109 protein-coding genes and 2 pseudogenes (2 of these 111 running past the window's edge) are annotated in these 111,720 nt (G+C 72.3%); 52 read left to right on the forward strand and 59 right to left on the reverse strand.

Translation table 11 applies throughout. The features are described from left to right. A protein-coding gene (locus tag BX283_RS05215) for an aldose epimerase family protein (RefSeq protein ID WP_101386477.1) crosses the window boundary here: on the forward strand, positions 1-635 show its 3' portion. It extends 526 nt beyond the left edge of the window; the window shows 635 of its 1,161 coding nt (coding positions 527-1,161); its start codon lies beyond the left edge, outside the window; its stop codon occupies positions 633-635. Between the two features lie 29 nt (positions 636-664). Here the strand turns inward: BX283_RS05215 and BX283_RS05220 are convergent, their stop codons facing one another. From BX283_RS05220 to BX283_RS05240, 5 genes are all read right to left on the reverse strand, one after another. Further along, positions 665-1,507, reverse strand: a complete 843-nt coding sequence (locus BX283_RS05220) for an SMP-30/gluconolactonase/LRE family protein (RefSeq protein WP_101386478.1) — start codon at positions 1,505-1,507, stop codon at positions 665-667. Further along, entirely contained in the window at positions 1,504-2,274 is a 771-nt protein-coding gene (locus tag BX283_RS05225) for an IclR family transcriptional regulator (protein WP_101386479.1), read from the reverse strand. Before BX283_RS05225 ends, BX283_RS05220 begins: the two co-directional genes overlap by 4 nt. A gap of 99 nt (positions 2,275-2,373) precedes the next feature. Next, positions 2,374-3,021 (reverse strand): carbonic anhydrase, encoded by a 648-nt coding sequence (locus tag BX283_RS05230; protein WP_101386480.1) that lies wholly within the window; start codon positions 3,019-3,021, stop codon positions 2,374-2,376. A gap of 149 nt (positions 3,022-3,170) precedes the next feature. Then, a complete protein-coding gene (locus BX283_RS05235; RefSeq protein WP_101386481.1) occupies positions 3,171-4,130 on the reverse strand; it encodes a hypothetical protein in 960 nt (319 codons plus the stop codon). Between the two features lie 304 nt (positions 4,131-4,434). Further along, positions 4,435-5,517: a YncE family protein gene (locus BX283_RS05240; RefSeq protein WP_143676385.1), complete on the reverse strand. Its 1,083-nt coding sequence runs from the start codon at positions 5,515-5,517 to the stop codon at positions 4,435-4,437. Between the two features lie 153 nt (positions 5,518-5,670). On the opposite strand from BX283_RS05240, the gene BX283_RS05245 reads away from it, so the two are divergent. Further along, complete coding sequence (locus BX283_RS05245) at positions 5,671-6,582, forward strand: LysR family transcriptional regulator (RefSeq protein ID WP_101386483.1); 912 nt, start codon at positions 5,671-5,673, stop codon at positions 6,580-6,582. Positions 6,583-6,610: 28 nt separating this feature from the next. Here BX283_RS05245 and BX283_RS05250 read toward each other — a convergent pair whose 3' ends face one another. Further along, complete coding sequence (locus tag BX283_RS05250; protein ID WP_101386484.1) at positions 6,611-6,979, reverse strand: VOC family protein; 369 nt, start codon at positions 6,977-6,979, stop codon at positions 6,611-6,613. Between the two features lie 392 nt (positions 6,980-7,371). Between BX283_RS05250 and BX283_RS05255 the strand changes: the two genes are divergently transcribed. Together BX283_RS05255 and BX283_RS05260 are read left to right on the forward strand one after the other, a co-directional pair. Continuing rightward, positions 7,372-9,654, forward strand: coding sequence for a polysaccharide lyase 8 family protein (locus tag BX283_RS05255; RefSeq protein WP_218976512.1), 2,283 nt, complete (start codon positions 7,372-7,374; stop codon positions 9,652-9,654). A gap of 114 nt (positions 9,655-9,768) precedes the next feature. Then, positions 9,769-10,188 carry a hypothetical protein gene (locus BX283_RS05260; RefSeq protein ID WP_143676386.1) on the forward strand — a complete coding sequence of 140 codons (420 nt, stop codon included), beginning with the start codon at positions 9,769-9,771 and terminating at the stop codon, positions 10,186-10,188. 34 nt (positions 10,189-10,222) lie between these two features. Here BX283_RS05260 and BX283_RS05265 read toward each other — a convergent pair whose 3' ends face one another. Together BX283_RS05265 and BX283_RS05270 are read right to left on the reverse strand one after the other, a co-directional pair. Next, the gene (locus tag BX283_RS05265; protein ID WP_101386487.1) at positions 10,223-11,089 is read right to left on the reverse strand and encodes an SDR family NAD(P)-dependent oxidoreductase; all 867 of its coding nucleotides are present in this window, start codon (positions 11,087-11,089) and stop codon (positions 10,223-10,225) included. A gap of 109 nt (positions 11,090-11,198) precedes the next feature. Continuing rightward, entirely contained in the window at positions 11,199-11,582 is a 384-nt protein-coding gene (locus tag BX283_RS05270) for an SDR family oxidoreductase (protein WP_101386488.1), read from the reverse strand. Between BX283_RS05270 and BX283_RS05275 the strand changes: the two are divergent. Continuing rightward, positions 11,508-11,669 (forward strand): annotated as a pseudogene (locus BX283_RS05275) (SAM-dependent methyltransferase); the annotation flags it as partial. The gene BX283_RS05270 and the pseudogene BX283_RS05275 overlap by 75 nt on opposite strands. 27 nt (positions 11,670-11,696) lie before the next feature. On the opposite strand, the gene BX283_RS05280 reads toward BX283_RS05275, so the two are convergent. Next, the gene (locus BX283_RS05280; RefSeq protein ID WP_101386489.1) at positions 11,697-12,674 is read right to left on the reverse strand and encodes an SMP-30/gluconolactonase/LRE family protein; all 978 of its coding nucleotides are present in this window, start codon (positions 12,672-12,674) and stop codon (positions 11,697-11,699) included. 178 nt (positions 12,675-12,852) lie between these two features. Here BX283_RS05280 and BX283_RS05285 point away from each other — a divergent pair, with 178 nt between their 5' ends. Continuing rightward, positions 12,853-13,947 (forward strand): glutamate--cysteine ligase, encoded by a 1,095-nt coding sequence (locus BX283_RS05285; RefSeq protein WP_101386490.1) that lies wholly within the window; start codon positions 12,853-12,855, stop codon positions 13,945-13,947. Positions 13,948-13,985: 38 nt separating this feature from the next. Here the strand turns inward: BX283_RS05285 and BX283_RS05290 are convergent, their stop codons facing one another. Next, positions 13,986-14,834 (reverse strand): class I SAM-dependent methyltransferase, encoded by an 849-nt coding sequence (locus BX283_RS05290; protein WP_101386491.1) that lies wholly within the window; start codon positions 14,832-14,834, stop codon positions 13,986-13,988. A 139-nt stretch (positions 14,835-14,973) separates the two neighbouring features. Here BX283_RS05290 and BX283_RS05295 point away from each other — a divergent pair, with 139 nt between their 5' ends. Together BX283_RS05295 and BX283_RS05300 are read left to right on the forward strand one after the other, a co-directional pair. After that, a complete protein-coding gene (locus BX283_RS05295) occupies positions 14,974-15,558 on the forward strand; it encodes a TetR/AcrR family transcriptional regulator (protein WP_101386492.1) in 585 nt (194 codons plus the stop codon). Between the two features lie 168 nt (positions 15,559-15,726). Then, on the forward strand, positions 15,727-16,101 hold the full coding sequence (locus BX283_RS05300; RefSeq protein ID WP_101386493.1) for a VOC family protein: 375 nt from the start codon (positions 15,727-15,729) through the stop codon (positions 16,099-16,101). A gap of 48 nt (positions 16,102-16,149) precedes the next feature. Here BX283_RS05300 and BX283_RS05305 read toward each other — a convergent pair whose 3' ends face one another. Next, positions 16,150-16,386: a WhiB family transcriptional regulator gene (locus BX283_RS05305; protein WP_257582001.1), complete on the reverse strand. Its 237-nt coding sequence runs from the start codon at positions 16,384-16,386 to the stop codon at positions 16,150-16,152. 210 nt (positions 16,387-16,596) lie between these two features. Between BX283_RS05305 and BX283_RS05310 the strand changes: the two genes are divergently transcribed. After that, on the forward strand, positions 16,597-17,109 hold the full coding sequence (locus tag BX283_RS05310) for a hypothetical protein (RefSeq protein ID WP_101386494.1): 513 nt from the start codon (positions 16,597-16,599) through the stop codon (positions 17,107-17,109). A 165-nt stretch (positions 17,110-17,274) separates the two neighbouring features. Here BX283_RS05310 and BX283_RS05315 read toward each other — a convergent pair whose 3' ends face one another. After that, entirely contained in the window at positions 17,275-17,748 is a 474-nt protein-coding gene (locus tag BX283_RS05315) for an ANTAR domain-containing protein (protein WP_257582003.1), read from the reverse strand. Positions 17,749-17,889: 141 nt separating this feature from the next. Between BX283_RS05315 and BX283_RS05320 the strand changes: the two genes are divergently transcribed. Then, positions 17,890-18,228 carry a helix-turn-helix domain-containing protein gene (locus tag BX283_RS05320; RefSeq protein WP_101386496.1) on the forward strand — a complete coding sequence of 113 codons (339 nt, stop codon included), beginning with the start codon at positions 17,890-17,892 and terminating at the stop codon, positions 18,226-18,228. 1 nt (position 18,229) lies between these two features. Here BX283_RS05320 and BX283_RS41410 read toward each other — a convergent pair whose 3' ends face one another. Next, a complete protein-coding gene (locus BX283_RS41410) occupies positions 18,230-18,805 on the reverse strand; it encodes a hypothetical protein (protein ID WP_257582005.1) in 576 nt (191 codons plus the stop codon). Positions 18,806-18,897: 92 nt separating this feature from the next. Here BX283_RS41410 and BX283_RS05330 point away from each other — a divergent pair, with 92 nt between their 5' ends. Next, entirely contained in the window at positions 18,898-19,554 is a 657-nt protein-coding gene (locus tag BX283_RS05330; RefSeq protein ID WP_101386497.1) for a maleylpyruvate isomerase N-terminal domain-containing protein, read from the forward strand. Between the two features lie 21 nt (positions 19,555-19,575). On the opposite strand, the gene BX283_RS05335 is transcribed toward BX283_RS05330, so the two are convergent. The 4 genes from BX283_RS05335 to BX283_RS05350 form a co-directional block, all read right to left on the reverse strand. Further along, positions 19,576-19,998 carry a two-component system response regulator gene (locus BX283_RS05335; protein ID WP_180357058.1) on the reverse strand — a complete coding sequence of 141 codons (423 nt, stop codon included), beginning with the start codon at positions 19,996-19,998 and terminating at the stop codon, positions 19,576-19,578. A 206-nt stretch (positions 19,999-20,204) separates the two neighbouring features. Next, positions 20,205-20,855, reverse strand: a complete 651-nt coding sequence (locus BX283_RS05340; protein ID WP_101386499.1) for an HAD family phosphatase — start codon at positions 20,853-20,855, stop codon at positions 20,205-20,207. A 19-nt stretch (positions 20,856-20,874) separates the two neighbouring features. Further along, positions 20,875-21,762 (reverse strand): ANTAR domain-containing protein, encoded by an 888-nt coding sequence (locus BX283_RS05345; protein ID WP_101386500.1) that lies wholly within the window; start codon positions 21,760-21,762, stop codon positions 20,875-20,877. Positions 21,763-21,785: 23 nt separating this feature from the next. Then, positions 21,786-22,013 (reverse strand): DUF5133 domain-containing protein, encoded by a 228-nt coding sequence (locus BX283_RS05350; RefSeq protein ID WP_101386501.1) that lies wholly within the window; start codon positions 22,011-22,013, stop codon positions 21,786-21,788. A 427-nt stretch (positions 22,014-22,440) separates the two neighbouring features. On the opposite strand from BX283_RS05350, the gene BX283_RS40500 reads away from it, so the two are divergent. Next, complete coding sequence (locus BX283_RS40500) at positions 22,441-22,788, forward strand: STAS domain-containing protein (protein ID WP_180357059.1); 348 nt, start codon at positions 22,441-22,443, stop codon at positions 22,786-22,788. Continuing rightward, entirely contained in the window at positions 22,781-23,737 is a 957-nt protein-coding gene (locus BX283_RS05360) for a sensor histidine kinase (RefSeq protein ID WP_101386503.1), read from the forward strand. Before BX283_RS40500 ends, BX283_RS05360 begins: the two co-directional genes overlap by 8 nt. A 38-nt stretch (positions 23,738-23,775) precedes the next feature. Here BX283_RS05360 and BX283_RS05365 read toward each other — a convergent pair whose 3' ends face one another. From BX283_RS05365 to BX283_RS05375, 3 genes and pseudogenes are all read right to left on the reverse strand, one after another. Further along, positions 23,776-24,759, reverse strand: coding sequence for an SMP-30/gluconolactonase/LRE family protein (locus tag BX283_RS05365; protein ID WP_180357060.1), 984 nt, complete (start codon positions 24,757-24,759; stop codon positions 23,776-23,778). Between the two features lie 107 nt (positions 24,760-24,866). Then, on the reverse strand, positions 24,867-25,898 hold the full coding sequence (locus tag BX283_RS05370; protein ID WP_101386505.1) for a trans-acting enoyl reductase family protein: 1,032 nt from the start codon (positions 25,896-25,898) through the stop codon (positions 24,867-24,869). A 584-nt stretch (positions 25,899-26,482) separates the two neighbouring features. Then, positions 26,483-27,154: pseudogene (locus BX283_RS05375) on the reverse strand (alpha-amylase family glycosyl hydrolase); the annotation flags it as partial. Positions 27,155-27,534: 380 nt separating this feature from the next. On the opposite strand from BX283_RS05375, the gene BX283_RS05380 reads away from it, so the two are divergent. The 5 genes from BX283_RS05380 (at position 27,535) to BX283_RS05400 (ending at position 35,233) form a co-directional block, all read left to right on the forward strand. After that, the gene (locus BX283_RS05380; protein WP_180357061.1) at positions 27,535-29,022 is read left to right on the forward strand and encodes a cellulose binding domain-containing protein; all 1,488 of its coding nucleotides are present in this window, start codon (positions 27,535-27,537) and stop codon (positions 29,020-29,022) included. Positions 29,023-29,093: 71 nt separating this feature from the next. Beyond that, positions 29,094-30,833 (forward strand): glycoside hydrolase family 6 protein, encoded by a 1,740-nt coding sequence (locus tag BX283_RS05385; RefSeq protein WP_101386506.1) that lies wholly within the window; start codon positions 29,094-29,096, stop codon positions 30,831-30,833. A 265-nt stretch (positions 30,834-31,098) separates the two neighbouring features. Next, a complete protein-coding gene (locus tag BX283_RS05390) occupies positions 31,099-31,524 on the forward strand; it encodes a nuclear transport factor 2 family protein (protein ID WP_101386507.1) in 426 nt (141 codons plus the stop codon). A gap of 42 nt (positions 31,525-31,566) precedes the next feature. Then, a complete protein-coding gene (locus BX283_RS05395) occupies positions 31,567-31,887 on the forward strand; it encodes a hypothetical protein (protein WP_101386508.1) in 321 nt (106 codons plus the stop codon). A 118-nt stretch (positions 31,888-32,005) separates the two neighbouring features. Next, the gene (locus BX283_RS05400; RefSeq protein WP_180357062.1) at positions 32,006-35,233 is read left to right on the forward strand and encodes a BTAD domain-containing putative transcriptional regulator; all 3,228 of its coding nucleotides are present in this window, start codon (positions 32,006-32,008) and stop codon (positions 35,231-35,233) included. Here BX283_RS05400 and BX283_RS05405 read toward each other — a convergent pair. The 7 genes from BX283_RS05405 to BX283_RS05435 all read right to left on the reverse strand — a co-directional run bounded on the left by BX283_RS05405 (position 35,226) and on the right by BX283_RS05435 (position 40,462). Next, positions 35,226-35,543, reverse strand: a complete 318-nt coding sequence (locus BX283_RS05405; protein ID WP_101386510.1) for an AzlD domain-containing protein — start codon at positions 35,541-35,543, stop codon at positions 35,226-35,228. The two genes, BX283_RS05400 and BX283_RS05405, sit on opposite strands and share 8 nt — an antisense overlap. A 28-nt stretch (positions 35,544-35,571) precedes the next feature. Beyond that, positions 35,572-36,276: an AzlC family ABC transporter permease gene (locus BX283_RS05410; RefSeq protein WP_180357063.1), complete on the reverse strand. Its 705-nt coding sequence runs from the start codon at positions 36,274-36,276 to the stop codon at positions 35,572-35,574. Next, positions 36,273-37,214, reverse strand: coding sequence for a branched-chain amino acid transaminase (locus BX283_RS05415; RefSeq protein WP_101386512.1), 942 nt, complete (start codon positions 37,212-37,214; stop codon positions 36,273-36,275). The genes BX283_RS05410 and BX283_RS05415 overlap by 4 nt, the downstream gene beginning before the upstream one ends. After that, a complete protein-coding gene (locus tag BX283_RS05420) occupies positions 37,211-37,684 on the reverse strand; it encodes a nuclear transport factor 2 family protein (RefSeq protein ID WP_101386513.1) in 474 nt (157 codons plus the stop codon). The genes BX283_RS05415 and BX283_RS05420 overlap by 4 nt, the downstream gene beginning before the upstream one ends. Positions 37,685-37,716: 32 nt before the next feature. Next, on the reverse strand, positions 37,717-38,985 hold the full coding sequence (locus tag BX283_RS05425; RefSeq protein WP_101386514.1) for a DUF6421 family protein: 1,269 nt from the start codon (positions 38,983-38,985) through the stop codon (positions 37,717-37,719). Beyond that, a complete protein-coding gene (locus BX283_RS05430) occupies positions 38,982-39,563 on the reverse strand; it encodes a bacilysin biosynthesis protein BacA (protein ID WP_101386515.1) in 582 nt (193 codons plus the stop codon). Before BX283_RS05430 ends, BX283_RS05425 begins: the two co-directional genes overlap by 4 nt. A gap of 404 nt (positions 39,564-39,967) precedes the next feature. Then, a complete protein-coding gene (locus tag BX283_RS05435; protein WP_101386516.1) occupies positions 39,968-40,462 on the reverse strand; it encodes an FBP domain-containing protein in 495 nt (164 codons plus the stop codon). Between the two features lie 71 nt (positions 40,463-40,533). On the opposite strand from BX283_RS05435, the gene BX283_RS05440 reads away from it, so the two are divergent. The 3 genes from BX283_RS05440 to BX283_RS05450 all read left to right on the forward strand — a co-directional run bounded on the left by BX283_RS05440 (position 40,534) and on the right by BX283_RS05450 (position 43,375). Next, complete coding sequence (locus BX283_RS05440; protein WP_101386517.1) at positions 40,534-41,103, forward strand: TetR/AcrR family transcriptional regulator; 570 nt, start codon at positions 40,534-40,536, stop codon at positions 41,101-41,103. Between the two features lie 73 nt (positions 41,104-41,176). Further along, complete coding sequence (locus BX283_RS05445) at positions 41,177-42,364, forward strand: GDSL-type esterase/lipase family protein (protein ID WP_101386518.1); 1,188 nt, start codon at positions 41,177-41,179, stop codon at positions 42,362-42,364. A 195-nt stretch (positions 42,365-42,559) separates the two neighbouring features. Beyond that, on the forward strand, positions 42,560-43,375 hold the full coding sequence (locus BX283_RS05450; RefSeq protein WP_257582008.1) for a hypothetical protein: 816 nt from the start codon (positions 42,560-42,562) through the stop codon (positions 43,373-43,375). A gap of 101 nt (positions 43,376-43,476) precedes the next feature. Here BX283_RS05450 and BX283_RS05455 read toward each other — a convergent pair whose 3' ends face one another. Next, positions 43,477-44,742, reverse strand: coding sequence for a serine hydrolase (locus BX283_RS05455; protein WP_180357064.1), 1,266 nt, complete (start codon positions 44,740-44,742; stop codon positions 43,477-43,479). Positions 44,743-45,071: 329 nt separating this feature from the next. Here BX283_RS05455 and BX283_RS05460 point away from each other — a divergent pair, with 329 nt between their 5' ends. The 3 genes from BX283_RS05460 to BX283_RS05470 all read left to right on the forward strand — a co-directional run bounded on the left by BX283_RS05460 (position 45,072) and on the right by BX283_RS05470 (position 48,845). Next, positions 45,072-46,904 carry a choice-of-anchor A family protein gene (locus BX283_RS05460; RefSeq protein WP_101386520.1) on the forward strand — a complete coding sequence of 611 codons (1,833 nt, stop codon included), beginning with the start codon at positions 45,072-45,074 and terminating at the stop codon, positions 46,902-46,904. Between the two features lie 166 nt (positions 46,905-47,070). After that, positions 47,071-48,327 carry a hypothetical protein gene (locus BX283_RS05465; RefSeq protein ID WP_101386521.1) on the forward strand — a complete coding sequence of 419 codons (1,257 nt, stop codon included), beginning with the start codon at positions 47,071-47,073 and terminating at the stop codon, positions 48,325-48,327. A gap of 53 nt (positions 48,328-48,380) precedes the next feature. Next, positions 48,381-48,845, forward strand: a complete 465-nt coding sequence (locus BX283_RS05470; RefSeq protein WP_257582011.1) for a hypothetical protein — start codon at positions 48,381-48,383, stop codon at positions 48,843-48,845. Positions 48,846-48,973: 128 nt separating this feature from the next. On the opposite strand, the gene BX283_RS05475 is transcribed toward BX283_RS05470, so the two are convergent. Together BX283_RS05475 and BX283_RS05480 are read right to left on the reverse strand one after the other, a co-directional pair. Further along, positions 48,974-49,873, reverse strand: coding sequence for an aminoglycoside phosphotransferase family protein (locus tag BX283_RS05475; RefSeq protein ID WP_101386523.1), 900 nt, complete (start codon positions 49,871-49,873; stop codon positions 48,974-48,976). Between the two features lie 60 nt (positions 49,874-49,933). Then, positions 49,934-50,620: a GNAT family N-acetyltransferase gene (locus BX283_RS05480; RefSeq protein WP_101386524.1), complete on the reverse strand. Its 687-nt coding sequence runs from the start codon at positions 50,618-50,620 to the stop codon at positions 49,934-49,936. 329 nt (positions 50,621-50,949) lie between these two features. Between BX283_RS05480 and BX283_RS05485 the strand changes: the two genes are divergently transcribed. The 3 genes from BX283_RS05485 (at position 50,950) to BX283_RS05495 (ending at position 53,616) form a co-directional block, all read left to right on the forward strand. Continuing rightward, entirely contained in the window at positions 50,950-51,888 is a 939-nt protein-coding gene (locus BX283_RS05485; protein ID WP_101386525.1) for a GDSL-type esterase/lipase family protein, read from the forward strand. A 268-nt stretch (positions 51,889-52,156) separates the two neighbouring features. Beyond that, positions 52,157-52,939 carry an ATP nucleotide 3'-pyrophosphokinase gene (locus BX283_RS05490; RefSeq protein WP_373979542.1) on the forward strand — a complete coding sequence of 261 codons (783 nt, stop codon included), beginning with the start codon at positions 52,157-52,159 and terminating at the stop codon, positions 52,937-52,939. A gap of 98 nt (positions 52,940-53,037) precedes the next feature. Continuing rightward, a complete protein-coding gene (locus tag BX283_RS05495; protein WP_101386527.1) occupies positions 53,038-53,616 on the forward strand; it encodes a dienelactone hydrolase family protein in 579 nt (192 codons plus the stop codon). Here BX283_RS05495 and BX283_RS05500 read toward each other — a convergent pair. From BX283_RS05500 to BX283_RS40505, 3 genes are read right to left on the reverse strand one after another with little or no spacing between them, the layout of a single operon-like run. Beyond that, positions 53,613-54,464, reverse strand: a complete 852-nt coding sequence (locus BX283_RS05500; protein WP_143676387.1) for a hypothetical protein — start codon at positions 54,462-54,464, stop codon at positions 53,613-53,615. The two genes, BX283_RS05495 and BX283_RS05500, sit on opposite strands and share 4 nt — an antisense overlap. Continuing rightward, complete coding sequence (locus tag BX283_RS05505) at positions 54,448-55,038, reverse strand: sigma-70 family RNA polymerase sigma factor (protein WP_306822788.1); 591 nt, start codon at positions 55,036-55,038, stop codon at positions 54,448-54,450. The genes BX283_RS05500 and BX283_RS05505 overlap by 17 nt, the downstream gene beginning before the upstream one ends. Further along, a complete protein-coding gene (locus tag BX283_RS40505) occupies positions 55,035-55,190 on the reverse strand; it encodes a hypothetical protein (protein ID WP_180357065.1) in 156 nt (51 codons plus the stop codon). The genes BX283_RS05505 and BX283_RS40505 overlap by 4 nt, the downstream gene beginning before the upstream one ends. A 522-nt stretch (positions 55,191-55,712) precedes the next feature. Here BX283_RS40505 and BX283_RS05510 point away from each other — a divergent pair. The 3 genes from BX283_RS05510 (at position 55,713) to BX283_RS05520 (ending at position 58,775) form a co-directional block, all read left to right on the forward strand. Continuing rightward, positions 55,713-56,879 (forward strand): phosphatidylserine/phosphatidylglycerophosphate/cardiolipin synthase family protein, encoded by a 1,167-nt coding sequence (locus BX283_RS05510; RefSeq protein WP_101386529.1) that lies wholly within the window; start codon positions 55,713-55,715, stop codon positions 56,877-56,879. A 118-nt stretch (positions 56,880-56,997) separates the two neighbouring features. Beyond that, entirely contained in the window at positions 56,998-58,266 is a 1,269-nt protein-coding gene (locus BX283_RS05515) for a hypothetical protein (RefSeq protein WP_143676388.1), read from the forward strand. A gap of 59 nt (positions 58,267-58,325) precedes the next feature. After that, positions 58,326-58,775 (forward strand): hypothetical protein, encoded by a 450-nt coding sequence (locus BX283_RS05520; RefSeq protein WP_101386531.1) that lies wholly within the window; start codon positions 58,326-58,328, stop codon positions 58,773-58,775. A 51-nt stretch (positions 58,776-58,826) separates the two neighbouring features. Here BX283_RS05520 and BX283_RS05525 read toward each other — a convergent pair whose 3' ends face one another. Next, a complete protein-coding gene (locus BX283_RS05525) occupies positions 58,827-59,639 on the reverse strand; it encodes a hypothetical protein (RefSeq protein WP_101386532.1) in 813 nt (270 codons plus the stop codon). A gap of 115 nt (positions 59,640-59,754) precedes the next feature. Next, complete coding sequence (locus tag BX283_RS05530; RefSeq protein ID WP_101386533.1) at positions 59,755-60,903, reverse strand: citrate synthase/methylcitrate synthase; 1,149 nt, start codon at positions 60,901-60,903, stop codon at positions 59,755-59,757. Positions 60,904-61,005: 102 nt separating this feature from the next. On the opposite strand from BX283_RS05530, the gene BX283_RS05535 reads away from it, so the two are divergent. Next, positions 61,006-62,229, forward strand: coding sequence for a citrate synthase (locus tag BX283_RS05535; RefSeq protein ID WP_101386534.1), 1,224 nt, complete (start codon positions 61,006-61,008; stop codon positions 62,227-62,229). A 27-nt stretch (positions 62,230-62,256) separates the two neighbouring features. On the opposite strand, the gene BX283_RS05540 is transcribed toward BX283_RS05535, so the two are convergent. Beyond that, the gene (locus tag BX283_RS05540; RefSeq protein WP_101386535.1) at positions 62,257-64,107 is read right to left on the reverse strand and encodes a M1 family aminopeptidase; all 1,851 of its coding nucleotides are present in this window, start codon (positions 64,105-64,107) and stop codon (positions 62,257-62,259) included. A 467-nt stretch (positions 64,108-64,574) separates the two neighbouring features. On the opposite strand from BX283_RS05540, the gene BX283_RS05545 reads away from it, so the two are divergent. Continuing rightward, positions 64,575-65,471, forward strand: coding sequence for a hypothetical protein (locus tag BX283_RS05545; RefSeq protein ID WP_101386536.1), 897 nt, complete (start codon positions 64,575-64,577; stop codon positions 65,469-65,471). A 22-nt stretch (positions 65,472-65,493) separates the two neighbouring features. Here the strand turns inward: BX283_RS05545 and BX283_RS05550 are convergent, their stop codons facing one another. The 4 genes from BX283_RS05550 to BX283_RS05570 form a co-directional block, all read right to left on the reverse strand. Continuing rightward, complete coding sequence (locus BX283_RS05550; protein ID WP_101392152.1) at positions 65,494-65,865, reverse strand: MerR family transcriptional regulator; 372 nt, start codon at positions 65,863-65,865, stop codon at positions 65,494-65,496. A gap of 26 nt (positions 65,866-65,891) precedes the next feature. Then, positions 65,892-66,644: an SDR family NAD(P)-dependent oxidoreductase gene (locus BX283_RS05555; RefSeq protein WP_101386537.1), complete on the reverse strand. Its 753-nt coding sequence runs from the start codon at positions 66,642-66,644 to the stop codon at positions 65,892-65,894. 251 nt (positions 66,645-66,895) lie between these two features. Beyond that, positions 66,896-67,354, reverse strand: coding sequence for a cytidine deaminase (locus BX283_RS05565; RefSeq protein WP_101386538.1), 459 nt, complete (start codon positions 67,352-67,354; stop codon positions 66,896-66,898). 46 nt (positions 67,355-67,400) lie between these two features. Next, positions 67,401-68,171, reverse strand: a complete 771-nt coding sequence (locus BX283_RS05570; protein ID WP_101386539.1) for a metalloregulator ArsR/SmtB family transcription factor — start codon at positions 68,169-68,171, stop codon at positions 67,401-67,403. A 397-nt stretch (positions 68,172-68,568) separates the two neighbouring features. Here BX283_RS05570 and BX283_RS05575 point away from each other — a divergent pair, with 397 nt between their 5' ends. Beyond that, the gene (locus BX283_RS05575; protein WP_101386540.1) at positions 68,569-70,497 is read left to right on the forward strand and encodes a helix-turn-helix domain-containing protein; all 1,929 of its coding nucleotides are present in this window, start codon (positions 68,569-68,571) and stop codon (positions 70,495-70,497) included. 57 nt (positions 70,498-70,554) lie between these two features. On the opposite strand, the gene BX283_RS05580 is transcribed toward BX283_RS05575, so the two are convergent. After that, positions 70,555-71,166 carry a TetR/AcrR family transcriptional regulator gene (locus BX283_RS05580; RefSeq protein WP_101386541.1) on the reverse strand — a complete coding sequence of 204 codons (612 nt, stop codon included), beginning with the start codon at positions 71,164-71,166 and terminating at the stop codon, positions 70,555-70,557. A 305-nt stretch (positions 71,167-71,471) separates the two neighbouring features. Here BX283_RS05580 and BX283_RS05585 point away from each other — a divergent pair, with 305 nt between their 5' ends. Then, positions 71,472-72,119 (forward strand): hemerythrin domain-containing protein, encoded by a 648-nt coding sequence (locus tag BX283_RS05585; RefSeq protein WP_101386542.1) that lies wholly within the window; start codon positions 71,472-71,474, stop codon positions 72,117-72,119. 99 nt (positions 72,120-72,218) lie between these two features. On the opposite strand, the gene BX283_RS05590 is transcribed toward BX283_RS05585, so the two are convergent. Together BX283_RS05590 and BX283_RS05595 are read right to left on the reverse strand one after the other, a co-directional pair. Beyond that, positions 72,219-73,082, reverse strand: coding sequence for an NAD(P)H-binding protein (locus tag BX283_RS05590; RefSeq protein WP_101386543.1), 864 nt, complete (start codon positions 73,080-73,082; stop codon positions 72,219-72,221). A 38-nt stretch (positions 73,083-73,120) separates the two neighbouring features. After that, on the reverse strand, positions 73,121-74,701 hold the full coding sequence (locus BX283_RS05595; RefSeq protein WP_257582018.1) for an FAD-dependent monooxygenase: 1,581 nt from the start codon (positions 74,699-74,701) through the stop codon (positions 73,121-73,123). Positions 74,702-74,961: 260 nt separating this feature from the next. On the opposite strand from BX283_RS05595, the gene BX283_RS05600 reads away from it, so the two are divergent. From BX283_RS05600 to BX283_RS05625, 6 genes are read left to right on the forward strand one after another with little or no spacing between them, the layout of a single operon-like run. After that, entirely contained in the window at positions 74,962-75,273 is a 312-nt protein-coding gene (locus BX283_RS05600; protein ID WP_101386545.1) for an antibiotic biosynthesis monooxygenase, read from the forward strand. Continuing rightward, entirely contained in the window at positions 75,270-75,749 is a 480-nt protein-coding gene (locus tag BX283_RS05605; protein WP_257582021.1) for a nuclear transport factor 2 family protein, read from the forward strand. The genes BX283_RS05600 and BX283_RS05605 overlap by 4 nt, the downstream gene beginning before the upstream one ends. Before the next feature lie 4 nt (positions 75,750-75,753). Further along, positions 75,754-76,269 (forward strand): nuclear transport factor 2 family protein, encoded by a 516-nt coding sequence (locus BX283_RS05610; RefSeq protein WP_101386546.1) that lies wholly within the window; start codon positions 75,754-75,756, stop codon positions 76,267-76,269. Beyond that, positions 76,250-76,711, forward strand: a complete 462-nt coding sequence (locus BX283_RS05615; RefSeq protein WP_180357067.1) for a nuclear transport factor 2 family protein — start codon at positions 76,250-76,252, stop codon at positions 76,709-76,711. The genes BX283_RS05610 and BX283_RS05615 overlap by 20 nt, the downstream gene beginning before the upstream one ends. Beyond that, on the forward strand, positions 76,708-77,484 hold the full coding sequence (locus BX283_RS05620; RefSeq protein ID WP_229848233.1) for an SDR family NAD(P)-dependent oxidoreductase: 777 nt from the start codon (positions 76,708-76,710) through the stop codon (positions 77,482-77,484). Before BX283_RS05615 ends, BX283_RS05620 begins: the two co-directional genes overlap by 4 nt. Positions 77,485-77,539: 55 nt before the next feature. Then, positions 77,540-78,595, forward strand: a complete 1,056-nt coding sequence (locus tag BX283_RS05625; protein WP_101386548.1) for an LLM class flavin-dependent oxidoreductase — start codon at positions 77,540-77,542, stop codon at positions 78,593-78,595. Between the two features lie 101 nt (positions 78,596-78,696). On the opposite strand, the gene BX283_RS05630 is transcribed toward BX283_RS05625, so the two are convergent. Continuing rightward, a complete protein-coding gene (locus BX283_RS05630) occupies positions 78,697-80,166 on the reverse strand; it encodes an FAD-binding protein (RefSeq protein WP_101386549.1) in 1,470 nt (489 codons plus the stop codon). Positions 80,167-80,260: 94 nt separating this feature from the next. Next, positions 80,261-81,334: a phosphotransferase family protein gene (locus BX283_RS05635; RefSeq protein ID WP_101386550.1), complete on the reverse strand. Its 1,074-nt coding sequence runs from the start codon at positions 81,332-81,334 to the stop codon at positions 80,261-80,263. 193 nt (positions 81,335-81,527) lie between these two features. Here BX283_RS05635 and BX283_RS05640 point away from each other — a divergent pair, with 193 nt between their 5' ends. Next, entirely contained in the window at positions 81,528-82,070 is a 543-nt protein-coding gene (locus BX283_RS05640) for a flavin reductase family protein (protein ID WP_101386551.1), read from the forward strand. 66 nt (positions 82,071-82,136) lie between these two features. Here BX283_RS05640 and BX283_RS05645 read toward each other — a convergent pair whose 3' ends face one another. The 3 genes from BX283_RS05645 to BX283_RS05655 form a co-directional block, all read right to left on the reverse strand. Next, the gene (locus tag BX283_RS05645) at positions 82,137-83,096 is read right to left on the reverse strand and encodes an MBL fold metallo-hydrolase (protein ID WP_101392155.1); all 960 of its coding nucleotides are present in this window, start codon (positions 83,094-83,096) and stop codon (positions 82,137-82,139) included. A 136-nt stretch (positions 83,097-83,232) separates the two neighbouring features. Further along, on the reverse strand, positions 83,233-84,147 hold the full coding sequence (locus tag BX283_RS05650; protein WP_101392156.1) for a zinc-binding dehydrogenase: 915 nt from the start codon (positions 84,145-84,147) through the stop codon (positions 83,233-83,235). Between the two features lie 130 nt (positions 84,148-84,277). Next, positions 84,278-85,015, reverse strand: coding sequence for an SDR family NAD(P)-dependent oxidoreductase (locus BX283_RS05655; RefSeq protein ID WP_101386552.1), 738 nt, complete (start codon positions 85,013-85,015; stop codon positions 84,278-84,280). Between the two features lie 216 nt (positions 85,016-85,231). Here BX283_RS05655 and BX283_RS05660 point away from each other — a divergent pair, with 216 nt between their 5' ends. Both BX283_RS05660 and BX283_RS05665 read left to right on the forward strand, forming a co-directional pair. Then, positions 85,232-86,068, forward strand: a complete 837-nt coding sequence (locus BX283_RS05660) for an AfsR/SARP family transcriptional regulator (protein WP_101386553.1) — start codon at positions 85,232-85,234, stop codon at positions 86,066-86,068. A 538-nt stretch (positions 86,069-86,606) separates the two neighbouring features. Beyond that, positions 86,607-87,836: a transposase gene (locus BX283_RS05665; protein ID WP_257582028.1), complete on the forward strand. Its 1,230-nt coding sequence runs from the start codon at positions 86,607-86,609 to the stop codon at positions 87,834-87,836. A gap of 20 nt (positions 87,837-87,856) precedes the next feature. Here BX283_RS05665 and BX283_RS05670 read toward each other — a convergent pair whose 3' ends face one another. Next, the gene (locus BX283_RS05670) at positions 87,857-88,843 is read right to left on the reverse strand and encodes an NAD(P)/FAD-dependent oxidoreductase (RefSeq protein WP_257582029.1); all 987 of its coding nucleotides are present in this window, start codon (positions 88,841-88,843) and stop codon (positions 87,857-87,859) included. 227 nt (positions 88,844-89,070) lie between these two features. On the opposite strand from BX283_RS05670, the gene BX283_RS05675 reads away from it, so the two are divergent. Further along, the gene (locus tag BX283_RS05675) at positions 89,071-91,863 is read left to right on the forward strand and encodes a hypothetical protein (RefSeq protein ID WP_101386554.1); all 2,793 of its coding nucleotides are present in this window, start codon (positions 89,071-89,073) and stop codon (positions 91,861-91,863) included. Positions 91,864-91,908: 45 nt separating this feature from the next. On the opposite strand, the gene BX283_RS05680 is transcribed toward BX283_RS05675, so the two are convergent. The 3 genes from BX283_RS05680 to BX283_RS05690 all read right to left on the reverse strand — a co-directional run bounded on the left by BX283_RS05680 (position 91,909) and on the right by BX283_RS05690 (position 95,637). Beyond that, a complete protein-coding gene (locus tag BX283_RS05680) occupies positions 91,909-93,282 on the reverse strand; it encodes a S41 family peptidase (RefSeq protein ID WP_101386555.1) in 1,374 nt (457 codons plus the stop codon). A 178-nt stretch (positions 93,283-93,460) separates the two neighbouring features. Continuing rightward, a complete protein-coding gene (locus BX283_RS05685; protein ID WP_101386556.1) occupies positions 93,461-95,041 on the reverse strand; it encodes a glycerol-3-phosphate dehydrogenase/oxidase in 1,581 nt (526 codons plus the stop codon). Then, positions 95,038-95,637, reverse strand: a complete 600-nt coding sequence (locus BX283_RS05690; protein WP_180357068.1) for a TetR/AcrR family transcriptional regulator — start codon at positions 95,635-95,637, stop codon at positions 95,038-95,040. Before BX283_RS05690 ends, BX283_RS05685 begins: the two co-directional genes overlap by 4 nt. Before the next feature lie 98 nt (positions 95,638-95,735). Between BX283_RS05690 and BX283_RS05695 the strand changes: the two genes are divergently transcribed. From BX283_RS05695 to BX283_RS05710, 4 genes are all read left to right on the forward strand, one after another. Further along, the gene (locus BX283_RS05695) at positions 95,736-97,334 is read left to right on the forward strand and encodes an FAD-binding oxidoreductase (RefSeq protein ID WP_101392159.1); all 1,599 of its coding nucleotides are present in this window, start codon (positions 95,736-95,738) and stop codon (positions 97,332-97,334) included. A 64-nt stretch (positions 97,335-97,398) separates the two neighbouring features. Further along, positions 97,399-98,280, forward strand: a complete 882-nt coding sequence (locus BX283_RS05700; RefSeq protein WP_101386558.1) for a diacylglycerol kinase family protein — start codon at positions 97,399-97,401, stop codon at positions 98,278-98,280. Positions 98,281-98,368: 88 nt separating this feature from the next. Then, positions 98,369-98,881 carry a VanZ family protein gene (locus BX283_RS05705; RefSeq protein ID WP_306822789.1) on the forward strand — a complete coding sequence of 171 codons (513 nt, stop codon included), beginning with the start codon at positions 98,369-98,371 and terminating at the stop codon, positions 98,879-98,881. A gap of 190 nt (positions 98,882-99,071) precedes the next feature. Continuing rightward, entirely contained in the window at positions 99,072-99,851 is a 780-nt protein-coding gene (locus tag BX283_RS05710) for a VOC family protein (RefSeq protein WP_101386559.1), read from the forward strand. 43 nt (positions 99,852-99,894) lie between these two features. On the opposite strand, the gene BX283_RS05715 is transcribed toward BX283_RS05710, so the two are convergent. The 4 genes from BX283_RS05715 to BX283_RS05730 form a co-directional block, all read right to left on the reverse strand. Then, entirely contained in the window at positions 99,895-101,232 is a 1,338-nt protein-coding gene (locus tag BX283_RS05715) for an MFS transporter (RefSeq protein WP_101386560.1), read from the reverse strand. Between the two features lie 261 nt (positions 101,233-101,493). Continuing rightward, positions 101,494-102,021, reverse strand: a complete 528-nt coding sequence (locus BX283_RS05720) for a hypothetical protein (RefSeq protein WP_101386561.1) — start codon at positions 102,019-102,021, stop codon at positions 101,494-101,496. A 45-nt stretch (positions 102,022-102,066) separates the two neighbouring features. Beyond that, positions 102,067-103,953: a serine/threonine-protein kinase gene (locus BX283_RS05725; protein ID WP_257582034.1), complete on the reverse strand. Its 1,887-nt coding sequence runs from the start codon at positions 103,951-103,953 to the stop codon at positions 102,067-102,069. Between the two features lie 182 nt (positions 103,954-104,135). Next, complete coding sequence (locus BX283_RS05730) at positions 104,136-104,342, reverse strand: DUF1918 domain-containing protein (protein WP_101386563.1); 207 nt, start codon at positions 104,340-104,342, stop codon at positions 104,136-104,138. Positions 104,343-104,480: 138 nt separating this feature from the next. On the opposite strand from BX283_RS05730, the gene BX283_RS05735 reads away from it, so the two are divergent. Next, the gene (locus BX283_RS05735) at positions 104,481-105,332 is read left to right on the forward strand and encodes an NAD(P)H-binding protein (protein WP_180357069.1); all 852 of its coding nucleotides are present in this window, start codon (positions 104,481-104,483) and stop codon (positions 105,330-105,332) included. A 43-nt stretch (positions 105,333-105,375) separates the two neighbouring features. Continuing rightward, complete coding sequence (locus BX283_RS05740) at positions 105,376-106,581, forward strand: cation:proton antiporter (protein WP_101386565.1); 1,206 nt, start codon at positions 105,376-105,378, stop codon at positions 106,579-106,581. 7 nt (positions 106,582-106,588) lie between these two features. On the opposite strand, the gene BX283_RS05745 is transcribed toward BX283_RS05740, so the two are convergent. The 3 genes from BX283_RS05745 to BX283_RS05755 form a co-directional block, all read right to left on the reverse strand. Continuing rightward, positions 106,589-106,861 (reverse strand): hypothetical protein, encoded by a 273-nt coding sequence (locus BX283_RS05745; protein WP_101386566.1) that lies wholly within the window; start codon positions 106,859-106,861, stop codon positions 106,589-106,591. 61 nt (positions 106,862-106,922) lie between these two features. Next, positions 106,923-108,197, reverse strand: coding sequence for a sigma-70 family RNA polymerase sigma factor (locus tag BX283_RS41420; protein ID WP_257582039.1), 1,275 nt, complete (start codon positions 108,195-108,197; stop codon positions 106,923-106,925). A gap of 203 nt (positions 108,198-108,400) precedes the next feature. Then, entirely contained in the window at positions 108,401-109,720 is a 1,320-nt protein-coding gene (locus tag BX283_RS05755; protein ID WP_101386567.1) for a M48 family metallopeptidase, read from the reverse strand. Between the two features lie 148 nt (positions 109,721-109,868). Here BX283_RS05755 and BX283_RS05760 point away from each other — a divergent pair, with 148 nt between their 5' ends. Together BX283_RS05760 and BX283_RS05765 are read left to right on the forward strand one after the other, a co-directional pair. After that, on the forward strand, positions 109,869-110,729 hold the full coding sequence (locus tag BX283_RS05760; RefSeq protein ID WP_373979144.1) for a SigB/SigF/SigG family RNA polymerase sigma factor: 861 nt from the start codon (positions 109,869-109,871) through the stop codon (positions 110,727-110,729). A 128-nt stretch (positions 110,730-110,857) separates the two neighbouring features. Beyond that, on the forward strand, positions 110,858-111,720 hold the 5' portion of the coding sequence (locus BX283_RS05765; RefSeq protein WP_101386568.1) for an MFS transporter. Its footprint extends 388 nt past the window's final position; the window shows 863 of its 1,251 coding nt (coding positions 1-863); the start codon lies at positions 110,858-110,860; its stop codon lies off the right edge, out of view.

Below are 111,720 nucleotides of genomic sequence, written 5' to 3' on the forward strand. Positions count from 1 at the left end.
ACCCCGGCACGTTGAAGGTCCAGGTCACCTACACCCTCACGGCACGCGGGGAATGGCGCATCGACTACTCGGCGACCACCGACCGGGCGACCGTCGTCAACCTCACCAGCCACACCTACTTCAACCTCGCGGGAGAGGGCAGCGGCCCGGTCCACGACCACACCCTCGAACTGGCCGCCGCCCGTTACACCCCGGTCGACGCGGGCCTCATCCCGACCGGCGAACTGGCCCGGGTGTCCGGCACCCCCTTCGACTTCCGGCGTACTAAGCGGATCGGCCAGGACCTCCGCCAGGGCCACCAGCAGCTCCTGTACGGCAAGGGGTTCGACCACAACTGGGTCCTGGACAAGGGGAGCACACCGGACCCCGCGTACGCGCTCACGCTCGCCGAGCCGCACTCCGGGCGGGTGATGAGGATGTACACCACCGAGCCGGGCATGCAGTTCTACAGCGGCAACTTCCTGGACGGCACCCTGGTCGGCACCTCGGGCCGCACCTACCGCCAGGGCGACGCCCTCTGCCTGGAGTCCCAGCACTTCCCGGACTCCCCCAACCATCCCGCCTTCCCGTCCACGGTGCTGCGCCCGGGCGAGACGTACCGGACGTCGACCGTGCACGCCTTCTCGACGCGCTGAGGGGTGCGGATCCGGGTACCGCCTTCCGCTCACCCGGCGAAGGCGGTGCCCGGCATTCCGCGGCCCATACCCGGCAGCACCAGGAGTGACCCGGAGAGCGGATGCGGCTGCCGCAGACCCGTCCGGGCGGTGGTGATGTACAGGTCGGTGAGGTCCGGGCCGCCGAAGGCGCAGGCGGTGGGGCGGCGCACGGGCAGCTCGACGACCAGGCCCAGCGTGCCGTCCGGGTCGTAACGGCGCACCGCGGCCCCGTCCCAGAGCGCCACCCAGATGCCGCCGTCGGCGTCGACGGTGAGCCCGTCGGGGAAGCCGGAGCCGCTCTCGATGACGGCGAACGGCCGCCGCTCGTGGGCGAGTTGGCCGTCGTAGTCGAAGACATCGATGCGCCGGGTCGGGCTGTCGACGTAGTACATGAGCCTGCCGTCCGGGCTCCAGGCCGTTCCGTTGCTCACCGACACCGGGCCGGGCAGCGCGGTGGTCGCGCCGTCGCCCGCGATCCGGGTGAGGGAGCCGCCGCCCGGCGTCTCGTCGTAGCGCATGGTGCCCGCCCAGAGGGCGCCGTCCGGTGCGACCGCCGCGTCGTTGCCGCGCCGCCCGGGCACGGGATCCCGCAGCAGCCACGAGAAGGCGCCGTCCGGGCCGTACAGCCCGACGCCGTCACGGAGGTTGACGACGAGGCCGCCGCCCGCGCGCGGCTTGGCGGCGCCGACGTGCTGCTCGGTCGCCATGACCGTACGGCGTCCGCTGCCCGGCTCGTACGTGTGGATCCGCGACGCCAGGATGTCGACCCAGATCAGCCGTCCGGTCGCCGGGTCCCAGGTGGGCCCTTCGCCGAGCTCGGCCGAGGCCCGCACGGCCACGTCCGGGTTCATCGCGCGGCCCGGTGGCCGAGCCGCAGGGACAGGTCGCCCGCGCCCTTCAGCGCCAGCTCGGCGAGCTCTGTCTCGCGCGCCTCGGTCCACCGGATCATCGGTACGGAGATGGACAGCGCGGCGACGACCCGGCCCGCGCTGTCGCGCACCGGGGCGGCCACGCAGCTGACGTCCGGATTGGATTCGCGGTGCTCGAACGCGGTGCCCCGGGCCCGTATCTCGCTGAGCGCGGTGCGCAGCACATCGGGGTCGGTGATGCTGTCGGGGGTCATGGCGACGAGCTCGGCGCCGCCGATCCTGGCGTCGAGCTCGGCTTCCGGGAGCGAGGCGAGCAGCATCTTGCCGACGGAGGTGCAGTGGGCGGGGAGGCGGCGGCCGGCGGCCGAGACCATGCGGACGGCGTGGGTGGAGTCCACTTTGGCGATGTAGATGACGTCGGTGTCCTCCAGGATCGCCACATGGACGGTCTCGTCACAGGTCTCGGCGACCTCGCGGGCCACCTGCTGCCCCTCGGCGGCCAGGTCCAGCTGCTCGGCGTACCGGCTGCCGAGTTGATACGTGCGCACGCCGAGCCGGTAGCGCCCCGGCTGCTCGGGCACCGCGACCAGGTAGGAGCGGGCGGCCAGTGTGGTGACCAGCTCGTGGACCGTCGTACGCGGAAGCCCGAGCCTGCGCATGACGTCCGGCGCGGAGAGCGGCGCCTCGCTCTCCAGGAAGAGCTCCAGCACGTCCAGCGCTCTGGCCACCGCCGGCACGAGTCGCCCCATGGCCCGCCACCCACTCTCCGTGTTCGAAACTCCGGTCAACGGCCGGAATGACGAACACAGGCTAGCGACAGGGTGGTTCGGGGGGCAATGGGCGGGTGCTCAGCGCCTGCGTCGGGCGGCCGTCGACGCGGTGAGGATCCCATGGGCGGTGACGAGGCGGGCGCTGCCTTCGGCGAGTTGGTAGGCCAGCCCGACGACTCCGGTGTGGCCGGCGGCGACCTGGTCGGCGAGAACGCGGGAGCGGTCCAGGAGGAGGTCCACGGTGTGCAGTATGTGCGTGTCGATGAGGTCGCTGTCCGAGGTGAGACCGGCGGCGCGGGCGGCCAGCACACTGGGGGTGACGCGCTCGACGACGTCCCGGACGTACCCGGCGGCGGGCAGCCCGTCCTCGACCGCGGCGCGGGCGGCCGCCACGGCGCCGCAGGAGTCGTGCCCGAGGACCACGACGAGGCGGCAGTCCAGCACGCTCGTGCCGTACTCGATGCTGCCCAGGACCTCCGGCCCCAGGACGTGCCCGGCGGTGCGCACCACGAACAGGTCGCCGAGACCCTGGTCGAAGATGATCTCGGCGGCCAGCCTGGAGTCGGAGCACCCCAGCAGCACCGCGAAGGGCTTGTGCGCCGGAGCGAGCTCGGCGCGCCGTGCGGCGTCCTGGTTCGGATGCCGCGGCGCCCCGGCCACGAAGCGCCGGTTCCCGGCGAGCAGGGCGTCGAGGGCGTCGGCGGGAGAGACGGGAGTGGATGCCATGCCGGCAGACTCTACGAGGCGGGCGGGGGCGCGCGCACGGGCCGGAAGCCGCACTTGCGCGCCCAGGTTGACGCCTCTCAGCGGCTCCCAGGCTCAAGCGGGCCGGTTGGCGTTCGGCTCCCTCCGTACGGTCGAAGGTGACCGGCGCATCAGGGCAGTACGACCTCGCAGGCGTTCAGCGCACCGCTGCCGTCCGTGCCGGTCCAGAACACGGCCAGGCGGTGGTTGCCGTGATCCCAGTCCATCTGGGGGACGAGGGCGGGGGCGGCGATACTGGTCTCCGGCAGGGTGTACACCGCGCCGATGGGGTCGGTCCCGGCCTTGACCGCCGCGAGGTCGACCGGCGCCACATTGAGGTGGCCGGCGCCGTCGGTGCCGGTCCAGGCGATATAGACGGAGTCGCGGAACGGTGTGAAGGCCGCCGGCTCGCAGATGGCCCACTGCGCCGATCTCACCACCACCGGGGTGTCCGTCGCCGGTACGGCCGAGTCGGTGAACGCGAAGGACAGGGCCCCGTCGGAGGCCGTCCACATCCACACGGTGCCTTCCCAGCCCAGGCCGATGTTACGGACCGGGCCGCGCGGGGTGCCGAAGAAGGGCAGAGGGATCGTCTCACCGAAGCTGATCCCGTTGGCCTGGGCGAGGACGACCCGGCCGTACTGGTCGACCACGTTGACCCGGTACCGCTGGAGCACCGACATGTCGGGGCCGCTCGTCCCGCCGATCTGCCCGTAGCCCACCAGGCCGTGCTGGGTCATACCGCCGGTCAGCTTCCAGTCCCCCGACGTCAGGGCGAAGTCGGCGACCTTGACCGCGCGTCCGTAGTCGATGCCCGTCCAGGCGAGCCGGGCGTCGTACGCACTCGTCACCCCCGGCAGGAACGACGGCGCGTAGTCGGAGGCGTCGGCCAGGATCGTCTTCTCCAGGGTCGAACCGGCGAACTGGCGCGGCGGGCCGATGACATTGGCGAGGGTGATGTTCCGGCTGTTGCGGTTGCCGCGCCACGCGAGGAGCGGGGTGTTGCCCGGCTGGGTCGCGGCGGGCGCGGCCGTGGTCGTCGCCTCCCACCAGGTCATCTTGTCCCGTACGCCCGCCGCGGCCGACCGCACGTGGCCCCGGCGCGACGGAGACGGCGAGGACCCTGAGGGCGAAGGGGCCGGAGAGGGGGCCGCGGCGGCGGGAGCGGCCGCGGCCAGTGGGCCTGCGACCAGTGCGGCCGCCCCGGCACCCTTCAGCAGGGATCGGCGGGAGGGTAAGTGGTGCGTCACGAGAATCACCCCTGGTTTCGGCAAACGTCGGGTGCAGCATCGCCACCGGCGGAACGGCCGCACAAGCACACGGTCCGCTCAGCGGACCGCGTACGTGTGCGGCACCCCGCACTCATCCCCGCAACGGCACCGTGCCTTTTCGGTCTCAGACCGGGCGCGGGATGTACGCCAGGCCGTGGGCGCCGGGCTCGCCCGCCTTGGCGATGTCCAGCCGGTTCAGCTCGCGCAGCGTCTCCAGGTCGACGATGTGCACCGTGGACGAGACGACGCAGGACACGTACGCGATCCGGCCGTCCGGCGACGAGGTGATGGTCAGCGGGAAGAGCCCCACCTCGAGCTCGCCCAGCCGCTTGCGGGAGTCTGCGGAGAACACCGTGAGGCGGCCCGGCGCCTGGCGGCCGAGCTGGGACGCCGGGTCGGGTTCCATGCGCAGTTCGCCGACGAGCAGCTTGCCCGTCGAGGTGAGGTGGACCGGCAGGACGACGCCGTCGGTGGGCAGTGTGTCGACCACGGACGCCGTCCGGGCGTCGATGACCTTGATGCCCGTCTCCGGCCGGTTCTCGGCGGCGGAGAGGAAGGAACCGGCGTACGGCGAGGCGACGTAGGCGTGGGCGCCGTCGGCCGAGACGGCCAGGCCCTCGCTGCCCGGCACCTCGACCTTCGCGGTGAGGACGCCCCGTTCGAGGTCGACTACCGACACGAACGGCGCTTCCTTGTTGGTGGCGTAGCCCGTCCTCCCCGCGGGGTCGATGGCGAACCAGTGCGGGCCGGGCGCGTCCGTGTCGATCCTGCCCAGCGGCCGACGGGTCTCCGTGTCGATCACCACGACACCGCCGGGCCGGTCCGCCGAGCCCTCGACGCTGACGTAGAGGCGACGGCGTTCCGTGTCCAACGCCAGCCCGTGCGGGCCGTGTTCGGGGGCAAGGTCGATGACCTCGACGATGCGGCGCGTATCGGGATCGATGACGGTCAGCTCGGTGCGTCGGCCGCTGTTCGCGTGGTAATAGCCCGAGTGGTACGAGGTGGTGCACCACAGCAGGCGCTGCGTCGGGTCGAAGCACACCTCGTGGGGCTCGGCGATGATGTCGATCGTGTCGATGTGCCGGTCGGAGACGGTGTCGAAGAACGAGATGGCCGGCCCGCTCTGACTGACCACGGCCAGAACGTCGCCGTCCCGACCGGCGCGGGGGGACTGGTGCTCGGAGGCCATAGAAGGCGCAGAGGACACGGAGGGCTCCTTGAGAGGGGCGAAAGGGAGGTCGGTCGTCACGCGGTGCGTTTCGCGGACGTCTCCACTCTCGCCACGGCTGGGGCCGCCGACAATGCAAGAATGAGCACCTAATCCTTGCCCCAAGCGTAAACATGCAGCTCAGGAGCATCATTGGATCTCAATCTGCTGCGCGTCCTGGACGCCCTGCTCCAGGAGAACAGCGTGACGCGCGCCGCCGAGCGGCTCGGCACGTCACCGGCGGCCGTCAGCCGTACGCTGGCCCGGCTGCGGCGTGCCGTCGGCGACCCGCTCCTGGTCCGCGCGGGGCAGAGGATGGTCCCGACCCCGCGCGCCCTGGAACTCCGGGACGAGGTGGGCGCGTTGCTGCGCGGCTGCGACAACGTCCTGCGGCCCGGGGCCGGTTTCGACGCCGTGCACCTCCAGCGGACGTTCACCGTGCAGGCCACCGACCTGCTCCTGACAGGGCTGGCCGGGGCCTTGACCGAACGGATCCACGCGGAGGCGCCGCACGTGGACGTGGTGTTCCTGCCTGAGGCGATCGAGGGCGGCCCCGCCCTGCGGCAGGGGCTGGTGGACGTGGAACTGGGAGTCCTCGGACACCTGGATCCGGAGATCCGCACCCGACAGCTCACGGAGCTGCCCCTGGTGGGCATCGCCCGCGGCGGGCACTCCCTGTTCGACGGGCGCATCACCGCCCGCCGTTTCGCCGCTGCCGACCACATCGGCATCTCCCGGCTCGGCAAACGCCTGGGCCCCATCGACAGCGCACTGGCGGAACGCGGGTTGCGGCGCCGTATCTCGGTCGTCGTCCCCAGCCATACGAGCGCGATGATGCTCGCCCGCACCACCGACCTCGTCGCGCTCACCCTGGACGGCTGGCTCACGGACACCATCTCCGCGCTGGGGCTGCGCACGTTCCCCGTCCCCCTGGACCTGGCACCCCTCGAACTGGGGATGGCCTGGCACCCCCGGAACTCGACCGACCCGGGGCACCGGTGGTTCCGCGACCACCTGGCGGCCGCGGTGCTGGCCCCGTTCGGGACGGAGTCCGACGGGTCCTAGCACCACACCCCCAGGCGGTGACGGTCAATCAGCCAATGACCAGGCAGAACGGATGCCCGGCCGGATCGGTGAAGACCCGCCACCTCTCCCCGCCCGGCTGCTGATCCGGCTTGCCCGCACCCAGCTCAAGGAGCCGGGCCTCGGCCTCGTCGAGATCGTCGACCTCGAAGTCGAGGTGGCTCTGCTGGGGAACGGTCTGGTCGGGCCAGTTGGGGGCTCGGTAGTCGTCGACCCGCTGAAAGCCGATGAAGAGCCCGTCCGGGCTGTTGAGTCCGGCGAACTCGGCGTCCGACTTCGGGTGGGGTTCGAGGCCGGTGGCCTGCTGGTAGAACGCCGCCAGGGCCAGCGGATCCGGGCAGTCCAGTGTGATGGCGGTCAACTTCATCTTCAGCGGCATGGCAACTCCGGGCCGATCGGCGGACTCTCGCATGCCCCACCTTAGAAGGGCGCCCGGGGACCGGGTCTGCCGGTGCGCTTGATGCGCTGCCCCCTCTCTTGAGCTGTTCACCTATACGGATCGAGTGCGTGAACCATTGACGGGAACTTGGCGCCGGGGCTACTTTGCCTCAGCCCAGCAGTCCCCATATCTGGTTCATGTTCATATACATAACCCGTGGGGTGCATACGATGCCGACTCCGACGTGAGGACACGCGATGTCGCTTGATCGCCGAGATGTCTTGCGATGCGGGGCAACCGCCGCCGTGGCGGCCGCTGTTCCGCTCCAGTCGGCCGTGCCCGCGGCGGCGGCGCCCGGGGATGGGGCAGGCGCAACGGACCACGCCAAGATCGTGGCTGCCTATCGGGAGCTCCAGATCGGCAACAACCTCAGCTCCCCCAGGAGAAACCGGGCAGTGGCGGCCCTGGACCAGGTCGCGGTCGGCTACGACGCGGCCATGAACGTCGCCGCCGACCAGCTCTGGCCGGACCTGCCGGTGGGCCCCGGCAGCACCTACTTCCCCTCCATGTACTACCGGCTGCGGACCATCGCCGTGGACTGGGCCACCCCCGGATCCGCCCTCTCGGCCCGGCCGGAGATGCCCGAGCGCATCACCACCGCGCTCGACACCCTCTACCGCACCCAGTACAACGAGAACACCACCGAGCTCGGCAACTGGTACTCGTACGAGATAGGTGTGCCCTACTGGCTGCTCCAGACCGTCGTCGCGCTCGGCGACCGGCTGCCCGCCCCCGACCGCGAACGCGTCCTGCGCCCCGTCCTGCGCTTCGTCGCCGACCCCAACCGCCGCACCAGCAATCCCGCCACGGTGGAGACGGGCGCCAACCGCGCGGACAAGGCGCTCATCACCGTGGTGTCCGGCGCGCTCGCCGGCGACTCCGCCCGGGTCGCCACCGGGATCGCGGCGGTCACCGACACCGCCGGCGGTGGCGCGGCGGACCTGACCAGGCGCACCACCCGGGGCGACGGCTACCACCCCGACGGCTCGTTCATCCAGCACGACGTGGTGCCCTACCCCGGCCACTACGGCCTGGTCCTGCTCAGTGCGATCGCCGCCCTGACGTATGTCACCCAGGACACCGCGACCCGGCTCGCGCCCGCCGTGCGGGAGAAGTTCGAGCAGGTCGTCACGGATGTGCACGCGCCGTTCCTGTTCGCCGGGTCGATGATGGAGCCGGTGCGCGGCCGGATGCTGTCCCGCCAGGGCGAGACCGGGCACGACGCGGGCCACCAGTTCATCGCCTCGGTGGTGCTGCTGGCGAGGACCGCGACGGGCACGGCACGGACCCGGCTGTCCCGGCTTGCGGCGCGCTGGATCGCCGAGGGCACCTGGGCGCCGTACCTCGACGTGTCGAACGTGGGCCGGTTCGCGGGCGGTCTCCAGCCCGTCGGGGTGCCCGAGGTCGAATTCGCCGAGCAACTGCCGCGCGTACCCACCGACTTCGACGACACGCCTCTGCACCGGACGTTTCCGCAGATGGACCGGATGGTGCACGTCACCCGCCGGTGGTCGGCCTCGCTCGGCACGGGATCGACGCGCGTCTGCCGCTACGAGTCCATCAACGGCATGAACCTGCACGGCTGGTACACCGGCGACGGCGTGCTCTACACCTTCCTTCCCGAGCAGCAGGGCCACTACAGCGACGCCTACTGGCCAACGGTCGACGCCACGCTCCTGCCCGGCACCACCGTGAAGGACGCGGCCCCGCCGCCGCTGCCGGCCGACCCGCCGCGCACCACCCGCTCGTTCGCGGGCGGCGCGCGCTTCGACGGCCAACACGGCGTCCAGGCACTCGACTTCGTGTCGCAGGACGGCACCCTGTCCGCCAAGAAGGCGTGGTTCTTCACCCCCGACGCGGTCATCTGCCTGGGCGCGGCCATCACCGACTCCTCCGGCGCCCCCGTACGTACGGCGATCGAGAACCGCGGCCTGGGCGAGGAGGGCACCGCCGACCTGCTCGTCGACGGCGTCCGTGACACCTCACCGCTCGGCCGCACCACCGTCGTGGCCAGCGCGCGCTGGCTGCACCTTGAGGGGACGGGCGGCTATGTACTCCTCGACGGTTACGACCAGAAGCCGCTCACGCTGCTGCGCGAGGACCGCACCGGCACCTGGCTGGGCATCGACACCGGCGCCAACACCCACGGCACCGCCGACCCGTACACCCGCCGCTACCAGAAGATCGTGCTCGACCACGGGGTCCGGCCCACCGGGGCGAGCTACGCCTACGCCGTACTGCCGGGCGCCTCGGCCGCCCAGACCCGCCGCGCCACCGGACGCTGGAAGGTGCTGGCCAACTCGGGCCAGGTGCAGGCGGTCCGCCTCGACGGACAGCTCACCGGCGCGTCGTTCTTCACCGCGGGCGCCGTCGACCGGGTGCAGGTGTCCGGCCCCGCCACCGCGATGTGGGGCCGCACCCGCGAGGGCTGGACCTGCTCCCTGGCGGACCCGACCCAGACGGGCGACACCGTACGCGTCACGGTCGATTCCGCCGGTCACCGTGTCGTACGCGCGGATCCCACCGTCACCGTGGTGGCCAGCCGCCCGAAGCTGGTGGTGGACATCAAGGTCGCCGGGTCGTTCGGCGCGACCCACTCCTTCACCGTCCGCTGACACCCCATTCGTCACAGCGGTTCAGCGATTCAGGTGATCTTCCGGCTCGGGCAGTGCGTCACGGGTGCGTGGGGCGTTCACCACTACGTCCGTCATCTGTCCATGGAGGTAACCGTGAAAGCCGTGAAGTACGCGACCGGGCTGGCGCTGGGGCTGGCCGTGACCGCGACGATGGTCACCGGCACCGTTTCCGCCGCGCCGCACACCGCGTCCGCCCGTGCGACGATCCCGCTCACGAATGCCGACGACGGCCGTACCGTGACCGTGCACGCCGGGGACGAGATCAGGGTCCGGCTGACCGCCTACCGCGAGCAGGGCGTCATGTGGGTGTGGAGCGAGCCGCAGGCCAGTGTGCCCGCCACCTTGCGGCGGACCGGCGGCAACACGTCACCCGGCGGGGACGCGACCGCGGTCTTCGAAGTCACGGGGAGCGGCACCAGCGAGATCACCTCCCTGCGCAGGTGTGTCGCCCCGCAGGGACAGGTGTGCTCGCACGCCGTTCCGCAGTGGAAGGCCACCATCAACGTCCAGTGACGAAGGGGGCCCAGCCGTGAGGCCACGGACCCTCCTACTTGTCCGCGGCCCCCGGCGCGGGTATGGCACGTTCGGCGGCCCGGCTGACATCCTCCCAAGCGGCCCAGGTGTCCATCCGCTTGCGGGAGACGTCGAAGGCCAGGTCGTAGACCATGCTCCCCAGCAGCAGGCGCAGCGGCGGCTCGTCGCTGTCGACGAGCTTGAGCAGTGCCTCGGCGGCGAGTTCCGGGGCACTGTCGATCGACCCCTCGGCGAACTGCTTCTCCAGCTCCGCCCGCAGCGGGGCGTACTCCTCGCGGGCGTTGGTGGTGTGCATCGCGCTGTAGAGGTCGGTCCAGTAGCCACCGGGCTGGACGATGCTCACCTTCACCCCGAAACCGGCCGCCTCCATGGCCAGCGCCTCGCTCATGCCTTCAAGCGCGAACTTGCTGGCACCGTAGAGGCCGCTGCTGGGGAAACCGGCCAGCGCGCCGATGCTGGAGATCTGGACGAGGTGTCCGGAACCCTGCTCGCGCAGCGTGGGCATCACCGCCTGGCTCACCCACAGCGCACCGAAGAAGTTGACGTCCAGCTGGGCCCGGGCCTCGGCTTCGGTGAACTCCTCGACCATGCCCATCGACAGCATCCCCGCGTTGTTGACGACGATGTCGAGCCGCCCGAAGTGCGCGACCGCCTCGGCGACGGCGGTGAACGCCGCCTCCCGGTCGGTCACGTCCACCGTGAGCGGCAGGACCCGGCCGGGGTGGGCAGCCGCCAGCTCCTCCAGCGGACCGGCACTGCGCGCGGCCGCCGCGACGCGGTCGCCCGCCGCCAGCGCCGCCTCGGCGAAGGCGCGACCGAGGCCGCGGCTGGCGCCCGTGATGAACCAGACGCGGTCGGTCTTACCGGCTGACGTGCGCATATCCGTTGCTCCTCACAAGAGACGAGACGGTACGTCTCGTTTGATGCGGCAACTATGCCTCCACCCGGCGCCCCCGTCAAGACGGATCGTCTCGTCTAGTTCGCGTGCCTCACACCGTCCTGATGCCGCCGCCCTCGACGACGTGGTCCGCGCCCGTGATACCGGCCGCGCGGTCCGAGGCGAGGAAGGCGACGACGGCCGCGACCTCGTCGGGTTCGACCCTGCGGCCGTTGGTCATGCCCATCGCCGCGGACACCGCGGACACGAACTCCTGGTGCCCGACGCCGTTCGCCTCGGCGAGGAGGGCGCCGAAGCTGTCGTCGGCCTCCCATATGGCGGTACGCGTCGGGCCGGGCGAGACCGTGTTCACGCGCACGGCCCGCGGCCCGAACTCCTCGGACAGCGCCTTGCCGAACGCCCGGTCCACGTCGAGGACCTGACCGCCGCCACGCTCCCGTACTGGTACTGGCGCCTGCGCAAGCAGGCCGAGCACCTGGCCACCGGCATCGAGGACGCGTTCCTGACCGCGTACGAGAACGGCAGCTTCCAGTACCTGCTCATCGCGGCGGACCGCGTCTGAACCGGCCGGGCGCCAGATCCCACGGTGTCAGCCCGCGAGCTCGCGCAGGTCGCACCAGGCCACGGCCTCCTCCCGCAGACTGCCCAGGGCCAGCCGGCCCCCGTACTGGGCCACGCCCGTCACCATCCGGTACCCGCGCCCCCGCAGCTCGCGCACCACCCGGCCGTACGCGTCCACCTCGACCACGCGGGCGCCGCCCAGGGCAGGCGGGGGCGGCAGCCGCCGGGTCGTGGCCGCCACCGCCCGGCGCACCCGGGGCGCGGCCCGGTGCAGCCACTCCAGCGGGGGCATGCGCGGCCCGGCGAGCGCGACCCGGAATCCACCGCCGGGGCCGCGGGACATGTTGTCGGGGAAGCCCGGCAGGTCGTCGGCCAGGGTGTCGTGGCGGCCCGCGGCGGGGCCGGTCAGCCACAGCCGGGTCAGCCGTCGGGCACCGGTCTCGGCCACCGCGAGGAACGACTCGTCGGCGGCCAGCGCCACGCCGTTGGCGAACTGGAGCCCGTCGAGGACCACTTCGGGCTCGCCTCCGGGTGCCAGCCGCGCCAGCAGGCCCGTGGGCCGGTGCTCGACGATGTCGGACAGCCAGTCGTCGAGGCCGTGACGGCGGCTGGACACCGTGAAGTACACCGTGCCGTCCGACGCGGCCACGGCGTTGCTGCAGAACCGCAGGGGCGCCCCCGCCACCGAGTCGGCCAGCACCTCGACGTCCGCCGTGCCGTCCGGATCGAGCCGCAGCAGGCCGCGCCGCGCGTCGCACACCAACAGCCGCCCGTCGGGCAGGACTTCGAGGCCGAGGGGCCGCCCGCCCGTGCGCCCGACCTCCCTGACCTCGGCGGGGCGGTCGGGCCCGCCCGGCTCGGGGAGGCCGATCCGCAGGACGCGGCCGTCCGCGACACCGGTCAGCAGGCGCCCGGCCCCGTCGAAGACGACATCCTCGGGGCCCACGCCGCCCAGCTCGACGAGGCGGAGCGGCGGTAACGCGGTGGGTGCGGGGGCAGTGGGCATGGGATCCCTTCTCGGCGTGACACCCCGTCGCGATCTTCCTCGTACGGGATCGGCCTCCTCCCAGGTGCCCGGCCGCGACGCCCGAAAAACACGCGGGCGCCGATCGCGCCCGCGCCCGGGGTGGCGGGCCGCGAGCGTGGCGCCGGTTCACCCGGTCCGCACGGGGTACTCGCAAGCCATGATCACGTTTGGGGTCGAAGAAGAGTATTTGCTGCTGGACCCCGCGACCGGGCACCCGGTCCCCCGCGCGGAAGAGGTGCGCGCCGCCGCCGGGCTCGGGCCCACCGTCGAGGCGCGGGAGGTGCAGTCCGAGCTGCTCCAGGCGCAGGTGGAGGTGGCGACACCGGTCTGTGTGGCGCTGGAGGAGGCGGGCGGCCATCTGCTGCGGCTGCGGCACGCCGTCGGGGCCGCCGCCGAGGAGCTGGGCTGTCGGCTGGCGGCCGTCGCGGCCGCTCCCGTGACGGGCGCGGCCCCCATGCCCGTCACCGACCGCCCGCGCTATCTGGCGATGCAGACGAGCGCGGGGCAACTGGTCGACGAACAGCTGATCAACGGTATGCACGTCCACGTCGGGGTGCCCGACCGCGAGGTGGGCGTCGCCGTGCTCAACCGCATCCGGGTGTGGCTGCCCACCCTGCTCGCGCTCTCGGTCAACTCGCCGCTGTGGGACGGCCGCGAAACGGGCTTCGCCAGCTGGCGCACGCTGGTCTTCAGCCGCTGGCCGGTCAGCGGGCCCCCGCCGCGCTTCGCCGACCTCGACGACTACGAGAGCCGCGCGAAGGCGCTGATGGCCGCCGGGGCGGTGCTCGACAGCGGCCAGCTGTACTGGCACGCGCGCCTGTCCGAGCGCTACCCGACCGTCGAAGTGCGCTGCCCGGATGTGCAGTTGCGGGCGGATGACGCGGTGATGCTCGCCGGGATCGTCCGCGCGCTCGTCGCCACGGCGATCCGCGAGCAGAAGGACGGCAAGCCCGCACCCGAGTGCCCGGACGAACTGCTCCACGCCGCGACCTGGCGCGCCGCCCGCGACGGGCTGACCGGCATGCTGGTCGACCCCGCCGGGCAACTGCGCGCCTGCGGCGACATCCTGTCCGACCTGACCCTGCACATCGGCCCCGCCTTGGAGGCGAACGGCGACACCCGTGAGGTGAACTCCCTCCTCCACCGGCTTCTGCGCCAGGGAACCGGAGCGGACCGGCAGCTCCAGGCATTCGCGGAGGGCGGCATTCCCGCGGCGCTCGACCTGATCACGAGCCAGAGCCTGCTGGCCTGACGCGCGGAGCCGAACGGCGGGACGGTGGAGCCCCGTGGTCAGGCCGAACGGTCCGCCGTGACGAGCCATGACGTGCTGAGCAGCCGGACCGTGCCGTCGGGCGTCTCGTGGGCGCGCAGCCGGTCCTCCAGCGTCCGGCGGGCGCGGGCCCGCGTCGCCTCGTCCACCTGCCGCATCAAGTGGCTGCCGGGACCCGTGCCCAGCAGGAAGTCCGCCGCGTCCGCCGCCCCGCTCCCCCAGGTCCCGTACGCCTGCGACTCAGTGACGGTGACGGCGGTGAACCCGGCCCCGGTGAGGACTTCGCGGATGCGGGCCGGGTCGGCCAGCGAGAACATGCCCGGCAGACCCGGCCGTGCCAGATCGCCCAGGGGCAGCAGACCGCTCAGCGACGAGAGCGCCTCCACCCAGCCGTTGCGTCCGGCGGCCGCCGGGCACACGAACGCCAGCCGCCCGCCCGGTCGCAGCGCCCGCCCGATGTTGCCGAAGGCGGCGACGGGGTCGGCGAAGAACATCACCCCGTAGCGGCTCAGCGCCGAGTCGTGGGCGCCCGGCTCGAAGGGGTGGACCTGGGCGTCGCCCTGCTCGAAAGCGATGGTGGACAACCCGTCGCGCGCCGCCCGGGCGCGGGCCTCGGCCAGCATCGGGCCGGACAGGTCGAGGCCGAGCACGTGCCCACGGGGCGCCCTGAGCGCGGCGAGCCGGGTGGTCTGGCCGGATCCGCAGCCGATGTCGAGGACCCGGCTTTCCTCGGTGAGGGCGGCGGCGTCGAGCAGCGGCTCGTTGAAGCCTTCGTTCACGGCGTTCCAGCGGTCCTGGTTGCGGGCCCAGTGGGCGCCTTCGGCCCCGTTCCAGGCCTGCGCCTGCTCGGTGTTGACGATGTCGGGCACGAGAGCCTCCTGCAGAGCGACGGAGAATGGGCGAACGCCCAAACAGTATGGGCGCGTGCCCATACTGGCAACCCCGGCTAGGATCCGGCGTACGGGGAACGCGCTCGCCGACCCGCCTCAGCGATACGGGAGAAGGTCCATGTCACCGCGCGGAGTGGCGACGCCAGATGTCCGGGAGCGGCTGTTCGCGGCCGCCGAGCGGGTCCTCGAAAAGGGCGGGCCCGGCGCTCTGACCAGCCGTGCCGTCACCACCGAGGCGGGGTGCGCCAAGGGGCTGCTGCACACGCACTTCGCGGGCCTGGACGAGTTCGTCGCGGAGCTCTGCCTCGACCGGTTCGCCCGTACGGCCACGAAGGCCCAGGCGCTGTCGGGGCTCATCGGGCACGGCTCGGTGGCGGGGAACGTGGAGGGCGTCGCCCTGGCGCTGCTCGACTCGGGCGGCCCGGCCGTCGCGGGGCTGGCCATGACACGCCCCGCCGCCGCGCTGCGCATCCGCGAGGCACTGGAGGCCGGGGCGCCCGGTTTCGCCGCGATCCAGGAGGCCATCGCGGAGTACCTGCTGGCCGAACGCGAGCTGACGCGAGTGGCACGGACCGTCGACCCGGCGGCCACGGCCCTGGCCCTGGTCGGCAGCGCCCATCACCTCCTGCTCACCAGTTGGCCGGGCACCCCCGACCCACGGGCGCAGTTGACGCGCCTGGTGGGGGCCCTGGTGGGCGAGTAGGGCCGCTGCGGGCGGCCGGGGCAACGCCCGCACGGTCACTCATTTGCCGACACCGTCCGCGTACCCGAAGGGATAGCGGGTACCGGTAAGCGCACCAAGCCCCGGCGGTCGGCGTGACAATCAGCCTCGATCAGCCGAGGTGATCAATCGACCCATGAGGAAACCGGTATGGCCATCGCAACCTACTGTCTCGTGGCCCTGGACTGCCCGGACCCACGGGCGCTCGCGGAGTTCTACGCGGAGGTCCTCGGCGGAGAGGTGACCAAGGACAGCGACGAGGACTGGTACGACCTCCACGCTCCCGGCGGCCACCGCATCGCCTTCCAGCTCGCCCCCGGCCACACCCCGCCGAAGTGGCCGCGCGCCGACGACAACTCGCAGCAGATGCATCTGGACTTCCACGTCCGCGACCTGGACGCGGCCGAGCGGCAGGTGCTGGCCCTGGGAGCCACGCCGCTCGACCTGGACGACCGGAACGGCGAACGCGGCTTCCGTGTCTACGCGGACCCGGCGGGCCACCCCTTCTGTCTCTGCCGGGAGTGACGTCGCCCGGCACGGGCGCGACGGCCGATCACCTCGCGGGTCATGCCGTCACCGCCGTGCCCGCCGCCTGCCGCGCCGCCGCATCCGCGCCCGCTCCTCCTCCGTCAGGCCGCCCCACACCCCCGTGACCTGCCCGGAGGCGGAAGCGTACTCAAGACACTGCTGGGCTACGGGGCAGCTTCGGCAGATGCGTTGAGCGGCGGCTCGATCCTCGATCGCCGGACCGGTGTGGCCGACCGGGAAGAACAGTTCCGGGTCGACGCCGACGCAGGCCGCTTCACGCATCCATTCTTGGTCATTGAGCCACTCCATGCAGCCGCGAGTGCCCTGGGACACCATGACCAAACAGCCGCCACTCGTGTGAGGGACGCCTGGGGACGGAAAGCGGAATATCCGCTACCGCCATGCGGTGCAAGGCGTCCCGACGGCCGCCCGGATCCGGTACGGTGCGCGTCCAGACCCGTCAGCGTCCGCCAGCGCCGTCAGGAGAGACCGTTGCACGCCCCAGTCGAGACGTCCCGAGTACTGGTAGCCGTCCATGAGGCCGTCGCCGCGGCCGAGGAGGGACAGGGGGGCGCGTTGTGGCGGCTGGCCGAGCGGGGCCGACAGCTCGACGCCAACTTGGTGCGGCTGTCCGCGGGCGCGGCCGTGGCCGAGCACGTCGAGTCCGAGCTGGATGTACTGGTGGTCGTGGTCGAAGGGGACGGCCACCTCGACAACGGGGTGGAACGGCTGGCGATGGAGCCGGGGTCCGTGGCCTGGCTCCCGAGAACGGCACGGCGGGCCCTGCTCGCGGGGCCGAACGGCCTCGCGTACCTCTCCGTGCACCAGCGACGCCCCGGACTGCGGATCGGCTCCCGTACCGCGGGCACCGAGGCGGACGAGGGCGGTGAGGCGCCCTGCTCGCTGGACCGCGTCTGCGCGGCATGCGGGCGCCTGGCCACAGAGGCCGACGCCCGCTACTGCGCTCGCTGCGGCGAGGAACTCCCGGGCCGAGCGGCGCTCTGAACCGCGGCTTCCCCCTTGACGGGGGCGAGGCCGGCGGCGCCGGCGGCTGTTGGTCCCAACCTGTCCGGCGCCTACGTCCTCCGTACGAAGGAACCGCTCTACCGGACTACCTCGTACACCGCGGTGAAAACCTCAGAACGCGGACCGGCGTACGACCGGCGGCGGCTACGGTCGCTCACCACCGGCGCGGCGGTCGACGCCCTCCCTGGTGAGCTTGGCGATCGCCGCCGAGAGCTGCTTCTGAACCGGCTGGGGCAGCGCGGTGCCTCCGGCGGAGTCGACCACCTGCTGGGCCACCAGGTGCAGTTTGGTGTTGGTGTTCTGGGACGTCATGACCAGCGCGCTCCAGGCAGTCTCCGGGCTGATGGCGAAGGCGGCCATGAGGACACCCCGGGCCAGGTCGATCGTTCCCCGGCTCTCCATCGCCCGCCGCAGCTGGTCGAGTTCAAGACCGGGATCCGTCGCGGGAGCGGGACGGCCGTGGGAGACATCCGGGACTGCCGGGACGACAGCGACGACTTCGGGCGGGCACGGCGCCGACTCGCCGATGTCCAGCCCGCCAATGGGGCGTGTGGGCACCGCGCAGGTGTCGACCGAGCCCATGTCGTCGGTCTCCGCAGACTGTGACGGCTGCGCCATGGCCATCTCCCGGTGTGCTCTGGATGGTCGGGTCCTTCCTCCGTGCACAGCGTCGCCTTCGAGCGGGAGACACGTCAAGTGATACATGAAGTCAGATTCGCCTGTTCCTATACACGAAGCCCAGGGCGTACGATTCGAACCATGGGTGAAGTGCTGGAATCGCACACGGGATGGACGTTCATCACCAGTCACGCACGCGTGCTCGCCACCATCGCGGAGAATCAGAGCGTGCGGATCCGCGACATCGCCTCGCGCTGCAGACTCACGGAGCGCGCGGTCCAGAAGATCATCGCCGATCTGGAGCAGGCCGGATTCCTCTCCCACACGCGTGCGGGGCGCGGCAACACCTACCGGATCGAGCCGAGCAAGGTCCTGCGCCACCCGGCCGAGGCCGCGGCGGGCCTCACCGTCGCCTCCCTCCTCGCCCTGCTCGCCCACGACGAGGTCCACCGCGGCGACCGCGAGTCCGCTTCTCAGTGACTCAGTGACCGCCGCTGGGGCGGTCGCAGCCCGAGTGGTCGGGATAGCCGCCGAAAGCTTCCGCCCTGGTCGACTGGCGGTCCATGGTGCCCTCCACGCACAGCGGGAACGCGTCGATCAGGAAGCCGACCCCGGTGGGGCCGTTCTGGTACGAGCTGACCCGCCCGGCCGGATAGCCGAGGCCGGTGAGCGCGGTGCGGGTGCTCTCGGGGGCGAAGTCACGGCGCTTGCGCAGCGGTTCGAGCGCCCGCTCGACGCGTCCGACGGCCTGGAGCCCTTCGCAGCGCCGCTTGCCGTGCAGCGGGAGGGGAACCATGAACCCGTGGTTCTCGGCGTAGTGGTCGGCGGGCGGCACGGCCGGGGTCGTGCCGGCCGTCGCAGGCGCCGACGTGGGGCTCTCGCTCGGACACGGGGAGTCCACCGGCGTGCTGGGCGTCGCCACCGGGGTCCGCGAGGGCGTCCGGTCCGCACCGGCGCCGCTCCCCGCCCGCTCGGTGCCGCACCCCGTCAGCAGCAGGGCCAGCACCGCCATCGGCAGCATCCCGGCCCGTATCCGCCCCGTGCTGATCATCGTCATGACGCGATTCTCCCCCGCGCGGTCGAGGCCGAGGTCACCACACCCGCCAAATAGGCTTGTTCGCCGTTCCGGCGCCGCACTACCTTGCTCAGGTGGATCTCTTCTCACGCTCGTGGACGGCGTTGCGCACGGCGGTCGCCGACCTCCCGGACGAGGACTTCGAGCGGCCGTCCGGCTGCACCGGCTGGCTCGTACGGGATCTCGTCTGCCACCTGGTCATCGACGCGCAGGACGTCCTGATCACCCTCGCCACCCCCGCCGACGGGGAACCGACCGTCGACGCGGTGACGTACTGGACCGTCGAGGACCGGCCGCCGACCGGCGAGGACCCGCTCGACGCGCTGACCGTACGGCTGGCCGCCGCATATCAGGAACCGCGTCTGCTCACGTTCCACCTCGACGACGTCGGCTCCGCCGCCGGCCGCGCCGCCCGGCTCGCGGATCCCACCGCCCGGGTGAGCACCCGCGACGAGGTGCTGACCGTGGCCGACTACCTCTCCGCGTACGTCCTGGAGTGGACGCTGCACCACCTCGACCTGATCGCGCACCTACCGGAGGTGCCCGGGCCGCCCACCGAGGGCCTGGCCCGGACCCGCGCGATGCTGGAGGAGATCGCCGGTGCGGCGTTCCCCGCGTCGTTCACCGACACCGACGCGCTCCTGATCGGCACCGGCCGCCGGGCTCCGACGGCGGCCGAGAAGGCCGAACTCGGCGCGCTGGCCGCGCGGTTGCCGTTCGTCCTGGGCTGACCGGGCCCCGAGGCCCGGGGCTCACGCCGTGGATGGTGTGCGGGTGTAGAGGTCGGCGAGGGTACGGACGTGGCAGCACAGCGCCCACGGGTCGAGGGGCTTGAGGAGGATCCCGGCGGCGCCGAGCTTGAACGCGAGCTGGGCGAGCCGGTTGTCGCGGCTGGTGCCGGTGACCAGCAGGACGGGCAGGTCGCGGGTCTGGTCCAGGCGATGGAGGTAGTCCAGCGTCTGCAGGCCGTCGATGTGCGGCATCACGACGTCCATCACCACGGCGGCCACGGGCTCGCGCAGCACCGTTTTCAGGGCCTGTTCGCCGCTGGTGGCCCGCAGGACCGGGCGGCCCAGCGGAGTGAGGGCGTGCTCCAGGGCGAACAGGTTGTCCTCGTGGTCGTCGACCAGCAGAAGCGCCTGCCCGGGTTCCGGCGGCGAACCGCTTCCGGACACACGGGAAGAAGGAGGTGGTACGGGCACAGACGGCTCCCACTGATCGGCTGCATGGCGATGAGCAGGGCAGCCGCTTCCTGACCACTCCGGAACCGAGCATATCCAGATCCGGCGGGCCGGTGCCACCGGGTCCGGGTCCCTCACGAGTGCCCTCACCATTGCCCTCGGCGGCAAGGGAGTTCAGCTCGTGCCGGACCCGGATCCAGTCACTGCTCGGCGAGGAGGTACGGCAGTTTGCGCATGTCGTGGAAGACGACGGTGTCCGGGCCTTCGAGCCGCTCGGCCGGAGTCAGCCCTCCGGCATAGCCGAAGGCGCGCATCCCGGCGGCCCGGGCGGCCTCGACGCCGGGACGGCTGTCCTCGACCACCACACACGCGGCCGGGTCGACACCCATCCGCCGGGCCGCGTACAGGAACAGGTCCGGCGCCGGCTTGCCGCGCGCGACTTCGGTGGCACTGTGGATACGCCCCTCGAAGCGCTCGTACAGACCGGTGCGGCCGAGGGTGTGGCGCATCTTGTCGTGGGAACCGCTGGAGGCGACACACGTCGGCAGGGTGATCGCGTCGAGCGCCTCGGGCAGCCCGTCGACGGGCAACAGCCCCGCGTCCACCGCCTCCCGGTGGAGCACCTCGAACCGCTCCCGCCAGACGAGCGCTGTCTCCGCGCCCAGCCGGGCGGTGATCTGCTCGCCTATCGAGGCGTTGGAGCGCCCGATGAAACGGTCGATGACCTCGTCCTCGGTGAGCGGCCACCCCAGCTCCGCGCCGAGGGCGACCTGTACGCGCACGGCGATGCGTTCACTGTCGACCAGCACACCGTCGCAGTCGAATATCACGAGTTCAATCGGCTTGATCATCGTCGCAGCATAGAGCCGATCACGAATCCGAACGCGTGCCCGTATCGGTATCCGCGTCCGTGTCTCTCGACCCGCCCAGGGCGTGCAGGTGCTCCAACGCGTCCATTACGACGGTGCGTTCGTGCCAGGCAAGCCAGCGCCCGACCTGGTGACCGGTGGCGACGAGGGCCTTCTCCTGGGCCGGGTGCAGATCCTTCGTGGGGCGCTCCAGGTGCGCGGACACCATGCCCAGGCACGCGCCCGACTCGCCGACCAGCGGAACGCTGTGGCAGGCGCGGCTGCCCGCCACGAGGATGGTGTGTCGTGCCTCTTCGGTGAACACCGGGTCGGCGGCCACATCGTGCACGGTGGTCAACGCCACGTCTCTGGCCGCCTTCGCACACGACGTACCGTCCTCGCCCACGAAGGCGAAGAACTCCACGAAGTGCTCGCTGAGGCCGGTGTGGTGTTCCATGCGCAGCCCGTTGGCGGCGCGGTCGGCGATCTGTACGTTGCCCATGTCGGTGCCCGTCACGGCCAGGGTCTGCGACAGGACCGCGCCGAGCACCGCGCTCCGGTTGGCCCGGCCCGGGTCGTCCACACCGACCGTGTCCAGGAGCGGCGGCTTTCGGCGCACCCGTCCCGGGAACCACAACTCCTGCGGGTCGTCGGGTCTTTGGGTACGCACCACGGCCTCGGCCAGCACGCGCAGTTTCACGTTGAAACGTTGCGAAGACTGGCGCAGCAGCGCGAACGCGCTCTCGGCGTCGGGCAGTCGGTAGCGCTCCTGCAGGATGCCCTGGGCGTGCGAGATCAGGGGGCGGCTGCGGACCTGGGCCCGGAGATTGCGCACCTCCTCGCGCAGCCGCGCCACCTCCTCGCCCTCGCCTCCTCCATACCGCCCGTCACCCTTGCCCATGTCCCCCATCCCGTCTCCTTCCGGGGACCCGTTCACGCGCTCAGCACGGAGTCGTCGAAGGTGCGCGCACCGGGCAGCCGGTGACGTGCGGCGATCACGGCCGCGTCGACGTCCCGCGTCCCCGTCGACACACACAGGGTGTAGGAGACGTCCTCAAGCCGCCGACGGGTGGCCTCGCCCCCCTCGGCGGCGTTCAGCGCGCACAGCGCGTCGTATTCGGCGAGCAGATCACGCAGCACTGCCGGGTGAGCCATCAACATGAGGGACCCCTCCACTCGATACGGTCACGATACGTTTCCGACTGCCCCGGCTCCTCACCCGTACACACTTCTACAACGTCGTGCGCGTCACTTGGGCACGGAGGCCGCGCGGTGGCAACGAGCGTCCGGGGAAGGCCTGTTCGGACAACCGGGTCCGGTGCCCGCTATGTGCCGCCCAACCGGCGTAGTGTCAGAGGGAATCCGTAGATGCCTACACCGGCACGAACACCGTTCTGATGCCGGCATGCGGCGGCCCCGTCGAGGGGAGGCGCCATGCCGCCCGCGGACACCCGCCCGGTCCTGTGCGGCCGGTCGTCAGCCCCGCCGCGCGACGGGCCCGGCTGCCGCACCGCCGTGGACAGCCGCGGCGGACACCAGGTGCGGCCTCCGCGAGGTCATCGCGGTGCGGGCAGGGAAGAGGCCGCTCGTGCACCCCCCTCTGTACACCGACGCGCTGCTGCGGATCTGGGGCACCGCCGACCCTCCTGGCCTGCGGCTCGCCGGTCAGGTCGACGTGACCAACCAGACCGCGCTTGTGAGCCATCTGCTCGCCATGGACCAGGCCCCCGCGGACGTCACGCTGGACCTCAACGAGGTCACGTTCCTGAACTTCGCCTCACTTCACGTACTGGTGACCTTCGCCGAGCTGCTGGAACCCGGCCGCCGCCTGATCGTGCACACCCGGACCGGTGCCGTCGCCCAGATGCTCCGCGCCTGCGGCTGGGACCGGCCCGAGGTGCCGCTGACCCTGCTTGAGGAGATCCCCGATGAGTAGTCCGCGCGCGCCGTCCCGGCCGGAGCCGGCTCCCCACGCGCACCATCTCCTGCTCTACAGCGACGACGAGCAGTTCCTGGCCGCCGCGCTCCCCTTCACCCACGACGGCGTCGCCGCCGGGGAGCCCGTCTTCGTCGCCACCACACGGCACAACACCGCACTGCTGCGCCACCGGCTGGGGCCGTGGGCCGAGAACGTCGCCTTCGCACCCGCCCACTGGTACCGCACCCCCGCCCAGGCCCTGCTCGCTTTCCACGACAGGGCTCATGCCACGCCCGGCCCGTCCCGGGTACTGGGCGAGACCCCCTGGATCGGGCTCACCCCCGACCAGGCCCGCGAGTGGAACCGCTACGAATCGCTGCTCACCCTCGCCCTGGCCTCGACCGGTGCCTGGCACCTGTGCCCGTACGACACCCGCACCCTGCCCGCCCACGTCCTGCACACCGCCCAGCTCACCCATCCCACTCTCACCACCGGAGCCGCCCACCGCCCCAACCCCGCCCACGTCACGCCCGAGCGGTTCAGTGCGGCCTGCGACAGTGTGCCGCTGCCCGAACCACCGGTCGGCTGCGCCGAGTTCCGATTCGACGGGCCCCGGCAGATCGCCGATCTACGGGCGTTCACCGAACGGCTCGCGCACCGCGCGTCGCTGCCCGCCGACCGGATCGACAGTCTGCTGATCTGTGTCGACGAGGCCGCCGCGAACGCCGTACGACACGGTGGCGGAACCGGCCGCTGCCGGATGTGGACCACGGTCGCCGAGGTGTTCTGCGAGATCAGCGACCCCAAGGGCACGCTGGACACCGCCCTGGCCGGATACCTCCCACCCGACATCTCCCATCTGGACGGCCGAGGGCTGTGGATCATCCGGCAGCTCAGCGACGCCGCCGACATGCGCACCACCCACCACGGCACGACCATCCGCATCCGGATCAGCCGCCGCCGGTGACAACGACGTGGTGGTGCGCCCCTGCCCCTGCGGGTGGGTTACCGCACCGCCGACGACCCGGCCCGCTCACCGGGCTCGGCACCGGCCGGAACCTCGTAGATCCTGCCGTTGACGCCCGACCGGTAGAGCTTGCCCGCCGAGAACCCGCGGGCGCCGTTCCCATAGGTGATCTGGGTGGAGAGGTACAGGCCCGACTCCACCGCGCAGAGGCTCTCTCCTTCGACGCGCCAGATCTGCCCTGCCGTGTGGGTGGCGATCAGCGGGCGTCCCCGGCCGTCCAGGGTGAGCCCGTCGGGGAAGGCGAGGGCGTCGGACGGGGCCGCGGAGATCCAGCGCCGGGAGTGTGCCGGGTCATCGGCCGGGATGCGGTAGAGGCCGGGGGCGACGGTGGTCTGGATGACGTAGACCTGCGTTCCGTCGGGGGAGACGGCGATCCCGTTGGGCTGCCGCACCTGGGCCCAGGAGGGGTCGACACGCCCGTCCGGCGTGACGCGGCCGATGCTGCGGCCGCCCAGGGTCGTGGTGTACACGGTGCCGTCGGGCGCCAGGGCGACGCCGTCGATGCCGCCGAGCCCCGACGCGTACGTGCTGACCTGGCCGGATTCCGGATCCACCAGCAGCAGTTTCGACAGCGGAAGAGCGTCCCCGGTGAGCGAGTGCAGGACGTCGTTCCCGGTGCCGACGAGGAGACGGCCGTCCTCGCGGACGACGATCCCGCCGTTGGCGCCGATGTTCCCGGTGAGGGGCACGGGGGTGCTGCCCGGCGCGTCGATGCGGTAGACGCGGCCCGTGAAGTAGGCGGTGGCGAACATCCGGCCCCGCTTGTCCACCGCGATCGACTCGACCCAGTCGGATAGGTGCGCCACTTCGACCGGCGGCGCCGATCGTCGGGCGTCACAGGCGGGTGCCGCGTGGGCGGGGGCGGGGGTCAACACCGCTGCGGCTGCCGCCAGTACGAGCGCGGGAGCGAGGGCGCGGCGCCGCCCGCGTAAGGCGGCGCCGCGCATCCTGTTCGGCTTCACTTTCCTCTTCATCGATACCCCTCCAAGGTCAAGTTGCCCTGCCCGCCGAAGTATCGACCCGAGGATCTTCCCGCGCTACCCCCCGGTAACCTGCCCGGTGGTGCCGGTCAGCGCGGCAGTTCGACCGTCACGTGCGGGGCCAGCGCGCGGAGGAAGTCCGCCGCGTCGAACATCGCCCCGGCCGAGGCCACGCCCGTCGTGCGGGTGCGCCCGGCCAGGATGCGCTGGACGGCCTCCACCGCCAGGGGTGCGGTGACCGCGTAGATGTCCTGGCCATGGGCCGTGGCGCGGCGCTCGGTACCGCCCGCGCGGACCAGGACGTCGACGACGAAGGTCTGCTCCGAGCGCCCCAGGGCGTCGACGGACCGCGGCTCAGGCGTGCTCTCCTCGGCCAGGTCCCTCGCCGCCTCCACGGCCATGTAGGTGCGCACTTCACGCACATCCACATGGCTGGGAACCGTCACGACGTCGGCCATGGTGAACTCGGCGATCACCGCTCGCCGTCCCAGCGGCTCCGGGAAGTCCCAGTCCTGCTCCCACACGTCGTCGTCGTGGTACTGCAACGCGCCGTCGGCGAACCGCACCCGTCGGCCCCCACGACGCTCGTGGGACACCTGGCCCGCCGCCCGGGTACCCGCCGTGGGGTGCCAGCTGCTCAGTCCGTACGCGACGTGCACCTCGTCCGCGGCGGTCAACTCCCCCATCGCCGCGGTCACCAGCAGGTCGCCAAGACCCCCGTAGAAGGCCATCGCCGGAACCACGGGGACCTCGGCCTTGCCCGCCGCCTCCGCGTGGTCGGCGAACATCGACACGTTCGCTTCGAGCTCCGCGGCGACGTCGAGGTACGGGATCCCCGCACGCAGGGCCGCCTCGGCGACGGGGCCACCGGTCAGCGCGAACGGTCCGGCGCAGTTGATGACGGCGACGGCGCCCGCGAGCGCCCGGTCCAGCGAGGCCGGGTCGTCCACGGTGGCCGGCCTCACCTCCACGTCCGCCCACTCGGCGGCCAGCGCCTCCAACTGGGCGGCGTTGCGGCCGGAGGCGACGGTCGCGAGGCCGCGCCTTCGCAGTTCGGCGACGACGAAACGACCCGTGTGGCCGTTGGCCCCGTAGACGACGACCGCACCTGCTGTACTCATGGTTCCCCCGCATCTCGATGTGCTGATGCGACCAGTCTCGCTGCGGACGGAACCCGACCGTGATGGTCCGGAACGACATCATGCGAACACTTTCGGACGCCGGGGGCCTCCTTCCTCTTCCTGGTGCCATGCACGGCCCTCCGGGACGGGCTCGGAGGGCGATGTGGGGGTTGTGCACAAGTCTTGAACCAGTGGGAGCGCTCCCAGCATGGAGTTGGACGGGCCCGCGGTCAAGATGTTTGAGGAGTCGAAGTCAATCGAGCTCTCGTACGGTCAACTCTTCGCTATTCCAGGGCACTTGAGGACCCGTGGACCCCGCGCGCGTGCACCCGCAGGTTCCCCTTGCCGGGGGCGGCGACGCTCAGGGTGCCGTCGCCGACGACTTTCACGTCGCCGGTGACGGCGTCGGTGTAGCGGCGTTTGAAGGCCATGTCGCCGGAGATGCCCTCCGTCGAGTGCTGGCCCAGTTGCAGCGCGGGGACGGCGCGGCGGATCCGGTTGAGCCGCTGCACGTGCTTGACCAGGGGCTGGGCGAGCGTCGTGGCGACGGGTCCGGAGGCACGGGCGACCGTGCCGAAGCCGGAGGGCTCGACCACGAGGCCGTCGTACTCGAATCCGTCCCGCCTCTGGTCGTGGTACCAGCTCCACTGGGAGTCGCGGACGCCATGGACAGTGGGCGTGAACAGGCCCTTCGCTCCCCAGCGGGAGCTGTGGTCGTAGACGACGTCCTGGTAGATCTTCATGCCCTTGGCGTGGGCCGCGTTGATGAGGTCCTGGTAGGAGGCGCCCGCCGACTCCAGGCGCGGGTCGACCTTGTAGAAGTCGTAGCCGTGGTAGCCGTGGTAGTCGTAGTCGGAGCGGTTGAGGACCACCGGGGTGATCCAGACCGCCGAGAAGCCGAGGCCCTTCACGTAGTCGAGTTTCTCGACGAGCCCCTTGAAGTCACCCCGGAACATGGGGGCGTTGTCGTCGGCGTTGCCGGACTTCACGTGCTGGCTGCCGCCCCGGTCGTTGGCGCTGTCACCGTCGTAGAAGCGGGCGGTGAGGACGAAGTGGATGGGATCCTCGCGCGGGTCCCCGCCGAGCGGCTGCCCCGCCTCGGTGTCGGGCGCGGCGGCGGCGCACGGGTCGTCGGCGGACGCGGTGACGGTCTTGTTTCTGACCGTGGAAATGCCGTCCTTCAGCTGGTAGTTGGCGCCGTTGTTGTTGTCCCAGACGCCGTTGCCGTTGTTGAAGGTGGCCTGCCAGGTGGTCGCGATCCGGCCGGGGTCGGCCCGCGGCGCTGCCAGGACCAGGCCGCCGAGCAGCCCGAGCGCGGTCACGAACGCCGCGAAGGGGCGCCGGGCGCGTGGGTTCCGTATACGACGGGGTGTGCGTCTCATGCGCGGCTCCAGTGTGGGGGCTGCCGCTATGAAGGGGGATGCGGCAGCCAGGCATGTGTGCACGCAAGAACTGGCGGAAATTTCCAGCAGGTTACTGCAGTGCGGAAGCTACCGGCGCGTGACCCCGACGCAAAGAGTCCGACTCCCTTGCCATGCACACCCCGAGCCCCTACCGTGATGCCCCACCAGTGGGAGCGCTTCCATCCGTCGGACGCCGGGCATCTGCCGTCGTCCCGGCCGTGAAGGATCCGCTCATGCGACACCCCCCGCACTTGGCCTTACCCTTCGCCGCGGCGGCGCTCGTGCTCGCGAGCGCCGTGGTCGTCCCTCGCGTCACGGCATCCGGAGCCGAGCCGTCCTGCTCGGTGGCGTACACCGTCACGAACGAATGGGGCAGTGGCTTCCAGGGCTCCGTCACGCTCACCAACAACGCGTCCGCGCTGTCCAGTTGGAGCCTGGGCTTCGCGTTCACCGGCGACCAGAAGGTGACCCAGGGCTGGAACGCCAAGTGGTCCCAGTCCGGCGCCACCGTCACCGCCGCCAACGAGAGCTGGAACGGTTCGCTCGCCCACGGCGCGAGCACCACCGTCGGCTTCCTCGCCTCCCTGACCGGCGCCAACACACCACCCCGCGCATTCACCCTCAACGGCGAGCCGTGCGCCACCACAGGCGGCGGCGACCCCACACCCACCCCCACCTCACCCACCCCCACCTCACCGACCCCCGGCACCGGCGCGCCCGTGCTCCACGTCTCGGGGAACAAGCTGGTCGACGCGGGCGGCGCCACCCGCAGGCTGCTCGGCGTCAACCGGTCCGGCGGCGAGTTCATGTGCGTCCAGGGACGCGGCATCTTCGACGGCCCGGTGGACGACGCCTCGGTGGCCGCCATCGCCTCCTGGCACGCGGGCGCCGTCCGCATCCCCCTCAACGAGGAGTGCTGGCTGGGCCTGGACAACATCGACCCCGCGTACGGGGGCGCCCGTTACATCAGCGCCGTCCAGGATCTCGTCCACCGCGTCGAGGCCCACGGCATGACACCGATCGTCGAACTCCACTGGTCGTACGGGCAGTACACCGGCAACTCCGCGGGCTGCTCCGACGTCCACGCGAGCTGCCAGAAACCGATGCCCGACGCCCAGTACGCGCCCGCGTTCTGGTCCTCGGTCGCCACCACCTTCAAGAGCGACCCTGCGGTCGTCTTCGACCTGTTCAACGAGCCGTATCCGGACCGGGCCACCTCCACCGCCGACCAGGCGTGGAGCTGCTGGCGGGACGGCGGGCACTGCCCCGGCATCGGGTACGAGGTGGCCGGGATGCAGGACCTGCTGGACGCGGTACGGGGCGCGGGCGCCCGCAACCCCGTGCTGGCCGGCGGCATCGCCTACGCCAACGACCTCAGCCAGTGGCTCGCCCGCGCTCCCGCCGACCCGGCGGGCAACCTGGCCGCCGCCTACCACGGCTACAACTTCAACAGCTGCGCGAGCGAGTCGTGCTGGGACTCCACCCTCGCCCCCGTCGCCGCCCGGGTCCCGCTCGTCGCGGGCGAGCTGGGCGAGAACACCTGCGCGCACTCCTTCGTCGACCGCGCCATGAAGTGGTTCGACGACCGGGGGATCTCCTATCTGGGCTGGACCTGGAACACCTGGGACTGCTCCTCGGGCCCCTCGCTGATCACGGACTACGACGGCACCCCCACCGCGTACGGCACCGGTCTGCGCGACCACCTGCGCACCGTCAACTGATCCCACTTCGTCAACTGACCCCACTCCATCGACCGACCGCGCTCCACCGACCGAAAGGGCATGGCCACACCATGAGCCGCACACCCGTCCGACCCTCCAGAAAACGAACGGCGCTGCTCGCCGCCGGTGTTCTCGCCGGAGCCGCTACCGGCACCGCCGGTGTCGTCGGCGCCGCGGGCACCGCCTCGGCGGCGTCCGCCTGCACCGTCGCCTATCAGGTGCAGAACCAGTGGTCCACCGGCTTCACCGCCTCCGTCAAGGTCACCAACAACGGTCCCGCCGTGAGCAGTTGGAACGTGAAGTGGACCTACGCCGGCAACCAGCAGGTCACCCAGGGCTGGAACGCGAAGGTGGCGCAGTCCGGCACGGCGGTCACCGCCGCCAACGAGAGCTACAACGGCACGCTGGCGACCGGCGGCTCGGCCGACTTCGGCTTCAACGCCTCCTACAGCGGCACCAACGCCCTCCCCGCCTCGTTCACCCTCAACGGCGTGGCCTGCAATGGCGGCGACACCCCCACCGACCCGCCGACCACCCCGCCCACCACTCCCCCGGCGGGCAACCGGGTGGACAACCCGTACGCCGGGGCCAAGGTGTATGTGAACCCGGAGTGGTCCGCGAAGGCGGCCGCCGAGCCCGGCGGCACCCGGGTCTCCCAGCAGCCGACCGGTGTCTGGCTCGACCGGATCGCCGTCGTCGCCGGGACGAGCGGGGGGATGGGCCTGCGCGCCCACCTAGACGAGGCCCTCAAGCAGAAGGGCAGCGGCGAGATGGTGGTCCAACTGGTCGTCTACGACCTGCCGGGCCGCGACTGCTCCGCGCTCTCGTCCAACGGCGAGCTCGGCCCCACCGAGATCGACAAGTACAAGACGCAGTTCATCGACCCGATCGCCGCGATCCTCTCCGACGCCAAGTACGCCGCTCTGCGGATCGTCACCACCGTCGAGATCGACTCACTGCCCAACCTCGTCACCAACACCGGTGGCCGCCCGACGGCCACCCCGCAGTGCGACACCATGCTGGCCAACGGCAACTACATCAAGGGAGTCGGATACGCACTGCACAAGCTGGGCGCCATCCCCAACGTGTACAACTACGTCGACGCCGGACACCACGGCTGGATCGGCTGGGACGACAACTTCGGTGCCTCCGCCGACATGTTCAAGCGGGCCGCGACCGCCGAGGGCGCCACACCCGCGGACGTCCACGGCTTCATCACCAACACGGCCAACTACAGCGCCCTGAAGGAGGACAACTTCACCGTCGACGACTCCGTCAACGGCGTCTCGGTCCGCCAGTCCAAGTGGGTGGACTGGAACCGGTACGTCGACGAGCTCTCCTACGCCCAGGCGTTCCGCGCCAAGCTGGTGTCGGTCGGCTTCGACCCCGGGATCGGCATGCTGATCGACACCTCGCGCAACGGCTGGGGCGGCACCGCCAGGCCCACCGGACCCGGCGCCAAGACAAGTGTCGACACGTATGTGGAGGGCGGCCGCTACGACCGCCGCATCCACATCGGCAACTGGTGCAACCAGGCGGGCGCGGGCCTCGGCGAGCGCCCGAAGGCCGCCCCGGCCGCCGGGATCGACGCGTACGTGTGGATGAAGCCGCCGGGCGAGTCCGACGGCTCCAGCACCGCGATCCCCAATGACGAGGGCAAGGGCTTCGACGGGATGTGCGACCCGTCGTACACCGGCAACCCCCGCAACGGCAACCACCTCTCGGGCGCGCTGCCGAACGCCCCGCTCTCCGGCCACTGGTTCTCCGCCCAGTTCCAGGAGCTCATGAAGAACGCGTACCCGGCGCTGTAGGCCACCGGGCGGGAGGGCGGTGGGCGGTGAGGAGGCGGACTCCTCACCGCCCACCGTCGATCGGTCGGCCGGCGCCGGCGCACGACCGGGCCGACGGCGCGGCACCTGGGCTCAGCCGTCCCACAGTGATCGTCATCCTCGTACCCGCTCACGGCGAACCGTGGACAGATGGCCGGAAAGCGGCGAGCGACTTACGCTCGCCGCCACAGGCGCACCACACTGGAGCCTCACGACCGAGGAACAGCACGGACGAGGAGTTGGTGAGATGTCCACGCAGCCCACCGAGGGCGCCGCGAAGGCCACCCGAGCTGCGATCGACGCCTATCTGGCCCGGCTCTCGCAGCGGGATCTGGACGGCGCTGTGCAGGTCTTCGCCGAGTCGGCGGAATTCGACGCTCCGGGATCCTCGGCGGTGCCGTGGTCGGGGCTCCGGCACGGGCGGGAGGGGGTCATGACGTTCTTCACGACCCTTCATGAGTACCTGAAGCCCGAGGAGTTCACGGTGACGCACATCGTGGTCGACGGTGAACAGGGGGTGATCATCGGCCATCTCCGGGACACCGTCAAAGCCACCGGCAAGCCCCTGGTGACCCCGTTCGCCGCCCACGTCACGGTCGTGGACGGGAAGATCGCGCGCTACCACCTCTTCGAGGACACCCACGCCCTCCACCGTGCCGTGACCGACAGCTGAGCGTCCGCCCGCCGCCCCCCACCCCGCAGAGAGGCACCAGAGATGACTCCCCCCGGCATGCCCTCCCACCCGGTCGTACGCGCCTTCGTCGACGCGGTCAACGCCCAGGACCAGCAGGCCCTGTGGACCGTCCTCGCCAAGGACGCCACGGTGGTCGACGTCGGCACCGAACGCGATCTCGACGCCTGGGTGGAGCGCGAGCTCTTCTCCTCGCACGCCCGGATGGAGGTGGTACGGGAGTCGCCCGACGGTCTTTCGGTGACGGCGCGTTTCCACAACGACATCTGGGGGGACATCGACACCGCATGGGAGTTCTCCGTCTCCGGCCCGGTCATCCGGGGCTTCGTCACCGGCCCCGGCTGAGCGTTCCGGCGCCGGGCGGGAACGAGGTACGAAGAACGGGCAGCGGGAACAGGAAAGCAGAGGCAATGGTGTGAGCCGCACCTCGGGGCCCGGGGCGGAACCGGCACCGAAGGAGTCGGTGCGGATCCGCCTCCTGGGCCCGGTGAGTGTGGAGGTCCAGGGCCGGCAGATCGGCCTCGGGCCGCAGCAGCGCGCACTCCTGGCTGCCCTCGCGCTCGCCCGCGGCCGTCCGGTCAGCACCTCCCGGCTCTCCGAGCTGCTGTGGGAGGGCGACGCCCCGGACGGTGCGGTCAGCGCCCTGCGCACCCACGTCATGCATCTGCGGCGCATCCTGGAACCGGGACGAAGGGCCACCTCCGGCTTCGAGCTCCTGCTCAGCGCGGGCGCCCGCAGCAACACCAGCTACACCCTCCAGGTGGCCGACGAGCAGGTCGACGCCCTGCACTTCGTCCACCTGACCGACCAGGCCCGCAAGGCCGCGGCCGACGACGACGCCCGGGCCGCGGTCGCCCTGCTCGACCAGGCGCTCGCCCTGTGGAGCGGGCCCGCGCTCGAAGGCGTCAGCGACCGCAGCTTCGCGCTGGCCGAGGCCGACCGCCTCGAAGAGCTGCGGCTGGTGGCCCGGGAGGACCGGCTGGACGCGCTGGTCGAGCTGGGCCGCTTCGAGGAGTCGGTGCCCGAACTCACCACGCTGGTGGCCCAGTTCCCGCTGCGCGAGCGGCTGCGCTGCCAGCTGATGCTGGCGCTGTACCGCTCGGGGCGGCAGGCCGACGCGCTCGCCTCGTACCGCGACTACTACCAGCTCCTCGACGACGAGCTGGGCATCGAGCCGGGCCGCCCGCTCAAGGAGCTGCACCAGCGCGTCCTGGTGGGCGACCCCGGCCTCGCCGCCGAGCCCGTCCCCGAGCCCCCGCCCCCGCAGCCGCCCGCCGCGCTCCCCGTCCCCCGTCAACTGCCGCCCGACGTGGGCAGTTTCACCGGCCGTACCGGCTATCTGCGCGAGCTCGACGCCCTGCTGTCCCAGTACGCCACGGGCCCGGGGCAGACGTTGGTGATCTCCTCGCTCTCCGGCATGGCGGGCGTCGGCAAGACCGCCCTGGCCGTGCACTGGATGCACCGGGCCGCCGACCGCTTCCCCGACGGGCAGCTGTACGCGAACCTGCGCGGCCACGCCGACGAGGCCCCCACCACCGCCGACGACGCCCTGGGCCAGCTCCTGCGGGCCCTCGGGGTCGGCGCCGGGCACCTGCCGGAGAACACCGACGAGAAGGCCGCCCTGTACCGCTCGCTCCTCGCGGGCAAGCGGATGCTGATCCTCCTGGACGACGCGGCCGGTCTCGAACAGGTGCGCCCGCTGCTGCCCGGCTCACCGACCTGCTTCGTCGTCGTCACCAGCCGCAACGACCTGCGGGGCCTGACCGCGTTCCACGACGCCCACCGGGTGAACGTGGCCGTCTTCAACGACGAGGAGGGGCTCGCGCTGCTCGCCCGCGTCATCGGCGCCGACCGCGTACGCGGCGAACCCGAGGCCGCCGCCGAAGCCGTCCGCCTGTGCGGCGGCCTTCCCTTGGCCGTACGGATCGTCGCGGCCCATCTCATCGGCGACCAGCACGTGCCCCTGGCGGAGGTCGTGGAGACCCTGCGCGGCGACGACCGCCTGGACGACCTCACGCTCGACCAGGAGCAGCACACCGGCGTGCGCAGCGCCCTCGCCCTGTCCTACCGCTCGCTGCCCGCGCCGGAGCAGCAGCTCCTGCGCCTGCTCGCCCTCACGCCCGGCGCCGAGGTCTCCACGCCGGCCGTCGCGGCGCTGGCCGGGGCTCCGCTGAACGCCACGGCCCGCCTCCTGGACCAGCTGGTCTCGCGCAGCCTGCTGGAGACGCACCGGCCCGGCCGGTTCCATCTGCACGCCCTGGTCCGCCTGTTCGCCCGCGAGCGGGCCCGGCAGGAGGACACCGCCGCCGTACGCGAGGAAGCGCTCGACCGGCTGCTCACCTGGTACCTGGGGACCGCCGAGCAGGCCGGCCATCTGCTCTACGGGACCTTCTACTCCTGGTACGCCGCCGCCCCGCCGGAACCGGACGGCTCCCCGACCGCGCCCCTGACCTTCAGCGGCCCGTCCGCCGCGTCCTCCTGGCTGGAGGACGAGCGGGCCGCCCTGCTGGCCTGCGCGCAGCACGCCCTGGGCCACGGGCCGCGTCCGTTCGCCTGGAAGTCCGCCCTGGCCACCCACGGTCATCTGATGGAGCACGGCCAGCGCACCGACTGGCTGCGCGCCGCGGAGACCGGGCTGCGGGCCGCCGAGGCCGAGCACGACGACCACGCGCGCGCGGTGATGCACTGGAGCCTGTGCTACGTCCTGTGGGAGCTGGCCCGGCACGACGAGGCACTGCAGCACAGCGCCCGCGCCGACTCCCTGTTCGGGCGGGCCGGGCTGCCGGTGGAACGGGCCGGTGCCGTGCTCGGGCTCGCCGCCTCGCACCGCGAGCTGGGCGCCCTCGACCATGCCGCGCGCCACGCCGAGCACACCCTCGCCCTCTACCGCGACGGCGGAGAGCCCGCCGGGGAGGCGTGGGCGCTGTTCCTGCTCGGCTCCGTCCGCCTGGACCGGGGCCAACTGGACGCGGCGCTGCCGTACTTCACCGAGGCCCGGGAGCGCGCCGAGGTGTCGGGCGACGAGCACACCGTGATGCTGGCCCTGTGGGGGCTCGGCGCCCTCCACCACGCGCTGGGCGCCCTGGAGGAGGCGCAGCGCCTGCTCACCCGGGCGCTGGCGGCCCACGGCAGGCTGCTGTCCACCTACGCGGCGGAGGGCGCGCTCAACGCGCTCGCGGCGGTGTGCCGCGACAGCGGCGATCCCCGGCTCGCGCTCAAGTACGGGATGGACGCCCTCAGCATCACCCACCGCACGCACCGCCGGCTGGTCGAGCCGGACGCGCTCAACACCATCGGCACCGTACTGCTGCACCTGGACGACGCGCCCGGCGCCCTGGACCACCACCAGCGCGCACTGGAGGCGGCCCGGGCGACGGGCTGTCTGCGGGCGGACGCGGCGGCCTGTGTGGGCCTGGCCGCGGCCCACCGGCACCTGGGCGAGAACCGCGAGGCCCTCGCGTTCACCCGGCGGGCGCTGAGCACCGCGGGGCAGGCCGGGCTCCGGCTCGTCGAGGGCGAGGCGCGGACCGAACTCGCCCGGGTGCACCTGGCGCTCGGCCACCGCACCAAGGCGGCGCAGGCCGTGGAGCGGTCCCTGCGGCTGCACCGGGCCGCCGGGCACGAACCCGGGCTCGCGCGGGCCCTGGAGGTCGCCGCCGCCCTGCGGGGCGAGGACCACGGCCTCAGCTGAGCGCGCGTACCAGCGCGGTGACCACCGCCGCCACCAGGACGACGAGCGGCACGGGCGCCTTGAGCCGCCAGGCCACCAGGGCTCCGGCGAACCCGGCGAGGCGGGCGTCGAAGGTCATGCCGTGCGCGCCCGCCGAGCCCACCAGCTGGGTGACGACCAGGACGGCGAGCAGCGCGGGCGTCAGATACTCCACGAACCGGGGGAACCAGCCCGGCAGTTCACGGTCGCCCATCACCAGCGAGCCCGCGCCCTTGATGAGGAACGTGGTCACCACCAGGGCGCCGACGACGATCCACGGGTCGTTGCTCAACGGGCCCCCTCCATTGGCGCTGCACGGCTCATCGGGACTTGGCCGTCCATGCGACGGCGATCAGACAGGCCACGGCGATGGCCGCGTCGGGGAGCCCGGCCGCGGTGAGGGCCGCGGCGCACACGGCCGCGGTCGCGGCGGCCGTCCGCTTGCGGGCGGTACCCAGGTGGGGCGCGAGCAGAAGGAAGAAGAGGACCGGCGAGACGGCGTCCAGCCCGTAGTTGAGGACGTCGACCGCCTTGAACGGGCCGGTCGCCCCCAGCAGGGTGCCCAGGACCCAGCCGAGCCAGAGCACCACGCCCGAGGAGAGCAGCCGGATCCGGTCGAAGCGCCCGTCCGCGTCGCTCGCGATCGCCCAGGACTCCTCGATGACCAGCTGCGACTCGACCGCGCGGCGGGCCCGGCCGCCGCGCAGCGCGGGCAGGATGGCGAAGCCCATCACCAGATAGCGCAGGTTCAGCAGAGTGCCCGCCACGGCCGCGGCCGCCCAGCCGCCGCCGTTGGCGATCACGGAGACGGCGGCGAACTGCGAGGAGCCGACGAAGACCAGGCCGGACATCGAGGTCGCGCCGATCGCGCCGAAGCCCGCGCCCTTGGCGAGCACGCCGAAGGAGATGCCGAACGCGAAGATCGCCACGGTGAACGGCACCGCGGCTCGGGCGCCCGCGGCCCATGCCTCGCGCCGCCCGGTGGGCGGGGCCGGACGGGTGGGCTCGGATTCGGTGCCGGTCATCCGCTCTCGCTCGCCACGGCCGGGGCCGCCTCGTCCGTCGGGGCAGGGCGGGGTTCCCGCACGGTCCGCGCGTACGCCTCCACCAGCGTGCTCGTCACCTCGCCGATCGGGTACTCCCATGCGTCGACGGCGGTGACCGGCTGGACCTCGTACGCCGTGCCGGTCAGGAACACCTCCTCCGCGCGGGCCAGTTCGGCCGGATCCAGGTGTCGTTCGACGACGGTGAGGCCGAGCTCGTGGGCGAGCGCGATGACGGTACGGCGGGTGATGCCGTCCAGTACGCACTCCGGCGGCGGGGTGTGCAGGGCGCCGTCGATCACCAGGAACAGATTGGCGCCGGTGGCCTCGGCGAGGCGGCCCCGGTGGTCCAGGAGCAGCGCGTCGTCGCTTCCGGCCTCCTCCGCCTCCTGTCCGGCGAGGGAGCCGAGGGCGTACAGGGCCGCGGTCTTGGCCCGGATCGGTGCGGTGTCGGGCGCGGGGCGCCGCCAGCGCGAGGTGCGCAGCCGGATGCCGCGCGGCCCGGAGGCGAAGATCTGCGGCCAGGGCCACGCGGCGATCGCCACATGGACCGAACTGCCCGGCGCGACCAGGCGCAGGGTGTCGCTGCCGCGCCAGGCGACCGGGCGGACATAGCCCTCGGCCAGGCCCGCGACGGCCACCACCTCGCGGGTCGCGGCGTCCAGCTCCTCGGCGTCCCAGGGCAGGGCGAAGCCCATCTCGCGGGCCGAGGCGACCAGGCGGAGGCTGTGCTCGTGGAGCTTGAAGACCCGGCCGCCGTAGACGCGTTCGCCCTCGAAGACGCTGCCGCCGTAGTGCAGCCCGTGGCTGAGGACGTGCAGCCGGGCCTCGCGCCAGGGCACGAGCCGTCCGTCGAGCCAGATGGTGCCGTCCCGGTCGTCGAGCGGGGGCGGGACGGGCGCGCGGTTCGCGTCGCTCACGTGGCGAAGCCCCGTTCCGCGTAGGGGAAGCCCTCCAGTTCGTTGACCGGGACGGTGTCGTCGCGCCGGGAGGCGTAGTAGATGCGGACCTCGTCGATCAGGCCCGAGGCGTCGAAGCGGTAGACCTCCGCGCCGCGCAGCACCTTGCCCAGGCGCGGCTTGAAGGCGGTCCACTCGCAGACGGCGGTGCGGCGGTGCGCATCCGCGTAGACGGCGTCCACGGCCCAGTGGGAGTCGTTGGCGCGGACATCGGCGCCCCAGCGCTCCACGACCGGGTCGATGCCGGCGATGGGGCCGGACATCCCCCCGGCGAGGTAGTGCACGACGTCCTCGGAGAGGCACTGGGCGAACAGGTCGCGGTCGACCTTGTTGCACGCCTCGAAATACAGCCGTACCGCGGCTTCCATGGCTGCCCGGTCCAGCGCCCGGCCGTCGTCGCGGCCCTCGCCCCCCGTGGCGTGGGTGTCCATGTCGCTCGTCTCCTCAGCTCTCGATGGCTTGCTCACACCTCGGCGGGCGCGAAGTGCAGGGGTGGCAGGGCCGCCAGCCGGTCCCGTGCGCGCACGAGCGTCAGCTGGTCGTCCGTGAACGCGTAGCGGTCGCCCTCGGCGCCCTCGCGCAGCTGCGTTCGTACCAGTTCCCTGGCCGCCGCGCGGTACTCCTCGGGCGTGGCGACCGCGGCTTCCATCGCCTCGATCGTGTCCACCAGTTCGCGCAGTCCGTCCAGGACGCGTTCGTACGCCAGCGACAGCCGCCCGCCGTGGTCGGCGAGGGCACCGCGTTCGCGCAGCCACGAGTAGAGGAACACCCCGGTGCCCGCGTCGAAGTTGCGGACCGCCCGGGCATCGAGCGGGTAGCGGAACATCCGCTCCAGGAGGATCATCGCGATCTGCTCGTCGGCGTACGGAACGGCGTCGTCGTGGCAGGCGAGCACGGTCTTGGCGTCGACCTTCAGCTCTTCGAGCAGGCCGATGAACCAGTTCATCTTGAGTTTGATGTGCCGGTCGAGCGGCCACTGCCCCTGGTGGTGGAAGTAGTCGTGCAGATAGCCCCAGAGGGAGCGCGCCTGATAACACACCTCCGGGTCCATTCCGATCGAGGCCTGCGGAACGGAATCCGGGGTGAGGACGGCCCGCGCGGACGGCACCGCGTACGTCTCGTGAATGCGGCGGAATTTACTGAAGAAGAAGATCGCGTAAGCCTGTTCGGTCACTTTGTCGTGGGCCGCGACGTTCTCCGGGAAGAAGACGATGCAGTTGCCCTTGGTCAGGCCTTCGCTGCCCGCGAGCAGAACGGTGGCCTGGCAGTTGTTCTTGGGGTGCGGATAGCGCACGGCCAGCTCGGGCAGCGCGTCGGGCTCCTTGCGGCGGACCAGGAAGAACTCCAGCCGCCTGCCGACCGGCGGAGCGCTGTTAGTGGTCTGCACGGGGGCGAGGAACGCCGCCCAGTCGCCGTCGGCCGGGGCGGTCAGGGCGTCGCGGCTGCGGGCGAAGTGCGGTGGCGTGTCGAGTCCCGCGGCCAGCCAGCCGTCGATGTCGGCGGCCAGCGCGCCGGCCTGGTTCGCCCTGCCGTGCCCGGTGAACCAGTCGACGGCCTCGTCCTTGATGGCCAGCAGGCCGCGCCGGTCCTCCTCCCTGGGCTCCGGGACCGTACCGTCGTCGCGCTGGCGTACGCGGAAGGCGTCGATGCGCAGCAGGAGCGTCCGGCCGAGCCGGTCCGCCTCGCCGAGCATGTCGTCCTGGAGGCGGTGCGGGTGGGGCGTCGCGGTCACGGAGCGGCCTCCCGCACGTGGTGCACGGTGTAGACCATCGGCACCTCGCCGAAGCTGCGCAGCACCCGCAGGCCGTGGGCCTTCGCCGCGACGACCGTGGTGACGCACCCTTCGGTCTTGCCGTCGGCGCAGTCGATGGCCGCCTGCGCGTTGCTGGTCACCAACTGCCGTTCGCTCGCCGGTGGTACGAGGCCGACCGGCGCCGGGTGGGTGGCCACGGTGCGCGGCTCGGCGCTCCCGCCCGGCGCGACGGCGAGCACCATTTCATGGGTGGGCCACACGAAGGAGTCCACCATGCGGCAAACCCGCAAGTTGCCGAATACGAGCGTGTGCAGCTCCGGATAGACGGCACAGGCGACGAGGGCGTGCTCGCCGTTCCTGGGCACGGTCTCCATCGCGTATTCGAGGGTCGCGTGCAGGGTCACCCGCCCCTCGCCCTCAAGTCCTCGCCGCCGGAACCACTCATGGGCCGCGGCCTCCAGATTGGTGCCGGTCGGGCCCAGGGTGTGCAGATGCCGTATCTCGCCGATGGGCGAAGGCGATAAATCATTGACGCATAAGCGCTCCCGCGTCACCATTCCCACTCCCCCACTTTTCCCCCGCGGTTCTCCCGTTGCCCTCGGGCAACACGCGGGCCGTGCGTCGGTGCGCGGTCCGCGTCGGTGATCCTAAGCGGCCCCGCCCGACGGCGGCCACCACGCCGTTCGCGCACCGAATGATTTCCCACACTGTGGCCACTTCCCGTCCGTCCAACGTTCCGGAAATCCGGCGACAAATGCCGTCGGGGCGGGTGACATTCGCGTCGCTTTCCTCCACCGACCCGGTCGATCGCCGTACGGATCGCGTCATTCCGGATGCCGCGCGGGGGCACACACCGGCGCAACACGCGTGCCCCGGGCGCCGTCAGCCCCATCCGGGGCGGCCGGAAGCCGACGGGGGTCCCCGGCCCCGAGGACGGCGGCCTGCCGGCGACGCCCGCCGGTCAGACCTCCGTCACCTTCGCGGCGAACGCGGCGAGGTTCGCCACGGTCCGCTCGATCTTCTCCTCCAGGGTGATCGTCTCGTGGAGCCGCGCGCCGGCGCCCGCGTCCCTCTTGCCCCGTACGTACAGCGAACACGCGAGGTCGCTGCAGAGGTAGATGCCCACCGAGTTCCCCTGCTGTCCCGCCTTGCCCGCCTTGGGCGCGACCATCAGGGACACGCCGCCGTCGTGGGTCGTCAGGCATATCGAGCACATGCTGCGGCGGGCCTGCCCGGAGGTGTGGCCGGGGCTGCGCAGGACGAGGGCCCTGACGGTGCCCTCCAGCTCGGCGACCAGATAGACACGGCCGGGGGCCTGGGGATCTCGCCAGCCGAAGTAGTCCAGGTCGTCCCAGGGGTGCTCGGCCAGGTCACGTGGTACGGACAGGCGCTTGGCCTCGCCCTTGGTGCAGTTCACGAAGGCGGCACGGATCTCTTTCTCAGTCAGCTGCTTCATAAGAGTGAGGCTAGTTTGCCTAAAGGTGTTAGGCAAACGCATAATCGGTTCAGGCGAGCGAGAGGGAGACCATGGGACGCGTAGGGCTGAGCACGGAACGCCTGACCCGGGCCGGGGCGGAACTGGCCGACGAGGTCGGCTTCGAGCAGGTGACCGTCTCGGCGCTGGCCCGGCAGTTCGACGTCAAGGTCGCGAGCCTGTACTCGCACGTCAAGAACTCCCAGGACCTCAAGACGCGGATCGCGCTCCTCGCGCTGGAGGAGCTCGCCGACCGGGGCGCCGACGCGCTGGCCGGGCGGGCGGGGAAGGACGCCCTGGCCGCGCTGGCCAACGTCTACCGGGACTACGCGCGCGAACACCCCGGCCGCTACGCCGCCGCCCAGCTGAGGCTCACCCCGGAGGCGGCGGCCGCCAGCGCGGGCGGCAGACACGCCCAGATGATCCGGGCCATCCTGCGCGGCTACGACCTGAGCGAACCCGACCAGACGCACGCGGTCCGGCTGCTCGGCAGCGTCTTCCACGGCTACATCACTCTGGAGCTCGGCGGCGGCTTCAGCCACAGCGCCCCCGACACCCAGCAGACCTGGACGCGGATCCTGGACGCCCTGGACGCCCTGCTCCGGAACTGGCCCGCGCGGTGACCCCGCCCCGCACGCCCGCGCCGCGCACTCCCGAACCGACCAGCCCAGCCACTCCGAAGACCAAGTAGGGGCCATGCACACCCAGGACGCCTGGACCACCACCCCCGTCACCGCCGGCCTCCTGCGCGGCGCCCTCGACGTGGAGCGCACCGAGCACGGCGTACTGCCGCACCGGCTCCCCGCCCGGGCCCGGGCGCAGAACACGGACGGGCAACTGGCGATGGCCGAGTCCCAGCCCTCCGGCGTACGTCTGGTCTTCCGCACCCGAGCCACCGCGATCGAACTGGACACCCTGCCCACCAAGCGGGTCTACGTGGGCGCCCCGCCCCGCCCGGACGGCGTGTACGACCTGGTCGTCGACGGCGTGCTCGCCGGACAGGCCCGTGCGACGGGCGGCAGCACCCTGACCATCGACATGGCTTCCGGCTCGGTCGAGCACCGGCCCGGAGAGCCCGGCACCCTCCGCTTCACGGGCCTGCCCGACGCCCCCAAGGACGTCGAGATCTGGCTGCCGCACAACGAGACCACCGAGCTCGTCGCCCTGCGCACCGACGCCCCCCTGGCCCCCGCCCCGGACCGGGGCCGCAAGGTGTGGCTGCACCACGGCAGTTCGATCAGCCACGGCTCCGACGCCGCCAGTCCCTCGACCACCTGGCCCGCGCTCGCCGCCTCGCTCGGCGGTGTCGAGCTGATCAACCTGGGCCTGGGCGGCAGCGCCCTGCTCGACCCGTTCACCGCCCGCGCCCTGCGGGACACCCCGGCCGACTTGATCAGCGTCAAGATCGGCCTCAATGTGGTCAACACCGACCTGATGCGCCTGCGCGCCTTCGGACCGGCCGTGCACGGCTTCCTGGACACCATCCGCGAAGGCCACCCGGACGCACCGCTGCTGGTCGTCTCGCCCATCCTGTGCCCCATCCACGAGGACACCCCCGGCCCCAGCGCCCTGGACGTCACGACCCTCGGCGCCGGGCAGCTGCGGTTCAAGGCCATGGGCGACCCGGCCGAGCGCGCGAGCGGGAAGCTGACCCTGGGCGTCATCCGGGACGAGCTGGCCCGGATCGTCAAGCAGCGTACGGCCGAGGACCCGCACCTGCACCACCTCGACGGCCGCGCCCTGTACGGCGAGGCCGACGCCGTCCGCCTCCCGCTGCCCGACGAACTCCACCCGGACGCGGCCACCCACCGCCAGCTCGGCGAACGCTTCGCCGAGCTGGCGTTCACGGCCGACGGTGCGTTCGGGAGCGACGTGCGCGTCTGATGTACGTGGACGGGTGCGGCTGAACTACGTGGGCGTGCTCGGCTCAGCAACGTGGGCGTGCACGTCTGAAAACACGTGGATACGTGGCCCTGGCCTCAGCCGGGAAAAGCCCCTGACGGCTCCTCAGGGGAGCATTCGGGCAGACTCAGGGTCCTCCCCGATGATCGGGGCCCGGCCGGCCGCCAGGCTCGCGGTATGAAGACGAACAGTACGAAGTCCGCCGCCCGCAACCGTCGAACGGGCCGTGCCGCGGCGGGAGTCGGCACGGTCGTCGCCGCCGTCGCCCTCCTCGCCACGGCCGGGCAGGCCCCGGCGCTCGCCCAGGGCGCCGCCGACCCCACCGACCCCGCCTCGGACGTGTTCTCGCACGTCGACTACGGCGACTGCCCCACCCACCTCCCCGTCGGCGTCGACCGGGCCAAGTGGCGCTGCGAAGTGACCGTCGGCTACTCGCACTTCAAGCTCGGCGGGATCGCCGTCCCGGACATGAAGCCGATCACCCTCACCCACGCCGAGGGGCCGCTGCCGGACGGCACGTCCGGGCAGGTCTTCGGGACGCTGCGGGCCGACGCGACCCCGGTGCCCGGCGGTCTGCTGGGCCGGACCGCGGACCCGGCCGGCCGCAACCCGCTCCTCGGCCTTGCCATCCAGCCCGAGTACGGCGGTTACGCCGACTTCCTGGGCACCGGCACCGACAAGGGCGCCCTGGACATGAAGTTCCGGCTCGTCTCGCCGCTGCTCGGCGAGCGGTGCACCGTCGGCACGGACGCCCACCCGGTCGCGCTCCACCTCAGCAAGGACGGCCCCAGCACCTGGCTGTCCAAGAACCCGCCGCTGGTCCGCTTCAGCGCGTACGACCGGACCCTGACCGTCCCGGCCGCGACCGACTGCGGCCCGCTCACCCACATGGTGAACCACCGCTTCGGCCTGCCCGCCAAGACCGGCGAGAGCGGGATCACGTACACGGCGTACTACACCTTCAAGACGTACGACCAGCTCCCGGCGGCCTGAGCACGCTTCCCCGCACACCGTGACGAGCACTTCGTACGGGGGTGGGGACGGGCGCCCGCCGCCATCAGCGGGCGCCCGTCCCCCATACAGGTCACGTCAGATCAGATACGGGTGTCCTCCACGGCGGGGATCCAGCGGCCGCCGTCCCTGTCCGCGTTGCCGTTCCCGGTGATCGAGCTGCGCGGCGCGGGCGCGGTGGGTGCCTTGCCGCAGAACGCGGGCTCCAAGGTGTTCGTCAAACCGCTGGTGATCGCGCCGTTGTTGGAGGCGTTCGCGAAGAGGACGACCGTGCGCTTGCCGTCCGGGGTGGAGAACGTCTGCGTCTGGTAGCCCTGGACGATTCCGCCGTGGCCGAGCACCTTGCCGCAGGAGAGCGCGATCTCCCGGACCCCCAAGCCGTAGCTGATCTTCGCCGTGCCGGTGGGGAGCACGCTCGTCATCTGCCGCAGCGACTCGTCGGAGACCAGCCCGCCGGAGCTCCCGGCGAGCAGGGCGGTCATGAAACGGTCGAGGTCGCGCGCCGAGGAGACCACGCCGCCCGCGCTCCAGACCCAGGAGGCGGTCTGCTCGGTCGAGTCGAGGAGCGGCTTGCTGCGGTCGTCGTTGGTGAGGTAGCCGGTGACGTGCCGGCCCGCGATGGTCTTCTGGGGCACGGTGAAGGACGTCTGACGCAGCTTCAGCGGCTCGAAGATCTGCTCGCGCAGCAGCTCGGCGTAGGGGCGCCCGGTGAGGTGCTCGGCCGCGAGACCCATCAGCACGAAGTCGGTGTTCGAGTACGAGTACGCCGTCCCCGGGGTGTACTGGAGGCCGTGCTTCACCGACATCGCCACGAGGTCCCTGGGCTCGTAGACGTTGTTCCGGATGCGCTTCTCGAAGGCCGCCGTGGTCTCCTCCCCGCTCTGCTCCAGGAGGTCGTTGGTGTGGTCGTACACACCGGCGCGGTGCTCCATGACCTGGCGCCCGGTGATCGACCAGCTCTCGGGAAGCGTCCCGGCGGGCAGGTAGTCGCGCAGCGGCTTGTCCAGGTCGATGCGGCCCTGCTCGGCGAGGCGCATCACCAGGACCGAGGTGAACATCTTGGAGTTGCTGCCCACCCGGAAGCGCAGGCCCGCGTCCATGGGCGTGCCGTCGAGATTCGCCTTGCCCAGCGCCACCGTCCGGCCGCGCTCGGCCTTGCCGTGGTCGCGGATGACCGCGAACGCGCCCGGCGCCCCCGCGTCCACCACGCGCTGCAGCGCGGCACGCACCCCCGACACGTCCGGCTCGGCCTGGCCCTGCGCGGCGGACGCGCCCACGGCGCTCCCGGCCAGCAGCGCGGCGGTGGCCGCGAGCGTGGTCACCGAACGCGCGATCGTGATTCCAGCCATATGAGAAGTACCCCTGTTCCCCGGCGACTTGGTCAGTGCCCCGGCCTTCATAGCACTAGTACAGCCAAGATCGTATAGGTCTCGACGGCATCGGCGGACCGCTCCGCCCCGTCGCGCGGGGCTTGCCGGGACACCTGCCGCAGGCGCAGCACCCTCTGCCAAACCCCGGCCGCAGGCCCAGCACCCTCCGGCAACCGCTCACGGGCGGCGATGGTCCTTTGCGGTGGTCTTCGCCCGCGACACCCGCCGGGTCGTCCGGCGGTGACCGGGGGTGTGTGAGCCTGGCCTTGAGGGGGGATCATCCCACTTTCGAGGAGCTGGTTGTTCCGGTGTTCCGTCTCTCCCTGGCCCACCCCGGCGCGAGATCCCTCAGACCGCTGCTGACCGCGGCCGTGCTGTCCGTGGCAGCCCTCCCCGCGACGGCGACCGCCCTGCCCGGCGGGCAGGCGTCCCTGGAAGCAGCACTGGCCGCCGCGCCGCTGCCCGGCGGGCTCGGCCCGTGCGTGCCGGGCCACTGTCCGCCCGACGGCTATCCGCCCATCCACAACGGGCCCATCCGGTTCCGCGACAACGGCATCAACGTATACGTCGGCGGTGACTTCCAGGTACGGGAGAAGGCCGCCGAAGCCGAGGGCCGGGTCGTCGTGCTCGGCAGCTTCGACCAGCACAAGGCCGCGGGTGTCAGCGGCATCTACAACGTCGGCGAGGCCGGGGTCGGCTCCCGGGTCGCGCCGCCGGTCGGCGCGGACTGGCTGACCACCGGCGGCAACGTCACCGTCGCGACGGGGCAGCGCCTCCTCGCCGAGCAGGGCGTCGTACGCCACGCGGGCACCGCCACCGGGACCATCGCGTCCCAGCGCACCGTCCACGACCCGGACGCGGCCAAGCCGTACACCGCGCTGCGAGGACAGCTCACCGACGCCAGCAAGTGCTACGCGCACCCCGGCGGCGGCACCCGTACGCCCACCGGGACGGCCGTGCACGCGAACGGGGAGACCCTGTTCACCGGTGACAACACCTCCATGCTCCAGGTGTTCAACGTCGACTTCGACATGCAGAGCGCGAACGGCGGCCAGGAGGGCATCCGGTTCGCACGCATCCCCGCCGGGGCGACCGTGCTGGTCAACGTGCTCGGCACCAGCCGGACCATCACCACCTACAGCGGCACGATCGACGACTCCAGCCCGTTCAACCAGCTGCGCAGCCGACTGCTGTGGAACTTCCCCGACGCGACCTCCGTCGGTTTCAAGGGCACCGGCCAGTTCCAGGGCAGCGTGCTGATCGGCAACCAGGCCTCCCTGGCGACGGTGAGTCTGCCCGGCATCAACGGGCGCTTCTTCACCACCGGTTCGCTCACCCACACCAGCCCGCCGTCGGGCGGTGGCGGCCAGGAGTTCCACAACTACGCCTTCGACGGCAACCTGCCCGACTGCGGCACAGCGCCGCCCACCGAGGGCGAGGTGAAGGTCCTCAAGACGGACCACGCCACCGGCAGGCCGCTCGCCGGGGCGGTGTTCGAGCTGTGGGAGGAGACCAACGGAACCGCCGGACTCCAGACCTCGGGCAGCACCCCGGACACCCGCCGGGGCACGCCGTGCACGACCGACGGCTCCGGGGCCTGCGCACGGACCGTGCCGCCGGGCACGTACTACTGGGTGGAGACCAGGGCACCGGAGGGCTACGACCTGCCCTCCCCCGCGCGCTTCGGGCCCCTCGTCCTCACCGACTCCAACGCCTCCCGGGGCGTCTCGGTGACCGTGGCCGACCACCGGCACGTCGTGCCGAAGGGAAGCCTCACCGTCGACAAGACGGACGCCGAGACCGGCAGTCCGCTCGCGGGCGCGGTGTTCCGGCTGTGGCACGAGACCAACGGGACCCCCGGGCTCCAGACCACGGGCTCCACGCCCGACACCCCGGTCGGCCCCGGCTGCGCGACCGGGAGCTCCGGCCGGTGCGTCTTCGCGGACCTGTCCCTCGGCTCGTACTACATCCAGGAGACGGCCGTGCCCGAGGGGTACGTCCTGCCGCGGAACCGGGTCAGCGGCCCCCACGAGGTGACCGCCGCCAACGCGTCCAGGGGCGTCACCGTCAAGCTCACCAACAAGCGCGGGGAGCCCGACAAGGGAGGCAAGGGCAAGGGAGGCAAGGGCGGACCTCGCTGACGCCCGCGACCAGTTGACAGGGTGACCGGCCGGACCGGTCCCCGCCAGGGCGGCCGTGCTGTCGTATGCCCTACGACGGCACGGCCGCTCTGGTCGTTGCCGGGTGTGGCACATGCGTACGATCTCGGTCGGTGGGGCCGGATCGCGCCCCACAGAAGGGGAATCCATGGCCATTACCGATATAAACGGGATCAACCTGTCCGGAGTGACCGGCAAGCTCATCCAGACCGTGCCGCTGACGAAGAATCCCGCTCCGCAGGCGATCGCTTCCGACCCGGCCAACGGGCACGTCTTCGTGCTCCAGATGGAGAGCGCCGCCAAGACGCCCCTCGGGAACATGTACCTCAACCGCATCGACCGGACCACCGGGCGGCTGACGGGCAGCATGTACCTCACGGGCTTCGGGCACGGGATCTCGATGGGGGCCGAGCCGGTCGGGACCGACACCTATCTGTGGACCGAGGTCGGACCGGTCTACCCCAACGACGGGGTCAGCAACGCCTTCGGTACGGCCGTCACCCGGTTCCGCTTCGTCGACGGGGCCACCCTCGACCAGGCCGACGTGCCCGCCGCGCAGAAGTTCTGCCCGCCGGGCGGACGGAGCACCGGCCCGTCGGTGGACCTCGTCAACAACACCCTGACCATCGTCTACTTCAAGGGCAGTGTGCGGTGCTTCACCCGCTACGACCTGGCCAAGGCGGCGCAGGGCGAGTGGGTGGAGATCGGCAGCACCTTCGAGCTGCCGGCGGGCGCGGAGACGGGACTCACCTTCCAGGGGTACACCGCCCTCAACGGTGTCCTGTACGTCTACCAGTGGAAGAAGGACCCGGTCACGACCTACCCCGGGACCGCATACATCACGTCGTACTCCCTGGACTCGAAGACGAAGCTCGACTCGCAGGTGGTCACCGGCGCCGACGGCCTGGAGCGGCGCGAGCCGGAGGGGCTGGCCGTCGAGGTGGACCCGGCGACCGGCGAGACCCGGCTGCTGTTCGGCTTCAGCGACACCGTCCCCGGCACCACCGGGCGCCGCAACGTCACCATCGGCTGGTACCCGACCCAGCCGGCGGTCGACGGAGTGAAGGTGCTGTCCGACTGGGAGAACCTCACCCTCGCCACCGGCGTCAAGGCGGGCGCCGAGGCTCCGCGCGGCCGCCTGGTCGCCCTCGCGGACACCACGTATCTCCAGCTGCGCGGCACCCTCACCTGCAACCTCACCGGTGACGCCCTGATCGCGACGCTGCCGCAGCGGCTCTGGCCCACGCGGCCCGTGCGGCAGAACACCCCGCGCAACATGTACTACGGGGTGGGAGTGTGCCGGGTCGAGGCGAACAAGCTCGGCGAGCTGTGGGCGTTCGGCGCCGGCGCGGACAACGCCATCTCCTGGATCGACCTCGACTGCGTCTCGGCCGCCTGGCGATGACGGCGCCCGACCTCGGACACCCCCACCACCTCTCGCGATCCGGAGGATCGACCATGCCCTCGCGCACCACCAGCCGCCGCTCCCTGCTCGCCACGGCCCTCGCGGTACCCACCGCGGCCGTCGGTGTGCCGCTGCTCACCGCCTCGCCCGCCGCCGCTGCCCCGACCGGGGTGCAGGTCGTCGTGGACTGGACGGCCATCGCGCTGGCCGCGGGCGTCTCCGCGGGCGCGGACACACCCGCGCAGGCCCGTGTGGTGAGCATCGCGGGCACCGAGTTCCTCCAGCTGCGCGGCACGCTCACCTGCAACTTCTCCGGCGACTCGCAGCTGGGCACCCTCCCGGCGGCCATCCGCCCGCCGAAGACGACCCGCGGTGTCTGCCCGCGCAACAACCACCTCGGCGTCAACGCCACCCGTGTGGAGGCCGACACGGCGGGCCGCGTCATGGTGTACGGCCCGCAGACCACGGACCCGGTCACCTGGATCCAGCTCGACAACTTCTCGTCGGTGCTGCGCTGACGTATACGGGGTGGGGCAGACGGCTCGCCCCACCCCGCCCGGGGAACACCGTGTCCCGAGGCGGTCGAGCAGTTCGCGCGCGACGGCCGACACGGCTTCCCCGCCCCGCAGTCGAGGGCGTCCGCGGCTCAGCGCTCCGCGAGCACCGCCCGGATCACATGCCGGGCGTTGTTCGCCATCGCCGGGTTGGTCGTCCGGTAGTAGGGCAGCGCGATCAGCGCCTGTGAGAGGGTCCGTCCCCGGCCGCGGATCCAGGTGGCGTCGTCCACGCCGAGCGCCTCGCGGAAGACGTTCCGTGCGTCGGCGGGCAGCAGGTTCCAGGCGGGGAAGAGGTCGCAGGCGGGGTCGCCCACCCCCGTGCAACCGAAGTCGATCACCGAGGTCAGCCTGCCGCCGTCCACGAGGAGGTTGCCCGGCATCAGGTCGGCGTGCAGCCACACCGGCGGCCCGTCCCAGGCCGGGGCCCGCAGCGCGTCCTCCCACACGGCGAGCACGGCATCGCAGTCGATGCCCTCCTGCGGGATCCCGCGCAGTTCGTCGATCGCCGCGCGGGTCGACGCGTCGAGCGCGGCGACGGGCCCGCCCCGGTAGGCGGGCGGCGCGTCCGGCAGGGTGAGACCGCGCATCGCCGTCACGAACCCGGCCAAGTCCTCGGCCAGCGCGACCGGTTCGCTCAGCGCTCCCGCCTCGGGGTTCTCCCCCGCCAGCCACCGGTACACCGACCAGACCCACGGATACCCCTCGGCCGGCTCCCCCGCTCCGAGCACCTCGGGGACCGGCGTGGACAGCACCGAGGCGAGGCGGGGCAGCCACTCCCGCTCCATCGACACGTCCGCGGCTCCGCCCGGCAGCAGCGGCAGCCGTACGACCATGCTGTCGCCCAGCCGGTACATGGCGTTGACCGTCCCACCGGACGGAAAGCGCACCACCGGCAGCCCCGCCCACTGGGGGAACTGCCCGGCGACCAACCGCCGTACGAGCGCGTCGTCGATGGGGTGCTGGTCGGTGTGCAACTGCCCGGTGCTCATGGGCGACCATCCGACCGCCGGACGGCGGCGGGCGTCAAACGCTTTTCCCCGGCGCTTTCCTCACGCCGGGACGAGCGAGCGCGTGCCTGCCGCGTTCGGGCGCGCCGCACCCACCCGCTGTTCCAGGTGTTCCCGGACGCGTGGCCACTCCTCGTCGAGGATCGAGTAGAAGGCCGTACCGCGGACCATGCCGTCCAGGCCACGGGAGTGTGCCCGGTGTACGCCGTCGAGGGTCGCGCCGAGGCGTTCGATCGCGGTGCGCGAGCGCAGGTTGCGGGCGTCGGCGCGCAGGGACACGCGCCGCACGCCCCAGGTCTCGAAGGCGTGCCGCAGCATCAACAGCTTGGCCTCGGTGTTGATGCCGGTGCCCTGGGCGCACGCGGAGAGCCAGGTGCCACCGATCTCCGCCGCGTCGGGGATCGCCGTTGGTACGGGACCCAGCGGGCCGCGCGGGGCCGGAGGCCAGGGCACCGGCCCCTGCCAGTAGTCCAGCTCGCAGAAGCGCGTCGAGCCCACCACCCGGCCGTCGGCGATCCGCACCGTGGCGAACGGCAGCGCGCGTCCCGCGGCCCGGGCCGCCAGCGCGTCGGCGACATACCGCTCCGTCGCCTCCGCCCCGCAGGGCACGGGCGTGAAGGCATAGCTGCCGCGATCCTCGGCGGCGGCTCGCGCCAGGGCCTCGACGTGATGTTCGGCGAGCGGCTCGAGCCGGAGGGTGCGGCCGCGGAGGGTGACGGTTTCGGGCACGGGCCTTGCGTCCTTGAGCGAAGGGGCGGGGTGGGTGACGAGCCCCGGTCGATGGCACGGCGGACGGATCGTCGTCACCGTTGCGCGCGGGATGTGGATCAGTGTGAGCCCCGGGTGGCGCCGCGCGGGGGGCCGACACGTTAAGGATTGCCGACGTCGGGGTGAAAGGGGGGTGGTGGGGCGCGGGACTTCGAGGAGTGGGTGGAGCGGATCGTCCACTCGCGCGAGATCGGCGTCCCGGGGGTGGCGCGGGAGCGGCGGCAACGGCGCCCGTGGCGCCCGTTAGGGTGATGTTGATCAACCCTTCAAGAAAGGCCCCGCACCCCAAAGTGACCGCCTCACGCCCTCACGCCCTCTTCTCCTTCGGCACGCTGATGGACGAGCGGGTCCAGACCGCCCTCTTCGGCCAGGCCGTGCCCACCGCTCCGGCGTCGCTCTCCGGCTACACGACCAGGCCCCTCGCGATAACCGACGAGTCCGTGATCGCCACCAGCGGTCTGGACGTACACCTGACGCTGGAGCGCGAGTACGGGGCGGTGGTCGAAGGCGCCGTGCTGCGCCTCACCGACCAGGACCTCGCCGCGGCCGACGCGTACGAAGTCGACGACTACATCCGTCGGCGGGTGCTCCTCTCCTCCGGCGAGAGCGCCTGGGCCTACCTGGACGCGAAGCCACTGCGCCCGGCGGCGCGCATCGTGATCGTGGGCGACAGCATCGCGTACGGGCGCTGCGACCCCCAGGGAGGATGGGCGGCCCGCCTCGCGGCCACCCACATCGGCGGGAACGAGGCCGAGCACCGGGTCTTCAACCTGGCCATCCCGGGCAGCACGCTGGCCCAGGCCGCCGAGCAGACACCGGCGCTGCTGGGCCCCCGTCTGCCCGACACCCTTCTCGTCGCCGCCGGGATCAACGACTCCGCCGTGCCCCTGTCCGCCCCGGAGGACCATCACGACGGACTCGCGCGCATCGCGGACAGCCTCGGCTCACTCGCCGCCACCGCCCTCGCGCACAACGCGCGCCTCGTCGTCGTGGGCCCGATCTGGCTCGACGAGGAGCGCACCCGGGACTACGGAGGCCTGCGCTTCACCAAGGAGCGGGCGCTGGCCCTGCGCGAGTCCCTGCGGACCTGGTGCCAGGAGAACCACATCGACTTCCTCGACATGTGGGAGCCCCTGTACGAGAAGACCGACCTGCTCGTCGACGGCCTGCACCCGGCGGCCGACGGGCACGAGGCGCTCTACCAGCACCTCATCACTGTCGGCGGCTGAGCCCGGCGGACCGGGCGCACATACGGAATCACGCCTTCCTGCGATGTGATCAGGACAGCATTCGCCCGGCCGGGGCGCAGGCGACAACTCGCTGCCGGTTCCTCCTGTTGGGTCTCTCGTCAGAGACCGTCCGCCGCCCCGGGGCTCCCCTCCGGGCGGCGGACGGTCGCCGCCGAGAGAGGAACACCAGGCACCGATGAACATCAGTCGTACCGTCTCGCGGGCCGCGACCGCCGCCGCCCTGGCCGCGGCGCTGAGCGCGGGCGCGATCCAGAGCGCGGCCGCAGCTCCCCCGGTCGAGCGCGCGGGCGCGGCCCGTACGGTCAACGCCCCCGTCCTCACCCCCGTATTCACCCCCGTCTTCAAAGAGCCGCTGGACGACGGCGGTTGGACGGGTGACGGGCTGTCGCTGAACGCCGCCGACAACGCCAGGGTCGACGCCTTCATCGACCGGGCCAAGAAGGCCGAGCGCACCATCAGCCCCCAGGTGAGGACAGCCGCGCTGATCAGCGGCGCCGAGCTCATCGGGTTCGACCACCGCCTCAAGTCGGCGGACTCGCTCAAGCGCAAGGTCGCCACCTCCTTGCTGGAACACCCCGAGCGGGACGTGAACGACGCGCTGGCCGGCATCGGCGACTCGGTGCGCTACACGCTCCAGTGGCCGGACGGCCGCTACACCGAGGGCGTCGCGCTCGCCGCCTCCGTGCTGTCCGGGTGGGGCAACGACAACACGAAGTGGTCCAACACCTGGGGCCGCGCCAGGGGCTACAAGGCCATCAACTCCGCTTGGCGGGCCCCTCGTTCGGAGCACCTCTTCGAGGTGCAGTTCCACACCCCGGCGAGCAAGTACGCCCAGGAGGCCACGCACAAGTTGTACGAGGAGCAGCGCCTCCCCGGTACGAGCCCCGAGCGCGTCAAGGAGCTCCAGGCACAGCAGGACGCGATCTTCGCCGCGGTCCCGGTGCCGCCGGGAGCCGACGGCCTGACCGCTCCGGAGCCTCGCGTGCCCCGGCTGCCCCAGCCGTCCCTGCGGCCGCAGCCCGTCGGCTGAGGTAGGCGTCGACTGATCTCGCCGACGGCCGTTGTCAGTGGCTGCGGCAATACTCGAAGCCGAGGAGCCCTCCGGGTTCCGCAGACGAAAGGACAGCCATGGCCGAGGTATTGCTGTTCCACCACGCGCAGGGCCTGACCTCCGGCGTCCGCGCCTTCGCAAAGACGCTGAGAGCGGCGGGCCACACCGTCCATGTCCCGGATCTGTACGAGGGACGGGTCTTCGACGACCTGGCGGACGGGGTGGCCCACGTACAGGAGACGGGGTTCGGCACGATCGTCGAGCGCGGGCGGGCGGTCGCCGAAGGGCTGCCCGCCGAGCTCGTCTACGCGGGCTTCTCCCTCGGCGTGCTGCCCGCGCAGTCCCTCGCCCAGACCCGGCCGGGGGCGAAGGGCGCGCTGCTGTTCCACTCCTGTGTGCCGGTCACGGAGTTCGGTGAGGCGTGGCCGCAGGGGGTTCCGGTCCAGATCCACGGGATGGACGGGGACGAGTACTTCGTGGACGAGGGGGACATCGAGGCGGCCCGGGCCCTGGTGGAGTCGACGCCGGACGCCGAGCTGTTCGTCTACCCCGGCAAGCAGCACCTGTTCGCCGACGACAGCCTGCCCTCATACACCGAGGAGGCGGCCGCGCTGCTCACCCGGCGCGTGCTCGCCTTCCTCGACGCCGTCGGCTAGGGCCGGTCCGAGAGACCGGGCGGCCACGGCCGGCCCGTGTTCACCCGCCGTCCCGTCGTGAAGGACGTCGGGCGGTCGCGGGTGGGGCGTTCCGGCAGGGGGTCGGGTGCGCGGCCGGACGGTGTGCGGGGCGCGCCCGCGGTGGCCGCGTGGGTGGTCAGGGCCGTGATGTGGTCGGTGAAGTCCGGGTCGGGCAGGGGGAGGTCGAGGTCGTCGTCGACGTAGGAGAGCGCGGCCGGTATGTAGTCGAGGACGGCGTGGACCAGGTCGGGCACCGGGAGCGGGCCGGTGCGCAGGGCGCGCAGGATGCGCAGCGTGGTGGTCAGGTCCACGTTCGCGGCGGTCGCGCCGTGGGCGCTGAGGGTGTCGGTCTGGGTGTGCCACCACTCCGCCTCGGGGTGTTCGCCCAGGGCGCGGTGGTGCAGGCCGAGGCAGAACGTGGCGGCCGCGTCGCCCGCCCCGGCCGCGTACTGCCACCAGAAGCGGGCCGATTCGGGGCGGCCGGTCAGATGCAGCATGCAGCCCAGGATGCGGGCACCGGCCGGCTCGGGCAGCGCACGGGCGAAGAAGGGCTGGAGGTCGTCGAGCGCGTCGGGGTGGATGACGAACATCTCGCAGACGACGGTGAGGTCCTGGGCGGCGCACACCTCGTCCAGCGGCGGTCCCGGCTCGGACAGGAGCGCCCGCCAGGCGGCCAGCGGGAAGCGGCCCGTCCGGGCCGGAACAGGGGGCGGCGGAGCGGCGACCCGGGCGGCGAGGCGCTGTTCGGCGGCGTCGACGTCGGCCTCGGTGCAGGGCCGGTGCGCCAGGCGGGCGCGGGCGAGCACGCCGTCAATGGGCGATGTCATCAGCGTGCCCCTCCTCGGTCTGCTCGGCCGCGAGACCGAGGGTGTGGCGCAGCCGGCGCTTGGCGTGGCGGGCGGTGGAGCGGACGGCGGCCGCGGTGATGCCGAGGTGGTCGCCGACCTGTGCGGGGGTCAGGCCGTGCAGGTGGAGCAGGAGCATGACGTCCATCTGGCGCGGCGGGAGCTGGCGTACCGCGTGGAAGAGGGCCAGGCTCTCCTCCAGCTGGCCGATGGGATCGGCGGTCCGGGTCAGGGCGACGGTCTCGAAGGCGGCTGCCTCCAGCAGTGCGGGGCGCCGTTTGCGGGCGCGGGCCAGGTCGAGGGTGCGACTGCGCAGCACGCTCCAGGCGTACGCGGCGGGGTTCTCCTTCGACAGGACGGCGGTCCAGATCATCAGGAGCTGTTCGAAGGCGGCGTCGACGGCTTCCTCGGCGTCCGCGCGGTGGTTGAGGATGGTCTGCGCCCAGCGCAGATAGACGGGCCGGTGCATGTGGTGGAACGCGCTGAAGTCCACCGGAAGTTGCTGGTTGGTCATCGCGGGTCTGCCCGGCGCGCGGTGCGGGAAGTCCTGGCTCACCGGTCTCCCTCTCCGTCCGTACGGAGCAACTCGCTCACACCCGTCCGTACGCCCGCGGCGGCCGCGCGCCGCAGTAACAGGGCCGCGTCGCGGCCGAACACCCGCACCGCGAGAACTGCCAGGACCACATCGCCTACCCGATCGATCGTCACGAGACTTCCGGCTCCTTAGTGGTGCACGACTGGGGCCGCCCGTCCCGCCCCCCGACGGCCCCGGAAGGCGCTGGTGCGCGCCTTCGAACAGATGACGCGCGGCGGCACCGGAATGTGCAACCGCGGAGCTGTGAAAGGTCACCGGGCACTTGCGTTCCAGTGGCGAACATACATTTGCAGCGCCGCGCTCGACCCCCGTCCTCGCTGGTGGTGTAGACCCATCTCGCCCGACGCCGGGGGTCTCACCTGCTGTTCGAGCGAGCGGCGCGTTGCGTCGGCGCAAGATTGCGCAAACCGTAAGCAACGTGACGCCCGAGCCTCATGTGACGTAAGACACAGGCCATATGAGGCAACCGATTTCCCCGGGCGCCGTCAGGGAGCCGCGCCTGGGGGGCTATCGTGCACCTGCCCACAGCAGGAACGATCTTTGCCCACCACCTTGCCCACCGCCTTTGCCCACGACTTTCGCCGACGACCTTTTGTCAAGGAGTGAGAGACATCAGACGTATATGTGCCGCGGCGTTGCTCGCCGGGTCCCTCCTGGCCGCGCTGCTCGTCCCGTCCCCGGCCGCCGTGGCGGACCCGGCGCCGATGCCCACGACGGGCGCGGTCTTCAACGACCCGCAGGGCACCGTGGCCGAGCAGAACGCGATCAAGGACCATATCGTCGGGGCGATCGACAACACCCAGAGCGGCCGTACGCTGCGCGCCGCCATGTACGCCCTGACCGACACCGGCTACAGCGACGCGCTGATCCGCGCCCATGACCGGGGCGTACAGGTACGGGTCGTCCTCGACTACGCGTTCTCCACCTCCACGGCCGCCACACAGCTGGCGGCCGCGCTCGGCCAGGACATGGCCCAGCCGTCCTGGCTCCACGTGTGCCCGAAGGACCGGGCGTGCATCGCGGACACCACGCTCGACCCGAGCAAGAACCACATCAACCACAACAAGTTCTTCCTCTTCTCCCGGGTGGGAGACGCGGGCGTCGCCGAGGACGTGGTGATCCAGACGTCCGCCAACCAGACCCCGGCGAACACCTCCCGGTTCTGGAACAACGCGTACACCTCGGTCGGCAACACCGACCTCTACACCGCGTACACGGCGTACTTCAACGACCTCGCCGCGGAGAAGCGCAACGCCGACTACTACCGGCAGGGCACCACGTCCGGGGGCGAGAAGTACTACTTCTTCCCGCAGCAGACCGGTGATCTCATGGTCGACGTACTGAACAACGTGTCGTGCACGGGCAACACGACGGTCGGATCCGCCTCCCACAAGACGGTCATCCGCGTCGCGGCCTACGCCTTCACCCGCACCGAGGTCGCGAACAAGCTACGGCAGCTGGCCGACCAGGAGTGCTGGATCGAGGTCGTCTACAACACGACGAGCCAGCTCGCGGCCCTCGGCAACCACGCGCGCATCAAGCCGTACCAGCTCCACCTCGACAACGGCACGCCCGACAGCGACGCGGACGACCTGTTCGTGCACTCCAAGTACCTGCTGGTCGAGGGCAACTACGCGGGGCACCCGGACACCAAGTGGACCTTCACCGGCTCCCACAACCTCGACGTCTCCTCCCTGCGGGAGAACGACGAGGCGCTGCTGCGCGTCGAGGGTGCCCCGACCCACGACGCCTACCGGAGCAACTTCCTCGCGATGCGCTCCAAGGCCACCCTGACCGGCTGACAGAAGAGCGGCCGGAGCCGGATCGGCGCACCACGGGTCCCGTCAAGGGAACGTCCGTGCGAAACTGTCGCCGTTCCGATCACGGCAGCACCGAAACGTGTATGAAGGAGCGGCGTCGTTGAGCGTCACCATTGAAGGACAGATAGACCTCGCGGGACCGGTGGGCAAGCTGCTGCACCGGCGCCCGCTCAAGAACAGCACTGTGATGCAGTCGTTCAGCACCGAGCCGGTGTCGGGCGACCTCTTCGTGCTCCAGCTGATGCAGGGCGGCCTGACCCTCAGCGGCGAGTCCGGGCCGGTCGACTACGACACCCGCAACGCGCACGGCGACATGTGTCTGACCCGCCTCAACCGGTCGGGCGCCATCACCGGCTACATGTATCTGCGGGGCTTCGGACACGGCGTCAACCTCGGCATCGAGAACCGGGGCGGCGTCATCCGCCTGTGGACCGAGACGGCGTCGCAGCCCAACAGCAAGAACGAGGGCTTCGGCACCTCCATCACCAACTTCGACTTCCGGTCGGGGACGGTCCTGGACTACGGCTCCTCGCTGCACGCCAAGCCGTACCGCCCCACGCCGAACGCGCTCTTCGCCACCCCCACCATCGACCGCAGCGCCAACGAGCTGGTGGTGCGGTTCTACGACGGCGGGACGCACGTCGAGCGGTACGACCTGGCCAAGGCCTCGGCGGGTGTCTTCGAGCCGCTCCAGCGCATCACGCTGCCCACGGACCTGGGCGTGTTCCAGGGGTACGCCTCCCACAAGGGCGTGCTGTACTGCCTCAACGGCGAGTCCAGCACCGCGACCAGGAACCCTCCGCCGGGCAACACCTACATCACCGCGATCGAGTGGGCCACCGGGAACGTCCTGGACCACCACTTCATCACCGCCGCGCCGGGCCTTGAGTGGCGCGAGCCCGAGGGTATGCACGTGGACGTGCGGGACGGCGTGACCAACCTGCACTTCGGCTTCGCCTGCGAGGACCCCGGACCGCGCACCTGCACCATCGTGACGCTCCCGGACACCCAGGAGGTCGACGGCGTCAAGGTGATCACCGACTGGCAGCCGATCGAGCTCGCCTCGGGCGTCACCGCCGACCAGAACCCGCCGCAGGGCCGCCTCATCAGCATCGCCGGTACCACGACGCTCCAGCTCAGCGGCGGCGTCAAGGGAACCTTCGACGGCGACGCGGTCATCGGCACCCTGCCCGACACGCTGACCCCCAGCGTGCCGACGCGCGCCAACGTGCCGCGCAACAACAACGGCGGCTACTGCGTCGCCCGGGTCGAGGCCGGTACGGACCGCGCACTGCGGCTGTTCGGCGGACGCGACACCAACGCCATCACCTGGGCCCAGCTCGACAGCTTCAGCGCCGCCTGGCGCTGACCGCGCCCGCAGACCTCTCCGTCATTTCGCACAAGGCCTCGTCAAGGAGACCAACCACCATGTCCTACAACCGCCGCAGCATCCTCGGTGCCGCCTTCGCCGTGCCCGCCGCCGTGGCCGTCGCCAACCTCGCCGCCGCCTCCCCCGCGGCCGCCGCCGGTGTGGAGGCCGGCGAGTGGGCCGACCTGGTCCTGGAGCCCGGCATCACCGCGCAGACCGGGTCGACCCCGCAGGTCCGCCTCGTCACCATCGCGGGCACCACGTTCCTCCAGGCCCGTGGCATCATCACCGGCAACTTCACCGCCGACACCAAGGTGGCGACGCTGCCAGCCGCCATGGCCCGGCCCACCTCGTACATCCGCGCCACCGCGCCCCGCAACAACAGCCAGGGCATCAACGCCTGCCGCTTCGAGGTGAACACCGCCGGTTCCGTGACGGTCTTCGGTGCCAACACCGGCAACCCGATCACCTGGGTGCAGTTCGACTCGGTCCAGACGATCTGGCACTGAGACGGGCCCGTGCACCGGGACGCTCGCTGAGGGTTCCGGTGCACTCCCCGCTCAGGCCCCGGCCCCGGCCTCTGTACGAGTGGTGCGGCGCCGGGGCCGTCCCCGGTTGCGGCCGCGGCGCGTACGGCGCCGGCTGGCCCCGAGCCACGCCTCGGCCTCCGGGTCCCGCGCGGCCAGCTCCGCGAGCGCCGGGTGCGGCACCATCGACGCCAGCCGTTCGGCGAAGGGGTCCGGCAGGTCGGCCGGGGTGCGATAGCCGTCGAGCCCGGCGATCTGGGCGCACAGCGCCAGGCCGGTGACGACGGCGGCGGCCCACTGGAGCGGTCCGTGGGGCCTCATGCCGAACAGCCCGGCGGCGGCGAACCCGAACTGCCCCAGGATCAGCAGCCACCCGGTGCAGCCCAGACAGCCCATGTCGCGCGGGGACGGCGGCCGCTGCGGCCGCAGGCGGGCGTCGCGGTCGGCGTGGAACCGCGTCCGGACGTCGCCGAACACGGTGTCGCGGAGCAACACGCTGCCGAGGGTGGCGGGTGCGGTGCGGCGGCGCAGCGCGGTGAGCAGGGCGTCCGGAAGCGGGTGCCCCGCGGTGCTCGCGGGATCGGCACCGGCCTCGGTGAGGCTCATGTTGCCGCGGTGGTTGACGGTGACCAGCCCGTCGAGCACCAGCCGGGCGGCCGCCGCCTGGATGTCGTCCTCGGACCACCACGCGTCGCGCACGGCGTAGTACGGATCGATCTCGATCGCGGCGCAGTGCGCGACCGCCTCCCGGTACCACCGCCGCTCGCGCAGGCGGCGCATACCGAGCACCCCGTACTGCACGGCGGTGACGGGAAGTACGACGCAGGCGAGGATGACGTGGTCCACGCGCCGAGCGTAGGGGCGCGGCGCGGGAGGGGTACATCCATTATCCGACGGCTCCCCTGCCTGCCCCAAACGCCCTCGCATGCCCCAAGTGCCGGGCGGGGCGGGGAACTCGTGCTCAGAGTGCGGGTACGGGCTGTGGCGCGGGCGGGCCCGCGTAGTGGGCCGCCGGGCGGATGATCTTCGAGTCCTCCGCCTGCTCCAGGATGTTGGCGCTCCAGCCGACCACGCGGGCCGCGCAGAACGTCGGGGTGAACATCTCGCGCGGCACCCCGCACAGCTCCATGACCACGCCCGCGTAGAACTCCACGTTGGTGTGCAGTTCCCGGCCGGGCTTCAGCTCGGCGAGGATCGCCTCGACCTGCCGCTCGACCTCGACGGCGAACGTGACCAGTGGGCCGCCGATGTCCTCGGCGATGCCGCGCAGCATCCGCGAACGCGGGTCCTCGGTGCGGTAGACGGGGTGGCCGAAGCCCATGATCCGGTCGCCCGCGAGCACCCGCTCGCGCACCCACGCGTCGATGCGGTCCGGGGAGCCGATGGCGTCGAGGGTGTCCAGGGCGCGGCTGGGGGCCCCGCCGTGCAGCGGGCCGGAGAGCGCGCCGACGGCCGCGACCAGGGACGCCGCCATGTCCGCGCCGGTGGAGGCGACGACGCGTGCGGTGAACGTGGAGGCGTTGAAGCCGTGGTCGACGGTGGAGATGAGGTACCGCTCGATCGCCCGGACGCGGTCGGGCGTGGGCTGTGAACCGGTCATCATGTAGAGGTAGTTGGCGGCGTACGACAGGTCGTCGCGCGGCTCGACGGGATCGAGCCCCTGGCCGAGGCGGTACAGCGCGGTCAGCAGGGTCGGGACGGCGGCGCAGGCCGTGAGGGCGTCCTCGCGGCGCCGGTCGGCGTCGAGGTCGTAGACCGGCCGGAACCCCTGGGCGGCGCCGAGCAGGGAGAGGGCGGTGCGCAGCCCGGCGAGCGGTCCGGAAGCCACGCCCGCCGCGGCGATGCCGGGCAGCGCGTCGGCGACTGCCCGGGGCAGGTGGCGCAGGGCCGCGGTGCGGGCGGTGAAGTCCGCGCGGGCGGCGGCGTCGGGCAGTTCGCCGTGGAACATCAGATGCCACACGTCCTCGAAGCCGCGGGTCTGCGCGAGCTCGACGGCCGAGTACTGGCGGTAGTGGTAGAAGCCCTCGCGGCCTCGGACGTCCCCGAGTGCGGTGTCCGTGACGACGACGCCCGCGAGCCCGCGGGGCACAGCCGTGGTGGTGGTCGGCATGTCTCTTCCCTTCCTCAACATTGATTCGACTGTCTATGATTGACGAGATTGCTGTCAATATTGATTGAATCAACATTGATCGACTTTGGATACGGTGACCTCATGACGGATCAGTCGCGACTCACCACCTGCGAAGCGGCCGAACGGCTCGGCGTGAAACCGGAGACGGTGTACGCGTATGTCAGCCGCGGCCAGTTGAGCAGTGAGCGGGCGCCCGGTGGGCGCGGCTCGACCTTCGACGCCAAGGAGGTCGACGCGCTGGCCCGGCGCAGCGCCCGCCGCGAACCCGCCGCGCGCGCCGGCGAGCTGACCTTCCGTACCGGACTCACCCTCATCGACAAGGACCGCTACTACTTCCGCGGGGTCGACGCGGTGGAGCTCGCCAGGGCGTACGGCTTCGAGGAGGTCGCGGAGTGGGTGTGGACCGGCACGCTGCCGCGCGGCGCCCGGTTCACCGCGCCCCAGCAGTTCCTCGACGCGGCGCGGCTGGCGGTCGGCGCGCTGCCCGCGCACAGCGGCGCCATGGACCGGTTGCGGGCCGCCGCGGTCGCCGTCTCGGCCGCCGACCCGCTCCGCTTCGACCTGGAACCGGCGGCGGTGCTCGGCTGTGCCCGGATGCTGATCCCGACCCTGGTCGGGGCGCTGCCCCCGGCGGGCAAGCGGCACCGGGGCGCGGAGCGGCTCGCCTGGCAGCTGTGGCACCGCCTCACGCCCAGGCTCCCCGACGAGGCGTCGGTCAACGTACTGGACACGGCCCTGGCCCTGTTGATCGACCATGACCTGGCCGCGTCCACACTCGCCGCCCGGATCGCGGCCTCGGCACGCGCCCATCCGTACGCGGTCGTCTCGGCGGGGCTCGGCGCGCTGGACGGGCCGCTGCACGGAGCCGCCAGCGGGCTCGCGCACCAGATGCTCGTGGAGGTCCTGGAGCGCGGCGGCGCGGCCCCCGTGGTCGCCGCCCATCTGCGCTCGGGCCGCCGGGTGCCCGGCCTCGGCCACCGCCTCTACCCGGGCGAGGACCCGCGCGCCCAGGCCCTGTTCGAGCTGCTCGCGGAGCTTCCGCAGGCCGAGGAGGCGCTCGCGGCGGCCCACGACGTGGTCGCCACGACGGCCCGGCACACCGAGCTGCGCGCCAACGTCGATCTCGCGCTCGCCGTGTTCAGCGTGGCCTGCGGTATGCCCGTCGAGGCGGGCGAGACGGTGTTCGCGGTGGCCCGCACGGCGGGCTGGATCGCGCACGCCCTGGAGGAGTACGAGGAGCACCCGCTCCGGATGCGCCCCAGTGCCCACTACACAGGCCCTCGCCCGCCACAGCCGCTGCCGTGACGGGCGAGGACGCGTGCGGACGGGGCGTCAGCCGTCGATGCGGTGCTGGGTCCAGAACGACGTCAGGTCCGTGGTCGTGGCGGCCTGCGCGGCGGCCTTGAACTCGGCCGTCGTCGAGACGCCGTACCAGTGCGAAGTGGCGTAGTCCTTCAGGAGCTTGGCCATGGCGGTGTCACCGAGGACGCGCCGCAGGTCGTGCAGGGCGCACTTGCCGTAGCCGTAGACGACGGTGGAGTAGCGCGAGGAGTGGGCGTCCCAGTAGGCCATCGAATTGGTGATCTTCTCAGCCGAGGACGCCCAGGAGACGCTGTTCCAGCAGCCGCTGCCGGTCTTGTTGAGCGCCAGGTCGGTGGCGTAGTCGGTGAACGACTCGTCCAGCCAGGGGCTGTTGTACTCGTCGTCGCCGACGATGCCGTAGAACCACTGGTGGCCGATCTCGTGGGTGAGCGCGGTGGTGCTGACCAGGTCGAGGACGAAGCCGGGGTACTCCATGCCGCCGAACCAGTAGTTGTTGTCGATCACGGCGTCCAGCTCGCCGTACGGGTAGGCGCCGAAGCGGGCCGCGTGGGCGTCGACGGCGGACTTGGCGGTGCTCAGCATCGACTGGGCGTCGGAGGAGCTGATGCCCGAGACGGAGTAGATGTTGATCGCCGTCCCGGCCGGTGAGGTGCCGGAGATCTTGGTGAAGGGGCCCGCCGCCCAGGCGAAGTCACGGACCTTGGTGGCGGTGGCGGTGGTGACGGTGCGGCCGCTGGAGCCGGGGGTGTCGACCGAGGTGCCGGTGGCGGGCACCAGCAGGGAGGTGGGGTGGTCGAGGGTCACCTTGAAGTCGGCGGCCAGGGAGTAGAACGACTCGCCGTTGTTGGTGTACGGGTCCAGGTGCCAGCCGGAGCCGTCCTTGACCGCGAGGACGGGCAGGGCGTTGCCGATGTTGTTGAAGGCCCCGTCGTGGCCGAACCGGTCGGCGCCGCTGGGGACGGTGATGCCCAGGTCGAAGCCGATCGTGGCGCTCTGGCCCTGCGCGAGCGGGGCGGGCAGGGCGATCTGGAGGGCGGTGCAGCCGACCGACAGGGAGCCCGCGGTGCCGCCGGTGACGTTGGTGACCGTGATCGGCATCGCGGAGCAGGTGCCGTGGTAGTTGTCCCACAGCCTCAGATACACCTCGCTGAGCGGGGTGGCGGAGGCGTTGGTGAAGGTCGCGCTCTCGTGGCCGGTCCAGACGGTGCCGCTGGTGTTGCTGCTGAGGTTGACGGTGTACGAGGGCGAGGTCGGCGTACGGGTCGAGTCGCCCGGCGGGGTGGTGTCGCCGGAGGTGTTGAGGGCGACGTCGTCGACGACGAAGCTCGTCTGGAGGCTGGAGTCCTCGGTCCCGGTGAAGGAGAGGTTGACGGTCTGCCCGGCGAAGGCCGACACGTCGAGCGACTTCTGTATGTACCCGGTGTTCTTGTTCAGGTTCGAGTACGTCGCCAGGGTCGTACTGCCGATCTTCGCCGTCAGCTTGTCGTACGCGGTGGACGACGTGGTTTCGGCGGTGTCGATGTGCAGCCAGAAGGTGAGCGTGGCGGTGCCGCACCCGGAGGGGATCGTGACGCTCTGGGAGAGGGTGTCGGTATGGGTGCTGCCGACGCCGTCCAGCCAGGCGAAGGTGGTGCCGCCGTGGGCGCTCTGACCGGTGCGGCTGGTGATCACGCTGGTCTGCGACTGGCTCCAGGGCGAAGTCCCGCTCTCGAAGCCGCCGTTGGCGACCACCTGGGCCGGGGTGCAGGCAGCGGCCTTGGTCTGCGGTGCGGCTGCCGCCGCGGTGCCCGGGAGCGAGAAACCGGCCAGCGCGACGACGAGCGCGCTCGCCGCGAGGGCCTTGTGGGGGGTCGGTCTCACACGTAACTCCTTTGACGCGGCCGGGATTCCGGCCTGCTCGGTGGCCGCCCGACGGCTTGGGTGCGCCGGAGGGCGGCCGCGGACTGCGCGCATCGCTCGCGCGATCGCCGCGGTGAGATTTCTGTCGCGCCGCCCCGGGGCGGTCCGGGGCGGCGACTGCCGGAAAGCCTGGCAGATTTGACCAGGGCATGCCATCAGGGCCGGGTAAAACTGTGGCCTGCCCTGTGTTCGGGGGCGAAGTCCACCTAGGTCGTCCGGGGTCGACGCCTCGGGGCCAAAGCCTTTCGGTGCAGGGCGGATAAGCCCATTTGGCCCCAATAGGAGCCGCAACCTGCGCCCTTCGGCCGCCACCTCGCCCTCATGTCCTTCAATAGCGCTCCATGAACCCAAGGAATCCGGAGCCCCGATCGGACTCCTCTCATGTCGAGTCCATCCGGAACATTCTCGGGCTGCTTCTCGCGGGTTTCGTGGGCACGCTCAACGTCCTGGGGCTCAAGAGCCATGAACTGACCACCGTCCTGCGCAACGAAACCGGATTCGCCAACCTGGTGGCCATGCTCCTCCTGGCCGCCTTGGTCAGCGCCGTCGGCAGTGTGCTGATCCGCAGAAGACACGGCGTGAACAGTTGGACGGCCGCCGGGATCCTGGCACTCGTCCTGGCGACGGTGCCGTTCACGACGGTCGTGGCGTTGACGATTCCGGCGGGTGCCCGCACCTGGTCGTGGCGGGCGGGGTTAGTCCTGTCGTGCGTGCTGGCGGCGGCCGGCCTGGCACTCCTCGTACGCGGTGCGAGCCGCCGCCCCGGTCGGCGAGTGCCCTGGCAGAGCGTGCTGCTGGCCTGCTCAGCGGTCCTGTGCTCCAGCGCCACGTACACCGCGGTCCGACTGGAGAGCAAGAGTCAGCTTGACACCACTCGACCGCAGATGTCCGCCGCCGTGGCGCACACCGGGGGCGCCGGCGTGATCACGATGACGGTCTCCGCCTCGAAGCTGCGCAAGAAGGAGAGGGTGGGTGTACTGGTTCGCGGCTTCCCCCGTGGTGGCGACAGAGGATGCAAGCCGAGCGAGTACATGGCGACTTGTGTCATCAAGGCCTGTCCTCCGCGGATCAACAAGTGCGCCCACCTCTTCAGTGGAACGCTCGACCCCGACTCGTCCGGAGTCATCGACAAGCAGGTGGTGAGCACCGTGTTCCCTCCCGACAAGTACGAACTGCTGGATCTGCGCGCCACGATCTGCGAACAGCTCGACACCAGGGGCGCGGAACAGTGCCGATACGGGCACAAGGAGGCATCGCTCCTCGTCGAAGTCACGCTCCCGAGCCTGCCCGTGCAGACGGCGGGCAGGACCAGCGGCCCGGGCTGACCTTGGCCCGCGCGTCCGGAAGTCAGGCAACCGGGCGGATCCGGCCGCCCGTCCGTTCCTGGAGCGCGGCCCGCAGGCGGTCGCGGGCCGCCGTCTGGGTGGCGATGCGTTCGTCGAGGACCGCCAGCCGCTCCAGGGCGATCCGCAGGCCCCGGTCCGAGGGCGGTGCGGCGGTCACGTCGCCGTCCAGGCAGGGCAGGAAGACCTGTACGTCGTCCAGGGTGAGTCCGGCGGCCAGCAGGTGGCGGATGTTGCGGACCCGTACCACCGTACGGTCGTCGAAGACGCGGTAGCCGTTGGCGGCGCGCTCCGAGGCGATCAGCCCGGCCTGTTCGTAGTGCCGCAAGGCGCGCGCCGTCGTCCCGGTCGCCTTCGCCAACTCACCGATCCGCACCCGTCGCACCTCCCGCATCACTCTTATCACGCCACCACCGCGCCTCCGTCGACCGGGAGGATTACCCCGGTGATGAACGACGCGGCCGGTGCGGCGAGATGGGTGATCGCCTGGGCAACGTCCTCCGGTCGGCCGATCCGGCCCAGCGGGGTGTGCGCCAGCTGCCACTCGCGCAGCGCGGCCAGCCGCTCCGGCGTGAGTCCCTGGTGCTCGCCGATCGGTGTGTCGATCGCTCCGGGGGCGACGGCCGCCACCCGGATGCCCCGGGGCGCCAACTCGACGGCCCAGCTGCGGGTCAGGGTTTCCAGCGCGGTCTTGGTCGCCGCGTAGAGCGAGTTACCGGGCCAGCCACGCTGCCCGACCGAGGTGCTGACGTTGACGATCACCCCGCCGGACGCTTCGAGGGCGGGCAGCGCGGCCCTGGCCAGCAGCGCGGGTGCGATCAGGTTGGTGGCGATCTGCGGTGCGATCTGTTCCGGAGCGAGGGTGTCGAGCGCACCGCCGCGTACGATGCCGGCGTTGTTGACCAGCACGTCCAGACGCCCGTGCAGCTCCAGCGCGGTCGCGACGATCCGCGCGGGCTCGCCCTCGGCGGTGATGTCGGCGACCAGCGGCGTGATCCGCCCCCGGTCGGCGGCGGTCTCGTGCAGCGGTTCGGCCCGCCGCCCGACGATCAGCACGTGGGCGCCCTCGTCGGCGAAAGCGCGAGCGGTGGCCCGGCCTATGCCGGTACCGGCCCCGGTGACGACGACGGTCCTGCGGTGGGTGTGGGTGTTCATACCGTCATCGTTCGACCCTGCCGCCAGTGGCAAGGTCAAGAGACGGGTCCGGGGGTCGGAGGAGGGCGACCGCGGCGGCGAGGAAGTCGATCACGGCCCAGGTGTACAGGTGCAGGCCGAACAGGGCGCCCGCATACCCGGGATCCGGCGGCACGATGTGTATCAGGACCTGGGTGGACACATGGGGCAGGGGTGGGGCCTACGGGTCGATGGACCCATAGGCCCGCTCCATGAGTGCGGGTGGCACCGCGTCACGGCGTGCCGGGCCCCTCGCCGTCGTACGCCTTCGCGACCGTGTCCGGGCTCCACGCGTAGGCGAACGGCACGAGGTCCGTGATCCCCACGCTTGCCACGACGCCCCCGGCCGTGGGGAGGATCACGCGGATGGCCGGGTGGTAGTCGAAGAGGACCTGGCGGTCCCTGCCGCAGGGGCCGACGACGCCGCGGCCCAGGTTGCCGACGGCGACGATCGTGGAGAGCTCGCGGGCGCCGGAGGCGCGCGCGTGGCCGAGGGCGACGAGTTCCGCGCAGGGGCCGCCGGTGAAGTGGTAGAGGTTGATGCCGCCGTACATCGTGCCGTCGGCCGCGCGGACGGCGGCGCCCATGGTGTGGACGCCGTCCTCGCCGTCGGTGTTCGCGTCGACGATGTCACGCGCGAAGTCGATGAGTTCGCGGTCGGCCGCGGTCAGTTCATGGGTCGGGATGTGCATGTGCGCAGGTTACGGAGGCACGGCCCGGGGCGCGAACGTATTGGTGTCAGTCCTCGCTGCCCGGCCGGGTCCACATCGGCAGGGACATCGGCTTGCCCGACTCCACATAGGTCTTGAGGTTGGACAGCACCGCCGACCAGCCGCCCGCGGCCTCGCGGCGCTCCTTGTCATCGCGCAGGTTCTCGTGGGTGACGGTGAGCTGGACCGTACCGCCGAGCGGCTTGAGCTCGAACGTGACGGTGGCGGGGCCGTCGGGGCGGTCCTCGTCGGGGCCGGCCCAGGTGAAGACCAGGCGCCTGGGCGGGTCGGCCTCGACGACGGTGCCCACGACGTCGGCGACGCCGGAGCCGTCGGTGCGGCGGTGCTCCCAGGAGGAGCCCGGCCGCCAGTCCGAGACGTTGCTGTGGCCCCAGTACGCGGCGGTCGCCTCGGGGTCGGTCAGGGCCTCCCAGACCTTCTCCGGGGTGGCCTCGATGTAGGTGGTGTAGACGAATTCCGGCTTGGCGGACATGGCGGACTCGGCTTTCCGTTTGAGTGCGCTCAGCGCCTGGAGGCGCGGGCGTTCGAACTTCTGGATCCAGCGCTCCTGGATCTCGTGGAGCGGCACGGGGTTGAGGTAGTGGAGCTTCTCGCGGCCCCTGCGGACCGTGCTGACGAGATGCGCGGCCTCCAGCAGGCCCAGGTGCTGGGTGGCCGCCTGGCGGGACATCGCCAGACCGTCGCACAGCTCACCGAGGCTCTGGCCGTTGTTCTCGAAGAGCCGGTCGAGCAGACGTCTGCGGGTCGGGTCGGCGAGGGCCTTGAAGACCTTGTCCATCTCATCGCTCACCCCTCCATCATGCAAGCATTTACTTGCATGTCAAGTTGCGGAAGCCCGCCCGGAGCCCGATCAGCGGCGATTCCCGTACCGCCGCACAGTTCTGGCCAAAACACGGGAAATTACTTGATCGCGCCATCGTGATGAAGTCCTAATGGCCGCGGGGGGTCCTGTCGTGGTGACGAAGAATGCAGCCGGAGAACTCAAGAGCAGGTCAGCGGTCCCGCTTCCGCTCCGCCGGGCGATCCGCCGGCCACGGCCCACCCCCGGGCGCCGTGCGTCCTTCCGCCGGGCGACGGACCGGCGGAGACTGGACACCCCCCATCACCCCCAATTGCTCTGCCGCGTCGGCGCAACCCCTCGGCGGAGCGTCCCCCTGTGCACAGTACGGAGTGAGATGTCCGAAGACACGGCCACCCTGAGCGGTGCCGTCACCTATCTGGAACTCCTGGCGATGCGGGCCTCCCGCGGAGCCTTCAGTCAACCGGCGCTGCAGGCGCGGCGGGGAGGCGCTCCGCCCCACGTCGTGGACGACCTCGAACGGGCCGAGCAACTGGCCCTCGGGGTCGAGCAGCAGATGGCCGACCTGGAGCGGCGCAAGAACGAGCTCGCCCTGCTGATGGACACGACCCGGGCCCTGGCCGAGCAGGAGGACCTCGACTCGCTGCTCACCACCCTGGTGCGCCGCACCCGGCTCCTGCTCCACGTCGACATGGCCTGGGTGCTGCTCCTCGACGGCGAGGACGGGTCGTGCATCCGCGCCGCCGACGGCGCGATTTCCGTGCTCGGCGGGGTCGCCCGCGTGCCCGTCCGGCAGGGTCTCAACGCGATCCACGCGGTGGGGCAGTCGCCGGTGTGGACCTCCGACTGCCACCGGGGCGACACGATCCCGCGCTCGGACCACATCGAGGCCGTCGTGGTCGAGGAGGGCCTGACAGCGCTGGTCGCGGTGCCGCTGCGCAGCGCGGGCCAGGTGGTCGGCGTGCTCTTCGGCGGCGACCGGGTCGCCCGCTCGTACACGGCGGACGAGGTCGCCACGATGTCCACCGTCGCCAACTACGCCACCGCCGCCGTGAAATCGGTCCAGGCCCTGGAGAACGCCCGGGGCCGGGTCGCCGAGCTGAGCGCCGAGGTCGACCGGCTGCGCGCCCGGGAGCGGACGCAGCGGGAGACGGCGCGCAGCGGCGGACGGCTCGTCGAACTCGCCCTCGGCGGGGCCGATGTGAAGGCGTTCGCCGCCGCCGCGGGCCAGGAGCTCGACGGTTCGGTCTGGCTGCGCGACGAGAACGACGACACGATGGCCCGCACCGGCGGCGAGTGGGACGACGAGGAGGAGCTGGCCGCCGCGACCTTCACCGCGCGCGCCGAGCAGCGCGTCGTCCACCTGGACGACGGCACGGCGGTGGTGCCCGTCCGGGCCGGCGAGGAGGACCGGGGCGCGTTCGTCCTGCGCCGCCCGGCGGGCCGCGCGCCCGACCTGGACCTGGTGCGGTACGCGGTCCAGGCCGCGGCGATCCTGCTCACGCTCAACCGCGGCACCGAGTCCGCCGACCGCAAGTTCCGCGATGAGGCGCTGGACCGGCTGCTCAACGGCGTCCCGTTCAGCCGCCGTTGCCAGCGCCGCCTCAAGGGGCTCGGGCTCGATCTGAGCCGTCGGCACGCCGTGATCGTCACCCAGCTCCCGGTCGGCGGCGGGCACGCCCTGTCGACCTGGACGTCGACCTTCGTCTGGCTCCGCGGGGGCGCCAGAACGGTCCACAACGGCCATCTGGTGATCCTGCTGCCGCACTCCGACGCGCGCGAGGCCGCCCGCGACGTCAAGCAGCGCCTGGCCAAGACGCTCGGCCGGCCGGTCGCGGTGGGCGCGGCCTCGGCCTGCGGCGGCCCCGAGGAGCTCCGCGCCGCGTACCAGGAGGCCGCCGCCTGTCTGGACGTCCTGACGATCCTCGGCAAGGAGGACGCGGACACTCCGGCGATGGCCGACGAACTCGGCTTCGTCGGCATGCTGCTGGGCGGCAGCCGGGACATCGGCGCGTTCATCGAGCAGACGCTCGGCCCGATCCTCACCTACGACGAGCGGCGCTCGACCAATCTCGCCGCCACCCTGGAGGCGTACTTCGCGGCGGGCGCCAGTCCCACGTACGCGGCCGAGGCGCTGCGGGTGCACACCAACACGGTGGCCAGGCGCCTGGAGCGCGTCTCGCAGCTGCTCGGCCCCGAGTGGCAGCAGCCGGGCCCGGCCCTGGAGATCCAGCTGGCGCTGCGCCTGTCCAAGGTCAGCGCGTCGCTGCGGGGCCAGGCGGTGGCCGGGCAGGCCGTGCGCTGACCCGTTCCAGGAGGCTCCCCCGCCCGCCCCGGTGCCGCTACCGGGGCGGGTTCCGGTTCAGGCCGGGGCATGCGCCGCGAGGAAGTCGTCGACCACGCGCTCGATGTACTCGGCGGTGACCTCGCGCCCGGCGAGCAGGCGGCGGTACATCAGCGGGCCCGCCAGCTGGTCGACGGCCAGGTCCGCGTCGAGGTCCGCGGCCAGTTCGCCGCGGGCCTTCGCCGCGTCGAGCACGGTACGGAAGACGCGGGAGCCCTCGCGGTAGAGCGCCTCCTTGAGCCGGGCGAAGACCGGGTCGACCCCGGCGCGTTCGATGACCGCGCGCAGCCCCCGGTCGCTCACCGGGTCGTGCAGCAGGCGCCGCAGCCCGTCGAGTTCACGGATGAGGTCGTCGCGCAGGACGCCGGTGGGCGGGGTGTGCGCGGTGGAGATCCGCTCGGCGATGACGTCCCGGACCAGGCCCGAGGCGTCGGGCCAGTGGCGGTAGAGCGTGGTACGGCCCACACCGCTGCGGGCGGCGACGGCGACATGGGTGACGGCCGACCAGCCCTGCTCGATGAGCAGGTCCCGAGCGGCGGCCAGGGCGGCGGCCCGGCTGCGCTCGGCGCGCGGGTCGGGTCCGCGGCCCGGCGCGTCGGAGGTGCGGCTCGGCTCGGTGGGCGCGGACATCCGGCTCCGTCCTGTCGTCGTGGTGGCACGAGTGTAAGGGGCGCGGCCCAGGTCGGCGTGTCTCCCTCCGGTGGCGTATGCGCAGGTCACGTGTATCGCGGAGGTGGCTCGCCCCGCCGTGCACCCCACTGGCGGACCTTCCTCCCGGCAAAGCTTTATGGAACAGCTTGCCCCACACCTCGCTGTGGGGCAAGCTGTTCCATAGGTTCGGAACAACATGCACCGTTCAGTGCCGGCCCCGGCGTCTTCCGCACCGCCGCAACGACCGCAGCGACACCCGACCCGCTTGTGAGAGGACCCCTGCCATGACCGCCACCGAGGGCCGCGCCCAGCCCGATCTGACGCTGATGTACGCGACCCACGACGCCTTCCGGCGCGACCTGGGCCTGCTGGCCGCGGCCGCCCGGGACCACGGCACCGCGCCCGGCTCGGCCTTCCGGACCGGGTGGGAGACCTTCCAGACGTTCCTGACGATCCACCACACCGCCGAGGACAAGGTGCTGTGGCCGCTGATGCGCGCCAAGCTCGCCGACGACCCGGCGCGGCTGCGGATGCTCGACGAGATGGACGCCGAGCACGACGCCCTGGACCCGCTCCTTGAGGCCGTCGAGGACGTACTGGCCCAGCAGCAGCAGGAGCGGCTGCCCGCCCTGATCTCCACGGTCGCCGACAAGCTGGCTTACCACCTCGAACACGAGGAGCGGGCGGCCCTGCCCGTCGTCCTGTCGGTCCTCAGCGCCCAGGAGTACGACACGTTCGGCGCCGAGCAGCGGCGGATGCTGGGTGTCAAGGGCGGCGCCCTGTACTTCCCCTGGGTGCTCGACGGCGCCTCCGAGGAGACACAGCGCACCGCACTCGCGGTCGTGCCGCCGCCGGTGCGCTTCCTCTACCGGGCCGTGTGGCGCCCGCGCTACCAGAAGCGCACCCGGGCCTTCGCCCAGGCCGCCGCCTGACACCCCCTCCGGCGAGCACGACGGTGCCCGGCGTCCATACGAAGGACGCCGGGCACCTATCCGTGACGGGCCTGCCGGTCGGCCGGGCGGGACCGCGGCTCAGGCGAAGTCGGCCGTGTGCGCCTCGGCCCAGTCCCGGAAGCTGCGCGCCGGGCGGCCGAGCACCGACTGGACGTCCGGGAACAGCCGCCCGCGGAAGTCGTCGCCCGATTCGAGTGCCTTGCGCAGCGCCGCCACCACGCCGTCGGCGGTCGCCTCCCCGTACAGCCCCGCCATGACCGCGCGGTGCTCCTCGATCGAGATCTGCTCGAAGCGGAGCTTCCGGCCGAGCACCGACCCGAGCACCGCCACCTGCTCACGGGCCGTCAGCGCCTCGGGACCGGTGAGCGCGTAGGTGCGGCCCTCGTGGCCCGGCTCGGTCAGCGCGCGCACCGCCACGTCGGCGATGTCCTGCGGGTCCACCAGCGCCTCGGGCAGATCGGCGACAGGGCTGCGCACCACGCCGTCCCCGCGCGCCGCGTCCGCCCAGCCGAGGGCGACCGTCATGAAGCCGTTGGGGCGCAGGATCGTCCAGGCCAGGCCCGACTCGGTGAGCGCCTTCTCGGCCTGGCGGTGCCACAGGCCCAGCGGGGTGTCGTTCTCCTCCTCGACCTCCGCGACGCCGAGCGTGGACAGCTGCACGATGTGCTCGACGCCCGTCTTGCGCGCCACGGCCACCAGATTCGCGTCGTGGGTGCGCTTGTTGTGGCCGAGCGACATGAGGAAGACCTTCTGTACGCCGTCGAGCGCGTCCGGCAGCGTGTCGGGCAGGCCCAGGTCGGCGCCCACCACCTCGATCCCGGCGGGCAGCCCGGCGCGGGCGGGGTCGCGGGTCAGGGCCCGTACGGCATGGCCCGCCGCGTGCAGGCGCGCCAGCACCTTGCCGCCGATGTTGCCGGTCGCCCCGGTCACCAAAATGGTCATGGGTCTCTCCGATTCAGCTGGTTGGGAAGGTGCGGTGGTCAGATGGCGGGGCGGTCCAGGACCGTGCGCAGGGCGTCTTCCAGGCCCGCCGTCCCGGAGTCGTCCGCCGCGCGCCAGGCGATGAAGCGGTCGGGGCGCACCAGGGACGCGCCCGTGGGCGTCACGCCGTAGCTCTTCTCCCAGCCGCTCGCCCGGTGCACGGCGATCTCGATGCCGAGGCGCCCGGCCGCGGTCTTCGCGGCCTGCTCCCACCCGGTGGCGTCGGCCCCGGCGAGCAGGACGAAGGAGCGGCCGAACAGGGCGGTGGTGGAGCCGCCGCCGTCGAGCTGTACGTACGGGGCCCGTGAGCCGGGGCGCCCGGTGGGAGCCGTCGGGTCCTCCAGGAGCTCGCCCTCGTCGCCCGGCTCCAGGACCACGGCGCCCTGGGCGCAGCGGTAGCCGAAGACCTGGACGACGGGGTGGATGACCTCGGCCGCAGTGCCGTCGTCGAGGTCGGGGCCCAGGCGCTCCACCGTATTGGCGAACTGCTGCTCCGCGATCATGTCGGAGACCGGCCTGCGCTCCGCGTCGTGGCTGGCGAGCAGCCCGGGGCCGGCCTGCCCCCGGACGGTCATGGCCAGCTTCCAGGCGAGGTAGAAGCCGTCCATGATGGCCGTGTTGCCGCCGAGCCCGCCCGGCGCCGGCACCACCTTCGCCGCGTCGCCCACCAGGTGCACCCGCCCGACGGAGAACCGGTCCGCGACCTCGCACACGATCTCGGTCCGGCCCGAGCCCGCCACCGTCAGCTCCAGGTCGGGCATGCCAAGACCGGTGCGTACGAGGGCGGCGCACTGCTCCTCGGTCCAGTCGCGGAAGTCGGGCTGGTCCTTGGTCATGCCGTGGATGTAGCCGTACCGACCGGGGATGTCCGTGGTGTAGAAGACGCCCGGCACCGGTTGCAGGAGGTGGAACAGGGCGAACCTGCGGGCCTCGGTCACCCCGCCCGCCAGCCCCTTGAGTGGGCCGCTCATGTCCGCGTCGAAGAACACCCGGAAGACCTCTCCGAGCCGTCCGCGCCCGTGGATGCCGACGCCCAGGGCCCGGCGGGCCGGGCTCTTGCGGCCGTCCGCCGCCACCATGTGAGCGGCGCGCACGGTGCGTTCGGCGCCGGTGGCCACGTCGCGCAGGAGGGCGGTGACCCCGTCGGCGTCCTGGGTGAAGGAGACCAGCTCGGTGCCGAAGGCGAGCTCGGCGCCGAGCTCGCGGGCGCGCTCGGCGAGGATGACCTCGGTGTGCTCCTGGCTGGCCATCGCCCAGTCCTCGGGCGAGACATGGCCCATGCTCATCTCGCCCTGCGTCATGATGCCGCGCAGCACCGGGCCGGAGAGGGTCTCGGCGAGCGCCATGTAGAAGTCGCCGGTGCCGCCCGGCGAGGCGGCGGTGATCCGGTCGGCCACGCCGCCGATGCGCAGCGCCTCCATCGTGTGCGGGTACTGCCCGCGCGCCTTCATCACGACGGAGGTGCCGGGGTGTTTCTCGACCAGCAGCGGCCGGACGCCGTGCAGGCCGAGGAAGAGCGCGGTGGACAGGCCTGACAGACCGCCGCCGGCGATGAGAACGGGCACGGATGCCTCGGACACGGACACTCCCGGGTTCGGTGGACAAGACGGTGCCTTCAGCATCGGCAGCCGGGACGGTGACCGGATCGGGGCGCGATGCCGACGGGCTGGGGGCCCGGTCGTGACGTACGGCCGCCGCCGTCCTCCAACGAGTCACCAACCAGGCATCAGCGGCGGGGCGGAGTGTGGAGAGCGCCCCCGGGGCCACCACCCCACGGGCCGGAGCCGTCCGGCCCGCGCCGGTGGCCGGGTGTCACCGTTCGCCCTAACGAGGAGTCTTCGTGGTCGTCTTCGTCAACAAGCTGACGCTCATCGGCAAGCCCGAGGAGCTGGAGCGGATCTACGCGCACGTCGCCGAGTTCATGGAGGTGCAGCCCGGTCTGATCCGCTACCAGCTGATCCGCTCCCAGAAGGAGCCGGGCACCTACTTCAACGTGGCCGAGTGGGACAGCAAGGAGTCCTTCGACACGGCGCTGGCCGAGCCCGAGTTCCGGGCCCGCCTCAAGGCGCTGGGCACCGTCATCAAGGGCGAGCCGCACCTGAGCGACGTCGTGGTCGAGGGTGTCGCCCGCGAGGCCGGAGCGGCCCGATGACCCCCGACGTCGCCGCGGTCATGGCGTCCGCCGGCACCCATGTGCCCGCCGTCTCGGCCGATACGTACGCCCAGATCCTCCAGTTCTACGCCCGCCATATGCAGCTGCTCGACGCGGGCGAGGCGGAGGAGTGGGCGCAGGGCTTCACCGAGGACGGGGTGTTCGCGCAGAACGTCAAGCCCGAGCCGTGGAGGGGCCGTTCGCACATCGCCACCTCCATGCGGCGCGGTGTGGACCGGCTCGCGGGACGGGGCGTCCAGCGCCGGCACTGGTTCTCCATGGTGGTCGCGACCCCGGAGAGCGCCGAGGCGGGGGACGAGGAGGCGGTCCGCACCCAGTACTACGCGGTCGTCTTCGAGACCCCGCACGGCGGCAAGGCCTCGGTGTATCTGAGCACCACCGGCGAGGACGTGCTGGTCCGGCGGGCCGGCCGGTGGCTGATCAAGCACCGCGACATCAACCACGACGGGTCCTGACCCGATGGCGCCCCCGCTCCTGGACATCGCGGACGGCCGCCTCTACGACGAGATCCAGCGGTTCTACGCCCGCCAGGTGCGCCTCCTCGGCGAGGGCGACGTGGACCGCTGGGCGCTCACCTTCACCGAGGACGCCGTCTTCGAGCAGGAGGCCCCGGCGGACAAGGTCTTCGCCGGGAACGCCCCGCCCGTACGCACCGGGCGCGCCGCCATCGCGGCGGCGGCCCGCGGGGCGGTCGGCGAGCGCCGGGCGGACGGGCGGGTACGGCGGTATCTCATCGGGATGCTGACCGTGCGCCCCGCCGCGGACGGCGCCGTGCACACCCGCTATGACGCGGTGCTCGTACAGACCCCGCGAGGCGGTCCCTGCGAGCTCCATCTGAGCACCACCGGGCGGGACGAGCTGGTCCGTCGAGGCGACGGCTGGCTCGTCCGGCACCGGGTCAACTCCCATGACAGCGTGGCCGGTTCGCACACCGGCACCGAGCAGGAGGAACACCATGGCCGATCTGACACGTGAGCGGGTGGAGGCTGCCTACGCGGCCCTCATGACCGGCGACCGGAACAAGATCACCGAATACTGGTCCGAGGACCTGCGCTTCCAGATGCCCGGCAACCACCAGTTCGCCGGCTGGTTCAACGGCCTGGACGACTACCTCCAGAAGATGGGGAAGCTGGGCGAGGCGTGCGGCGGCCGCATCGAGGCCGAGACGCAGCACATCCTGATCAACGAGGCGGAGGGCGTCTCCGTCGACATCTACCGCCTCGACGGCTACCGCGCGCACGCCGAGGAGGGCACCGTCTCCCCGTACGAGCGGCTCCAGGTCGAGGGCGTGCACATGCTGCGCTGGGAGAACGGCAAGATCGTCGAGGGCCGCAGCGCCCTGTTCGCCGACGGTGTCACGCGCGGCAACCTGTGGTGGTCGCCGGTCGGCACCGACGGAGAGCGCACGGAGCTGTGACCGGCCCGGCCACGGGCGCGGACACGGGCCTGGCCGGGCGGTGCGTCGTCGTCACCGGGGCCGGCACCGGCATCGGGCGGGCGGTGGCGCACGCCTTCGCCGACGAGGGCGCCCGGGTCCTGGTGGTGGGGCGCGGGGCCGCCCGGCTGGCCGAGACGGCGGCCGGGCGCCCCGGGATCCACCCGTTCGCCGCCGACGTCTCGACGCCGGACGGGCCGCGGCTCGTCGTGGAGGCGGCCGTCCGCGAACTGGGCGGCCTCGACGTCCTGGTGAACAACGCCGTGACCATGCGCTCCGCCCCGCTCGGCACCATCGAGGCGGACGACACCCACCGCCAGGTCGCCACCAACCTGCTCGCGCCGCTCTTCCTCACCCAGGAGGCGCTCCCCCACCTGGAAGCGGCCAAGGGCACCGTCCTCAACGTCACCACCGCCGGCAACCAGCGCGGCTGGCCCGGCCATTCCGTCTACGGCGCCACCAAGGCGGCGCTCGACTTCCTCACCCGCACGTGGGCGCTCGAACTCGCGCCGCGCGGCATCCGGGTCGCCGCCGTGGCTCCCGGGCCCGTGGAGACCCCGATCGGCGAGCACGCCGGTCTTGACGCCGCGGGCATCGAGCGGATGCGCGAGCGCCAGCGCGCCCGGGTGCCGCTCGGCCGGGTCGGGCAGCCCGAGGAGATCGCCTGGTGGCTGGTCCACCTGGCGCGCCCCGAGGCGTCCTTCGCCACCGGCCTCGTGCTGCCGGTGGACGGCGGCGCCGGAGTCGTGTTCTGACCGCACCGCGCAACGACATACCAGACCCACACGTCTGCAACGACACGGAGTAGCAATGGAATTCGGTATCAATTTCTTCCCCACCGTCGGTCCGGAGGAGAAGCCCGCCGACGTGTACTTCGACGAGGCCCTGCGGCTCGTGGAGCTGGCCGAGGAGCTCGGCTACGACCACATCAAGACCGTGGAGCACTACTTCTTCAAGTACGGCGGCTACAGCCCGGACCCGGTGACGTTCCTGGCCGCCGCGGCCGCCAGGACCAGCCGGATCAAGCTGGTGACCGGCGCGGTGATCCCGGCCTTCACGCACCCGCTGAAGCTGGCGGGCAAGCTCGCCATGCTGGACAACATCTCCAAGGGCCGCCTCCAGGTGGGCTTCGGCCGGGCCTTCCTGCCCGACGAGTTCGACGCCTTCGAGCTGGCCATGGACGAGAGCCGGCCCCGGTTCCTGGACGGCCTGCGCGCCTGCCAGAAGCTGTGGTCCGAGGAGAACGTGGTCTGGGACAGCGAGTTCTACAAGTTCGGCCCGGTCACCCTGCTCCCCCGCCCCTACCAGCGCCCGCACCCGAGGATCCTGGTGGCCGCGGCCATCACGCCCTCGTCCTGCGAGCAGGCCGGCCACGACGGCCACGGGCTGCTGCTCGTGCCGTCCATCTCCAAGCGCGAGAAGGTCCAGGAGATGCTCACCCTGTACCGCAAGGCGTACGCCGACGCGGGCCACGCGCCGGGCGGCGACGAGGTGCACCTGAGCTACGGCTGCTACCTCAGCGAGGACTCCGCCGAGGCGAGGGCCAAGGGCCGTGAGTACTCGCAGCGCACCAACGCCGTGATGGTCGACGCCGTCGCCGCCTGGGGCACCCGCCGCAGCGAGGGCTACGCCGGGTACGAGGCCATCGTCGACAAGATCAAGAAGTCCGACTTCGACAAGTCGGTGGCGGAGAACAAGACGCTCGTCGGCACCCCCGCCGAGGTCACCGAGCGGCTGCGCACCATCCGCGAGTGGTACGGCGACGTCACCATCAGCCTCCAGATGATCTCCGGCAACCCGCCCTACGAGGAGACGGTCCGCACCGCCCGGCTCTTCGCCGAGCAGGTCATCCCGAACTTCCGGTAGGCACACGGCACTTCGCGTCACACGCGCGGGCACGAGGAAGGGGCTCCCCCGAAACCATCGGGGGAGCCCCTCTCGTATGCCGGCTCACGGACGAGGGAACATCAGGCGCGCGTCACCGAGGCCACCAGCAGCGACGCCACACGCGCGGCGACCGCCGAGATGGTCAGCGCGGGCGGCACGGCGCCGGACGAGCCGTGCAGCAGCGAGCTGTCGACGACGTACAGGTTGCGCGCGCCGCGCACACTGCCGTCGGCGGCGGTGGCCAGGCCCAGCGGCACACCGCCCACCACGTTCCCGCCGGTGGTGCCGATGCGGTTGAAGGCCGTCCTGCTGCCCGGGGTGGCCGCGTTGAGCCGGTCCAGGGTGTGCTTGACCGCGTGGGTGGCGCGCACCGCGCGCGGGTCCTCGACGGGCCAGTTGAGGACGACGTCGCCCTTGGCGGCGTCGTACCGGAAGGAGCCCAGCGGTTCGGTCGGCGAGGCGCCGATGGTGGTGATCCACCCCTCGTCGGACGGGGCGTCCACCCAGGGGAAGTTGAGGAGGGTCACCGGGGCGTGCGGGTTGTCCTGCCAGTCCTTGACGATGACCGAGCACGGGCCGCCCTGCGCCGGGTTGTTGGGGGCCATCCCCGTCCGGGCGGTGATCACCTCGCTGTTGCCGACCCGGGTGCCCACCGACGCGTCCAGGCCGGGCAGGTGTCCGGCGGCCTTGGCGCGCAGCAGCAGCCGGGTGGTGCCCAGGGTCCCCGCCGCCAGGACCAGGTGCGCGGTGTGCACCTCGTGCCGGGCGACGAGCCTGCCGCGCTCGTCGAGTTCGTCGTACGAGACGAGGTGGCCGTCGCCCTGCGGACGGATCCCGGTGACCACGCTGAGCGGGCGCACCTCGACGCGGCCCGTGGCCTCGGCGCGGGCGAGGACGGTGACGTCCATGCTGCGCTGGGCGCCGCTGTTGACACCGAAGACGTTGAGGCCGGCGATGTGCGAGGCGGTACGGCGGCCCGCCATCTCCTCGCGGATCGCGTCCCAGTCGACAGCCAGGTCGACCAGGTCGTAGGGGATGCCCGCCCGCTCCAGCTGGTCCATGAAGTCGCGCGAGGAGCGGTAGAAGTCCGAGTCGAGGACGTCCTTCGGTATCGGGGAGCAGCCGATCAGCTCCCTGGCCTGCGGGTACCAGACGTCGTGCATCTCCCGCTGGTCGAGGAAGTCCCCGAAGGCCCGGCGGAACAGCTCGGGCGAGGGCTCGACCATCGTGCCGTTGCTGAGCAGCGAGGCGCCGCCGACGCCCGCCGCGGCGATCATCGTCAGGCCCTCGCCCTCCAGGGATTCCAGGACGCCCGGGTAGATGTCGAGCGTCCGGTCGGTGAGCGGGGACTTGGGGCTCAGCCAGGAAGCGCGGCCGTCCGGCCGGTGCTGGGTGGCGAAGGTGTCGCCGTCGGCGCCGACCTGCCAGCGGCGGCCGCGCTCCAGGACGATCGTGGCGACCCCGGCTTCGGCGAGCCGCAGGGCCGCGATCGATCCGGCGTAACCACTGCCGACGACCAGGGCGTCGGTGCGGTGCTGATGGGTTTCCATGGGACGGCCTCTCTGAACGGGTCGGAACATACGTAAGGTTGGGGCGAGTTGAGCATGAGGTGCGGGCTCAGGCCAGCGGTTCCAGGGTGCGGGCTCAGGCCAGCGGCTTCAGGGTGCGGGCCAGCAGGTTGGCGGCGTTGCGCGCCAGCGGGACGTCGGCCTCGGCGGCGACCAGGCCGTGCTCCACCAGGAGCCGGCCCACCCGGGAGGCGATCAGGGCGAACCGGAAGCCCGCGAACACCTCGTACCAGTCCATGTGCGCCGCGACGGGCCGCCCCGCCAGCTCCTCGTAGCGCCGGATCGTCTCGGCGCGCCCGGGAAGCCCGGGCAGCCGGGGTGCGCCGACGCCCTCGCTGAGGTGCCGGTCGAGGTAGAGGTACCAGCCGAGGTCGGCCTCGCCAGGGCCCAGGAAGGTCATCTCCCAGTCCAGTACGGCCACCGGGGCCACCCCGGAGAACATCAGGTTGCCCAGGCGCGCGTCGCCCCACAGCAGGCTCGGCCGCTCCGGCTCGGGCGGCAGCCCGTCCCGCAGCAGCGCCAGCGCCTCGCGGACCGGGACGCTGTCCGCGCCGCCGAAGTGGTCCATGTGGGCTTCATAGTAGTCGAGTTGGGCGCCGAGGCCGTACGGGCCGTGGGCCGAGAGGCGCAGGGCGCCGAGGCCGAGCGCGTCGGCGTCGAGCCGGTGGATACGGTGCAGCGCCTCCACACCGCCCCACCACACCGCCGCGCGCCCGCCCTCGTCGAGCGCGGACACCGGTCCACCGTCGCGGTGGTACGAGGGCAGGTCCGGCGGGACCCAGCCCTCGACGCGGTCCATGGCGTAGAAGGGCGCGCCGAGCAGCCCGGGGTCGGCCTCGAAGCCGACGACGCCGGGTACGGGCACATCGGTGTCCCGCAGGGCGTCGAGGACGCGGTACTCCTCGTCGAGCCGGGAGCCCGGCATCACCCGGTAGCGGGTGGGGGCGACCCGGACGACCAGACGGCGGTGCTCCTCGGCGCCCTCCCGCCCCCACTTGGTGTCCACGAGCAGCGTCTCGTTGGAGAATCCGAGGCCCTCGGGCACCTCGACTCGGACGCGCAGGTCCGCCGCCTCGGGCAGCCGTTCGGCGAGCCAGGTCGTCAGGTGTTTGCGGGTGAGTTCGGGATCACGTTGCTGGGGCACGGGCATGGCCGGCTCCTCCATCCATATACGGGTGCCCCCCATGGTCGACGCGGCCGATGGGGGCCGGATGGAGGATGAACGGCGACGCCGGGGGCGGCCCGACGCGCTCATCGGCGGCTCTGCATCCGCCTCCGACCGGTTCCCCAACCGCCTCCCCCAGCATGGCTGTTGACCGGAGAACACCTTTGAGGAGGTCGACATGTCCTGGGCACCGCCTGTGGGTGCGTTCGTGGAGCCGCAGCTGTTCCGGCACATACTCGGCCACGTCCCGAGCCCCGTCACCGTGGTCACCGCGGCGACGGCGGCCGGGCCCGCCGGACTTGTGGTGGGGTCGTTCGTGTCGGTGTCGCTCGAACCGCCCCTCGTAGGGATCTTCATCGACGAGAAGTCGGTGAGCTGGCCGCCGATGAGCGAGGCGGGGTCCTTCACCGTCAACATCCTCGCCCACGACCAGCAGGAGCTGTGCGCGCGCTTCGCCAAGAGCGGCGGACCGGGTGACACCGCGAGCAAGTTCGCCGGTCTGACGTGGTGGGAGTCGCCGCACGGCAACCCGGTGCTGCCGGGCACCACCGCCTGGCTGGACTGTCTGGTGCGCCAGGTCCAGCGGCTCGGCGACCACTTCTTCGCCGTCGCCGAGGTGGTGGGTCTCGGGGTGGACGCCGCCCGCCCGCCGCTGGTGTTCCACCGGGGCGCCCTGCACACCGTCGCGCCCTCCTCCGAGGGGTCTGCCGAGCGCGCCTAGCACGTGCACCACACGTGGCGTCGCCCCGCCGGTTCGACCGGCGGGGCGACGCCATGCGTGGTGCGCTCAGGCCAGACAGGCCAGCGCCCGGCCGCCGTTGAGGCGGGCCATCTCGCCCATCACCGGTGCCGAGCGGATCTGCGTGTCCAGCGGGTTGCCGAGCGCCTCGGAGCAGGCGCGGTGCAGATTGGCCACCAGCCGCTCCGGGTCGCGCAGCTCCGCGTACGCGCCGAGCGGGGTGTCGCGGGCCGTCTCGAACGGGGTGAGTCCCGCGTCGATCCCCTGGGTGGCGACCTTCTGCAACCAGCGCAGATACCCCTCCGCCTCGTCGAGGGCCTCGGGCCCGGCCACCGGACCGTGCCCGCCCACGACGACACGGGGCCCAAGCGCCCGCAGCCGCGCGATCGCCTCCAGGGAGCCGACGATCGACCCCGCGAGGAGGAACGGCGTACAACCGGGCATCAGGACGTCGCCCGCGAACAGCACCCGGTGCTCGGGCACCCACACCACCACGTCGTTGCTGGAGTGCGCCGGGCCCACGTACAGCAGCTCGACCGCCAGCTCGTCCACGTACACCGTCAGCCGGTCCTCGAAGGTCACCGTCGGCAGGGAGCGGCGGAGGTCACCGAGGTCGCCCCAGGGGGTGTCGGGCCACACGTGTTTGAGGCCCTCGCCCTTCTCGGCCATCTCGGCGCGGGTGTGCGTGTGCGCGACGACGGTGGCGTGCGGGGCGGCGACGGCGTTGCCGAAGGTGTGGTCGCCGTGGTGATGGGTGTTCAGGACGGTCCGCGGCTCGGCGCCGCCGAGTTCCAGCGCGGCGGCGCGCAGGGCGCGGGCCCTGGCCTCGGTGGCCGCGGTGTCGACGAGCGCCACCGAGTGGGGGCCGGCCAGGATCCCGGCGTTGTTCAGACACCAGCCCCCGTCGGGCTGGACGTACGCGAAGATCCGGTCGGCCACCTCCTCCACTCGGGGCGGCGGCACCTGGGAGACATGACTGTCGGCGGGCGTTGTGGATGGCAGGCTCATGCGTTCCACGGTGGCCGCACCTCCTGGAGGACAGGAGGTGCGCCGGTGACCGGCGGCTGGAGAGGTCCCGGCCGCGGCACGGCAGGGGTGGGGCCCGGCGGTCCGCACAAACCGCCGGGCCCCGGGGAGGAAGGTCTCAGAGGGTGAGGACGACCTTGCCGTTGGCCTGCCGCTGCCGCAGCGCGTCGAGCGCGGGCTCAGGATCGCTCCAGGACCCGACCGCCGCGACCTCGGGTGTGAGCCGCCCCTCGGCCACCAGGCGCACCAGCGAGGCCAGGTCGCGGGCGACACTGCGGCGGGTCACCTCGTCGAAGAGGTGGAGATAGCCGATCCGCAGTCCGGGGCGCGCATGGCCCCAGTCCAGCGGCAGCCGCAGTTCCTCGCGCACGGTGTTGCCGTAGCAGACGACCGTGCCGCCCGGCCGTACCCGCCCGAAGGCACCGGTGAGCACCCGCCCGCCGACGCTGTCGACGAGGACGTCCACCTGACCTCCGGAGGCGCCCTCCTCGTACGTCTCGACGGTGTGGGCGCCGAGAGACCGCAGGCCCTCCGCCCGGGCCGGGGAGCCGACCTGGGCGATCACCTCGGCGCCCGCCGCGGCGGCGAGCTGCACCAGCATCCGGCCCACTCCGCCGCCCGCACCGGTGATCACCACGGACCTGCCGAGCAGCGGTCCCGCGTACTCCAGTGCGTACAGCGCGGTCAGTCCGGCCACCGGCAGGGCCGCGGCGGCGGGCCAGTCCATACCGTCGGGCACGGGCGTGAGCCGGGTGGGCGACAGGGCTATCCGCTCGGCCCAGCCGTCGCGTTCGGCGAGGGCGGTGACGCGGGTGCCGGCCGCGGGTCCGCTCCCGTCGGCGGCGGCGCACAGGACCGTACCCGCCACGTCCCAGCCGAGCCGGGACCCCGGGGGGAGCTGCCCCATCAGTGCGAGCTCACCGCGGTTGACGGCGATCGCGTGCACCTCCACGAGTGCCTGGTCGGGGCGCGGCTCGGGCTCGGCGACCGAGTCGAGGCGCAGTCCGGGGTCACCGGACACCAGTGCCTTCACGAGGCCTCCGCCCAAGTCGCTTTGGTCCATGGGGACATGGCTGTCGATCTCCTTGTCTGACGGTTTTTCAGGAATTACGAGGGTTGCCGGTCGGCGGCGCCCAGGAGGTCCGGGCCGAGGTGGTCGTCGGTCACCACCTCAGCCCGCCGTTGACCTCCAGGACATGGCCGTTGACGTAGTCGGAGCCGTCGTCGGCCAGGAAGAGGGCGGCGTCGGCGACCTCCTCGGCCCGTCCGGCGCGACCGGCCGCGATCTTGCCGCGGTAGTAGTCCCAGACGGTTTCGTTGCGGGCCAGCTGGCGTCCCATCCCCTCGTCGATGAAGCCCGGGCTCAGGCAGTTCACCGTGATGGGCTGTCCCGCCAGCTCGACGGCGACGACCCGGGTGAGCATCTCGATCCCGGCCTTCGACGCCGCGTACGCCGACGAGCCCGGGGCCACCCGGGTCGCCAGCGCCGACGACAGGGTGATGACGCGGCCACCGCCGTCGCGCAAGAGGTACGGAACCGCTGAACGCACGGACAGAAACGTACCGTTGAGGTTGGTGGAGATGACGTCCGCCCAGTGCGCGGCGTCCAGCCCCCGGGCCGGTCCGGCCCGGCTGACGCCCGCACCGGCCACCAGGACGTCCAGGCGGCCGTATGCCTCGTACGTGCCGCGCATCAGTGCTTCCACCGAGTCCGGGTCGCGGACGTCGACGGGGTGGTAGGCGAGGTCGCCCTGGCCCACCGGCGGCAGTTCGCGCCCCTCGTCGGGCTCGCGGGCGGCGCAGACGACGCGGCACCCTTCCTTGGCGTATGCCTGGGCGATCGCGTACCCCAGGCCTTTGGTGCCACCGGTGACGATGGCGACCTTCCCTGCGAGTCGCACGTGTGCCTCCTCGGGGATCGTGTCGACGGAGGCCGACGTTACGGAATCCCGAGGGAGGCTGACTGAACTCCCGATGGGGGGCCGCGATGGAGCGAGTTGACGGATCCTGAACTCTCCTGGGAGAGCCGACCGGCCCCCGGGGATAGTCTCGCTGAACAACGGCGCCGCCGGTCGTCACCGGTTTCGTCAATTCGGGGAAACAAGCGAGAGGTCGTCATGGAATTCTCGGTGCTCGGTTCGCTGCGGGTGCGTGAAAACGGTCACGATTACGCCCCCACGGCACCCAAACAGCGTCAGCTCCTCGCGCTGCTCGTCTTCAACGCCAATCAAGTCGTCACCGTGGGCACCTGTATCGAGGAACTGTGGGGAGAAAGTCCCCCGGATACCGGGCTTTCCACGCTCCAGTCGTACGTTCTGCAGCTCAGGCGCATCCTGAAGCGGGTGCCGCGCATCGGCAGCCTCAAGGCGGCGCGCGAATTGCTGCAGACCAGGGACGGTGGATATCTGCTCGCGGTCCGCCCCGAGGAACTCGACGTCAATCTCTTCCACGATCTCGTACGCCAGGGCCGGGCGGAACTCGGAAAGAACGACGCCGCCGCTTCCGAACTCCTGTCCGCCGCACTGGGTTTGTGGGAGGGATCGGCGCTCTCCGACGTCCAGGCGGGGCCCGTTCTGCGTATTCATCTGGCGGGTCTGGAGGAAACCCGGATCAGTGTCCAGGAACAGCGCATCGACGCCGATCTCCGGCTCGGCAGGCACCATGACCTACTCGGTGAACTGAGCGCGCTGTGCGCGCTGTATCCCACCCATGAGAATCTGCACGCCCAGTTCATGCTGGCGCTGAGCCGTTCGGGCCGGCGCACCCAGGCGCTGGAGGTCGTCCAGCGCCTGCGCAGGATGCTGGGCGACGAGCTCGGGCTCGAACCGTCCCCCCGGATGAACCGCCTCCACCAGGCGGTGCTCGCCTGCGACCCGGTGATCGACGCACCCACCAGGACCGCCCCGCTGCTCTCGCTCGACCTGCTCGCCCACAGCGGAGCCCGCTCGGCCTGAGCCACGGCCCGCCGCCCGCCGCCACGCCCGGCCGCGAAGACCTCCACGGTCTTCGCGGCCGGGCGTTTCTGTGTATGCAGCAGGGTGTTTCCGGCCGAGGGGCGGGCATACGCTGAGGGCCGGCGCCGTACCGCCGGTAGCAGAGTGCCCCGCCCGATCCGGCGTCCGTCACAGTGCGTCGTGTGTGGCCGGACCACATGTCCGCCGCCTTTGAATACGACCAAGGCAGCGCTCTGACCAGCGGATTCACCGGAACAAACCGGTCCGCCGCCTTGCCCTTTGCCGAACCATGCCGTTTCGCGTGGTGTCCGCCACCACCTCGGATCCCCACGTGTGATGGTTGTCTCCGGCAAGAAGTCGGGGCCGGAAGATTGGAAGCGGTGGGAGGGAGGTTACCCCTCTCCTCGGGGCGGTCAGAGGGTGCCCCCTCTACCTTGGCACGCGAGTGTGCGCCGAGCATCGTTGGATCCGGAATCAAGTGGCTCGCCGGACTGGGCGAGCCCTTCCTCCCACTCATTCCAAGGTCCACGGGGGACTCATGAACGCCGTTGCCCAGATACTGGAGAACTGCCCGTCCGACGACGACTCCCACCGATCCGGCACATCCGCGACCTGGGACGAGCGGGTGCTCACCGAGGTGAGCACGGTGCTGTTCGCCTCCCTGCGGCGCAGCGACCAGCGGCTGCGGGGCGTCGCGTACCTGCGAGGTCTGCTCGGGGCGAAGGGGCGCCGCTCGATACGCAACATGGCGGCCCTGCTGGGTGGTTCGGCCACCGAGCAGAGCCTCCACCACTTCGTCAGCGACTCGACCTGGGACTGGGTTCCGGTGCGCCGTTCCCTCGCCCGTCACATCACCCAGCTGGACCCGCCGTTGGCGTACGTGGTGCGGCCCATGGTCATTCCGAAGACCGGCGAGAACTCGGTGGGCGTGGACCGGCAGTTCGTCTCCGAGCTGGGCCAGCTCGTCAACGCCCAGCAGGCGGTGGGTATCTGGTCCGCCACCGAGAGGATGAGTGTGCCCCTCAACTGGCGGCTGCACCTGTCGTCCTCCTGGCTCAACGACCGCATCCGGCGCCGCCAGGCGTCCATCCCCGACGACCTCGGCGACCGCACCCTGGGCGACTGGGCGGTCGAGGCGGCCGTGGAGACGGCGAGCGACTGGGGGCTGCCGCGCCGGCCGGTCGTGCTGGACGCCCGGCACATGGACCTGGCCTCCACCATCGCGTCCTTCCGGGCCGCCGGGGTGCCCTTCCTCGCCCGGATCAACGGCGCGGTCCAGCTCACCGTGACCGACCCGGCCTTGCAGGGGCGGACGCCGGAGGTCCAGCAGGCCCTCCAGATCATGACCGCCGCCCGTGACCGGATGCGCCCGGCGCCGCTGCCGGGGCGCGGTCCCGGCAGCGGGCGGCCGATGCATCTGACCACCAAGATCCGCGTCCGCCCCTCGCCCGCCGTACGGCAGTTGGCGGGGCCGGGCGAACTGGCCCTGCTGGGCGTGGCGGAGAGCCGCCGCCAGGGGCCGATGGAACTGTGGCTCACCGATATGACCGAGACCCGGCTGCCCACCCTGATGCGGCTGAGCCGCCTCGTCCGCCGCGCCGACCATGACTTCCGCGAGACCACCGACCGCCTCGGCATCCGGGACTTCACCGGACGCTCCTACGCGGGCTGGCACCGCCATGTGACGCTGGCCTCGGCGGCCCACGCCGTGTCCGTACTGGACGCGGACGAGCCGGGGGCGAAGGGAACGGGCGAGCGCCGGGGCTGACCTGCGACAGCCGGACCTGACTACCTGTCAGCGCTCATCCCCGCTGCCGACTTCCGGTAGGCCGCCACCGCCGCGTCGGCGTCGGCGGCCACCAGGTCCGCGTTCATCGCCGCCGCGGCCCGCACCCCTGCGGCCGCGGCGGCCGGCACGCCCGCCATGAGGTCGGTGACGTTGCCCGCCACCCACACCCCGGGCACATGGGTGAGTCCGCTGTCGTCCGCTTCCACATACGTCCCCACACCCATGGGGTGTTCCACGGCGGTGAGCCCCAGGCCCGACAGCACACCTCCCCGGGCGACGAAGCGCGGGGCGACCGCCAGCGCCCGCACCGGCACCCGTACACCCGAGGACAGCCGTACCGCCGCCAGCCGGTCGTCCTCGACGTCGAGAGCGGCCACCTCCCCGTCGGCCACGGCGATCCCGAGCGCCGCCAACCGCTCCGACTGCTCCGGGTCGGGTCCGGGCCCGGTGTGCGGGAAGTACGTCACCCGGGGCGACAACTGCCGGAACAGCAGCGCCTGGTGCATCGAGGCGGGACCGGTGGCCAGCACCCCGATGGGCAGGTCGCGCACCTCCCAGCCGTGGCAGTACGGGCAGTGCAGCACATCCCGCCCCCACCGCTCCCGCAGTCCGCCGATCGCGGGCAGCTCGTCGGCCAACCCCGTCGTCACGAGCAACCGCCGGGCGGTGAAACCGTGCCCGCCCTCGGTCTCGACGACGAAGCCACCGTCCACCTTCCGCGCGGCCACCGCCCGGTCGGCGACGATCCGTCCGCCGTAGCCCGCCACCTCCTCACGGCCCGCCTTCAGCAGTTCGAGGGGCGGTATGCCGTCGCGGGACAGCAGTCCGTGGGCGGCGGCCGCGGGTGCGTTGCGCGGTTCGCCGGAGTCGACGACCACCACCGAGCGGCGCGACCGCACCAGCGTCAGCGCGCCCGACAGCCCGGCGACACCGCCTCCGACCACCACGACATCCAGTTCACTGGGGTTCTTCTCCATCGCGTTCATACGTGCACCGTGCGACCGGCCGACGCATCGGGCAACTCTTCTTGCCGTTTCGGCAAGCTCCCGGTCCGGCGGTCGGGTATCCGCCACCGGGCCGGGTTCCGGCCATGCTCACGCGCGCCGCGCACCACGGGGCAACCCCCGCCCGCCAGTTGCCGTCCTCCGGACAACGAAGGGCCCTCGGCGCCGCCCGGGGCACTCCGACGAGAACGACGACGAGGACGACCACTTTGATACGTGTGAAACGCATCGTGACCGCCACGCTGGCGGTGCTCACGCTGGCGGCGGTGACACCGGAACTCGCACAGGCGCAGCCGTCCGCCCGGCCGTGGGCGAACCCCCTGTCCAAGGCCGCCGACGACGACCAGTTGCCGCCGGGCTGGCGTATCACCGGCACCGGCGCCGCCCGGCAGCTGACCTGGACTTCCCCCGACCCGGTGCCGATGGGCGACGCCCGGGTGGAGTTCCGCGCCGGGGACCGCCTCCTCGGGCTGCCGGTGCCCGCGCGGGACAGGCGCTCCTTCCACCTGGCAGTCGACGGCGCCCGGATCGGGTCGGCCGCCGAGCTGAAGGTGCTGGCCGGCGGCCGGCGCCTCGACGCGGCCGGGGCCGGACGCACCACACCCCCGCCGACCGGACTCGCACCTGCCGCCCCGCAGGCGCAAGTCCCGCTCCCCGCGAACGAGGTGGATCCCGGAGTGCCGGGTCCGTACCGCACAGCTCGGGGCGCGTACACCCTCGCCTCGGTGCGGCTGCCCGGCCTCAAGGCCCCGGTGGAGATGCGCGGCACCGTGGTGGGGCCCACGAACGCGCCCGGCGGGCGTCCGCTGGCGCTGTTCCTGCACGGCCGCCACTACACCTGCTTCACCACCACCGGTGAGGACGGCGGCGAGTGGCCGTGCAAGCCCGGTGCGCTGCCGGTGCCGAGCCAGGACGGGTATCTGCGCGCCCAGCAGCTGTTGGCCTCGCAGGGCTATGTGACGGTGTCGATCGCCGCCAACGGCATCAACGGGCAGGACGCCGTGCTCGACGACGGCGGCGCCCAGGCCCGTTCGTCCCTGGTCCGGCTGCATCTGGCCCGCTGGGCGCAGTGGGCCGCGAAGCGGTCCGGCGCACCGGCCGCCGTGCGTGCCGTCGCCCCGGCGGACCCGTCCCGGGTGCTGCTCGTCGGGCACTCCCGGGGCGGCGAGGGCGTCAACCGGGCCGCGCTCGACAGCCTCTACGCACCGCCCGCCGACCAGGACGGCCACCACGGCCCGGTCCGCTGGAACATCCGCGGCACCGTCCTGATCGGCCCGACGGTCTTCGGCCAGAACCCCGCCCCCGACGTGCCCTCGCTGACCGTCCTGCCGGGCTGCGACGGCGATGTGTCCGATCTGCAGGGCGAGATATACGTCGACGGCACGCGCGGAGTGAGCCGCGGCGCCGCACTGCACAGCGCGGTGTACATGGTCGGCGCCAACCACAACTTCTTCAACAGCGAGTGGACTCCCGGCCAGTCGAAGGCGCCCGCGGACGACGACTTCGCCTCCGACGACACCCCCGACCGGGTCTGCGCCCCCGGCACCAGGACCCGGCTGACCGCGACCCCGCAGCAGACCGCCGGAGCCACCTACATCGCGGCGGCGGCCCGGCTGTTCGTCGCGGGCGACGACCGGGTGCGCCCGCTCCTGGACGGCTCCGGGCGCCGCGCGCCCTCGGCGGACCCCGCCCGGGTGCTGTCCCACGCCGTCGGCGCCCACCGCACCCCGGCGTTCCTGCCGGGCCCCGGGCTCGCCGTGTCCGGCGGCCGGGTGTGCGCCCAGGTCGACCCCGATCCGGCCCGCGCCTGTCTGCCGCCCGCCACCGCGGGGGCGTCGCCGCACTTCGCCGCGTGGGAGGCGGCGCGGGAGCCCGGCCGCGACGCGGTGGCCATGCGCTGGTCGCGGGCGGGCTCGCCGGTCGCCGTGCGGCCCGCGCGTCCGGTCTCCCTGGCGGGCAGCGACGCGCTGGCGCTACGGGTGATCGTCCCGCCCAACACCACGGGCACCCAGGTGGACGTCGCCCTCGTCGACACCTCGGGCCGCCGCGCGAACCTGGGCAGGGCACGCGTCGACGGGCTGCCGGGCACCGGGCGCACCGCCTCGTACTGGGCGCACGAGCTCCGTATGCCGCTGTCCGCCGCCACCCGGGCCGGACTCGACCTGAAGCGGGTCACGGCCCTGGAGCTGACGCCGCGCACCAAGAACGGCCAGGCGTGGCTGCTGGACGCCTCGGGCTGGAAGCCCGGCACACCGGCCGTGCACGCGCCCGCGCTGCCCCGCGTCGACATCGGCCGGCTGACGGTCGAGGAAGGCGACTCCGGTACGCGTACCTACCGCGTCCCGGTACGGGTCTCCGGCCACGGCAGCGGCCAGGTCCGGCTGTTCGTGCCCCAGCCGGGCACGGAGGACGTCACCGTCCGCACCGTCACGGTCCGCCCGGGCGGCCATGACATCGACGTGCCGGTGGTGGTGCGCGGCAACACCCGCTACGGCTACGACCTCGCGCGGGACGCGTTCGTCAAGGCGGTGCGCGGCACAGTGGTCGGCTCGCACCGCGGTGGTGTCACCGTGCGGAACGACGACCCGATGCCCACGGTCACGATGACACCCGTGGCCGACCATGTGGTCGAGGGCCAGTCGCTGACCTGGCGGGTTGCCCTGTCGGCGGCGGCCGACGCGGACATCACGGCCGAGTTCGCCCTGCTGCCGGTCGGCAAGGGCGCGGAGCTGTCCACCCCGGACGTCGCCCCGCAGTGGCTCAAGGACACCTTCGACGCGTCCCCCACCCCGGCCCGGCCGCTCTCCAAGGTGGTGGACGGCCCCTCCCTCGTGGTCACCGTGCCCGCGGGCCGGTTGAGCACCGACGTGGCCGTGCCCACGGTCAAGGACGGACTGAAGGAGCCGGTGGAGTCGCTGCGAGGACGTCTGATCACGTACGACACGTCCTGGGAACCGCACCCGGGCCCGGAGTTCACCGGGACCGTACGGGACGCCACGTAAGTCCGACGGGACCCCGGCGCCCGGAAGGGGGCCGGGGTCCTCTCCTCAGCGGCCCCGCTCCCCCAGCCACCCCACCGCCCGGTCGAACGCCGCATCCCGGTCGTGGGCGAACTCCGCGTCCGTGAAGACCGGTTCGGGCAGCAGGGGCGGCACACCGACTCCGTCGAACGTCGTCTTTCCGTCGCGGGTCAGGAACTCCTCGTTGGGCACGCCGAACCACCACTCACCGTGGCCCTCGCCCGGCAGCGTGCGCTCCATCACGTCCGAGAACACGCCCTGTGTGGGCTCCCCGATCCGCGTCGTCGGCGCGGGCCGCTCCATCATGGCCTGGGTGAACGTCTCCCCCGCGCTGAACGTCGACCCTCCGGTGAGCAGCGCGACCGGCCCGCTGTAGCGCGTGGCGGCGGCCGGGCGGACGTACTGGGGCTGGGGGGCGGTGTGGCGGGTGCGCTTGGCGTAGGCGAAGTACGGGCGGTCGGTGAGGCGGGCGGCGAGGTCGAGGCCGAGGCTGTCGGAACCGCCGCCGTTGACGCGTACGTCGAGGATCAGCCCGCGCAGCCGGTGCACCCGGTCGGGGGTGAGGATCGCGTCGAGGGCGCGGTCGAGCTCGGCGCGGTTGGCCGCGTAGGTGTTCGCCTCGCTGTAGCCGCTGAACGCGGACAGCCGCAGATAGCCGTAGCTTCCGCCGCCCGGCGCAGGCACGTCGGCGTACCCGATACGGCCGTTGGCGTAGGGGTGCAGCGACTGCCCCTTCAGGTCGCGGCGCTCCACGAACGCCCTGACCTTGGCGTCGAGGCCGGGGCCGGGGACAACGGTCCCGGGGCGGGTCATGCCGAAGAAGCCGGTCTCGCCGGCGGAGACGACGATATGGGCGTCATGCAGCGGCGCGACCATCTCGGCGAGGATGCCGTAGAGCTCGGCGTCGGTGCGCGCCGCCTCGGCGCGGGGCCGGTAGCGGTCGCGCACCTCCTGCCAGTCGATCCCCTTGGCGGCGAAGAAGGGGTAATTCTCCTGGAAGGTCTGCCAGAAGACGTCGAACGCGCCGGGCTGCGGTGCGCGGCAGGTGGCGGGCAGCGCGGCGAGCCGCCGCAGGGAGCGGTCGCCCGGCGACCCGTCGATGTGCAGCTTCGCCCGAGCCCCGGTGCGGAGGGTGTACATGTCGCCGTCCGCCATGGCGTACCGCGCGGGTGTGTTCTTCTCGCGGGTGCCCGTGACGCCCTTCAGGCAGCTGAGGGAGGTCACCTGATAGGTGTCGAGGACCCCGCCGTGTACGGCGAGCACGGTGCCGTAGTCGTCGACCTGCCAGATGCCTTCTGGGCCGGGCCGTTCCGCGGCGCCCGCCGCGCCGGTGGTGGTGAGCGCGCCGAGCGCGCACAGTCCGGCGACGAGCGCCGCGGTCTTCCTGAACTGCGTGATCATGCAGTCATGGTGGCCGTCCCGCGCCGACCGGGAACATCCGGCGAGCTGGTCGGTCGCGGTGGGGATATCCCCACCTCAGCGGCGCGGCGGCGAGTCGGTGTGCGCCCGCCCGTGGTGCCTGTGACCGGGAGTCTTCAGGACCGGCGGGCTCGGAGAGGCATACGGAACGCCCCGCCGCTCAAGGCCCGGTCGGCTCGTGTGCCGCCGCGTCCAGCGCCTCGCGCGCCGCGTCGAGTGCGGCGGCCCGGTCGGCGGGCACCAGGCCGACGCGGGTGCGGCGGTCGAGGAGGTCGGACTCGTCGAGCGCGCCCTCGTGCCTGACCGCCCACCACAGTTCGGCCCGGGTGGTCTCCACCCCTTCGGCCACCGGTTCGCGCAGCCGGGGGTCGGCCTCGCCGAGCGCGTGCAGCGCGGTGGCCTCGGTGCCGTAACGGGCGAGCAGCCTGCGCGGTACGGGCAGGGCGGCGAGCTGCGCGGGCGCGGCGGCGCCGACCAGCGGCAGGCGTGCGGTGCGGCAGGGCGCCGCCGTCATGCCCCGGGCGGCCAGCGCGGCGTCGAGGGCGTCCTGGGCCATCCGCCGGTAGGTGGTCAGCTTGCCGCCGACGATGGTCACGACGCCCTCGCTCGACGTCAGCACCGCGTGCCGCCGCGAGATGTCGGAGGTGCGGCTGCCCGTACCGTCGTCCGGGGCGTCGTCGAGCAGCGGCCGCAGCCCGGCGAAGGCGCCCACCACGTCGTCGCGGTGGACCGGTGTGTCCAGGACCGTGTTGAGGACGTCGAGCAGGAAGCCGATGTCGGACTCGGGGGGCGTGGGCTCGTCCTGGAGCGGCCCGTCGACGGGCTCGTCGGTGAGCCCCACGTACACCCGGCCGTCTCCTTGCGGCAGGACCAGGACGAAGCGGTTGGTCTCGCCGGGTACGGGGATGTGCAGTCCGGCGGTGAGGCCGGGCAGGGTGCTGCCGCGCAGCACCAGGTGGGTGCCGCGCGAAGGGCGCAGTTTTACGCCGTCGACCAGCTGGTCCGCCCAGACGCCGGTGGCGTTGACGACCGCGCGGGCCCGGATGGTCAGCTCCTGCCCGGTCAGCTCGTCGCGTACGAGGGCGCCGGAGCCGGTGACGGACAGGGCGCGGGTCCGGGTCAGGACGCGCGCGCCGTGTCCGGCGGCGGTGCGGGCGATGGCGGTCACCAGGCGGGCGTCGTCGGCCAGTTGGCCGTCCCAGGAGAGCAACCCGCCGTAGAGGCCGTGCGGGCGGAGTCCGGGCGCGGAGCGCAGGGTCTCGACGGCCGAGAGGCGGCGCGGGCCGGGCAGGGTGCGCCGTGCGGTGCCCGCCGAGACGCGCAGCAGGTCGCCCGCGCGCAGCCCGGCCTGCGCGAGTGCCGCGTTGCGCCGGGAGGTCAGCGAGGTGAGGGGCAGCACGAACGGCTGGGCGCGCACCAGATGGGGGGCGGTGCGCTCCATCAGCACCCCGCGCTCCACCGCGCTCTCGTGCGCGACGCCGAGCTGCCCGGAGGCCAGGTAGCGCAGTCCGCCGTGGATGAGCTTGGAGCTCCAGCGGGAGGTGCCGAAGGCCAGGTCGTACGCGTCGATCGCGGCCACCGACAGGCCGCGCGAGGCGGCGTCCAGGGCGGCTCCGGCGCCGGTCGCGCCGAGCCCGACGACCAGGACGTCGACGGTCGTCCCGGCGGCCAGTTCGTCCAGTTCGCGGGCGCGGCGGGCGGCGGTGAGGGAGAAGTCCGAGCGGGGTTCGGTACGGCTCATGGGGCGAGGGTCCTCTCGAGGATGTGCCGGAGCTCGTCGTAGAACACTTCGTCGGCGAGTTCGGGGTCCGCCGCGTCGCTCATGGTCTGCAGCGAGAGCGCGAAGGACTGGATCACCAGGAAGAGCGATCTGGCCTGGCGCGTGGGGTGGTCGGCGCGTACGGAGCCGTCCTTGTGCCCCTGCTCAAGCGCCTCTTGGACGAAGGCGAGCAGTGCGTCCTGGCTGGCGCCGCGCCGGTCGAAGAGGTACGGCAGCAGCAGTTCCGGGTCGACGTCGAGGATCTTGCACAGCAGCGGATGGGACCGGAAGGCGCGCAGCCCCGCCACGAGCCCGTCGACCAACTGCTCGCGCACGGGGCGGGTGGTGTCGGTGGTGGGTGTGTCCCCGAGGGTGACGGACACCCACTCCCGTGTCATGACGTCGCCCACCAGGGTGCGCACATCGGGCCAGCGCCGGTAGATGGTCATCCGGGAGACCCCGGCCCGGCGCGCGACGTCGGTGAGGGTCGTCCGGCGGACGCCGACCGCGAGAACGCAGTCCCGGGCGGCGTCGAGCACCGCCTCGTCGTCCCGACGGTTGTGACGAATGGGCTTCATCTGTCACAGTGTAACGACGGAACGGGCGACGGCAAGCCGCCCCCCACGCCGTGGGACCGGAACAACTGCGCGACGAAGCGGGTGATCAGGTGGGTTCGGTGGACATGCTGTGGAGCGGCTGGGGCGATCCGGCCAAGGCGGCGCCACTGCCCGAGGAGGTGACGGGGCTGCTGCGGGACCTGCTGGGGGTGCGCCCGGCGGACGCCCCGGCGAAGGAACTCGCGGCCGTCGAGCCCCGCCCCTCGCGGCTGACCGGTGAGGCCTTGGCCGCCCTGGAGGCGGCGGTCGGCGCGGAGCACGTACGCGGCGACGACGGGACCCGGGTCCGCCACACCCGTGGCAAGTCCACCCCCGACCTGCTGCGCATCCGGGCCGGTGAGGTCGGTGACGCACCGGACGCCGTGGTGCTGCCCGACAACCACGACCAGGTCCTGGCCGTCCTCGCGGCCTGCACCGAGCACCGCGTCGCCGTCGTCCCCTTCGGCGGCGGCACCTCCGTGGTCGGCGGACTGGCGCCGCAGGGCCACGCCGCGTTCGTCGCGCTCGACCTGCGCCGGATGAACCGTCTGGTCGCCCTCGACGAGGTCTCCCGCACCGCCACCCTGCAACCCGGGCTGCGCGGCCCCGAGGTGGAGGCGCTGCTGGCCGAACGGGGTTACACACTCGGCCACTTCCCCCAGTCCTTCGAGTGGGCGACGGTCGGCGGGTTCGCGGCCGCCCGCTCCAGCGGCCAGGCCTCCGCGGGCTTCGGGCGCTTCGACGACATGGTGACGGCCCTTCAGGTCGCCACCCCGCGCGGCACCCTGGACCTCGGCCGGGCCCCCCGCTCGGCCGCCGGACCGGATCTGCGCCAGCTCGTCCTCGGCTCCGAGGGAGCCTTCGGCGTGATCACCTCGGTGACCGTACGGATCCATCCCACGGCCGGCACCAAGGTCTACGAGGGCTGGCGCTTCCCGTCCTTCGCCCAGGGGCAGGCCGCCCTGCGCACCCTGGCCCAGGACGGGCCGATGCCCACCGTGCTGCGGCTGTCCGACGAGACCGAGACCATGATCGGCCTGGCCAAGCCGGACGCCATCGGCGGCTCCCTCTCCTCCGACGCGGGCTGCCTGGCGATCGTCGGGTACGAGGGCACCGCCGACGAGGTCGCCCACCGCAAGGCGCGCGTGCACACCGCACTGAGCGCGGCGGGGGGCGAGCCGCTCGGCGAGGAGCCGGGCACCGGCTGGGCGCACGGCCGCTACAACGCGCCCTATCTGCGCGACGCGCTCCTGGACGCCGGCGCCTTCGCCGAGACCCTGGAGACGGCCGCGTTCTGGTCCGACATCCCAGCCCTGTACGAGGCCGTGCGCACCGCCCTCACCCAGTCCCTCACCGACGCGGGCACCCCGCCGCTGGTGATGTGCCACGTCTCGCACGTCTACCCGGCGGGCGCCTCGCTCTACTTCACGGTGGTCAGCGCCCAGGGCAAGGACCCGGTGGCACACTGGGCCCCGGCCAAGCGGGCGGCCAACGACGCCATCCTCGCCGCCGGCGGCACCATCAGCCACCACCACGGCGTCGGCACCGACCACCGCGACTGGTACGCCCGGGAGATCGGCCCGCTCGGCGTCGAGGTCCTGCACGCGGTCAAGGACCGGCTCGACCCGGCGGGCATCCTCAACCCCGGCATCCTGCTGCCGCCGCTGCCCACGGTCTGACCGCGCGCAGCACCCGCCTCCCCCGCCCGCAAGCAACACCGTCGTCGCCCATCGGAGCGTAGCCATGCGACAGTTCACGGCCGTCGTCAACCCCACCGCGGGCGGGTCACAGGGCGCCGCCGCCCTGATCCCGCTGGCCCGGCTGCTGCGCGAAGGGGGTGCGGAGCTGGAGGTCGAGTACAGCCGCGGCCTCGATCACGCGCGCACCCTGGCCCGCCGGGCCGCCGAGCAGGGCCGTGTGGTGCTCGGGGTCGGCGGCGACGGCATGGTGGGCTGCGTGGCGGGCGCCCTGGCCGGCACCGACGCCCTCGTGGGCATCGTGCCGGCCGGGCGCGGCAACGACTTCGCCCGCGCGCTCGGGCTGCCCTCCGAGCCCGCAGCGCTGGCCGAGCTGCTGCTGCGCGGCGCCCCCAGGAAGGTCGACGCCATCGAGGTCGAATCGGCCGTGCACGACAAGGTCGCCGTCCTCGGCAGCGTCTACGCCGGGGTCGACGCGGTGGCCAACCGGCACGCCAACGCCTCCCGGCTGCTGCGCGGCGCCGCCTCGTACTACATGGGCGGCCTGCGCGCGGTGCTCGGCTGGCGCACCGCCCACTACCGCGTGACCGTCGACGGTACGCTCCACGAGCGCAGCGGCTACACCGTGATCGCCGCCAACTCCGGCTTCTACGGCTTCGGGCGGCACATCGCGCCGGGCGCGGCCGTGGACGACGGACTGCTCGACGTGGTCATCCTCAACGACTCCCCCCGCCGGCTGTTCTTCAAGGTCATGAAGGAGCTGGAGGACGGCAGCCATGTCCACCGGCCGCAGGTGGAGATCCTGCGCGGCCGCGAAGTGCGCATCGAGGCGGACCGCCCCCTCCCGTACGGGGCGGACGGCGAGGTCGAGGCGGTCCTGCCGGTCACCGCGCGCGTACTGCCGGGGGCGCTCACCCTGCTGGCGTGAGCCGAGGCGTACCGTCCGCGTTACGGGGAATCCGCACGGCATGACCACTCAAGCCGAGCGGGCCAGGGCGCGAACTGCCAGGCGGGTCATGGCCGTTCGGATTCTGATCATGGTGGTGGCGATCGCCGCGCTGGCGGCGTTCTCCGCCGTCCTCGCCGAGTTGACCCTCACCCCGTCGCCCGCCTCGCGCGACATCGCGGGGTCCAACCTGCGGCCGGGCCACTCGCTGCGCGAGTACGCCGACGACTACACCTTCCTCGCCGCCTGCCGGCAGGTCGGCGGCAATCTGCTGCTCGGCGTGCCCTTCGGGCTGATCCTGCCGGTGCTGGTGCGCCGACGGCTGCGGGCGGTGCGGGTGCTGCTGTACACGGTCGTCGTGATGGTCTTCATCGAGCTGGCGCAGGGGGCGCTCGTCGAGGGGCGCGCGTTCGACGTGGACGACGTGCTGCTCAACACGTCCGGGGCGCTGCTCGGCTATGTGCTGCTCGGCCGCCGTATGGGACGCGGCTTCCACCACCTCGGGGAGCGGCGGCGCGAGGGCACCAAGCCGAGCCGGGTGTGGCGCTTCGGCGAACGCCGGGCCGCCGCACCGCGCCGCTGAGGGCCCCCGCACGGTCGTGCGCGGCCAGCCGCAGCCGTCCCGCCCCTCACCCGTTCCGCCGTTCCGTATGCCTGATGCGCCGCCGTGTCACTACGATCCGTTATGGGCTGGTTCGCCCTCGGGAGACACCGGCCCGGCCGCGGACTCCCCGCCCTCACGGCCAGGACCCGCGAAAGGCAGGCACGCAACCATGCTCAGTACCGACTTCGTCACCGGCGCACCCAACTGGCTCGACCTCGGCAGCCCCGACACCAAGGCCGCGGCCGCGTTCTACACCGGCGTCTTCGGGTGGGACTTCCAGTCCGCGGGCCCCGAGGCCGGCGGGTACGGCTTCTTCCAGAAGGACGGCAAGACGGTCGCCGCCCTGGGTCCGCTCACCGAGGAGGGCGCCGGCCCGGCCTGGACGGTGTACTTCCAGACGCCGGACGCGGACGCCACCGCCAAGGCGGTCGAGCAGGCCGGCGGGACCGTGCGGGTGGCGCCCTTCGACGTCATGGACGCGGGCCGGATGGCGTGTCTGACCGACCCGGGCGGCGCCGAGTTCTCCGTCTGGCAGCCCGCCGCGACGAAGGGCCTCGAAGCGACGTCCGAGGACAACACGCTGCTCTGGGCCGAGCTGCACGCCCCTGACGTACCGGCCGCGCTGTCCTTCTACCGCTCCCTGTTCGGCTGGCGCTCGCAGGAGATGGAGGCGCCCGGTATGACGTACACGGTGCTGTCCACCGCCGAGGGCGACCAGGAGAACGCCTCGTTCGGCGGCCTCGCCCCGCTCCAGGAGGGCATGGAACCGCGGTGGATCCCGTACTTCTGCGTGGCCGACGCGGACGCCACGGCCGACCGGGCGCAGTCGAACGGCGGCTCGGTCATCATGCCCGCGGCGGACGTGCCGGACGTCGGCCGGATCGCCTGGCTCGCCGACCCGCACGGCGCCCCCTTCGCCATCCTCAAGCCCGACCCCCGGCACGGCTGACCCGGCCGGCGGGCCGCTCCACGCGAAGTGGATCAGTCATCGATCAGTCATCCCGGCATGATCCGCTACGGGCCGACTCCTGGCCGGGCCCGCTCAGGACGGGGCCGCCCGCGACCGGTCCGGCCTGTTCGGGGCGGCGCGCGCGGACCGGGGTGAACAGCGCCAGCACCCCGGTGAGCAGACAGCACGCCCCGGCCACCAGGCACACCGACCCCGTGCCGTAGCGCTGTGCGGCCCAGGTGAGGACGGCCGCGCCGATGGGGGCCGCCGAGTAGTGGATGGTCCAGAAGGCGGAGGTGACCCGGCCGAGCAGATGGTCCGGGGTCACTTCCTGACGCAGCGACATCGAGCAGGTCCCGGACACACTGGCGCAGCCGAGGAACGCGGCGGTCAGCGCGGCGATGCCCGCCACGCTCCCGGCCGAGCCGATCGCCGCCAGGGCGAGCCCACAGACCGCGACACCGCTGATCCAGGTCCCGCCGAAGCCGAGCCGGTGACGGATCCGGGCGACCATCAGCGCGCCGACGACCGTGCCCAGAGCGCCCACGGCGAAGACGGTGCCGACCGCGCCGTCGCCCTGGCCGAGGTCGTGCTTGAGGTGATAAATGATCAGGTCGTTGAGGCCGAGCGTCAGAAAGCTGAAGGCCGACAGCAGGACGGTCAGGCTCCGCAGCACCGGATGCCGCCGCAGGAACGACACCCCGGCGGCGAACTCCTTGCCCAGCGACTCCCGCCGCGGCCCCGGCGCCGCGTCACCGGACGGCTCGGTCCGGCCCTTGAACCGTACGAAGCTCAGACAGAGGGCCGACACCCCGAAGCTCACCGCGTCCACGGCGACGGCCGCCGCCGGGCCCACCCAGGCCGCCACCACACCCGCGAGCAGCGGCCCCACGACCCCGGCCGCGGCGGCCGTCGCGTTCAGCCTGCCGTTGGCCTCGGTGATGCGCTCTGCCGGCACCAGCGCCCGTACGGCGGTGACGTAGGTGACGGAGAACAGCATCCCGACGGCCTCGGCCAGCGGAAGCACCACGTACAGCAGCCAGATCTGCGGGCCGAACGCCCACACCAGCGGTATCAGCGCGTACAGCACGAGGCGGACGAGGTCGCACGCGATCAGCAGCTTCCTGCGGTCGAGGCGGTCGACCACGACCCCCGCGAACACCCCCGCGCCGACCGCGGCCGCGCCCGCGGCGCCGGTCAGCAGGCCCATCTGCGCGACCGAGCCCGTCGCGTGCAGCACAAGCAGCGGCAGGGCGATCAGGGCGAACGAGTCACCGACGACGGAGAGGGTCTGCGCGGCCCAGAAGACGTCGAAGTCGCGGTCGCGCCACAGCGCGGGCGAACGGCCGGGCAGGGGCTCGTCACCGGTGAGTTGAGGCATCCGGGGAGGGTAGTACGCGGTCGTCGCGAAGTCCCGCCCTTTATTTCCGGTGCGGAGAGCGGGCTCCAGCTCGCCGTCTACACGGACGGCCGGCTCGTCGTCGACGCGTGCGCGGGGACGGCCGGTTCACCGGACGGCCGCCCGCTCGGCCCCGCGACACTGATCCACGGCTTCTCCTCCGCACCCGGCTGGTCGCCCCCACGAACAACAGGGCGCGGCTCCTGGCAGACGAGGTCAGGGCGCACCTGGGCTAACGTCCGCCTACAGGTCGTGCACCGCCGTGCGAGCGGCCGAGACGAAGGCCAGGACCGACTCCCAGAAGGGGTCGTAGCACTGGTCGAACAGCGCGACGGCGTCCGGCTCGCCCTCGATGGACGCGCCAAGTGCCCGGTGCGGAGGCCGAGTCGAGAGTCTGAGCGTCTCGGCGGCCGCGGCCACGTCGTCCGGGCCCTCCAGGTTGATCACCCATATGAAGTGGCGGAGCCTGCCGTACTCCACCCGCAGGCTGGCCTGCACCTCCTTCAGCGCGGGGAGCTGTTCGGCGCGGCTGCCGCCCGACTTGTGGATGTCCGACACCGTCCAGTACAGCTCCGCCATCTTGTGCGCCTGCTCGATCAGGCTCACATAGGCCGACCGCCGCGCCTCGCTGATCCGGATGGTGCGCTGGGTGCGCTCGGTGGCGGCGGCCTGGATCTGGGCGGCGCGGGCCGTGCCGCGGCTGGTGACCCAGCTGGCGAGCACGGCCGTGCCGGCGGTCAACGACGAGATCCAGAGGGCGGAGTCAGTCACGCCGGGGACTCTTCCCCCGCACGCTCCCCCCGATGCGGCCGGACCTCACGAGGCGGCCCCGCCGCTGACCCACAGCTGGGCGTGCTGGGTGGAGTCGCACGGGGTCACCATCGCGCCGTTGCTGCCCACTTCGAGGCAGTCACCGCTCGACGTGTTCTTGATGGTGCTGCCGGACGACGTGCGGGTGCCGATCCGCCAGTGCTGGCCGCCGGCGGTCTGGCCGCAGGGGAACGTGGTGGCGTAGCCGGTGAAACCGCCGCCGCCTCCGAAGTCGCTGCCGCCCACGAGGCAGTAACCGCTGCCCCGGTTGATCAGCTGGAAGGAGCCGTCGGAGGCGTACTTGAAGGTCCACGCGTACGACGCGGTGGACTCGCAGGGTCCGTACGAGGCGCTGGTGCCGCCGGCGCTCAGGCACTGGCTGTTGGAGACGTTCTTGACGCGGTAGGTGCCCGGCGAGCCGATCGTCGAGCCGCCGGTCTGGGCGGGCGGATCGGCCGGGGGACGGTTCGTACGGGTGCCGCCGCCGGCCGGTGTGCCGCCGCCCGAGCCCGAGCCGCCCGCAGCGGAGCCGCCCGCCGCGCCGCCCGGGCGCGGGCCGGATCCCGGGGGTGCGGCGGTGGTGCCGGAGGATCCCGAAGCCCCGGGTCCCGAGGAAGCCGCGCCCGACGGGCCCGAGGAGGCACTGGGGGCGGGCGACGACGGAGTGCCCGAGCGGTTCGGCTGCGCCGAAGCCGCTCCCCCGGACTGCCCGGCGGAGTGCGCGGCGGGGGACGACGCCCCGGTGGCGGGCCGGTCCGCGCCGCGGGTGTCGGAGCCGTACGGCATGAGGCTGACACCGATGACCGTACCGCTCACGACGACCACCGCCGGGACCACGGCGAGCAGCACGCGGGGGCGGCGCTCACGCGGCTTCTTCGGGGCGGGCGCGTCCTGCACCACGCCCACCTCCGGTCCGGCGGCGGGACGGAGGTTGACCGTGGACCGGGTGAACTCGGCGAGGTCCGGCACCTTCGCGGCGAACGCGGCCCGCTCGGACAGCTGTTCGGCGATGGCCGACGGCCACTCGACGGAGCCGGACGGCGCCTTCTCCCGGGCGAGATCGGCCAGGTCGGACGCGGCGGGCCGGGCCGCGGGGTTCTTCGCCAGACACCGCTCCAGCAGGTCCGCGAGGTCGGCGTCGACGCGGCGCACCGGTTCGAGGTCGGGCTCCTCGTGCACGATGCGGTACAGCTGGGCGTGCCCGGCGCCCTCCCCGAACGGCGGCCGTCCCGTCGCCGCGTACACGACCAGGCAGCCGAGGGAGAACACATCGGCGGCGCCCGTCAACCGGACGCTGCCCGCGGCCTGTTCGGGTGCCATGTAGGCGAGCGTCCCGATGACCATGCCGGTCTGGGTCAGCCTGCTCTGGTCGGCGGCCCGGGCGATCCCGAAGTCGATCAGGGTGAGGCCGTCCAGGGTGAGCATCACGTTGGAGGGCTTGAGGTCCCGGTGGACGATCTCGCGCGCGTGCACGGCGCCCAGGGCGGCCGCGGCGTCCCCCAGCAGCCGCCAGAGCGCCTCCCGTGGCAGCGACCCGCCGTGCAGCTCGACCGCCGCGTCCAGGGTCAGTCCGGGCACGTACTCGGTGGCGAACCACGGCGGCCGCGCGGTGCGGTCGGTGGCGAGCAGCGACGCGCTGACACCGGTGGGCAGCCTGCCCAGGTTGTCGAGTTCGTGCCCGAAGTGCCGCAGGAAGTCCTGGTCCTCGGCCAGGATCGGGAGGACCTGCTTGACGGCGGTGTAACGGCCCGAGGCCACCCCGAGGTACACCCGCCCCATGCCACCGGAACCGAGCCTTCCGACCAGCGGGAACGAGCCGATCTGCCGTGGGTCGTCCGGCGCGAGCGGCTCCGCTCCACTGCCACTCAGATCGACACCATGTTCCCCGCCCACAGGCGTGCCCCCTCGACTCGTCCGCCCCTGGTGTCCCACCCGTCACTCCAGGGAGATCGACACTTTCCCATGGATGACATGTTCGTGCACGGAAAGGTTCCCGAGCAGGGGAACTGGCGTACGTGAAAATCCTTCAAGTGGGGTTTGTCGGGGGCGATTTCAGGACGGCGCCCGAAACCCGGCTACCACTGCCCCTTCCTGGATCCCGGCGCCGACCGCACCGCGCAGTCGGGGCCCGGCGACATGATCGACTCATGGCCGTCCGGGAAGCGGACCCGGTAGGGCGGTGTGCCGTTCTCGCCCAGGACCTGGACGATCTCACCCGTCTTGTCGTGCTGGCCCACGACTCTGCCGTGCTGCACCAGCTGGTCACCCTCGGTCGCTCGCATCGAGGCCTCCCTCGGAAGCGGACTGGTCGGTAACAGCATTTTATGACCGTCTGGCCCGACAAGCCCGTTCTCACTTCCCTGACCATGTCGGATAGAACCGGGACGACCAGGACGACACGGCACCCGAGGAGGGCGCGCATGACCACGCTGGTGATCGGGGCTCGCGGAAGCGTCGGACGGCAGGTGCTCGACCAGCTGCTCACCCTCGGCGAGCCGGTCCGGGCGTCGGCACGCGATCCGCGGACCGCGGACCTGCCCGCCGGTGTCCCGGTCGTCCCGGCCGACCTCACCAGGCCGGATACGCTCCCGGCCGCGCTCGACGGCGTACGCCGGGTGTTCGTGTACGCCACGGCGGGCGTGGCCGACTTCGCCGTCGCGGCCCGCGCCGCGGGCGTCGAGCACGTGGTGGCCCTCTCTTCCGGGAGCGTGCTCCTGCCGTACGCGCACGGCAACGTGATCGCGGAGGAGCACCGGGCGATGGAGCGGGCGCTCGCCGCCTCCGGCCTGCGCTGGACGCCGATCCGTCCACTCGTCCTCGCGAACAACGCGCTGACCTGGTCGTACTCGATCCGCACGGAGGGCGTGGCCCGGATGCTGCACCCGGAGGCGGCCACGGCGCCGATCCACGAGCGCGATGTCGCCGCGGCGGCGGTCGCCGCGCTGACCGGCCGCGCAAAGAGCGGGGTCAGCGACCTGCTGACCGGCGGCGAGCTGCTGTCGCAGCGCCGCCAGGCCGAGCTGATCGGCGAGGCCGCCGGACGGTCGGTGCGGATCGAGGAGCTCACCGAGGCGCGGGCCCGGCGGGAGTTCGAGCGGTTCGGGTCGCCCGCGGCCGCCGCCTCGATCGTGGAGTTCATCGTCGCCGCCGCCCGGGGCGGCTCTCCGGCGACGGGCACCGCGCGGCGCATCCTCGGACGGCCGCCGCTGCCGTTCGCACGGTGGGCGGCCGACCACGCGGCCACGTTCGCCCGACCAGGGACCCATGGGTGACTTTTGGGAGATATCGCCCTTATTCGTGTGCTAGATACAAGCCATGTCGCACACCGGGACGCTCATCCTGATCATGGCCATCGCGGTCCTCGCGCCCCTGATCGCGTACGCCGCCGGCCGCTGGGCTCCCGTGCCGGTAGCCGTCTTCGAGATCCTGCTCGGTGTCCTCATCGGCCCGGACGTCCTGGACTGGGCCGAGAAGGACCAGCTCATCGACGTGCTCTCGCGCCTCGGTCTGTCCATGCTGATCTTCCTGGCGGGTTACGAGATCGACTTCGACGCCGTGCGCGGCGACACCCTGCGCCGGGCGGTGTGGGCCTGGCTGATCACGCTCGGCCTGGCCCTCGGCATCGCCTTCGCGCTGACCGGCGGCGCCGCCGACAAGAGCTTCGTCATCGGCACCGCCCTCACCAGCACCGCCCTCGGGGCCGTCCTGCCCATCCTGCGCGACTCCGGCAGCCTGCGCGGGCGCTTCGGCACCGTGGTGATGGCCTTCGGCGCGGTCGGCGAGTTCGGCCCGATCATCGCGATGGCCGTCCTGCTCAGCGGGCGCGGTCCCGGGCGGGCCGGTGCCGTGCTGATCGCGTTCGCCGCCGTCACCGCCGCGGCCGTCTTCTGGGCCCTGCGGCCACGGCCGCCCTGGTTCTCCCGGATCATCGCCAGGACCCTGCACAGCAGCGGCCAGTTCGCCGTCCGCTTCGTCATGCTGCTGCTCGCCTGCATGCTCGGGCTCTCGGCCGCCTTCGGGCTGGACTCCCTGCTCGGCGCGTTCGCCGCCGGGCTGTTCACCCGGCTCATCCTCGTCGGCGCGGCGCCCGAGCACAGCGGCGACATCCTCGGCAAGATCGAGGCGATGGGCTTCGGCTTCCTCGTACCGATCTTCTTCATCGTCACCGGCATCGAATTCGACCTGTCCGCCCTCCTCCACGGCGGCCGGCCGCTCGCCCTGGTCCCCGCCTTCCTCGTCCTCTTCCTGCTCGTACGCGGCGCCCCCGCCCTCCTCCTCGCGCCGAACGACCTCGCGCGCCGCGACCGCGCCGCCCTCGCCCTGTACTGCGCCACCTGCCTGCCCCTCGTCGTCGCCATCACCACCATCGGCATCGACGACGGCACGCTCGGCGCCGACGAGGGCGCGGCGCTCGTCGGCGCGGCCATCCTGTCCGTACTGATCCTGCCGCTCGTCGCCCTGCGCATCCGGGCGGCGGGAGCCGGGGAGCGGCAGCGGGCCGAGGTGTCGGAGTCCTGGTGAGCCCCGTTCATCTGCTCGCGGCCCACCCCAGCACCACCGCGGCGACGGCCGCGAGCGCGGCCACCGCGCTCCACAGCACCGAAGTGCGGTGCCAGAAGGGCGGGTTGCCGGTCACCGGCCGGGCGGGCGGGAGCGCCGCCCGCCCATCGGGTTCCGTCTTCGTGATCGCGGCGTCGACGCGGACCCGTGAGCCGCCGTGGACGGTGATGCTGATGACGGGCGCGGGCAGGGGCTCGTGCTGCGGTTGCCGGGCGGGGCCGTGGTCGTTGTGATCGCTCAACGGGGTCTCCTTCTACGGACGTTGTTATAGCTGGCCGTGGACCGACGGCATCTCGTACGCCTCACCACTCCTCCTCACCGGCCCGCACGCCGAGCCTCGCGGCCAGGGTCCGTCGGGCCGCGCGCTGGTGGCTGCGGACGGTGGCCGGGCCCAGGCCCATGAGGTGGGCGATCCGGTCGGTCGGGTAACCCAGCACGAAGCGCAGCACGATCACGTCGAACTGGCGCTCCGGGAGCTCGGCGATGGCGTCGTAGAGGCCGAGCTCGCTGGGCATCCCGCCCAGGGACGCCCTGGCGTCCCGCATCGCCTGGCTCAGGACCTGCCGGGGTGACACGCGGCGGGCCTGCTCCGCGACGCTGCGGCGGAGGATCTGCCAGGCCCAGGCGGCGGGCTGGGGCTGCTGGAGGAAGAGCAGCCAGTCATGGAGGATGGCGTTGAACGTCGCCAGGACGGCGGTGTCGACCATGTCCTTGCGCAGGTGCAGCCGGGCGTAGGCCGCGTACCGCGAGACGTTCATCGCGAAGAACGCCTCGAAGGCGGGCGGCAGCCCCACCGCCTGGATCGGCAGCCCGGGGCCGCAGGCCGTGGTGTCGGCGACCAGCGTCGGGGCCGCGCCGCGCTCGCCGTGGACTTCCCGCGCGTGCCCGGAGCCTGCTCGCGGGGCGGGGCCGCCACGTGCCGGTCCGCCCGAGCCACCCGAGTCGCCCGGCCCCTGCCCGGGCGGCTCGGGCTCCTCGTCACCCGGCTCAGAAGAAGGCTCAGGGGAATCGGCCCGCTTCTCCCACCGCTCCGTCAGCCCCCGTACGGTCGACTGCGAGGCCGACAGGGCGCGCGCCAGGATGGCGCAGCGCCGCCGCAGTTCGTCGCGCTCGGCCGTCAGCGCGGCGTTGTCCTCCAGGGCCGTACGCATCCGTCTGCGCATCTCGACGACGTTCAGCCGCAGTTGAGCGACCTCCTCGGGCGAGGGAGGCGGTGGTGCGGAACCACCGGCGGCCGTCGGAGGGATCGCGGCGAAGGTCTCGGGCGGGCGTACGGGGGAGGTGAGGAGCTCGCGTGCCTGCTTGATGCGGTCGGTCCTGTCGACGGCGTCGAAGCAGACCGCGGCCACGGCGTCGATGAACTCGACGGTGAGGCGGTGGCCCGCCAGCCGTTCCGCCACCGTCGTGCGGCACGGCACCGGCCCGCGCAGGACGTCCCCGCGCCGCAGCTCGCCGTGCAGACCTCCGACGGTGAGTCCCGCCTCGTCCAGCCAGCCCCGCAGGAGGGCCGCGGCCTGGTTCTCCTGCGGGGTCGTCCCCCGCAACGGCCCCCACGGCCGGCCGCCCCGGCTTGCCATCCGCCCTCCTCGTGCTCGCTGGGAGCACAACTCTGGTGCAGGTACGGCACGTTCGGCGGTTGTCCGCCGAAAGACGCGGACAACTGGGCCCGGGGTTTGTGTGCGGGTTGGCGGGGGCCGGTCGCGCGGTTCCCCGCGCCCCTTGAGTGACGGGGGACGTCCTGCGCGGGCAGCCCCGACCAGAGCGCTGCCCGCGCGGAACCTCACGCGAACTTGGAGCTCGGTACCGGTCCCGTCGACTTCAGGCGGGTGCGCTCGCCCTGGAGCCAGGTGCCCCGTACGGCCGTGACGAAGGCCGTGAAGGCCTCGTCCGGGTCCGCGGGTGTCTCCCCGTCACCCTCGTCCGGGGACGAGTCCGCGCCGACGATCTCGGCGGCGATCAGCGCGTCCGGGCGCTCGTCCGCCTCTGTCCGCTCCACCTCCCCGTCCTCGCCCGCGCGCAGCTGCCCGTCCCAGGGCGCGGCCACCGACTGGTGCAGCAGCGCGACGCTGTCGGCGGTGACGACGGGCGTGTCGGTCCAGCTGCTCGCGTGCTCGTGGAGCACCTGCCCGGCGGCCCGGTCCTGGAGCTGCCCGAGGATCTCGGGGCCCTCGGCGACCTCCGCCAGCTCGTTCAGGTCGTACGCGATCACCACGGTATCCGCGCGCCCCGGCGCGAACGGCTCGGCCGGGAGCCCGAGGACCTCGGCGGCGGCCAGGCCGAGGATCCGGCTGCCCCGGTCGGGCAGCAGCGACACCGAGCGGGGCCGCACCCCGGCGGCGTCCAGGAGCAGCTTCAGCCGCAGCAGCCCGCGCAGGCACTGGCCGTACGAGTCCTGCAGCCAGGCGTACCGGCCGTTCATCCCGGCGTCGAAGCCGTACGGGGAGAGCGTGCCCAGCACCGTACCGCCCATGACGAACTGCCAGCCGCGCAGATCGGTGCGGTCGAGGGCGCTCACGGGACCGGCGCTCGCGGCGCGCTCCAGCATGTGGCGCTGGCGCTGCCGCGCGGGCAGCCACATCGGGTCCTCGGGGTCGGGCAGCCGCGCGTGCTGGCGGTCGGCCAGGGCCAGGTCGCCCGCCATGATGGCGTTGAACACCAGCAGATAGCGGTCGGGCCACTCCTCGAACCCGCTCTCGTGCCGCGCCAGCACCTCCACCGCCTCGCCGTGCCGGTTCTCGCTCTCGTACGCGGCCACCAGCTCGCGCACCACCTGCAGCGCGCCCGGGTTGCGGGTCAGCACTTCGCGCAGGGCGGGTACGGCGAGGAAGGAGAGGCCGCGCTCGATGCACGCGTACCCGAAGTCGTACAGCGCCCGGTCGTCGGCGGGGCGGGACACCAGCGCCGCGGCGGCGCGGGCGAGGTCGTCGAAGCCGGCCGCCTTGGCGGCGCGCCCGACGACCAGCGCCACCTCGCCCAGCGGCAGGTCCTCCCCGGCGGTCCGCAGCAGGCGCACGGCACCGGGCAGGTCGCCCGCGTCCAGGCACTCCCAGGCCTTGAGGAGTTCGGCGGACTTCGGACGGCGGTTCTTGGGCGAAAACATGTCCGCGATCCTCTCCGACCGCGGGCACCGCCCTCAACAGCATTTCGGCCCGTTCGGAACGGGGCCGTGTGCGAGGCGAGTTCGCGGGTACACGCTCTTCGCGTTCGGAACGCGTTGGAAGCTGTACAGGTCGATCGAAGGAGAGATCATGACGACGGTCGAGGTCGGCACCATGGTGGGTCAGCGGAGCCAGGTGGCGCCGGAACTGCCTTTGGTGGAGTGCCCCGACAAGCTCGCCCCAAGTGACGCCCGGGAGTTGTCACGCCTCTTCTTCGAACAGCTCGCAGTACTGGAGGAGGGGACCCCCGCCCATCAGTACGCCCGCAACACCCTGATCGAGATGAACATGTCGCTTGTGCGCTTCGCCGCGCGGCGCTTTCGCCAGTACGCGGACGAGATCGAGGACGTCGTCCAGGTGGGCATGATCGGGCTGATCAAGGCGATCGACCGGTTCGAGCTGTCCCGCGAGACGCAGTTCGCCACGTTCGCCGTGCCGTATGTCGTCGGCGAGATGAAGCGCTTCTTCCGCGACACCACCTGGGCCGTGCACGTCCCGCGCCGTCTCCAGGAGCGCCGGACGGAGCTGGGCAAGGCCCGAGCCGAGCTGGAGAGCCGGCTGGACCGCTCCCCCACCGTCAAGGAGCTGGCCGCCCTGATGGACATCACTGAGGAGGAGGTGCTGGAGGCCCAGCTGGCCGCCAACGGCTACCACTCCTCGTCCCTCGACGCCGCCCTGTCCGGCAACGAGGAGGAGGGGGAGGCGGCCCTCGCCGACGTCATCGGCTCCGAGGACCCGGCCATCGAGCTGGTCGAGGACTTCCAGGCCCTCGCGCCCGCGATGGACACACTGACCGAGCGCGAGCGCTTCGTCGTGCACCTGCGGTTCGTGGAGGAGCGCACCCAGTCGGAGATCGGTGAGACGCTCGGCGTCTCCCAGATGCAGGTCTCGCGCATCCTGCGCCGGATCCTCACCAAGCTGCGGACCGGCATGGGCGTCGCCGTCGAGTGACGTTCCACCCACCTCGCGGCACCGTCCCGGGCGGCTGTTTGACCCGGGGCGGTGCCGCCCGCTTTGATCGCTGCTCCAGGTGAGGTCGTTCCGGGTCTCCGGGCGGGACAGCGAGGAGTGCGCCGGGCATGGCGGGCAGCAGAGCGCTCGGGCGCGGATTCGGATGGCTGTGGGCCGCGTACGGGGCGAGCACGCTCGGGACCTGGCTGGCGTTCGACGCGTTCCCCCTGGTCGCGATCCTCGCCCTGCACGCCGGGCCCGCCCAGGTGTCGGCGCTGGCGGCCGCGGGGCTCGCGGTGGGGGCGGCGGTCGCGCTGCCGCTCGGGCCGTGGGTGGAGTTCCGCCGCAAGCGGCCGGTGATGGTCGCCATGGACCTCGTCCGGTTCGCGGCACTGCTGAGCGTCCCCGTCGCGTACGCCTTCGGGCTGTTGGGCTTCGGACAGCTCCTGGCGGTGTCCGTGGTCGTGGCCGCCTGCGACATCACCTTCAAGGCGGCGGCCGGGGCGTGCCTCAAGTCGCTCGTACGGCCCGAGGACCTGCTCGTCGCCAACGGGCGCTTCGAGTCCACCACCTGGACGGCCTCCGTGCTCGGCCCGCCGCTGGGCGGCGCCGCGATCGGGCTGCTGGGTCCGGTGACGACCGTTCTGGCCAACGCCGTCAGCTTCCTGCTGTCCGCCGCGGGGATCCGCGCGATCGGCGGGCGGGAGCCGCGGCCCGTACGGACCGGTGCGCCGCGCATGCGGGCCGGGGACCTGCTGGAGGGGTGGCGCTACATCCTGGGCCACCCGGCACTGCGCCCGCTCTTCTTCAACACGGTCCTGAACAACGGCCTGGTCATGGCGACCGCGCCGGTGCTCGCCGCGCTCATGCTCGGTGACCTCGCCTTCGCGCCCTGGCAGTACGGTCTCGCGTTCGGCATCGCCTGCCTCGGCGGTCTCCTCGGGTCGCGGCTGGCCGGCCCGCTCGTCACCCGGTTCGGGCAGCACCGGGT

Origin of the sequence: Streptomyces sp. TLI_146, from assembly GCF_002846415.1 — a bacterium.
Classification (GTDB): Bacteria; Actinomycetota; Actinomycetes; order Streptomycetales; family Streptomycetaceae; genus Streptomyces.

What these genes read in the sequence shown, in the direction of transcription:
- BX283_RS05555 (WP_101386537.1), bottom strand. Translation starts at nt 66,644, where the DNA reads ATGAACACCCACACCCACCGCAGGACCGTCGTCGTCACCGGGGCCGGT.
- BX283_RS05730 (WP_101386563.1), bottom strand. Translation starts at nt 104,342, where the DNA reads ATGCGAGCGACCGAGGGTGACCAGCTGGTGCAGCACGGCAGAGTCGTG.
- BX283_RS05320 (WP_101386496.1), top strand. Translation starts at nt 17,890, where the DNA reads ATGGGTGAAGTGCTGGAATCGCACACGGGATGGACGTTCATCACCAGT.
- BX283_RS05390 (WP_101386507.1), top strand. Translation starts at nt 31,099, where the DNA reads ATGTCCACGCAGCCCACCGAGGGCGCCGCGAAGGCCACCCGAGCTGCG.
- BX283_RS05470 (WP_257582011.1), top strand. Translation starts at nt 48,381, where the DNA reads ATGCCCTCGCGCACCACCAGCCGCCGCTCCCTGCTCGCCACGGCCCTC.
- BX283_RS05670 (WP_257582029.1), bottom strand. Translation starts at nt 88,843, where the DNA reads ATGAACGCGATGGAGAAGAACCCCAGTGAACTGGATGTCGTGGTGGTC.
- BX283_RS05665 (WP_257582028.1), top strand. Translation starts at nt 86,607, where the DNA reads ATGAACGCCGTTGCCCAGATACTGGAGAACTGCCCGTCCGACGACGAC.
- BX283_RS05285 (WP_101386490.1), top strand. Translation starts at nt 12,853, where the DNA reads ATGATCACGTTTGGGGTCGAAGAAGAGTATTTGCTGCTGGACCCCGCG.
- BX283_RS05630 (WP_101386549.1), bottom strand. Translation starts at nt 80,166, where the DNA reads ATGGAAACCCATCAGCACCGCACCGACGCCCTGGTCGTCGGCAGTGGT.
- BX283_RS41410 (WP_257582005.1), bottom strand. Translation starts at nt 18,805, where the DNA reads ATGACGATGATCAGCACGGGGCGGATACGGGCCGGGATGCTGCCGATG.
- BX283_RS05580 (WP_101386541.1), bottom strand. Translation starts at nt 71,166, where the DNA reads ATGTCCGCGCCCACCGAGCCGAGCCGCACCTCCGACGCGCCGGGCCGC.
- BX283_RS05605 (WP_257582021.1), top strand. Translation starts at nt 75,270, where the DNA reads ATGACCCCCGACGTCGCCGCGGTCATGGCGTCCGCCGGCACCCATGTG.
- BX283_RS05420 (WP_101386513.1), bottom strand. Translation starts at nt 37,684, where the DNA reads ATGGACACCCACGCCACGGGGGGCGAGGGCCGCGACGACGGCCGGGCG.
- BX283_RS05685 (WP_101386556.1), bottom strand. Translation starts at nt 95,041, where the DNA reads ATGAGCCGTACCGAACCCCGCTCGGACTTCTCCCTCACCGCCGCCCGC.
- BX283_RS05450 (WP_257582008.1), top strand. Translation starts at nt 42,560, where the DNA reads ATGAAGACGAACAGTACGAAGTCCGCCGCCCGCAACCGTCGAACGGGC.
- BX283_RS05315 (WP_257582003.1), bottom strand. Translation starts at nt 17,748, where the DNA reads ATGGCGCAGCCGTCACAGTCTGCGGAGACCGACGACATGGGCTCGGTC.
- BX283_RS05740 (WP_101386565.1), top strand. Translation starts at nt 105,376, where the DNA reads ATGTCGCACACCGGGACGCTCATCCTGATCATGGCCATCGCGGTCCTC.
- BX283_RS05220 (WP_101386478.1), bottom strand. Translation starts at nt 1,507, where the DNA reads ATGAACCCGGACGTGGCCGTGCGGGCCTCGGCCGAGCTCGGCGAAGGG.
- BX283_RS05475 (WP_101386523.1), bottom strand. Translation starts at nt 49,873, where the DNA reads ATGAGCACCGGGCAGTTGCACACCGACCAGCACCCCATCGACGACGCG.
- BX283_RS05700 (WP_101386558.1), top strand. Translation starts at nt 97,399, where the DNA reads ATGCGACAGTTCACGGCCGTCGTCAACCCCACCGCGGGCGGGTCACAG.
- BX283_RS05430 (WP_101386515.1), bottom strand. Translation starts at nt 39,563, where the DNA reads ATGGTGACGCGGGAGCGCTTATGCGTCAATGATTTATCGCCTTCGCCC.
- BX283_RS05395 (WP_101386508.1), top strand. Translation starts at nt 31,567, where the DNA reads ATGACTCCCCCCGGCATGCCCTCCCACCCGGTCGTACGCGCCTTCGTC.
- BX283_RS05465 (WP_101386521.1), top strand. Translation starts at nt 47,071, where the DNA reads ATGGCCATTACCGATATAAACGGGATCAACCTGTCCGGAGTGACCGGC.
- BX283_RS05520 (WP_101386531.1), top strand. Translation starts at nt 58,326, where the DNA reads ATGTCCTACAACCGCCGCAGCATCCTCGGTGCCGCCTTCGCCGTGCCC.
- BX283_RS05440 (WP_101386517.1), top strand. Translation starts at nt 40,534, where the DNA reads ATGGGACGCGTAGGGCTGAGCACGGAACGCCTGACCCGGGCCGGGGCG.
- BX283_RS05585 (WP_101386542.1), top strand. Translation starts at nt 71,472, where the DNA reads ATGACCGCCACCGAGGGCCGCGCCCAGCCCGATCTGACGCTGATGTAC.
- BX283_RS05345 (WP_101386500.1), bottom strand. Translation starts at nt 21,762, where the DNA reads ATGGGGGACATGGGCAAGGGTGACGGGCGGTATGGAGGAGGCGAGGGC.
- BX283_RS05300 (WP_101386493.1), top strand. Translation starts at nt 15,727, where the DNA reads ATGGCCATCGCAACCTACTGTCTCGTGGCCCTGGACTGCCCGGACCCA.
- BX283_RS05735 (WP_180357069.1), top strand. Translation starts at nt 104,481, where the DNA reads ATGACCACGCTGGTGATCGGGGCTCGCGGAAGCGTCGGACGGCAGGTG.
- BX283_RS05445 (WP_101386518.1), top strand. Translation starts at nt 41,177, where the DNA reads ATGCACACCCAGGACGCCTGGACCACCACCCCCGTCACCGCCGGCCTC.
- BX283_RS05570 (WP_101386539.1), bottom strand. Translation starts at nt 68,171, where the DNA reads ATGGACAAGGTCTTCAAGGCCCTCGCCGACCCGACCCGCAGACGTCTG.
- BX283_RS05340 (WP_101386499.1), bottom strand. Translation starts at nt 20,855, where the DNA reads ATGATCAAGCCGATTGAACTCGTGATATTCGACTGCGACGGTGTGCTG.
- BX283_RS05705 (WP_306822789.1), top strand. Translation starts at nt 98,369, where the DNA reads ATGGCCGTTCGGATTCTGATCATGGTGGTGGCGATCGCCGCGCTGGCG.
- BX283_RS05350 (WP_101386501.1), bottom strand. Translation starts at nt 22,013, where the DNA reads ATGTTGATGGCTCACCCGGCAGTGCTGCGTGATCTGCTCGCCGAATAC.
- BX283_RS05380 (WP_180357061.1), top strand. Translation starts at nt 27,535, where the DNA reads ATGCGACACCCCCCGCACTTGGCCTTACCCTTCGCCGCGGCGGCGCTC.
- BX283_RS05635 (WP_101386550.1), bottom strand. Translation starts at nt 81,334, where the DNA reads ATGCCCGTGCCCCAGCAACGTGATCCCGAACTCACCCGCAAACACCTG.
- BX283_RS05495 (WP_101386527.1), top strand. Translation starts at nt 53,038, where the DNA reads ATGGCCGAGGTATTGCTGTTCCACCACGCGCAGGGCCTGACCTCCGGC.
- BX283_RS05370 (WP_101386505.1), bottom strand. Translation starts at nt 25,898, where the DNA reads ATGAGTACAGCAGGTGCGGTCGTCGTCTACGGGGCCAACGGCCACACG.
- BX283_RS05715 (WP_101386560.1), bottom strand. Translation starts at nt 101,232, where the DNA reads ATGCCTCAACTCACCGGTGACGAGCCCCTGCCCGGCCGTTCGCCCGCG.
- BX283_RS05385 (WP_101386506.1), top strand. Translation starts at nt 29,094, where the DNA reads ATGAGCCGCACACCCGTCCGACCCTCCAGAAAACGAACGGCGCTGCTC.
- BX283_RS05280 (WP_101386489.1), bottom strand. Translation starts at nt 12,674, where the DNA reads ATGCCCACTGCCCCCGCACCCACCGCGTTACCGCCGCTCCGCCTCGTC.
- BX283_RS05645 (WP_101392155.1), bottom strand. Translation starts at nt 83,096, where the DNA reads ATGAGCCTGCCATCCACAACGCCCGCCGACAGTCATGTCTCCCAGGTG.
- BX283_RS05690 (WP_180357068.1), bottom strand. Translation starts at nt 95,637, where the DNA reads ATGAAGCCCATTCGTCACAACCGTCGGGACGACGAGGCGGTGCTCGAC.
- BX283_RS05590 (WP_101386543.1), bottom strand. Translation starts at nt 73,082, where the DNA reads ATGACCATTTTGGTGACCGGGGCGACCGGCAACATCGGCGGCAAGGTG.
- BX283_RS05640 (WP_101386551.1), top strand. Translation starts at nt 81,528, where the DNA reads ATGTCCTGGGCACCGCCTGTGGGTGCGTTCGTGGAGCCGCAGCTGTTC.
- BX283_RS05410 (WP_180357063.1), bottom strand. Translation starts at nt 36,276, where the DNA reads ATGACCGGCACCGAATCCGAGCCCACCCGTCCGGCCCCGCCCACCGGG.
- BX283_RS05535 (WP_101386534.1), top strand. Translation starts at nt 61,006, where the DNA reads ATGACGGATCAGTCGCGACTCACCACCTGCGAAGCGGCCGAACGGCTC.
- BX283_RS05680 (WP_101386555.1), bottom strand. Translation starts at nt 93,282, where the DNA reads ATGATCACGCAGTTCAGGAAGACCGCGGCGCTCGTCGCCGGACTGTGC.
- BX283_RS05565 (WP_101386538.1), bottom strand. Translation starts at nt 67,354, where the DNA reads ATGCACATCCCGACCCATGAACTGACCGCGGCCGACCGCGAACTCATC.
- BX283_RS05230 (WP_101386480.1), bottom strand. Translation starts at nt 3,021, where the DNA reads ATGGCATCCACTCCCGTCTCTCCCGCCGACGCCCTCGACGCCCTGCTC.
- BX283_RS05660 (WP_101386553.1), top strand. Translation starts at nt 85,232, where the DNA reads ATGGAATTCTCGGTGCTCGGTTCGCTGCGGGTGCGTGAAAACGGTCAC.
- BX283_RS05455 (WP_180357064.1), bottom strand. Translation starts at nt 44,742, where the DNA reads ATGGCTGGAATCACGATCGCGCGTTCGGTGACCACGCTCGCGGCCACC.
- BX283_RS05360 (WP_101386503.1), top strand. Translation starts at nt 22,781, where the DNA reads ATGAGTAGTCCGCGCGCGCCGTCCCGGCCGGAGCCGGCTCCCCACGCG.
- BX283_RS05265 (WP_101386487.1), bottom strand. Translation starts at nt 11,089, where the DNA reads ATGCGCACGTCAGCCGGTAAGACCGACCGCGTCTGGTTCATCACGGGC.
- BX283_RS05435 (WP_101386516.1), bottom strand. Translation starts at nt 40,462, where the DNA reads ATGAAGCAGCTGACTGAGAAAGAGATCCGTGCCGCCTTCGTGAACTGC.
- BX283_RS05305 (WP_257582001.1), bottom strand. Translation starts at nt 16,386, where the DNA reads ATGCGTGAAGCGGCCTGCGTCGGCGTCGACCCGGAACTGTTCTTCCCG.
- BX283_RS05250 (WP_101386484.1), bottom strand. Translation starts at nt 6,979, where the DNA reads ATGCCGCTGAAGATGAAGTTGACCGCCATCACACTGGACTGCCCGGAT.
- BX283_RS05625 (WP_101386548.1), top strand. Translation starts at nt 77,540, where the DNA reads ATGGAATTCGGTATCAATTTCTTCCCCACCGTCGGTCCGGAGGAGAAG.
- BX283_RS05575 (WP_101386540.1), top strand. Translation starts at nt 68,569, where the DNA reads ATGTCCGAAGACACGGCCACCCTGAGCGGTGCCGTCACCTATCTGGAA.
- BX283_RS05225 (WP_101386479.1), bottom strand. Translation starts at nt 2,274, where the DNA reads ATGGGGCGACTCGTGCCGGCGGTGGCCAGAGCGCTGGACGTGCTGGAG.
- BX283_RS05710 (WP_101386559.1), top strand. Translation starts at nt 99,072, where the DNA reads ATGCTCAGTACCGACTTCGTCACCGGCGCACCCAACTGGCTCGACCTC.
- BX283_RS05760 (WP_373979144.1), top strand. Translation starts at nt 109,869, where the DNA reads ATGACGACGGTCGAGGTCGGCACCATGGTGGGTCAGCGGAGCCAGGTG.
- BX283_RS41420 (WP_257582039.1), bottom strand. Translation starts at nt 108,197, where the DNA reads ATGGCAAGCCGGGGCGGCCGGCCGTGGGGGCCGTTGCGGGGGACGACC.
- BX283_RS05610 (WP_101386546.1), top strand. Translation starts at nt 75,754, where the DNA reads ATGGCGCCCCCGCTCCTGGACATCGCGGACGGCCGCCTCTACGACGAG.
- BX283_RS05755 (WP_101386567.1), bottom strand. Translation starts at nt 109,720, where the DNA reads ATGTTTTCGCCCAAGAACCGCCGTCCGAAGTCCGCCGAACTCCTCAAG.
- BX283_RS05530 (WP_101386533.1), bottom strand. Translation starts at nt 60,903, where the DNA reads ATGCCGACCACCACCACGGCTGTGCCCCGCGGGCTCGCGGGCGTCGTC.
- BX283_RS05295 (WP_101386492.1), top strand. Translation starts at nt 14,974, where the DNA reads ATGTCACCGCGCGGAGTGGCGACGCCAGATGTCCGGGAGCGGCTGTTC.
- BX283_RS05615 (WP_180357067.1), top strand. Translation starts at nt 76,250, where the DNA reads ATGGCCGATCTGACACGTGAGCGGGTGGAGGCTGCCTACGCGGCCCTC.
- BX283_RS05500 (WP_143676387.1), bottom strand. Translation starts at nt 54,464, where the DNA reads ATGACATCGCCCATTGACGGCGTGCTCGCCCGCGCCCGCCTGGCGCAC.